Source organism: Nocardia sp. NPDC058705 (assembly GCF_042749305.1).
In the GTDB taxonomy this organism is placed as follows: domain Bacteria; phylum Actinomycetota; class Actinomycetes; order Mycobacteriales; family Mycobacteriaceae; genus Nocardia.
Genome location: NZ_JBHYRN010000006.1, coordinates 1 through 115343, shown reverse-complemented (window position 1 = coordinate 115343; position 115343 = coordinate 1). Strand labels below are relative to the sequence as shown.

Here is a 115343-nt window from a genome sequence, read left to right as displayed (position 1 = left end):
CAGCAGCAACTCGGTGCGGCCGCGTTCGACGGGCGCGGGCGGATCGACCCGGTCGCCGCGCTTGCCGAGGCCTTCCTCGATGCCGAGCTCAACGGCCGCCGCGCGTCCGAAGCGGCATCGGCCGTGCGCGACATGCTGGTGGCCGAGGCCGAGCGCGCGGCCGGGGAGGCGATGCGTGGTGCCGAGGCGGCGGCGGCCAGGTCGCAGCGGTTCGGTGAGCTGGCGCGCGCCGAGGACGCCGGTTACTTCGCGAGCGCGCAGACCCTGGCCGACGCGGTTGCCCGGCGCGACCGGGTCGGTGCCGCCGTGCATCGTCTGGTCGCCGAGTTGCACCAGTGGGTCGATCCGGGCGCGCTGTCGCCGGATCGGGTGCTCGACACCGTCGCCGATCTGGCCGCGGTGCTGCGCTCACCCGCCGACGCGCAACGGGTCCGCGAGCTCGAGGTGCTGGCTGACCACTATGTGCGGGCGGTCGCCGAGGTCGAAGCGCTGTCCGGGCCGACACCGAACCCGGCACCGCAGGCCCCACCGGACGGGGCCGCCCTGCGCCGGGCGGTCATCGACCGACTGGTGACGGAGTACTCCGCGGCGGTCGACGCCCGCGATACCGCGCTCGACGCCGGGGACGCGGTCGCCGCCGCCGACGCACAGCAGCGGGCCGACGAGCTGGCCCGAAACCTGTTGGAGCGCAGCGAGGAACACGCGCTGCTCTCGACGGGTGACACGATCCTGACCGACCGGATCGGTCTCGTCGACGGCGAACCGCCGATGATGCTGGTGATCGGCTGGTCCGACGGTCAAGCAGGCCAAGTCCTCGCCCGCGCCATCGCCGCCGATCTCCCCGAGGTGATGACCCACCTCCGCCGCCCCGGCGCCTTGGTCCGCGAACTGCGCATGACCATCGGCCCAGACGGCCACGCAACCTGGCAGATCATCGACCCCCCACCCCCCGGCGCCACCCCCGCGCCACCCCGAACCCCACCGGGCAGCGCCCCACCGGGCGAAACCGGTACGCCGCCTGCAACACCCGGAACCATCGATCCCCCCGAAACCGGCGGCGCCCCAGCCGAACCCACCGCCCCACCTGGTGCACCACCGTCGGGCGAACCCCGCACGCCACCCGGTACACCCGGGTCAGGTGCCGTTGATCCGCCCGAGTCCGGCGGCGCCCCAGCTGAACCCAGCGTGCCGCCTGGTGCCCCACCGTCGAGTGAAAGCCGCACGTCACCCGGGACGCCCGGACCCGGCACCATCGATCCGCCCGAGACCGGTAGCGGCCCAGCCGAACCCGCCTCTTCGCCTGGTGCCCCACCGTCAGGTGAAGGCCGCACGCCACCCGTTTCCTTGCCGTCCGGTGAAGGTCCGACGTCGCCGGTGGTGCCCAGCGCGGGCGCGGGTTCATCGAGCGGTGCGGGGTCGGGTGCGCTGCCTCGTCAGGGCTCGAACCTCGTGGGGCGGTCGGGTGCGATGGCGAGCGTTGGCACCCCGGTGAATGTCGGGGACGGGGCTTCCGAACCGGCTACGGAAAGTGTTGGGGGACACCGGCGTCCCACTGCGACAGCGGCGCTCGTTCCTCGGGCGGCTGTGGCGTGGACGCCGGTGGGGGCGCCGCGGATGCTGATGCCGTCTACGGCCGCGGTTGGGCAGCAGCTGGGCGAATTGCACGGGCAGTGGCAGCGGGCCGACGCCGAGTTCACCACTGTGCGCGATCGGATGATGCGGTCGGCGGTGGCGCTCGGGCTGCGTGGTGATGATCCCGACCAGGTACTCGCGGCGCTGCGGGCGCAGGTGGACGCGGCGAATGCTCGTGCGGCCGCACTGCCCACCGCGGACGTGGCGCAGCGTGCCGACAAAGCCGCGGCCGAGCGGACCGCGGCTGAACTGACGGCAGCGCTGCACCGGCTGACCGCCGACCATGCCGCGGTGGCGCGGGTAGCGGAGGCCGCCGCCACCGCCCGTGACCAGCTGATCGCCGCGGCCGCCGCCGATGCCTTCGCTGCCGCCGGTATGGACGCGCTCAGCCCGTGGCTCGGGATGGTGTCCGACGAGCACCGCGCGATCCTGCTGTCGCCGACCGCGTCCGTCGGCCGCATCGTCTCACCCGACGACCTCGCCGCCCTCCCCGACGGCACCACCGACCTCGACGTCTGGCGCGTGGACGTCATCCCGGACCCCACCGACCCCACCCAACTGGCAATCACCCTCACCGCCCTACGCCCCCCGGCCGTCCAGACTCCGGCCACACCGTCGGCCCCTACCCGACAATCGAACCCGGTCCAGCAGTCGAACGCGGCCCAGTACCAGGACCCGGCCGCGCAGCCTGACCCGGCCGCGCAGCCTGACCCGGCCGGGCAGCCCGACCCGGCCCAGCAGTCGGACCCGGCTCAGCGTTCGGACCCGGCCGGGCAGCCCGACCCGGCCCAGCAACCGGCCCCGGCTCAACAGCTCGACCCGGCTCAGCAGTCGGACCCGGTGCAGCAGCCGAACCCCGGTCAGCCGAATGCCCCGGATCGACAAGGGCGCAGTGACATCGGCACACAGCCGCCCCCTGCGGTGACCGAGCCGACATCGAGCACCCCGCCAACTCCGGGCTCCGGGCCTCACGTGATCACCGGAGTGGTCGTCCCACCCGGCACCTCCGTACCCGGCTCGCCGGGCGACAGCGTGTCCGCGACCAACGGCACCACGGCGACAGGCGAATCACCCACTGCCACAGGTGAATCACCGCGTCCGGGGCCGCTCCCGACCGCTGACCCGTGGCCGCAAGTCGGCACCACCCGGCACCACCCGAGCGCCGAGGGAAGGCAGGCGATAGCGGCCGAACTCGAGCAGGCGCGCGCGGCCCGCGCCGAACGTCAGAAGCTGGCCAAGGAGATCGCCGCCGCGGTGAAGCGGTTCTTCAAGACGGCGAAGCTTCCACGTCCGCGCGTCGACGATCCCGAGGCCATGGTCGCCGAGGTCCGCACCGTCGTCGAGGCCGAGCAGCGGCAGACGATGAACCCGCTCGGGCCCGAGGGCGAAACACGGTGGCGCGAGGCGCTGGGCCGGGCGGCGAACTGGACGGCCGCGTATCAGCAGCTGATCCAGATGCTCGGTGCGTACCGCTCGGCGGGTATGGCCGAGGTCCCGCACCTGCGGCGCGCGGCGAATCACGCGATCGACGACGTATTCACCAGCGCGGGTGCCAACCGCGACGGTCTCGGCCCGTATATCGGACTGATTCCCGGCGAAGGTCGCGCGCTCGTGCTCACTCCGTCGCCCGATGTCGACCGCTACGTTTCCCGCGCCACCTTGCGCCGCCTGGCCGAGAACGGCTACCGGATCGACGTCGCGATGGTGACGGTCGGACCGTCCGGGCGGGTCGACGTGGTGGGCTTGACGCCACCTTCCGCCGATGGCACCCGCACCGCCGACCGGTCCGACGGTGTCCCGCAACAGATTCCGCCGACCAGCCCGCCCCCGACCACCGCACAGTGGCCGCCGTCGACCCGGGATCTCGGCGAATGGTCGAACCTCGGCCCCGCCGAGATCACGCGCCTGCTCGCGCAGCGGTGGGGTATCGACACCAGCGATATCGACTTCACCGGCCTCGACCCGGATTACGTCCGCGACTCCGCCCGCGCGATCGACGACATGATGCGCGCCCATCCCTGGGCGAACCTCTTCGGTCTCGCTGTCGCCGACCTGCCCACCGGACTCAGCGGGCGGACGACGGGCACGGCGCCCACCGCCGCGCAGAGCGCCAGGATGGCGGCGGGTCTTGCCTGCCGGATCATGTTGTCGCAGTCGCACGTTCGTGCGGGGACGCAGTCGACCGACACGCCCACCGGCTACCTGGTCGAGTCGTCGGAGCACTCGTTCGCCTACACGACGGTGGTGCACGAGTTCGGGCACGTCCTGGATTTCACCGCGTCGACGGAAATCACCGAGGCCGACGCCTACAAGGCGCTGATCGCCGCGTTCGGTCGCGATGCGACGGTGCACGCCGAGGAGTTCGCCCAGTGGCTGAGCGCGCTGAGCGGGTACAGCTTCAGCGACGGCGTGCTCAATCTGCGCGAGGCATTGGCCGAAGCGTTCGCCGATGTCGTGCTGAATCGCGACAAGGCGTCGCAGCCGGCTGCCGCGCTGCACACGTTGTTGGTCGCGGCCAGCCGGACCCAACCTGCAGGCGAAGCCCAGGTCGCGGCCAGCCGGACCGAACCGGCGGGCGAGCCCCAGGCCGTGGTCCGCCAGACCGAACCGGCGGGTGAGTCCCAGGTCGCCGGGGAACCACCGATGCACGCCGACCGTGCGTTCTCACCCGACCCCGACGGGTCGACTGCCCGACAGCGCACGGCGCGGGCGCTGTCGGAGGTCTTCACCGCCGATATCGCCGAGCTCGCGGCCTCGCTCGGTGTCGACACCGACACGGTGCCGCCCGCCGACCTGCCGGACGTGCTGTCCGCACGGATCGACGCCATGCTGACCTCGATCACCGACCGGCTCGGCGAACGAGCGCAGACGCGCGGTCCGCGGGATCTGGCCGAGCTGGCGCTGTACCGGGCGCACGCCCAGCTCACCGCACGCGCGGCCGCGCTGGCCGATGCCATGGTGTTGGCCGATGCCGCCGACCGGGCGCTCACCCGCCGCCCCGGCATCGTCGGCGAGGCATCGCCCGACCCGCGCTGGATGCGCACCGACACCCAGCCACATCGGGGCACCACCGACGAAATACACCAGCAGCTACGACAACTCGGCCGCCAGGTCACCAGCTTCGACGAGTTGGTTTCCATCGCAAGGCAACTCGGCATCGATACCGATAGGCGCAGCGCCGGTCGTCTCGCCGCTGATGTCGCCGCCCAGCACGCGGCCGATCCGTCGCTGCGTGATCAGTTCACCCGCGTACTCAACGAATTCCGTTCGTTGGGAGGCGATCTCGAAGAGCTGTCGCCGCGTGTGCGGGCCGAGGCGGCCGCGGTGCGTGATGTCATCGCGGCGTTGGGTGCCACCCAGGTCGGCGACGGTCTCGGCTGGATCGCGCGCGACCCGGACGCTCCGGCGACCCGGCCCGCGCTGATCGGGCGGTCCGATCCGTCGCTGGTTCTCACGCCGGAACTGCACACCGCGCTCACCGACCGCGCGGAGATCCGGTACCTGGTGGTGTCGCTGGACAGCGACGGCGTGCGGGTCACCGAGCTGCGCAGTCCACGCGCGATGACCGCCGACGAGGCAGGAGTGCGGCTCGGCTCGAACGATCTCGCCCCACTGCGCCGCGGCCTCGGCCGACGCATCGCCGACCTCGCGCTGTCGTCGACCCGGCGCGTCCGGCCCAGCCAGCTCGACTGGCCGAGCGCCAGGCGCGATCTGGGCGAGTGGAGTCGACTGAACGGCAACGAGATTCGTGACCGACTGCGTTCGCTGCACAATGTGCGTGTCGCGCGGATCGCGGTGCGACCGGTCGACCCGGACGCGGTGCGCGAATTCGCGCGGACCATCGACAGCCTGCTGACCAGGCACCCGTCAGCGAATCTGCGGCGGATCAGAATCGCCGCGCTGCCGGGAGGTAGGCACGGTGCGACGCGACTGGGTCTACGCGGCGCGACGATCACCATGTCGGCGCGAACCACCGCCGATGGTCCGGGGGAGCGGTCGGCCGCCGTCGACACCGCGGTGCGCCAATTCGGGCACGTACTCGCCGGTGGTGCGCGCCACCTCACGGCCGACGGGGTGCTGTCGGCGCTGGTCACGGTGTACGGCCGGTTGCACGCGCCGGTGGTGGAAGCGGAGTTCCATGCGTGGCTCGCAGGGCTGGGCCCGAACAGCTTCCAGGCCGACGGATCGCTGAATCTGCGTCAGGCACTTGCCGATTCGTTCGCCGAGACCGAACTCAGGGGTGACAGCGCGCCGCAGCCGATGCGGGTGCTGCACGGGCTGCTCACCGCTGGCGCGCAGCCGGGTGGGCACCTGCCGATCGGAGCCATTCCGTACCCGAACACACCACGCGATCTCGCCGAAGCCGTCGCCCAGCGGGACGGCTACGCGGCCTTGGTCCACCGCAAGGCCGCCGAGTTGCGGGAGTGGATCGCCACCGCCGACCTCGCGCCGGGACGGATCGTCGACGCCGTCGAACGGCTCACCGGTCGGCTGCGGGATCCGGCGCAACGCCTGATTCTCGCCGAACTGCACGGCCTGGCCGAAAGATACGCGGCGGCAGAGGCATTGGTCGCGCGACTGGCCCAACCGTCGCCGCCGGTGCCCCCGCTGCCGCCCATCGCACCGCCACGCTACGACGACCCGGCGGTCCGACGTGCTGTCATCGACCGTCTCGTCGACGAGATCGCCGAAGCGCGTGTGGCACTCGATGATGCGCTCGCCGACGCGAATCCCGACGACCTCGCCGATCATCAGCGCCGGGTGAACGCGCTCACCCGCGACCTGGTTCGCGCGGCCGAAGACGATGCCCTGCGCAACCACGGCGCCGACCCGCTGACGGGCCGGATCGGCACCTCCGACACACCGCCGGGCCTGCTCGTCGTCAGCTGGTTCGCCGGTGACGCCAACCAGGTGATCACCGCCGCGGTTCGCGCTGCCGACGCCGATGTCATTGCAGCGCTAGATGATCCGTCGGCACGCGTCCGAGAGGTGCGGATGCGTTTCGGCGCCGACGGCAGACCCGAGGTGGTCGGTGTCTTCGACCTCCCCTCGGACGGCAGCCTGCTGTCCGCCGACCGCGTCGACGACGACGCACCCCGCCCCGAACCGCACCGGCCTCGACCCGCCGACCGCACGCCGACCCTCGGCCAGCGGATCACGGCGGCTGAGGCCCTGCAGGCCCACTTCCTCGATCTTGCCGTCCGTCTCGCCGCCGAAGCCGGGGTGGACGGCACCGGTCGCACGGCCACCGAACTGCGCTCACTGCTCGCCGATGTGATCGCCGACGAATCAGCCGACGCGGCACAGCAATTGGCGGCCCGCAAAGCCGTCGCGCAAATCCGCCGCGCCGTGCGGGCAGACCAGGCGGCGCAACGACTTTGGACCCGAGACCACAGCGATCCCGGCCCCGAGCCATACGGCAACCAGCGCTGGGTGCGCACCGACGGCTTCGCCCACCACCCGACCACTCCGGAGGCCGGGCGCGAGCTGGGAAAACTCGGCAGGCAGGCCTCGGCATTCGACCGGCTCGGCGCCCAGGCACGCCGACTCGGCATCGACCCAACCGGGCGCAGTGCCGACGAACTCGCCGAGCTGGTCCGCCGCCGCGGCACTGGTGAGTACGCCGAATTCGCGGCCTTCGACCGCGCGTATGCCGACCTGCTCGCCACCGGCGCCGACGCGGCCGACCCGCATGTGCGGTTGCGGGCAGAGGAAGCGGCGGTGCGCGAAGTGTGTGCCGCCTTCGACGGCGTGGCACTGATCGACGGCCTCGGCTGGGTCGACACCGGTCGGGGTGTGACGGCGATCGGCCGATTCAGCGACCCGAATCTCGCGGTGCCCGGCGAGGTCAGGACCGGGTTGAATCGGGTGGACCTGCGCTACTGGCAGGTGACGATCGACGAAAACGGGGTCGGGGTCGCCCCGCTGCAGACCGCGTCGGCCGCGATCGGTCGCGGTGGTATCCAGGCACCGCCCTCGGCGCAACGTTCGACCTGGCAGCGCATGGTCGACGCGCTCACCGGACGTGAGGTCGCCGAACCGAGCTGGCCGCCGTCGCGACGTGACCTCGGTGAATGGTCGAACCGTGGGCCTCGCCGGATCGCGCAGGTGCTGAGCGAGCGCCACGGGGTGACCGTCCACGGCTTCGACACCGAGGGCGTCGATATCGACGCGATGCGCGAATACGCCAGGGCGATCGACGATCTGATGACCAAGTACCCCATGGCGCGACTGCGGTCGATCGACCTCGACGCCGCTCTCCCCGAGGGCGTGCTCGGCCAGACCGTGTGGCGGCGCGGAGCACTCGGGCGCAGGCTGTTCGGACCGATCTCGACAATGGTGCTGAGCCCGAGCACGGTGAACTCGTTCAGGGAGAGCGGCGGGTCGACGAATCTTGTTTCGGCAAAGGGTCATTCGCTGGTCTATGCCGTAGTTGCGCACGAGTTCGGGCATGTGCTGGAGGACACTGCCGGGCGGCTGACCGAGGAGGTCCTGCTCGCCGAGCTGGTGCGCCATTACGGCGAGCGGTACGGAACCGTAGACGAGGAGGAGTTCTACGACTGGTTGCAGCAGCTCAGTGACTACAGCTTCGACCCGAGCAACCCGATCGTGCTCGATGTCGGCGAGGCGCTGGCCGAGGCCTTCACCGATGTCGAGCTCAACGGCGACGCGGCCACCGAACCCGCCAAGGTGCTGCACGCCCTGCTGGTCCGGCATGTCAACGAAGCCGCAGGCGCAGCTGAGGTCGGTGACGTCGCACCGCTGCCCCCTTCGGCGTCGTACGCCGACGCGGTGAGCAGGCGTGACCGGCTGGCCGAGGAGATTCTCGCGCTCACGAACACGCTGCGTACCTGGGTCGATCCGGCACGACTGAGCCCTGACCGGGTGCTCGCGACGGTCGCCGAGCTGCGGACCCTGCTCAGCTCGCCCGCAGACAGCCGGACGATCGCGGCACTGAGCGAATTCGCACAGCATCTGGTCCGTGCCGAGAAGGAGGTCGCCGACCTGGCGAGTTCCGTCGAGGCCACCGGCCGGTCGGCAGCGCTGTCGCCACCACCCACCGCCGCCGATCATTCGTCGGACCCCGCAGTGCGCGCGGCGGTGCGAGCCCGGCTCACCGCCGAACTCCTCGCGGCGATCGAAGCACGCGACGCCGCACTGCTCGCCGCCGCCGAGGAATTCGCGCAACCGGGCGAGTTCGTCGACGCCACCCGCGCGCAGCAGCGCATCGACGCGCTCGCCGACCGGCTGATCGCCGATGCGGAACAGGACGCGCTCACCGGTCCGGGGCGTACGCCCGTCACGCCGCACGTGACGGTCACCGACGACAGCCCGCCGATTCTGCTGGTGGCCACCAGAACCGCCGATGACGCGGACCGATTCCTCGCGGCGGCAGTGCGATCGGGGACGCCGGAGGTGCTCGACGCGCTCCGTGACCCGGGTACCCGGTTGCGCGAAGTGCGGTTCACCATCGACCCGGCCGGTCGCGTGCACTCCGAAACACGGGACCTGCCGCGCGATCTGACGCTGGGCAGTGCCGACCGCGCCGACGGCAGCGGTGACCCCACCGGCGCCGTCGATGGCGTCCGCGACGACCAGCGCGGTGAACGCGAGCAGCCCGACAGCGATCGGTCACCGCGCGAAACCACTGGCATCCGCGACGACCTGCCCGGTGAACGTCAGCGGCTCGACAGCGATCGGGCATCGAGCGAAACCCGCAGCAGTGGTGGGTATTCCGATTCGGCAGTCCAACGAGTCGCGGTCCTCGGTGGGCTTCGTGACTACTTCCTCGCCCGTGCTGTTCAGGCGGCCGCCGACGCGGGGATCGTCGAACCCTCCGGTGATTTCGCGACGCTGCGCCGCCAGCTGAACGACGCGTATCGCGCGCTCGATCGCGACGACGCACGTCGACAGGACTTGCTGACAGCGGCACGTCACCTGCAGCACGCCGAAGACCGGGCTACAGAGCAGACCCGGCGTCGCGAGGGTCAACCGGAGATGGAGCCGCAGCGGTGGGTGCGCTCCGATGTCACCGCGCATGCGCCGACTTCGCCGGAGGCCGCGGCATCCCTCGCCGAATCGTCGGCGCGGGCAGTCGTATTCGACGCGTTGGGTGCGCAGGCGCGGCGCATGGGCATCGACCCGGTCGCCCGCAGCGCCGACGAACTCGCGGCCGTGATCACCCGCGACGGCATCGGTGATCGCAGGGAGTTCGCGGCGTTCGACAGCGCGTACGCCCAGCTGGTGGCAACCGGGGCCGACCCCGCCGATCCGCACGTGCGGATCAGGGCCGAAGACGCCGCGGTACGCGATGTCGTGCGCGCGCTGGGCGGCGACCCGGTGCTGGACGGGTTCGGCGTCGTCCCGGCCGGTGCCGACGGCCTGACCGGGGTCGGCAGGTTCGCCGACCCCACGGTCGGTGAGGTCGACCCGGTGTCGGGCACGAGGCGCTACCTGCACGTGACCGTCGACGGTGACGGTGTGCGGGTGCGGGAGCTGCGCAGAGAACCGGAAGGGTACGGCCGTCCCGCCGATCTCACTGACAACCTGGTGCGGCGACCATGGCGGCAGCGGTTCATCGACGCGCTCACCGGCCGCACCCCGCTTCCTGGCGATGCTTCGTGGCCGCCGTCGCGGTACGACCTCGGTGAGTGGTCCCACCGTGGGCCGCGTGAGATCGTCGAGGTGCTCGCCGAACGCCACGGACTAGTCGTCAACGATTTCGATACTGTCGGTGTCGACGTACACGCGATGCGCGAATACGCCAGAACCATCGACGAATTGATGTCGAAGTACCCCGGCACCCTGTTGCGCTCCATCGGCTTGCTGTTGCTGCACAAGTCCGTCAACGGGGCGACCAGGATGACCCCGTGGTTCGGGTCCGGCCGACTCGCCTTCAGCTCCGACATACTTCTCAACCCCGCGCTGGTACGGGCACTCGTGCACAGTGACGGCAGCTGGGGCAACGCCTGGTCGCGCATGGCCAGTCAATTGCGCGTCACGCTGACCCACGAGTTCGGGCACGCGCTCGACCTCACCACCGGCCGCATCACCGAGAAACAAGCACTCGACGCACTGCTTCGCGCCTACAGCGAACACCATTCGCCCGTCGTGGAGTCGGAATTCCGGGCATGGCTGAATCAACTCACCAACTACAGTTTCGGGCGCACCCGCCGGGACGGGACGCGCAAGTTCCGCGTGCACGAGGCGATCGCCGACGCCTTCGCCGACGTGGAGCTCAACGGTGCGGCGGCGTCCGAGCCCGCGAAGGTCCTGCACGCGCTGCTGGTCGAGCGCGTCCGCGCGGCAGTGGGACTGGACGCGACCGGCACACCCGCGCCGCTGCCCCCGGCCGACTCCTACGCCGAGGCGGTGAGCAGGCGCGACGCGCTGGCCGAGGAGATGATCCGGCTCGCCGCCACCATGCGCCGCTGGATCGATCCCGCCCGGCTGACCCCTGACCAGGCTCTTGCCGCGGTGGCCGAGGTGGGGTTGCTGCTGAACACGCCCACCGACGGCCGGATCGTCCGCCGACTGGCCGCCCTGGCCAACCAATTGGTCGAGGCCGCTGCCGAGGTCACCGAGCTGGGACGTTCGGCCGCCCGGACCGTTGGGGCCGAGCCGCCGACCCTCGTGGCCGACACATCGTCCGATTCTGCTGTGCGTGAAGCGATTCGAGACCGGATCGCCGCTGAGCTGGTCGCTGCCCGTCGCACGCTGGTCGACGCGGCCGCCGCAGCGGACGACGAGGGATTCCAGCGAGCCGAGCAGCGGGTCGACACACTGACCGCTCGCCTGCTCGCCGACGCCGAATACGATGCGCTCAACGGTGCGGGGCGCCAGCTGGTGGCGCCGCGAGTGGCGGTTGTCGCGGATGCGCCACCGATCCTGTTGGTGGCGACCAGGACTGACACTGACGCGCCGGAATTACTAGCGGCAGCGGTGCGGTCGGGGACACCGGAGGTGGTGGCCGCCCTTCGCGATCCGAGCACCCAGCTGCGCGAAATACGCCACACCGTTGATGCCGATGGCCGCGTTCGGTCCGAAACACGGGAACTGTCAAGGGATCTCACCTTGCGCAGCGCCGACCGAGAGGAGGGGCCCGCCGCAGCGACCGGTGGTGGTGCGCAGCGTCCACCCGGTGACGGCCAACCTCCGGGACCGGCCGATCCGGGACCCGCACCCGACGAGGGCGACTCCGACTCCGGCCGTGATCGCAGCGACGACGAGACAGTGCGCCGCCATGCTGCTGCGCTGGCCCGCCGTGACGAATTATCCTCCCGGATCAGGGATCTCGGTGCCGAACTCGGTGTCACCGACCGCTCCTCGTTGCGTCCGGCGAATCTGGTCGAGACGATCAAGCGGCTCGTGGGTCGATCCGATCTCGATCAGGACGCGGTCAACCGGTTGCGCGTCATCGGCGCCGAATATCTGCTGGTCGAGGCGCAGGTCGGGGAGCTGGCCGCCGAACTCGGGCTGCCCGAGGCCTACGATCGGTTGCTGCGCGAAGAACAGGAGCTCCTGCGTGAGCGAGAGTTCGTGCGTGCCAAGGCCAATCGCCGTGCCGCCGATCTCGGCTTCGACCGTAGCATCGACTGGGCGGCGCTGGATCCGACGGCGCGCGAGGCCGCTGTTACGGCGATGATCGCCGCCGCCGATACCGAGCAGATGACCATCGCCGGTGGTATCGACCAAGCGCCACAACAGGTTCGGGTTCCTGTTTCCGAGTCCGAGCAGCGGCATCGGGCCGCCGTACTCACCAAACTGATCGAAGCTGGCAACCGGCTCGACCAGCTCGATGCCCGGCTGCTCGACGTGCACCGCGAGCTCACCGACCTCGAACGCCAGGGCGTGGTCTGGCACCGGCCACCCACCGATGGCCAGCGCACCGAAGAGCTTGCCCGCCTGGCGCAGCGGCGTGCGGACGAACTGCAGCGGATCAAGCCACGGCGGGCGATGCGCGACGATCTGGCGCACCGGCTCGGCATCCTCGACAGCACCGGTGCGCCCGACGAGACCGCACTCACCACCGACCTCGCCGACACCGTGGCGAAGCTGCGCCAGCAGCTGGTGGACGACTTGCGTTCGGGTGCGCTGCGCGTCGACGAGGTGCCTGCCCGACTGCACCAGATCGACGCACTCGCCGACGCGGCACGCGATGTCGCCGACGCGCATCGGCGCATCGGCCGCATGCAGGACGAGATGGCGCAACTGGCCGGCGTGCTGCGCGAGGTGATCGGGGCCGAAGGCGGCCGGATGGTGACGCCGTGGGTCGGTGTGGTGGAAGGGGATTCGCCGCGCATCCTCGTCTATGGCCCACGTCCGGCCGACCCGGACGCCCCGTTCGCCGACCACGAGGCGGCATGGCGGCAGGCGCTCAACGAATCAGCCGCTGTCGCACATCTTTTCGGTGTGCTCGATGTCGATCCCGAATTCGTGCAGGTGCTTGCCAACCGCGAAGGTGGTTGGCGCCTTGATGATTCGACCACGCCACATGTCCAGCGGCTGGCTACTCCGGGTTTCGGCACCCTGCGGTTGATCTCGTGGACCGACAGTGCCGGTGTATCGCATCCGGTCGACATCACCCGCGCCGAGTGGCGTGGTGAACACGACAACCAGCGCGTCCCGGACAAGTTCAAGCGCAAGACGTTCCCCGACGGTGTCAGTGGCTGGGCGATGGGCGACCTGTTCAACGACGCCGCCCTGCTGATCGAGGAGGTTCCGGCCGGGCAATACCCCGACAGTCTGCTGCCGCTGAACCCGCCGCAGGCGCCCTCGCCCTACGACATCTCCGAACGTCCGGACGGGACGACACCGTTCAGCCAGCACTGGGGCGACGACCTCTACAACATCACCCGCCTGATCCTGATGGCGGCCGAGGTGCCGAAGCATCCCCGGGTGCGTGCGTGGATTCAGCGTCATCCCGAGATCGGCAAGTGGGTCAAGGCGCGGCCGTGGCTGATGGACTACCCGCCCTTCGGCACCGTGTTCCGCAATTTCAAGTGGACGGCGCCACGTCCCGACGTGCAGCCGATGTTCCGCCGCTGGGACCTGCACGATCACCTGCCCACCACCAACGATGTGGTGCTGCCCGCGCCGTTGCGGGCCGCGCTCGACGCCGATATCGCCGCCTGGCAACGGGTCCAGGACTGGGCCGACGCGCAATACCTGAAATTCCTCGCCGACGACACCGATATCGCGTCGATCACCGCGAACGTCGCCACGGCGCGCGAGGCCGCCCTGCTGGCCGCGGCGCGCAAGGTGATCGACGAAGTGGACGAGCTGCTGGTGCTCGGGCACCACGGTATCGATCCGAACGGCGATGTCGACCGGCAGTTGCGCATCATCGACCGCGAAATCGATCTCGCCGCGAAGAAGCTGGCCGAGCATTTCGACTCCGATGACGCCGAGGCCATCCGCGACACCATCGTGGACCTGCGCGAATTTCTGCTCGAGCCAAGAACTCTCGACGGTGCGCTGCCGGGGGAGAGCATGCGTGACACGCTGGCCCGCCTGCTCGCCGAGCGGATGGCGGTCGATGTTCCGGTGCTGACCGCCGAGCAGGTGCTCGCGATCAAGAACCACCTCATGGTGACTCCGCACCTGGTGAGCGACTGGACCGACCCCTCGGGTAAACCGGTCTGGCGGCCGATGGACCGCCTCGCCGACGTCGCCGAGGCATGGAACCGGCTGATCGCGGGTAAACCGCTGCCCGCCGACTCGGTGCTGCTGCAAGACGCACTCGCCGAAGCCGAGTTCCTCGACGCCGGTCGTCGCGAGCTGGGCTGGAACGCCGCCAATGTCGCCGCGATCGGCCGCGGCTACAACTGGGACGCCGTCCGCCCGCCCCTCACCGAGTGGCGGGCCGGGGTCCGCTACGCGCCGTCGCCGCTGCCCCGCGTGCCGTTCCTGCCACCGCGCCCGGACCAGCCCGCCGCGTTGCCGCCGTCACCGGACACCGACGGCGATTCCGGGTCGGGTGCTGTTGCGCCTGATGGTGGCGATGCTTCTGGTCCGGACGCGGCCCCGGCGGGCGATGATTCGGGTTCGAATGTGCCGACGTCGGGCGATGATTCGGGTTCTGTCACTTCGCTTGCGGAAGATCGCGATTCGGATGCCGACGCAGCATCGCCGCTGGGGGATGGTGCTGCGGGTGCCGACACGGCATCACGGACGGGGGTCGGCGAGTCGGGTTCCGACGCCGCTTCGGCGGCGGAGGGCGGATCCGGATCGAACGGCGCGTCCGGTGAGCCGGGAACCTCCGGCCGGGCCGAGACGGGTGCGGCCACCAGCGCTGAGTCCGGTGCGGCGTGGACGACCGATGCGCGGGCGCAGCGGCTGTCCGAGGAGTGGGCCGAACAATTCATGGTGCGCGAGGACGCGCGCGATGCGAGGACTGCCGCGATGATCGGCCTCCCGGTCGACGAAGAAGCCCTCGGCGCCGACGCCGACGACCCGGAATCCGCCCGCCGCATCCTCGACGACACGATCGAGGCATTGCGCACCCGCACCATGCGCGTCGACGAACAACTCGAATGGCAGCGCAAGGTCACCGCCCTGTCCGAAGCCGCCACCCGCTACCTCACCGCCGACGCCGACCTCACCCACATCCACAACGAACTCCGCACCGCCCTACGCAATACGAATATCGGCGCGGTACAAGAGAACCCGTCGGTTGCGCCTTCCCCGGTCCGTGAGAGTGCCGATGCCGAAGGTGACGGTGCAACCGGTCGTCGAAACTCCGCTGACGACGGTTCCGATGCGGGTGATGCCGTCCGAAGTGCCGGGGACGATGGCGACGATAGCGCGGTCCAGAACCATTCGGACGGTGGCGATTCCGATGCGCGTGAAGGTAACGCGGGTCGTTCGGATGACGGTGACAGCGGTTCGGGTGCGGGTGGTGCTGTTCGAAGTGCCGGGGACGATGTCGACGGTAGCGAGGTGCAGAACCGTTCGGACGGTGGCGATTCCGGTGTGCGTGAAGGTAGTGCGGGTCGTTCGGATGACGGCGACGACGATTCCGGTGCGGGTGAAGGTAGCGCGGGTCGTTCGGGTGATGGCGACGACGATTCCGGTGCGGACGGCTCGGGTCGTCGTGGGGACGGGGACGACGAGGGTGACGGTGGGGCGAGTCGCTCTGACGATTCAGGGGACGGCGGTTCCGGCCGTCGGGGCGACGACGAGGGCGACTCCGAACCGTCGGCCGGGCCCGCGGCCGTGCGGGGTTCCAGTCTTCGGTCCAGAATTCCGCGCTACTACGCCAGGTACGACTTCGACATCCCCGACCCGATTCGCATCCGCGCGCACGAAGCACCCCCGTGGCCGCTCGGCGACGACGCATCCGACCCGCCCAGCGACCCCGAAAAGCCGACCACACCTGGCCAGCAGAGGCCCACCACACCCACACCCACTGTCCCCACACCATCACCGCCTTCACCGACACCGACACCGCCGCCTTCGCCGACACCGACGCCCACGCCGACGCCCACGCCGCCGCTGCCGCCTTCGCCGACACCCACACCGCCGCCTTTGCCGACGCCGACGGTGCCGCCTTTGCCGACGCCGCCGCTGCCGCCTTCGCCGACACCCACACCGCCGCCTTTGCCGATGCCGACGGTGCCGCCTTTGCCGACGCCGACGGTGCCGCCTTTGCCGACACCCACGCCGACGCCGACGCCGACGCCTTCACCGACGCTGCCGCCCCCGCCTTCGCTGCCGCCGACGCCGACCCCAGGTGGTCAGATTCCGGGAGTGCCCGGTCTGCCGGGTCTGGGTGAGGTTCCGGGACTACCAGGTTCACTCGGCCCCGGTGTGCCCGGTGTGCCGAGTCCGATGTCTGGTTGGCCCGGGATCCCTGACTCTGATCAGGTCCCGCAGCAGCCCGGTATGCCGGGGCAGTGGCAGGTTCCTCCGGTGGCTGATCCGAATCAGCCGGGCGGCGGTGAGCTTCCGCAGCTACCGCCGTGGTTGGCACGGCCGGAATGGAACGGCGCAAACCCCGTGCCGCTCGGTGGTGGGCAGTGGCAGGCCGCGCCGCAGGGGTACGGGCAGTGGCAGGGAGTTCCGGGGCAGCAGCCCGGCTTCCCGGATTCGTCGACTTGGCAGGGCGGTGGCCCGACCGGATCAGGGCACATTGCGCCGGGCTATCAAGGCGCCCCACCGTCGGCCCCACCAGGACCGGTCCCCGCCCCGGGATGGGCTGCCCCACAGTCATACCCACCCGAATGGCCGCATCCGGACGGCGCCGCGCAACACCCCGGAGGGACCGCGCACCCGAACGGTGGTCGGCCGGGCTACGACGCCGTCAGCCCGCAGGAGCCGTACGGCCATGTTCAACAGCAGCCCAACTGGCCGCATACGCAGGGTGGCGCTCCGCAGTCACCCGCGGGTTGGCACCAGCCGGACAACGTTGCGCCGCAACCTCCCACGCAGAGCGGCGGCGCTCGGCAATCCGGTCCGGACGCAACCAACATGCACCCGAGCTCGAATTGGGCACAGCCACAAGGCTCTTCGCAGCCCGGCGGCTATGCGCCATCGGGATGGGCTCAGCCGCAAGGATTTATGCCCGACACTGCATCGAATTGGCAGCACCCGCATCAGCCGCATCAGCCAGGACCGCCGCAGTCCGGATGGCCGCAGCCCGAGCCCGCGTCGCGGCCGAGTCAGCCGCAGCCGCAGCCGAATTCGCCGGTCCCGCAGTCCGGGTGGCCGCAGCACGCATCCGAGCCGCAGCCGCCGCAGTCGTGGCAGCCGCCGCAGTCGAGTGCGCCGGTCCCGCAGTCCGGTTGGCAGCCACAAGTACCCGATTCGCAGTCGTGGCAGCCACCGCAGTCGAGTGCGCCGGTCCCGCAGTCCGGGTGGCCGCAGCACGCATCCGAGCCGCAGCCGCCGCAGTCGTGGCAGCCGCCGCAGTCGAGTGAGCCGGTCCCGCAGTCCGGTTGGCAGCCACAGGCACCCGATCCGCAACCGCAACCGGGATGGCAGCAGCAGCCCCAGCAGGCGTGGCAACAGCAGCCCCAACAGGCGTGGCAACAGTCACCCGGGTGGCAGCAGTCGGTCGACGGTTCTCTGTCCGGTCCGGCGCAACCGCAGGGTGGGCCGGCGAACCCGCACTCGGGTTGGTCGGCGCCGGGTGGTCCGCCGCCCAACTGGCAGCCGCCCAATGGCTCGTCGCCCTCGGCGGGCTGGCAGTCACCACCCGGACCGATGAACCAGTCCGGTTGGCCCCAGCAAGGTTTCGTCGGGCAGCCCGATGCGCAACACGGTTGGTACCCGGGACCGGACAACGCCCAAGCCCCAACGCAACACGGCGGGCCACATACCGGGCCTTCGCATGGCAGCTGGACGTCACAGACGGCCGACGCAGCACCGCAGCCCGGTCACGACCGGGGGACCGGTGCGGCGAACCTGCCTGGCGGGGCAGATCGTGGTGTCGAGCATCGGCACGCGGGCACGGACTCGGGCGCCGGGATGAACGTTCGCCCCGCGAGCGCCGAACCCGGACTGCCCCGAACCGACGCCCCGGCAGCACCCTCGCCGATTCCGCAGCAGAACCAGCACTCGCAGGCCGATCCCGCACCGCCGATCGCGAGCGATCCCGGCCATGGGAAGGAGCCGACCCGTCGCCGCGACCTGATCGGCGGCGCGACCGAGAGCGCCGGCCCGGTCCAGGTGCGCGCGTACACGGGCTTCGGCCCGACGGCCGAATTCGATCCGGCAGCCGGATCGCTGCGGGCGGGCAGTGGTGCCGGTGCGGTGCCCGGCGGGGTCTACGCCCAGCTCGGCGACACCATGGTGGTGTTCTACCGCAGCGGTTCCCGGCTAGGCCTGCAGATCGGCGACGATCCGATCGACCTCGACGACCGGATCGAAATCACCTGGGGGACAGCAGGAGATCAGCACACCAGGTTCACCGTGCGGTCCGGCGCGGCGACGGTCTGCGTGGTCGAATACCGCACCGTCCCCGCCGACCTCGATCTCGGCAAACTGATCCACGAAGTCTGGGCCGACCCGGACCGTCGCGCCGGAATCTTCACCCGATGATCGCCGACCCGCACCGGTCACCGGCGTGTGCCACCATGGACGGCGGCCGTGTTCTATGTGTTGAGGGAGAGCTGTGACCACACCCGGTGACGAATCGGCGGACCCGGTCGCCCGCGCGGAGGAACTGATCAGGCTCGTCGCCATCGGCCTCGCGACGCTCGGTCCGGCAGGCTGGCAGCGCCTCGACGCCACCTTCGTGCTCGCGGCCCGCACCCAGCTCGACTTCGTCGTGTTCAGCGACGACTCCGGCCGCTCCCGCCAGATTCCGCCCACCGATGAGGTGCGCGAGCACGTGCGCGGGCTCCGCGAACTCTCGGCGCAGCTCAGTGACGGACCGTGGTGGCGAATGCTGTTGCGGCTCACCAGTCGTGGCGAAATGGAAGTCGACTACGACTACGGTGACGAACCCTTCCCGCCGGAGCACACCCTCGACGACGAGGTGTATCGCGCTGATCTCGAGCTCTTTCCGCGTTCGCAGGTCCCGATCTGGCTGGCGGCCCGGTTGCGCGGTGGCGACGGCCAGCGCCGCCCGGCTGATCTCGCCGCTCGTCAGGCCCGCGAGGACATCGCCGCCGGCGAACGAGGAACGCTGTCACGCAATGACTTTCCCGCGCTGCCTGCCCTGTGGGCACGCTGGGCGGTGATCGCTTCGGCCTTTGTCGCGGTCGGTTCGCCGTGGGGTCCGCGGGTGCTGCCTTCGCTCGGCTTCTTCGAAGGCAGCAGGCACAGCGGTTCGACGCTGTATCGACTCCCCGGTGGCCGGGCCGTGCTCTCGGGCGGCGTCTGGAACGCACCCGAGCTCGACGCGGTCTACAACGGTGACGCCCCGATGCCCGCCTACTACTCGGGTGCGCCCGCCTGGGTCGCCGATCAGGTGCTCAACCCGCGAGCGGGCACCGGCCTGCTCACCTTCTGCTACTGGTGGGAGGGCGGTAGCTGGTATCGCGGCGCCTCACCCAGTTCCGAGGCGCTGGCCGAGGCGGTGCCCGCGGTGTGGAACGGCGACACCGTTGTCGATGTGGTGGCCGGGCTACTCGGTCCCGACACCAGTGCCCGTGCGCGGGCCGGGATCGCGACGCTGGTCACGGCCGCCGAGATCGGCATCGTGACCAGGGATACCCTGCTCGACGTGTACGGCGACGCCGAATCGTTCGACATCGACGGTGCGTTCCTGCAGCTCACCATGGCTGGCGTCGCGCTCACCCTGCCCGACCCGCTGCCGCGCGAGGAGGCGATCGCGACCGTGCGCCGCCATATCGAGGCAGGCGGCGCCGACACCACCGGTTATCCCCTCGACGAACTGCGCGCCGATCGGATCGGGGTGGGCTGGATGGTGTTCGTACCGGTCGAGCCGGGGGAGATGGCGATCGGGCGCGCCATCTTCTATCTCGCCGATGACGGTGTGCTGGAGTCGTCGACCTCCTCGGTCGCCCCGTCGGTCTACATTCCGGAATTCGAACGGCGCTTCCAGCAGCGTCACGGTGCAGTGGACGCCTGAGAAGCAGCGGACGCCTGAGAAGCAGTGGAGGCTTGAGAACATGGCACGCGAGAATCGGCCGACCGAAGACGAACTGCGTGTGAACTTCGAGGTCGAATTGGCCTCGGCGGTGGCGGGTGGCGGGGTACGCACCGAAACCGGCCTCGACACCAGAACCGAAGACGCCCTGGTGAATATCGTGCACGCGTTCCCGGTCGTGTCCCAGCAGCTGATCGACGCGGCCCGCGCCGCGTTCGCCGGTCAGCTCGACGGTTCGAACGCCGAGCAGTCTCGGGCATTGCTCACCAGGCTGATCGAAGAACACAACCGCGCGGTGGCCGAAGGTTCCGGACATTCTGTGGCAGAAGATGATTCACGCTAACGTTATCTGCTGTTAAGCCTGCTCGTGGGAAGATCGACAGCAGGTTTGTGGTGATCGGGCAGGAGTTGACTGATGGCTGACGCGGACGCGCCGTTCCAGCAGATGCGCGGAATGGCTTCGGAGGGATCGACACTCCAGATCGACGATCGCGCGATGGCGAACACCCTCGCCGTGGCCGTCGCGAAGATGATCACCATGATCGAGATCGTCGAGAACAACGCCTATCAGGTCGACACCAGTGTCGAGGACGCCCAGATGTTCGGCGGACTGCTGTCGAGCCTGCAGATGCAGTCGAAGGTGCTTGGTACGGGCGTTGACCTGCGCAAGAAGCTGGCCGATCACAAGAAGATCCTCGATGCCATCGGCCAGACCTTCGTGACGGCGGGCAAGCTGTACGAGGACACCGACAATGAATCGGGAACCACTTTCACCGGGATCAGGGCAGCGATCGCGGAGAAGGGCGGCAAACCCCCCGAGGTTCCGAAGGTCACGCAGTTCACCAGGCATGTGGATTACCTGCTCTCGCCGAGCAATTCGTCGATGACGGGCGCGAACCCACTGCTGACGACCTACGAGGCGGGGAAGATGAACATCCCCGCGCCGATCGCGCCCGGCGACGGCGGCGACGCCATGCGGGTCGCGAAGGATGAGCGAAATCCCTCACCGGTCAACGTCGAAGCGGCCGCCAGCAAGGACTACGACGACTTCCACAATATGTACATCGCCATCGCCAACACCAAAACGAAGGTCGATCAGATCGCGAAGGCTTGGGGGTGGATGCACCAGCAGATGCGCGACAACGCCACCGGTTTGCGTGAGGCGGTCGACAGTGCGATCACGAAGGGCTTGTGGAGTACGCCCGCGGCGGCCAAGGCGCGCAACTCGATCAGCGGTTACACCGCCGATGTGGTCAACCTGTCCAACAAGATGAACACGCTGAGCACGACCATCGGTTACGCGTCGAACTGGCTGGGCCAGGTGCAGACCTACCTTCCCGCGAAGCCGAAGCCGAAGGCACCTGCTTCCGGGCATCCGGCGCAGGAACATCAGTACTACAAGGACATCGAGAAGGCGACCGGCCTCGCCCGAGAAGGGTTCAGTCGCCTGTACGCGCCCTCGATCACGACTGCCAGCAACTCGATTCCGCTGCTGCCGGACGCGTCGAGCCCGGTGACCGGCGGCCTGACCGGCGACTCGGGCACGGGCGGATCCGATTCCGGCGACAGTCGTTCCGGTAGCGGCAGCGGTTCAGGTTCGGGTGCCGGCGGTGGCGGGTACGGCGGCGGCTTCGGCGGTGGCTCGGGCGGTTCGGGTTCGGGTCACGCCTCGCGGCCGGTCGGAACCAGCTCGACCGACAAGCCCGGCGGCACCACCGGACCAGGGGGGATCACCGGGATCAATCGACCGGACGGCACGCAATCCGGCTCGGGACAGAACGGCTCCGGTGCCGGGTCGGGCGCAGGTTCCGGCGGTGGCTCCGGCACCTCGGCGCTGTCGGAAGCAGCCAAGCAGATGGGCCTGGCCAGTTCGCAGCCGACCGCGGCGACCACGGCCGCCGAGCAAGCGGCCGCGGCCAACAAGGCGGCGATCGACAAGGCCAAGGAAGACCTGGCCAAGAACACCAAGGCTGGTGGTGCAGGCGGCGGTGCGGGTGGCGGTGGCCTCGGTGGCGGTGGCCTCGGCGGTGCCGGTCTGCCGAAGGACGCGGCGACGGCCGCAGCGTCGAAGCTGTTTCCGCGCGCGTCCGCGGGTCTGCCGGGTGCCGCCGCGGGCCTCGGCCGGGCGGGCATGGGCGCGGGCATGGCAGGCATGCCGGGTGGCATGGGGCCTGCCGGTGCTGGTGCGGGCGGTCAGGGCGGTGGCAACAAGGAACACAAGCGCGCCGACTACCTCGACTCGGCCGAACACCTCGACGAGGCGATCGGCGGGGCGCCGGTGGTGGCCAAGCCGGTGATCGAAAGGTGAATCGCCGCTGGAAGTTCAGCGCGCTCGAATTCGCGGCGATGTGGGCGGAGACCGGCGAGGAGCATGTGCCCGCGCCGTTTCTGTTCACCACCGACATCGAGCTCCAGGCCGACTACGAACGGGCCTGTCGGCAGGCGGTGGAGCACGTGCGGATGAGTCACGGGTTCGATGTCGACACGGTCTTCGCGGCGATCAATGAACCCGATATCAGGATCGAGGTCCGCGGTTTCGACGAGCGCGACCGGTGGCGTGCGGACGGGTTGATCCGGATACTCGCCACCCGGCGCGGCGACACCGGCTACCTGGTGACGGCGCAGCCGGGGCACAAGTACTCCACCAGCTCGTCGTTCGAGGTCACCGAATGCGGTGCGCTCGATCTGGCCGGGATGGTCGCGCGGGCGCTGCCCGATGTTTCCCCCGGGCGTCGTCCCGATTTCGTCGTCGACACCGGTGCCGAAAAGACCGAGATCGACTACGAGTTCGGCAGGTCGTCAGTGCACGACACCTTCGAGGACTCTGTCACCGAGCGGGCCGCGGCCTTCTACGCCGCGCCGGGGTTGTGCGCGGGCACGATAGAGATCATCCAGGGCAGTTCGATTTTCGGCCCGCGCGGAATCAGCCGGTTCCTGCTGGGCTGGCGTGATCTCGAAGACGACGGCCGCTACGTGATCGACGATCGGCATCCGCCCACCGCCACCGCCGCGGATCGCAAACAGCTGACCCGGATGATCAACGCCAGGATCGCGGAAGTGGTGCGCGCGATCAAGGACGAACGTGTCTGAAAGGGCAACAATGGATTCCGACCCACCGGCCGAATGGACCGCGACCTCACGCGACGGCTCGATCGAGGTGCGTACCACCGAACAGGGTCTGCCGGTGGGCATTTCGATCGAAGCGGCCGAATTACGCCGTGACCCCACCGGACTCGCCGAGGAAGTTCTGCGGCTGTGTCGTACCGCGGCGAACCGGGCGGGCCTGGCTCGGCGCGAGCAGTTGGCGGCGGCCGGGCTGGCGCCGGAATGGCTGGCGATGACGGGACTGCCGAGTGCCGAAGAAGTTGCCGCGCAGGAGATCGCGCAAGAGCAGGACTACGAGACCGAGCAGGACAGCTGGCTGCGGCCGGTCTAGCGGAGGCGGATCACACTGTGTACGAGACGATGGACGAGCTCCAGGCGAGCGTGCAGCGCAGGCTCTACCGGCTGCGCGATCTGACCGATGGGCTGACCGGGTTGCGTGCCGAACACACCTCGCAGGACGGCGAGGTCACCGTCGTTGTCGACGGTAACGGCGGATTGCTGGATCTTCGCTTCACCGAGGACATTTCGCGAATGACACCCTCGGAGTTCGAGCAGACGCTGACCGGCACGGCGGCGGCCGCGGTGCGCGAGGTGTTCGCCCAGCGCGCCGAACTGGTGACCGCTTTCAATGCGGAAGTCGCCGGGTAGTCATCTGATGTTAACGATCACCGGGCACAGTTTCGTTAGTACGCCTACCGTTCGAACCGGGTCGATGGTAGGAACAAGGGACTTCTAATTCCATTGCAGGATCGGGGATTTCGATGAGCGATCTCGTAGCGACACCTGATGTGATCCGCGGCTACGGCGAGGCGGCCGCCGCCATGGCGACCGGCGTCGCCACCGCGGGTGGCTTCGATCAGACCGCCACCGTCGCAGCGGCAGTACCGGTGTTCGGCCTGATCGGACAGGAGTTCCTGGTGTCCTTCGCCGGGGCGCAGGCCAATCACGTGTCATCGGTGCTCGAGCTGGCCGGTGTGCACGCGGCGACCGCGGTGACCGCGCATCAGGCCGCCGCGGCTATGGAAGCGACCGAGGTGGCCTCCTCGACCGCAGTGGGATCCGTGGTGAGCGGGCTCCGGTGAACCCGCCGCTCGACCCGGCCATCTCGGAACTGCTGCGCGGCAGTGCGCTGGCGCCGATGATGGATCGGCCGGTCGAGTCGATCCTGGCCGACATGGGATTGCCGGGGCTGCCGCAACTTCCGGCGTTGCCGCCGCTGCCGGAGCTGCCTGCGATGCCGGTGCTCGATCTCACCGCGCTGACCAAACCGCTCACCGATCTGGCGAGCAGCTTCGGCACCGGCAATCTCGGTGTCGCGGCCAACGGGATCGACCCCACCGAGGTCCTCTCCGGCATTTCGACCGCGCTGGAGTCGGCGATGTCGTTGGGCAGCACTGTGTTACAGACGGCGATGTCGCTGTGGCAGGGGCAGGGCGCCACCGGTGCCGCGACCAAGGCGGGGCAGGCCTCGGTGAACGGCGCCGAGCTGGCCACCCAGAGCACGCAGGAGAAGGTCGCTCTCGGCCACGGCGCGACCACGGTCGGCATCGGCTCGCTGGAACTGAGCGGGGTCATCGCGCGGTATGTGGCGATGGTGACCGCGTCGGCGCCGTTCCTCGCCGTGCCGGGCGGGCAGGTGTTTTTGGCAAGTGCCACCGCCGAGTCGATCGCCGAGGCTTTGGCCGTGGTGGCCAAGACCAGGGCCGGTCTCGCGGTGAACTCGGCGGAGATGACCACGGCGGGACGCAAAGTCGAGGTCACCGACGCGCCGACCGGCGTGGACTCCATGCAGCAGGTCATGGCGCTACTGCAGCCGTTGATGAGCCTGGTGCAGACCGGTGCGCAGAGTGCGACCGATATCGCCGACAAGCTCGCCCCGACTACTGCGCTGACGGCAACGCCGGTGGTCGACGGTGACATCGAAGCCTCGGCGGGCGCGGGCGGTGGTGTCGGTGCGGGCGGTGGCGTCGGCGGTGTCGGTGCCATCGGCGGAGCAGTCGCGGCGTCGGCACCGTTGAGCCAGTGGACCGGAACCAGACCTGCCGGTGCTGGATCGACCTCGGGACTCGGAAACAGCTCCACCGCAACAGAATCCGACACGGTGATGCGTCCGGCCGCGACGTCGGGCGGGATGATGCCGATGGGTGCCGGTGCCGCGGGCATGGGCGCGCGCGGTGCCGCAGACGCGGGCGACCTGCCCACCTACCTGGTATCGGCCGAGCACGGCGACGAGGTGGTCGGCGATCTCGACGGCATCGCGATGCCGGTGGTCGGTGCGTCCGAACAGATTTCGCAGTCAGCAGATCCTTCCCCAGACAAGCAACTAACTCTGTAGGAGACAGCCATGACCCGCAGCGGTGTGGACTTCGAAGGTGTGCAGTTCGACGCGACAGCGGCCAAGGACGCGGCAGCGCGTCTGGACAGCCTGGCCGATCGGCTCGAGCAGGATCTCCTGGCCGGCGAGCAACCGCTGACGGTGGCGCCCGCCGGTGTCGACGAGGTCTCGTTGCGCTCCGCGCAGACGATGACGCAGGTCGGCGGCTCCTTCCTCGACGGCGGGCAGGCCGGGGTGTTCGAACTGCGCAAGCTGGCCGCGCTGGTACGCGGGCAGGTCAGCGGTTTCGACAAGTCCGAACAGCACAGCGCCACCGAGTTCGGCTCGCACGCCGTCGGCGCCTGAGCCGACTTTCGCACACGACAGGCAGAGTCGATGATCGAACCGCCGCGCCCCGGGTTCACCGAAGTGGTGTGGGAAGCGCGCCAGCCGGGACCGGGCGCCCGCGGACACAACACCCGTGCCCCGGGGCGCCCCCTTGGCGCGAAAGGGGGGGGGAGGGGGCGGCGGGGGACGCGCGCGCCCCGGCCGGGCCCGCCCGCGACCTCACCACCGGTCCCGGTGGGCTCCCGATGGCCGAGTCGGGCGTGGCCTGGGCTCGGCTGGCGGCGGGCTTCGCGGCGGCGGTGGTGGATTACGAGCAGATCCTGGGCACGCTGCGTGGTGCCTGGCAATCCACCAACAGTCGCGATGTCATCGACCGGATCACCGCCCTGCGCGACTGGCTGACCGAGGCCGCCGCCGAGGCAGCGGCGAATGCCGCACGGGCCGAAACCCAGGCTGCCGCTTTCGAAATCGCCCGTCTCGCTATGCCGAACGCGGCGGAAATCGCGGCGATCGCGCAGGTGCAGAAGATGCTGGCGCAGGTCGGCGGCGCGCTGGGTGCGCCGGTGGCCGCGATCGCCGCGCAGACCGAGGACGAAGCCGATGTGGCCAAGGCGACCGCATCGCGGGTGATGCGTGCCTACGAGGCGGCCACCGAACCCTTGGCGACGCCGTGGCAGCAGACCACGCCACCGGTGCTGGCCACCGACGCGGCGCTCGTCGCCGAGCGAAGCGGCAGTCAGCCGAGCAGTGCGGGTGCCACGCCTTCGATGCCGGTCATGGTCGGTGGATTGCCCGCCGGGCTGGCGGGTTTGTCCGTGGCCAGGGAGAAGACCGAGTACCGGACGCAGATCCTGATACCCACCGATGCCCCCGAGATCGTGGAAACCGTTGCACCACAACCGGTGCACACGGTGCCCGCCGGTGCGATGCCGATGATGCCCGGTGCGATGGGCGCTGGTGCGGCCACTGCCGAAGACGAGGAATACCAATCACGGGCGGGCGATGCGGGCACCGATGTGATCGGCGCTGATCTCGGAATCGTCTCCGCACCAGCTGTTCTCGGTGTGCCAGAGCGTATCGCGGGCACAGGGCAGAGCGCCGGGAGTTCCGCATGACTGTGCTGACCAACGACGGTGTGCTCGCGGTCGCCGAACGGCTCGGTGTGCAAACCCTGCCGCTGGTGCTCGCGGTGGCGCCCACCCAGGACTCGCACGCCGACTACGCCGCCGCCCAGCAGTCGGCCGTCGCCGACCTGACCGATGCGGGCGTGTTCGACACCTACGGTGATGTGACACCCGAGGTGTCCGACGCCATGTATGTGCTGTCCCAACCGGATCGCGAACTCGTCGCCAGGGTGTACACCGGCGGCGCGCTGCCGATACGAATCTGCTTGGCGCGACGGGATTCCCGGCATGCGCTCGCGGTGCGCTCCGATGACGAGCTCGACATCTCGACAGTCTGGGCCGACGATCCAGGCGCGGCACTGCGCCGCCCACTCGGCGCAGCGCTCGGCGCCTGCGCACCCGCCGAGGTGGCGAACTTCAGCGCACCGACCACCGACCTGGCCCGACGCCTCGATGCCGCGACGACCTCGGCCGAATACGCCGACGCCGTGTACGCGCTCGGTGTCACCGGCCGCGACGCCACCGAATACGCGATGGCGTTCGAGTCCTGCCATGCCTACGCCGAGATCGTGGCCTGTGCCCACATCGACGGCGTGACCACCCGGCCGCCCTGCGCGGTCGCGGTCTACGACACCGGACGTGGGCGGATCGTCGTCGCGCCCGGTATCGCCCCGGATCAGCAGGTCTGGTCCACCGTCACACCGGGCAGCGATCACCGTCTCGCGCAAGCGATCTCGGGCCTGATCGAACTGCTGCCGGGGGGAAGGTGGCTACCGCTATAGATCCTGCTCCGGCGGTGTACCCGTCGGACTCGGGCGGCGGCATACCAGGTGCCGTCCACGAACATCTCCCAACAGACGAGAAGGGCTTTCGAAGATGAGTGGAAGAGTTTTCAACGACGGCGCGGCGGCAAGCGCGGCGCAGGGCGACATGGCCAACGCGGTCGAGGGCATGCAGTTCACGCTGAAGGCCATCACCGACGAGGTCGTCGCGGCCAAGGGCTGGCAGGGTGCCGCGCGCGGCGCCTTCAACCAGGCAGCCGACGCGTGGAGTGTCGAGGCGGGCAAGCTCCAGACGCTGCTCGATCAGATCGCCAACCACGTGGGCGAGGGCACCAAGGAATACATCCGGCAGGACGGCGAGGGCGAAGACGCTTTCCGCTTCACCAGCCTCTGACCATCTGTTTCACCAGAAACAACCTTTCCGATCGGAGACATCATGTCTGACATCATCGAATACGACTCCGGCCAAATGGTCACCCTGTACAGCGACCTGGTGAACTTCCGCAAGGCGCTCACCGACTTCGCCGGGGACATGAAGGATGCCGGTGGCAAGCTGGCCGTGGCGTGGGAGGGCAACTCCGCCCACTCCGCCTTCGCGGACCTGCACACCAAGTGGGACGGCGAGTTCGAGGACACCCTGATCATCCTCGACAAGGTCGCCGCCGAAGTCGAGAACGCGCTGCACCGCGCGCTCGGCACCGACGGCAAGATCGGCGACGGTTTCGCCGACCTGGGCTGAAGCCGCCCACGCGTTAGGGTCGACGGGGACGACATCCCGTCGACCCTTTCGCGTATCAGCGTGCGGCACTCAGTGATTCGCCGATGTAGCGCATCTCGTCAGGGGTGGTCACCATGTTGACCGTTCGGGTTCCGTGGACGGTGCGCACTGTGATCAGCGTCGGCCGATCGGGGTCCTGGGTCAGCACCACGTCGGCGGCGATGTCACCGGCGGGTTCGTGCGGTGACCGCACGTGCACCACCGTCGCGCCACCCGTCAGCGCGGCGGGCGCGGGACCGTCGAACACGACGACGGTCGCGGGCGGAAACAGTCCGCCGCCCACCGGTGCGGCGGGCGGCAGCTGCTGGGCCGCCCCCGCTGATCGCGATGCGATCGAGAGTAAGTGCGGCGCGCCGACATTGGCGACCATGGTGTGCCACGCGTCCGGGCGGGAGGTGTGCACGATCGCCCGCGCACCCAGCGCCAGCGCCCGCAGGATCACCTGCTGAGCCAGATCGAGCCGACCGATCACCTCGAGATGCCGAGTGCCCTCGCCGATCAGCGGCACGGCCAGACCCTGCCCCTGGTCGTCGGCGCCGATCAACTGTCCGCATCCCGCCGTCGGCACCACGATGCCGTCGAGCGCGGCCAAGGCGCCGCGGTAGTCGCCCGCGGAGTCACGCACCGCCGACTGCACCGGCAGCGTATCGAGCAGCGCGCGGAACTGCCTGCCCGGCATGGCTCGCAGGCCCGCGACCGGCGGACTGTCCAACGGCGTCGCGGTGTCGAACCGGACCAGCGCGCCGACGGTGATCGACTCGGGATCACCCGCACGGTTCGCCGTGCGATGGGTGCCGGGGCGCAGCCGGACCGTCACCGTGGTGCTGACGCTGGGAGTGGCCCAGATGTCGGCGAACCCACGCGTGCCGACGAGTTCGGGACCGATCTCGTAGCTGGTGAGGTGGATGCCCTCGTGCACCAGCGCCGTCTGGGTCTCGGTGAACTCCGCGAGCGCGACATTGCGGGTGAGCAAACGCACGGCCGCGTTCATCTCCTGCGCGGTCAGCACCGACACCGAAATCTGCTGGGCGGCCAGTCGATTCGCGACTCGACGAGTGGCGATGATCGCGGTGCGCAGCGCGCCGGTGCTGCTGCCGCCGCGATTAGCCACGGCCTCGGCATTGGCCAGCGGGTCCAGCCGCAGCACCAGCCAGACGGTGCGATGCGCGATCGCGGGCAGCGGGCCGATGATCTGGTCGTAGAGCCGAGCCAGCGGGCCGGTGCCCGCGGTGCGCGCGCCGGTGCTGATGACGTCGACGGAGGCGAGGCCGATGTCGAATTGGTCGAGGCAGCGCGCGATTTCGGCCAGCGGAAGCAATTGGTCGGTGCTCAGCGCACCCCGGCGCAGCAGCGTGGCAGCGTCCGGGGGCGGGTCGATGCCCAACATCGTGATCAGCAGATCGCCGTCGGCTCGCACGCCGTAACTGCCACCTTCGGGCAGTGGAACGTCGAACGGTTCGGCACCACCCACCCCCGCGCTGGGTCGCACCCGCCGCCAGCGGTAGCTCAGCGCGCGCACGAGCATGCCGCCGACATTGCGCGGGTGTCTGCGGCGCACCGGTACCGCGCCGATCGTGAAAAGCGTCGCGCCGATCGCGGTGGCGGCCCACCACTGCAGGCCGCTCGCCACCGCCACCCACGCACCGAACGCGGCAAGTAGTCCGAGCGGAATCATCAAGTGCAGCGGGTAAGTACGAAACAGCCAGAATTCGGGATCACGCAAACTCGCGTTCACCGAATCTCCGCGGTCGGGCACAACGTCGCGTCGCGGGGTCACCATTTCCCGTTCGTTCACAGCCTGGTTCACGGCAATCAACTCTGAATTCGCTTCCGGCTCTTCACCGGTCGGACAAGGTTGGCGGTTCTCGCGCTCACCCTACCCGGCTGACCATGCGCTCACCCGGCGGCCGATTGACACCGAAGATTCTGTGCGTACGGTAATTTCGCGGCGGCCTTTCGCGCCGCGAACGACCCCCAACGCCGCAGTGGCGACGTTCGATGGAGATCAAGTGCCTGCACAGCTGACCACCCGCGCCCAGGTGAACGGGTACCGATTCCTGCTACGCAGGCTCGACCACGCACTGGTCCGCCGGGACGTGCGCATGCTGCACGACCCGATGCGCTCACAGGTCCGTTCGCTGATGGTCGGCGCGGTGCTCGGGCTGCTCGGGGTGGCCGGTGCGGCGATCCTCGGTTTCCTGCGCCCGCAGGGTGCCGTCGGTGACGCGCAGATCGTGATGGGCAAGGACAGCAGCGCCCTGTACGTGGTGGTGGGCGAGGAGGGCGGCGCGCAACGGTTGCACCCGGTACTCAACCTCGCCTCGGCCCGGCTGATCTCGGGCAGCAGCGAGACGCCCACTTCGGTGAAGGACGCCAAACTCGCGTCGATGCCGCGTGGTCCGCTGCTCGGTATCCCCGGTGCGCCCGCCGCGCTGCCGGGGTCGGCAGGTGGTGATCGCTCGGACTGGGCGGTGTGTGAGACGGTGCAGCTGTCGAGTTCGGGCAGTGCGGTGGCGGCCACCGGGGTGACCACCGCGGTGCTCGGCACCCGCCCCCACCTCGACGCGCGGATTCGTCCGGCCGCCGATGACGCCGCGATCCTGGCGCGTCGCGGTGACAAGACCTACCTGATCTACGACGGCAAACGCGCCGAGGTCGACACCACGAACGCGGCGCTGACGCGAGTGCTCGGTCTCGAGGGCAAGCGCCCGCGTCCCGCCGGTCCCGCGCTGCTCGACGCACCGTCCCCGGTGCCGCCGCTCGCGGTGCCCGCCGTCGCGCAGGCAGGCACTCCGGGGCCGGGCAAGCTGTCCGATGTGCCGGTCGGCGGCGTGATCTCGATCGCCTCGGACCGGCCGCAACTGTATGTGGTGCTCGCCGACGGCGTGCAAGCCATCAGCGATTTCACGGCTCAGGTGCTGCGCACCGCCGATTCGCACGGGATGAGCGAGATCAAGGTGGTGCCGCCGGACGCGCTGACGGGGCTGACGATGCTGCATCAGCTGCCCGTCGACCACTTCCCGGTGACGACGCCGACCCTGCTCGCCGCCGAGGACGCACCGGTGACCTGCCTGGCCTGGTCCAAGGCGTCCGCGAAGGCCACCGGCGGCGAGGTTGTCGACGGGCCCGCCGAGCGCGCGGACACGGTTCTGCTCAGCGGCACACGTCTGCCGTTGGCCGACAGCGCGGTGCCGGTGGCCTTGGCTACCGGCGACGGGACGGGTGATCGGGTCGACAGTGCCTACATCGCGCCGACCTCGGGTGAATTCGTGCAGGTGACCGGCATCGAACCGGGCAGTCCGCGGCGCGGCAGCCTGTTCTACGTGGCCGACATCGGCATTCGCTACGGCGTCCCGGACCTAGAGACCGCCGAGGTGCTCGGTCTGGGCAATCGACCCAAGCTGGCGCCGTGGTCGGTCGTCGGCCAACTGATCGCGGGCCCGACCCTGGCCAAACGTGACGCCCTGATGAGCCGAGACACCCTCGTCACCACCAACTGACGACTCAGGCCACGCCCAGGGTTGCCAAGACGGATTCCAGAGCTGACTGCATGTCAGCCGCCTCGATCCGCATCAGCACCGCTTCGTCCACCTCGGCCAGATCCAGCGAATCGTCATTGGCCAGCCGGAACTCGCGTTCTTCCTCCGCCGCCTCGATCAGATTGCGGATGAATCGACCGTTGCCCGCCAGATCGATCCCACGGCGCTGCTGCCCGCTCTGATCGACCGCCTCCGAGTTGTACAGCCCCTCACACGCGGTGACCAGCAACGCCAGCGCCTCGTCCGACAGCACCGAATCGCGCTTGGTCGCGATCACCTCGCCGATCCGGCCCAGCTCCTGCGGTGTGTAGGAAGGGAATTGGAGTCGCTTGGCGAACCGCGAGGCCAAGCCGTCGTTGGCGGCGAGCAGCCGATCGATCTCGCCGTCGTAGCCTGCGATGATCACCACCAGGCGGTCGCGGTCGTTCTCCATCCGAGCCAGCAGCGTGTCGACGGCTTCGCGACCGAACGCGTCACCACCGGACAGGCCGGTCTGGATGAGCGTGTAGGCCTCGTCGATGAACAGCACGCCGTCCATGGCGGTGTCGATCAGCTTGTCGGTCTTGATCGCGGTGCTGCCCAGGTGCTGGCCGACCATGTCCATGCGCTTGGCTTCGATCACCTTGTCGGTCTTGAGGACACCGACCCCGCAGTAGAACTTGGCGACCACCCTGGCGATGGTGGTCTTGCCGGTGCCGGGTGGCCCGGTGAAGGCGAGGTGATTGCCGCGCGGCACGCTGGCCATGCCCTTGCCCGCCCGGATCTTGGCCAGCTGCGCGGTGGCCGCCAGCTTCGCGACCTGTGTTTTCACCGAGGCGAGGCCGATCTGCCCGTCCAGCTCGGCGCGGGCCTCGGCGAGGATGTCCTTGGCGCGGTCCTCGTGTTCGGCCTCGCGCAGTTGGGCCATTGTCGGCGCCGACGCGGGATCCCAGCGGTCGGTGCGTGACTCGATGGACTCGCGTGAGGTGACGGTGATCCGGTAGGTCTTGTCGCGCATGGCCGCGGTGTTGGCGGCCAGGTCGGGCGACTGCGAATACACCTGCTCGAACAGCTGCTGGGCCTGCTCCTCGTGCCCGGTTTCGCGCAGGCACAGCCCGCGACAGAACATCGCGGCGGTGCGCGCGGCCGGAATCGGGCCCTGCTCAGCGGCTTCCATGCGCCGGATCGCCTCACCGAACAGTCCGAGCTGGGCACACGCCGAGCCGACCATCACGTGTGCGCCGGCGGCCAGGTAGGGATCGTCCCACTCGGCCGACCCGGCCAGCACGGTCATCACGTCGGGCCAGCGCTGGGTGTTGTAGTGCAGGACGCCGCGGATGTAGGCACTGATCCGCTGGTTCACCGCGTAGTCGGGTGCGTCGGGGGTGGTCGCGAGGTGGGCGGCGAGTTCGTCGAGAATCTGCTCGGCCCGGTCGTAGTCGCGATCGGCGATCAGCCGTGCCGCGTAGGCCAGACACACCTCGGTGTAGCCCGCCAGCGGGTAGTCGATGTAGAGACCGGAAAGGAACCGCCCGGCCATGGCCCGCGGCGCCAGCCCGAGCCTGCGCTGCTCGCGCAGCAGGGTGCTGCCCGCGGTGCGGTGCAGGTTGTGCAGCACCTCGGTGGTGACCTCGCCCGCCGCGGCCCGGCCCAGCCAGGCGTCGGCCATTTCCGGGTCCCATTCGGTGGCCCGGGTGAACGCCAGCTTGGCGTACTCGAGATCCTTCGCGGATTCCTGACCATCGATGGGCAAGCCAAGGGACAGAACCCCGGCATCGAAGGCGCGCTGTGCTTGGCGATTGGCGCTCATTGCTGGCGAAACCCCGGCTCTTCCTCGGAACGGATACTTTTGTTCATCTTGCGGACACGTGAAAGATATGTACTCCCAAGGATATTCGACCTCCGAGCCCATCGCGTGGTCTGCGCTTGTCCGTTAGATTATGTTTCGCTGCCGGTAGGTCGCAACGTCGGAAAGAAGTGGGGTTGTACCGCAATTGTCCGAGTCGTTGAGCAGCGCCGCGCGCACTGCCGAAGTCGATTTGTGCCGAGTGTCGGTGATCGGCGGGAACACCCAGCTGGATGTGGGTCTGCCCGCGAATGTGCCGATTGCCACGTTTATTTCGGAATTGGTGAGTTTGATCGAATCGCGCGATCCCGCGCAGGCCGAGGGCGAGGACGGTCCGGCGGTGCTCGACGCCCGCCACTGGACCCTGGCCCGGCTCGGCCGCGACGCCATCGCGCCCAGCCGCACCCTCACCGAAGCCGAGGTGTTCGACGGAGAGTTGCTCGTGCTGCGCTCCACCGGCGCCAAGGAGGCGCCCGCGCTGTTCGATGACGTGATCGATGCCGTGTCCCGGCTCACCGCCCAGGATTTCAGTGGCTGGTCGCCCACCACGGCCCGGCGCACCGGCCTGCTGGCCGCGCTGGCCGCGACCGTGCTCGCGCTGCTGCTGTTCGCCGCGGGCCGCGCCGACGGGTACAGCCTGGCCGCGCCGTTGCTCACCCTCGGCACCGCCCTCGGCGCCTCGGTGGCCGCCGCGATCGCCGCGCGCCGCTACGGCGACGAACTCACCGGAACCTGGTTGGTCGGCGCGGCGCTGGTGCTGTTCTTCGGTTCCGCGGTGCTGCTGGTACCCGGCGAGATCGGCAGTCCGCATCTGCTGCTCGGCTTTTCGGTGCTGCTGGTCGCGGCAGTGCTGTTGTCTCGCGCTACGACGGTCGCGGCGACGGTGTGCACGGCGGCGATCACGATCTCGATCTTCGGCGGGCTCGCGGCCGCGGTGCAGCTGATCTCCGAACCCGAGCTGGTGCAGACCGCGGCGGGGGTGTTGGTCGCGGGAATCTGCGGGCTCTCGGCGGCGCCGCGTCTTGCCGCGGTGGCCGGGCGGCTGCCGGTGCCGCCGGTCCCCACCGCGGGCGGGGCGATCGACCCCGCCGATCACGAACCGCGCCCGACCATCGAGGGCATCGGCGCGATCGGCGCGACGGCCCTGCCCTCGGCGGCCGGACTCGGTGTCCGGGCCAGGGCGGCCAACAGCTACCAGACCGGCATCCTGTTCGGCTGCACCGCCGCCACGGTGGTCGGTGCGCTCGGGACCGCGTCCTCGCTCAGCCGCCCCGGCATCGCGCTGGCGATCATCGCGGCCATCGTGCTCGCGCTGCGCGGACGGTCCTTCGCCGACCTCGCCCAGGCCGCCACGATGATCGGCGGCGGCATCGTGATCGTGCTCGGCCTGCTGACCGGTGGGGCGCTGCACAACGGTGACAACACCCTGGCCAGCGCGACCCTGCTGCTGGTCTTCGCCGCGGCCGCCATCGCGTTCGGTGTGATCGGCCCGCACATCGAGATCACTCCTGTCACACGACGATTCGGGGAGATCTTCGAGTACCTGCTGATCTGCTCGATCATTCCGCTGGTGCTGTGGGTGATGGACGTGTTCTCGATGGCCCGCAACCTATGATCCGGCGTTCGGCCCGCCGCACTGCCGGAATTCTCGGCAGCGCGGCGATTCTCGGCGCGGCCACCTTCGGCGCACCGGGACCGGCCGCGGCGCTGGCACCGCCCGTGATCGACATGGGGGCGCTGGGCGCGGCACAGGGGTTGAGCGGCCGGGCCGCTCCGCTCGAACCCACCGAGCAGCGGGTGCTGTGCTCGGAACCGCAGCTCAGCGGCCCGCAGTCCGAACCGCCGATCGCCCAGCGGGTGCTCGACCTGCCCTCGGCGTGGCAGTTCAGCCGGGGCGCTGGTCAGAAGGTCGCGGTGATCGACACCGGGGTGAACCACCATCCCCGGCTGCCCGCGCTGCAGCCCGGCGGCGACTACGTCTCCGACTCCGACGGCACCGTCGACTGTGATGGACACGGGACCTTCGTCGCGGGCATCATCGCCGCCAAGCCGAGTCCCGACGACGGATTCGCCGGTGTCGCACCGGAAGCCGAGATCCTCAGCATTCGCCAGCTCAGCCTCGCCTACGAGCCCAAGGATCGGCGCGCCGCACAAGGTGCCTCCGGGGAGATGGCCGAATCCGGTTACGGCAGCGTGCTCACCCTGGCCGCCGCGGTGGTTCGTGCCGTCGACCTCGGCGCGACGGTGATCAATGTTTCCGAAGTCGCGTGCAGCACAGCGGGTTCCGACTCCGCCGATGCCAGTCTCGGCGCCGCGGTGAAATACGCCTTCGAGCGCAATGTCGTCGTGGTCGCGGCCGCGGGAAACCTGTCCAGCCAGGGCGCCTGCCAGCAGCAGAACGAGCGCAGTGGCTGGAATGCGGTGAGTACGGTGGCGACGCCCGCCTGGTTCGCGCCCTACGTGCTGTCGGTGGCCTCGGTCGATCCCGACGGTGCGCCCTCGGCGTTGTCGTTGGCCGGACCGTGGGTCGGTGCCGCCGCCATCGGCCGCTCGATCGTCTCGCTCGACAGCAAGCCCGGCGGTACCGGGCTGGTCGACCGGGTGCAGACCTCGGACGGCCCGATGCCGATCGAGGGAACCAGTTTCGCGGCCCCGTATGTCGCCGGCTTGGCGGCACTGGTCCGCGCCCGCTTTCCCGAGCTGAGTGCCGCCCAGGTGATGGATCGGATCGTGCGCACCGCGCAGCGGCCCGGCACCGGACGCGATGACCGGATCGGCGCCGGCCTGATCAACCCGGTGGCCGCACTGACCGCCGAACTCGCCGCGGTCGGACCCGGCGGTGACGCCGTGGCCCGGCCGCTGCCCGCCTCGGTGCGCGCGCCGGGACCCGACCCGCTGCCGCGCCGGATCGCCGTGATCGGTTCGATCACCTGCCTTGCCCTGCTGGGAATCGGTGCCGCCATCGCGATTCCGTTCCGCCGCACCCGCAACGACGACCTACCCGATCTCGATTCGGACAACGAGCTGTAGAGGACACATGGTCACCGAAGGTTTTGTGCGTCGCCCCCGCATCGCCCCGCCGCGGGCGCCCGGTGGGGAGGTCGCGCTCAACCCGCCGCCGGAGATCCAGCGGCCACTGCCGGCCCCGCTGTTGATGAAGCTGATGCCGTTGGTGATGGTCGTCGCGGTGGTCGGCATGATCGCGATGATGGCGATGATGGGTCGCAGCATGCTGGCGAACCCGATGATGATGATGTTTCCGCTGATGATGCTGATGTCGATGGTCGGCATGATGGTCGGCATGCGCGGGCAGGGGCCCAAGAGCGCCGCGGAGATCAACGAGGAACGCAAGGACTACTTCCGCTACCTCGACCAGCTCCGTAAAGACGTGCGCCGCACCGGCACCAAACAACTGGAGAGCCTGGTCTGGAGCCACCCCGACCCGATCGACCTCAGTTCGATCGTGGGAACCCGGCGGATGTGGGAACGCCGCCCGGCCGACCCCGACTTCGGGCACGTGCGTGTGGGCATCGGCAGTCATCGCCTCGCCACCAAGCTCGCCAGGCCCGAAACCGGCCCGCTGGAGGACCTGGAACCCGTCTCGACGGTCGCGTTGCGCCGGTTCGTGCGCACCCACTCGGTCGTGCACCGACTGCCCACCGCGGTCTCGCTGCGGTCGTTCCCGGCGATCAACATCGGTGGCGAGGCCGACGAGGCGCGCATGCTGGTGCGCGCGATGCTGTTGGAGTTCACCACCTTCCACGGTCCCGATCACGTGGCCGTGGCGATCGTGTGCGCCGACCCCGACGGTCCGGCGTGGGCATGGGCGAAATGGCTTCCCCAACTGCAACATCCGGTCCAGCGTGACGGAATGGGCAGTGCGCGAATGATGTACGGCTCGCTGGGCGAGCTGGAGACCGCGCTGGCCGACGAGCTGCTCGAACGCGGCCGCTTCATGCGCAACCCACAACCGACTGCGGGCAGGTTGCACCTGGTGGTCGTGATCGACGACGGCTACGTGAACGGATCGGAGCGGCTGATCAGTGAATCCGGCCTCGACTCGGTCACCGTGCTCGACCTCACCGCCCCCGAAGGCGGGCTGGCCGCTCGGCGCGGTCTGCAACTGGTGGTGGCCGACGGCGAGGTGAGCGCACGCAGCGCCGCGGGCAACGAGAAGTTCGCCGCCGCTGATCAATTCAGCCTCGCCGAGTCCGAGGCGATCGCCCGCAAGATCGCCCGCTATCGCATCGCCACCGCCGCGCAGATCGTCAGCCTCGGCGACGAGACCAGGTCCGATCCGGGTCTGATGTCGCTGCTGCGCATCCCCGACGCGGCCCAGATCGAACCGTCGCGGGTCTGGCGTCCCCGCTCGGCCCGGGAACGGCTGCGGGTGCCGATCGGTGTCACACCCGACGGCACACCGGTGGAGATCGACATCAAGGAGTCCGCCGAGAACGGCATGGGCCCGCACGGTCTGTGCATCGGCGCCACCGGCTCCGGCAAGTCGGAATTCCTTCGCACATTGGTACTTTCGCTTGTCGTCACCCACTCGCCCGATGCGCTGAACCTGGTGCTGGTCGACTTCAAGGGCGGCGCGACCTTCCTCGGATTGGATACCCTGCCGCACGTCGCGGCGGTGATCACCAACCTCGAGGAAGAACTCTCGATGGTCGACCGCATGAAAGACGCCCTAGCGGGCGAGATGAACCGCCGCCAGGAACTTCTGCGCTCCGCGGGAAACTACGCCAATGTCACCGACTACGAGAAGGCAAGGGCGGCAGGCGTTCCCCTCGACCCGCTACCCGCACTGTTCGTGGTGGTCGACGAATTCTCCGAATTGCTCTCGCAGAAACCGGATTTCGCCGACCTGTTCGTGATGATCGGCAGGCTCGGCCGTTCGCTGCACGTGCACCTGCTGCTCGCCTCGCAGCGGCTCGAGGAGAACAAGTTGCGCGGCCTCGACTCGCACCTGTCCTACCGGATCGGTCTTCGCACCTTCTCCGCGAACGAGTCACGCGCGGTGCTCGGCATCACCGACGCCTACCACCTGCCCGGTGTTCCGGGCTCGGGTTACCTCAAAAGCGATGCCGACGATCCGTTGCGGTTCAACGCCTCCTACGTTTCCGGCGCCTACGTGGCCCCCGTCGGCAGCAGGCAGGTCAGTGAAGACGGTCTCGACGGCTCGACCCCGACGATCTTCACCGCCGCCCCCGTCGCATTGCCCGAACTGCCAGACCCGGTGCTCGCACCGGGACCAGGACTGCCGGACCTGCCGCCACCGCCGTCCGCGCAGGAGGAGGGCATCCCCGACACCCTGCTGGAAGTCGTCGTCAACCGGCTCACCGGGCACGGCAGGCCCGCCCACGAGGTGTGGTTGCCGCCGCTGGACGAGTCACCGACGGTCGACATGTTGCTGCCCGACCCCGACTGGCGCTCACCGATCAACCGGCACGGGCAGCTGTGGATGCCGATCGGCATCATCGACAAGCCCTACGAACAGCGTCGCGACGTGCTCACCGTGCACCTGGCGGGCGCGGCGGGCAATATCGCGGTGGTCGGCGGCCCGCAGTCGGGCAAGTCCACGACTCTGCGCACGATCGTGCTGGCCGCCGCCGCCACCCACACCCCCGAGCAAGTGCAGTTCTACTGCCTCGACTTCGGTGGCGGCAGCCTGTCGGGTCTGTCGGGTATTCCGCACGTCGGCTCGGTGGCGGGCAGGCTCGACAGCGACCGGGTGCGGCGCACCGTCGCGGAGCTGACCTCGCTGATGCGCCAGCGCGAGGAACGTTTCGCCGAACTCGGCATCGAGTCCATGGTCGAATTCCGCAGGCGCAAGTCGGCCCTGCTCGAGGCCAGTCTGATCAACGGCACGCCCGCCGACCCGAGCACCGATCCACTGGCCGCCGATCAGTTCGGTGACGTCTTCGTGGTGATCGACGGCTGGGCGGCGATGCGCGAGGAGTTCGACAACCTCGAGGGCGCGATCAATCAGATTGCCCAGCAAGGTCTTTCCTACGGCATCCACCTCATCATGGCTGCCTCGCGCTGGGCGGAGATCCGGCCGGTGATCAAGGACCAGATCGGCACCCGGCTCGAGTTGCGCCTCGGTGATCCGTCGGACTCCGAAATGGGCCGCAAGACCGCGGCGCTGGTGCCGATGGGCAGGCCAGGTCGTGGTCTCACCCCCGGGGAACTGCACATGCTCGTCGCGCTGCCCCGACTGGACTCGGTCTCGGCAGCGGCCACGATCGCCGACGGCGCGCTGGCCGCTCGCACCCAGCTCGAACAGCTGTGGGGTGAGCGCAAGGCGCCGACCGTGCGCATGCTGCCCGCCCGGATCAGCCGCGAGGACGTACTCGCCATCGCCGCCGAGCACGGCGTGCGACAGGGCCCGACCAAGGTCGTGGTCGGGCTGGCGGAGAACGAACTAGACCCGTGGGTGCTGGATTTCGGCGTGGAGCCGCACTTCATGGCGTTCGCCGATGTCGAGTCGGGCAAGACGACCCTGCTGCGCAATATCGTCATGGGTATCACCGAGAACTCCACCGCCGAGCAGGCCAAGGTCATCATGATCGACTACCGGCGCACGATGCTCGGGGTCATCGACGGTGCTCAGCTCGCGGGATACTCGACCTCGGCCCAGACCTGCGGTGGGATGCTCAAGGAGGTCGCGGGCTTCCTGGCCAAGCGCATCCCCGGCTCGGACATCACCCCGCAGCAGTTGCGCGAACGCAGCTGGTGGAGTGGCCCGGAGATCTACGTCGTGGTCGACGACTACGACATGGTCGCCTCGGCCAGCAATCCGCTGCTGCCGCTGGTCGAATTCCTGCCGCAGGCACGCGATATCGGCTTCCATCTCATCGTCACCCGACGGGTCGGCGGCGCCTCGCGCGCACTGTACGACCCGGTGGTGGGCGGCATGAAGAACATGTCGGTGGACGCGCTCATCATGAGCGGGCCCCGCGATGAGGGCAAGCTGATCGGTGACGTACGACCGTCGAAACTGCCGCCGGGTCGCGGCGTGCTGGTCTCGCGTGCGCGCGGCCAGGAGATGGTGCACATCGCCGAACTTCCGCCGCTGTAGTCGCGGAGTTCAGTCCCGGACCGATGCCGCGGAGAACCGGCGCGGCATCGGTCTCCAGGCTGCGGTCTGCCGTTCGAACAGCGCCTTCGACGGCCCCGACGCCACCGGGCCCGCGACCCGAGCCAGCGTGAATCCCGCACGCCGGTAATAGTTGTGGAGCCCGGCATTGGTCGTCCACGCGTCGAGGCGAACCCACGGCCGATGCTCGCGGTCGGCCAGTCGCGCCGCATGTGCTAGCAGGTGATCACCGACCTGCCTGCCCGCGAACCGCAGATCCACGATCATGAAATGGACGATCACCGACTCGGCCAGCTCCCACGCCGACCACAACCCCGGATCCGCGCGATGGTTGACCGTGATCGTCCCCGCGGACTCACCGTCCAACTCCGCGATCCACGTCTCACCGCGATCCAGCGCCCGCCCGACCGCGCCCGCGAAGATCTCGATCGGTCGTCCGCGTCCGGCCACCGTCCACTGGTCCGACCCACGGGCCGTCAGCCACGACGTGCGCTGCACGCGCAGGCGGCAGATCAGCGGCAGGTCGCCCAGGGCAGCCGGGCGCATGCGCACCGTCATGGCAGGGCGACGGCCGACCCGGGGGCGATGCCCAGTGTGCGGGCGATGACGTCGGTGCCGGTGGTGTCGCCGAGTTGGTAGGCCAGCTGGTTGCGGCCCGCCAGGGAGCGGTGGCGGGTGGCGCGGGTGACGCGTTCGTGGTTGGCGCCGATGCGCAGGTGGTCGAGCAGGACGGTGCCGGTGGCGACGCCGAGGACGGCGGCTTCCTCGGCGGTGGCGGCGCGGGCGAGCACGGTGTCGCGGTGGGCGGTTTCGCCGTAGCCGCGGTCGGCCAGGCGGCGGGTGGTGCCCTCGGGGATGTCGCGTGGTGAGTCGATGCCCGCGGCTTCGGCCAGGTCGCGGGGGTAGAAGCTCACCTCCCACGACCACGGTTCGTTGTCGAGGTACTGCACGACCGTGCGGGCAAGCACCCAGGAATCGGTGGCGACCCCGAGCCAGCGCGCGACTTCGGCGCTCGCGGGCTCCATCCTGGTGCTGAACTGCTTGGACGGTTCCCGGTTGGCCGAACGCGCGATCTCCTCGAAGATGTCGTGCGCCGACTTGGGCCGATCGCGCCGGATGTGGTCGGTGACCACCGACTCCAGCACTTCCTGGTTGCGCACGATGGTGCCGCGGGAAGTGGCTGTGTAGACAAGATTTTCGGCGACCAGCACCTGAATCGCGTTGCGCGAGGTGGTGATCGAGACCTGCATCTGATCGGCGAGCTCGGAGTGGCTGGGTAGCCGGTCGCCCGGTTTCCATGTGCCCGCGCGGATCTCCTCACGGAGAAGGTTCGCGATCCGGAGATAGGTCGGACCGTCCGCCATCTTGCTCCTCGGTAAGTCGTGCAGGTAACGAAGTGTACTCGTATCGGTTACCTACGGCCGAGTAATGCTTGACAGAGAGCTTGCGAGGTTTATTGTAATGAACGTCCTGATCCGGTGCTCTGCGGCGATGACGGCGAGGCAACGTGGCTGGTTCGGAGAGTTCAACAGTTGTAATGGCTTTCCCCGACACCATGCGGAGTGTCGATACCGCCGGGCCCCCGGCCGCTACCGGTCTGTTACCCCTCTCCGACATTCTCGTCCGGGCGTGTCGCGGGCATCGGGTGGTCGGTGGACCGCTGCTGTGGTTCGCGCGCGACCTGGCCGTGCTGCACGAGAAACGTGTCGTCGGGCGCGGGGGACGGGTCGATACCGACCCGGAGGCCCTGCGCGAAATCGACTGTCGCCGTAGCGAACTGGTGCTTGCGATCGACGACTGGGTGCTGCGCGGAATACCGCAGCACCGTCTCGGGTCGACCCTGCACACCGAGACCGTCGGCGCGGTCATCGACCGCATGGCGGAGGCCTCCGTGCGCGCGCACCACGCGCTGATGACGATGGCCGCCCACGACGAAATGCTGCACAGTGCCTGGCATCACCTGGCCGAACTGGCCGACGCCTACGACGATCTGGTGCGCGAGGTGCTGGCCGGACGTCGGCGATTGCCGGAGTGGTGACCTACTCTTCGACGTGGCGCGGGCGGCAGTGACCTGGTCCAGTTCGGAAACCGCGCCCGCGTTGTTCGCCGCGGGCGCGGTTTTCGTGTGTCAGCCGAGGCGGTGGTGCTGTACGCCGAACTCGTCGGCCACGGTAGCGGCCAGTTCGACGTAGGCGCGCTTGGTGCTCTTGTGCAGGCGGTGCAGGTCGATTTCGGCGCCCTCGGAGAGGTGTTCGTCGAAGGGGATGATGTGGACGGCGCGGCAGCGGGAGAGGAAGTACTCGCGTAGCTGCTGGATGCCGACGTTGGGGGAGCCCTCGCGGGGGAGGTTGATGACGACCACCGCGTTGCGGACCAGGTGGTCGTGGCCGTGCAGGGACAACCAGTCGAGGGTGGCGGCGGCGCTGCGGGCGCCGTCGATCGCGGCGGAGGAGATCAGGACAAGGGAGTGGGCGAGGTCGAGGACGCCGCTCATCGCCGAGTGCATCAGGCCGGTGCCGCAGTCGGTGAGGATGATGTTGTAGAACCGCTGCAGGATGCGGGCGACGGCGCGGTATTCCTCGTCGTTGAACGCCTCCGACGCGGCCGGATCACGTTCGCTGGCAAGGACTTCCAGGCGGCTCGAGCCCTGGGAGGTGTGCCTGCGGACATCGGAATAGCGCTGGATCGACGGGTCGAGGAGCAGGTCGCGCACGGTCGAGCGGGTCTGGATGGCGACGCGCTGCGACAGGGTGCCGAAGTCTGGGTTGGCATCGACGGCGATGACTCGGTCGCCGCGGATCGAGGCGAAGATCGAGCCGAGGCCGGTGGTGGTGGTCGTCTTGCCGACGCCGCCCTTCAGTGACAGCACCGCGATGCGGTAGTCGCCGCGCACGGGCTGACGGATACGGGCCACGAGTTCCTGCAGACGCAGCTCCTCGGCGGACATGCCGGGGTTGATCGCGCCACCGGACACGTGGTGCACGGCCTTGCGCCAACCGCTGCCCGGCGCCTTCTTGGCGCGCTTGACCGGCACATTGTCGAGCGAGGGCTGGTAGCCCTGTGGCTGTGCGCCCCAACCGGGTTGGCCGTGGGCCGGTTGGCCCTGGTTGCCCGGCTGCTGGTGCTGTGGGGCGGCGGTGGGCTGCTGGTACTGCTGCGCGAAGGTGCCGTTCGGCTGGTGCTGGGGCGCGGGGGTGCCGTCGGGCAGGTACTGCTGGCCGGGGCCGGTGGGCTGCAGGTGCTGAGGCGCGGACATGCCATCAGGCCGGTACTGAGGAGCAGGTGTGCCATCGGGCAGGAACTGTTGCGCGGGGGTGCCGTCGGGCAGGTACTGCTGGCCCGGTCCGTTGGGCTGTTGCTGCGCGGGAGCTCGGTCGGGCTGGTACGGCAGTGACGGGCCGTTCGGCAGGAATTGTTGCTGTGCACCCTGATTCGGCTGCGCGAACTGCGAAGCCTGGGTGCCGTCGGGCAGGTTCTGCTGTGCGGGTGGGCCGTCGGGCAGCTGGTGCTGCGTGGGTGCGGCATCGGGTCGACTCGGAGCGGCACCGTCGGGCCGTACGGCGACACCATCGGGCCCATAGGTCGGCAGGCCGTCGGGCTGCTGGTGCTGCGCCGGGGTGCCGTCGGGACGCGGATATGGCGAAACGGCGTCGGCCGCCTGCACGAATTCGCCTGAGCGATAACCGGTTTGGGCAGGGCGTGCCTGCTCCGGTGTGTTCGGGCCTGCCTGCTCCTCGCCCGGCGTGCTCGGCAGCCGCAGGTCGTCGGCCCGGAACACCTCGGTCCGCCCATCCGGCGCATACACCGGCGCGGGATCGCCCGGCACCGGGTTGTATTGCGTTGCGGGGTGATTCGACGCCTGCTGGCTCTCGCCCGACGCGTACGGCGATCGCTGCTCTGCGGCTTGCCGCGGAGCGACGGATTCGCCAGAGCTGTACGGCGATCCGTGCGGTGCCACGGATTCGCCTGTGGCGTGCGGGGATCGGTCGCCCGAATGCCCGATGCCGGAGAACGCTTCAGTAGCCGAGTGGTCCGTCGGCGACTGCGCTGTATGCAGTCGCTCGGGTTCACCGGTGGCAGGCCGCCGACCCGATTGCGCAGCGCGCGAGGGCACTTCGGGCGCCGCGTGATCCGAAGCGGCATCCCGCGGCAGGGATTCGTCTGCGGCGTGCGCGGCTCGACGACCTGTCCGAGCTGTATCAAGGGTCGCGGAGTCCACGGGCGCCGATTGCGGCTCGGGTGTGACAGCAGGGGGCCGGGACCGGACTGGCTGCGACTCGGGTGTGACAGCGGATGTCGGCGATGACGTCAATCGCGAATCGGGTGCGTCGGCAGTCGTCGGTGACGCCGCCGAGTGTGACTCGGGTGCGGCAGCCAACGTCGGTGACGGCACTGGTCGCGAATTGGGTGTGACAGCAGACGTCGGCAAGGGCGCCGCGTGCGGTTCGGATGTTTCCGCGGGTGTTGGTGAGGGCGCGCTGTCGGCGAACGGGTCCCAGGCGGCCTGCGGTTCGGCAGTGGGCGTTGGGTTTTCGGCGGTGGGCGCGTGGGCGCCCTGGCCCGGCGACGACTGCGATGCCGTGTCGGTGGGCTGCTCGACCTCGCGGGGAGGGACCGCCGACTGCGGTGGGACGGTCAGACGTGGTGGGGCCTGGGTCGGGCGGGCAGGCGGGTCCGGCAGGGGAGGAGGCGGGGGGAGGTCGGGACGTTCCTGGGTCGGGCCCAGCGGGGTGAAGCCGTTCGACGGGGGTGCCGGGGTGCGCGTCGGGAGCGAGCTCTCGGCGTGATTCGGCGACGCGACGGTCGGTGCGGGCCCCGCGTGGGCGGACGGCCCGGCCTGAGCGGGCGACGTGCCGGTCGGCGACGGTGCGGCCGATTCTGCACCGGTACGGCCGCTGGTAGCGAGCGGCCCATTCGCAGGAGGCGTTCCGGTCGCGGGAGTCGATCCCGTTGCAGGAGATGTTCCGGTCGCGGGAGTCGAGCCGGTCGCGGGAGCCGATCGGGTTGCAGGAGATGTTCCGGTTGCGGGAGTCGATCGGGTTGCAGGAGGCGTTTCGGTCGCGGGGGCCGAGCCGGTTGCACGAGGCGCCCCGGTTACGGGAGCAGGGCCGGTTGAGTGAGCCGGGCCGGTGGAGGTCGGTGCGGGATCGGCAGGCGGCTGACCGGTGGGCCGAGGCGCCGGGCTGGTCGGCGCCGGCTGGCCGGTGTTCCACGGTGTCGAGCCGGACGCGGCAGGACCTGTGGTCGCAGACGGTCCCTGGGCGTTCGACCACGGGGCCGAGTTGGCCGACGGCACACTCGGCGGCGGCGTGAGCGGGTTCGGAGTTGCTTGCCAACCGGCCCTCGACTGCTCGGGCACTCGCTGGTGCGGCGTCGCATCGCCGCCGGTTCGCTGATGCGGGGCCTGCCCGTGAGCCGGGGGCGACTGCTCGCGACCGGACTGCGGGTCGCGGGTCGGCTGATAAGCGCCCTGATCAGGCCCGGACTGCTGCTCGCGGGTCGGCGGCGTGAACGGCGGCTGCTCGCGGGTGGGCTGGTAGGCGCCCTGATTCGGACCGGCCTGCTGCTCGTAGGTGGGCTGCTGACGCGGCTGCTCTTCGCGACGGGGCTGCTGATGGGACGGCCCAGGGATCAGCGGGCTCGCGGGTGGCGGCGTCGACCAACCGGACTGGGGAGTCGACTCGGGCCCGGCCGGACGTGCGGGCTGCGCGGCGGCCTCTTCTTCGGCTTCGCGATCCTTGCGGCGGCGCCTGCCCTTTTCCTTACGGGGGGCATCGTCGCCGCGGCTCATGAAGCGGCGGCGTTTGGGTGCCTCGTCGATCTCGTCGTCCTGGGGCAGGTTCTCGACCGGAGCCTCGTAACCGACCTGCGTGACATCGCTCTCCGACAGCCACGGCGGCAGCATGGGGAGGCTGTCGTTGTTGCGGCTCACCGGCACGCCTCGCTCACCAGGGTCCCCCGATTCTGATCGACCCAACTATCCGACGCCGTGGAGTTTACGCGACAACCCAGTGGGGGTGGTGGGCGCCTCATATATAGGGCCGACGCTCTGATGGCCCACCGTCAACCCCCAGATCTCTGGGTAACGAGCCACTCGGATCGCACAGCGTAAGGGCCGTTCGGGGTGTACCGTGCGGGGCACTTTTGCCTCTGACCGCCCGGCCCGGTAAGCTTGAGCGGCGGTGCACCTATGCGCCGACTGTTCGCATGCATGTCGACTGATCGTCGGCCGTTGCGAGTGAGCAGCACGAACCAAAACTCAGGTTGAGCGTAACCGGGATCGCGGAGGATATGGCGAAGAAAGACGGGGCCATCGAGGTCGAGGGTCGAGTTGTCGAGCCGCTGCCCAATGCGATGTTCCGGATCGAGCTCGAGAACGGTCACAAGGTTCTCGCGCACATCAGCGGAAAGATGCGGCAGCACTACATTCGTATCCTTCCGGAAGACCGCGTTGTCGTCGAGCTGTCGCCGTACGACCTCTCACGCGGCCGGATTGTCTACCGCTACAAGTGATGCCTGACGGCGTCGCGAGCCCCACCGGCGCGCGGCGTCGCACAGTGTCCCGGCATCGGGACGCACCCCAGACTTCCCCAGTCCTCAGGCTGGGGAAAAACTGTGTTCACACACCTGTGTGGGCCAATACAAGATTGGACTGACGTGAAGGTTAATCCGAGCGTCAAGAAGATCTGCGAGAAGTGCAAGGTGATCCGCCGTCACGGGCGAGTCATGGTGATCTGCGACAACCTGCGCCACAAGCAGCGTCAGGGCTGAGTCTCCCCTCACCACCGGGCACCGATCGTCTGATCGGACTGACCGAAAGAAGAACTCCCAGATCCAGCGCGTACGCACGTGTGCGCGCCATCCACCGGCACGGAGGCCGGTGCCCCCATTCAGTACTCGGGGGGACGGACGGGGAGCAGACCTCCGCAACCATTAAGGAACCTGCCACATGGCACGTCTGATGGGCGTTGATCTCCCGCGCGAAAAGCGCATGGAGATCGCGCTGACCTACATCTTCGGAATCGGGCGCACCCGCGCCACCCAGATCCTGGCCGAGACGGGCGTCAGCCCCGACCTGCGCTCCAAGGATCTGACCGACGACGACCTCGCGAAGCTTCGTGAGTTCATCGAGGCCACGGACTACAAGGTCGAAGGTGACCTGCGCCGCGAGGTGCAGGCCGATATTCGTCGCAAGATCGAGATCGGCTGCTACCAGGGCATCCGCCACCGTCGTGGCCTGCCTGTGCGTGGTCAGCGCACCAAGACCAATGCGCGTACGCGCAAGGGTCCGAAGAAGACCGTCGCCGGCAAGAAGAAGTAGGGATAGCGTATGCCTCCGAAGAGCCGGGCCGCTGGCCCGAAGAAGACTCAGAAGTCGCGTCGCCGGGATAAGAAGAACATCCCGCACGGCCACGCGCACATCAAGAGCACGTTCAACAACACCATCGTCTCGATCACCGATCCCGAGGGCAATGTCATCTCGTGGGCGTCGTCGGGTCACGTCGGTTTCAAGGGTTCGCGTAAGAGCACCCCGTTCGCCGCGCAGCTCGCTGCCGAGAACGCTGCCCGCAAGGCGCAGGAGAACGGCGTCAAGAAGGTCGACGTGTTCGTGAAGGGCCCGGGTTCGGGCCGCGAGACCGCGATCCGTTCGCTGCAGGCCGCAGGCCTGGAGGTCGGCTCGATCTCCGATGTCACTCCTCAGCCGCACAATGGCTGCCGTCCGCCCAAGCGGCGTCGCGTCTAATAGCGGGAAAGGAAAAAGCTTAAAATGGCACGTTATACAGGCCCCATCACCCGCAAGTCGCGTCGTCTGCGCGTCGACCTCGTCGGAGGCGACCAGGCGTTCGAGCGTCGTCCTTACCCGCCCGGCCAGCACGGCCGCGCGCGGATCAAGGAATCCGAGTACCTCATGCAGCTGCAGGAGAAGCAGAAGGCTCGCTTCTCGTACGGCGTCATGGAGAAGCAGTTCCGTCGTTACTACGAAGAGGCCAACCGCCTCAAGGGTAAGACCGGCGACAACCTGCTCCGTCTGCTCGAGTCGCGTCTGGACAACGTCGTGTACCGCGCCGGTCTGGCCCGTACCCGTCGTCAGGCCCGTCAGCTGGTCAGCCACGGTCACTTCATCGTCAACGGTGTCAAGGTGGACGTCCCCAGCTACCAGGTCTCCCAGTACGACATCATCGATGTCAAGGAGAAGTCGCTCCCGACGCTGCCGTTCCAGGTAGCTCGCGAGACCGTCGGCGACCGCCCGGTTCCCGGTTGGCTGCAGGTCGTCCCCGGCCGCCTGCGCATCCTGGTGCACCAGCTGCCCGAGCGCGCGCAGATCGATGTGCCGCTGCAGGAACAGCTCATCGTCGAGTACTACTCGAAGTAAGCGCTTTTGGTGGGGGTCGCTACGCGGCGGCCCCCGCAATCACTGATCAGGCATCAAATAGTGGATGCCCAGACAGGAAGTAGATCCTCATGCTGATTTCCCAGCGTCCGACACTGACCGAAGAGGTTGTGGCGGAGAACCGCTCGAAGTTCACCATCGAACCCCTCGAGCCGGGCTTCGGTTACACCCTCGGCAACTCGCTGCGTCGTACCCTGCTGTCCTCCATCCCGGGGGCCGCGGTCACGAGCATCCGCATCGACGGCGTCCTGCACGAGTTCACCACCGTCCCCGGCGTGAAGGAAGATGTCACCGACATCATCCTGAACCTCAAGGGCCTGGTCGTGTCCTCCGAAGAGGACGAGCCGGTCACCATGTACGTGCGTAAGCAGGGCCCGGGCACCGTCACCGCTGGTGACATCGTCCCGCCCGCCGGCGTCATCGTGCACAACCCGGACATGCACATCGCCACCCTGAACGACAAGGGCAAGCTCGAGATCGAGCTCGTCGTCGAGCGGGGCCGCGGTTACGTGCCCGCCGTGCAGAACAAGGCGACCGGTGCGGAAATCGGCCGGATCCCCGTGGATTCGATCTACTCCCCGGTGCTCAAGGTGACCTACAAGGTCGAGGCCACCCGTGTCGAGCAGCGCACCGACTTCGACCGTCTCATCCTCGACGTGGAGACCAAGAACTCCATCACGGCCCGGGACGCGCTGGCTTCGGCCGGTAAGACCCTGGTCGAGCTCTTCGGCTTGGCCCGTGAGCTCAACGTCGAAGCCGAGGGCATCGAGATCGGCCCCAGCCCGGCCGAGGCAGATCACATCGCCTCGTTCGGTCTGCCGATCGAGGACCTGGACCTCACCGTCCGGTCCTACAACTGCCTCAAGCGCGAGGGTGTGCACACGGTGGGCGAGCTCGTTGGCCGCACCGAGTCGGATCTGCTCGATATTCGCAACTTCGGCCAGAAGTCCATCGACGAGGTGAAGGTCAAGCTGCACACGCTCGGCCTCTCGCTCAAGGACAGCCCGGCGTCGTTCGACCCGTCCTCCGTGGTGGGTTACGACGCGAGCACCGGAACGTGGAGCGACAGCGGCACGTTCAGTGATACCGACGGCGGCGAGCAGGACTACGCCGAAACCGAACAGCTTTAATACGCCCAGGAGAAACCCACAATGCCCAAGCCCAAGAAGGGTCGCCGGTTCGGCGGCTCGGCGTCGCACCAGAAGGCGATCTTCGCCAACCTGGCCACGGCGCTTTTCGAGCACGGTCGGATCACGACCACCGAGGCCAAGGCCAAGGCGGTGCGTCCCTACGCCGAGAAGATCATCACCAAGGCGAAGGCCGGCAGCCTTGCCGACCGTCGTGAGGTCATGAAGGACATCCGCAACAAGGACGTCGTCCACGTCCTGTTCGCCGACATCGGTCCCTCGTTCGAGGGTCGCGAGGGTGGCTACACGCGCATCACCAAGGCGCTGCCGCGCAAGGGTGACAACGCGCCGATGGCCATCATCGAGCTCGTCCGCGAGAAGACCGTGACCAACGAGGCCGATCGTGCCCGTCGTGTCGCCGCTTCGCAGAAGACCGAAGAGGCTCCGGCCGCTGAGGTCGTCGAGGAGACCGTGGCTGACGCCCCGGCCGCCGACGAGGCCACCGAGGACAAGAAGGACGCCTGATTCTCAGGCATCCTGCCGAGCCCGTCACCCTTCGTGGGTGGCGGGCTCGGTTCTTTTCCGTGTGCGAATTCAGGAGGATGGCATGACGCGGGTGCGGCTCGGGATCAGTTATGACGGAACCGATTTCATCGGCTGGGCACGTCAGCCGGGGTTGCGCACGGTGCAGGGTGTGCTGGAGGATTCGCTGTCGAAGGTGTTGCGTGAGCCCCTGCAATTGACGGTAGCCGGGCGCACCGATGCGGGTGTGCACGCTGAGGGCCAAGTCGCGCACTTCGATACCGAGGCCGAATTCGACGCCGACAAACTGATGTACCGGATGGCCAAGTTCCTGCCCAAGGATGTGCGAATCACCGAAATCCGCACCGCGCCACCAGAATTCGATGCCCGCTTCTCAGCGATGCGCCGCCACTACGCCTACCGCCTCACCACCGCCCCCTACGGTGCTCAGCCGTTGCAGGCGCGCGGGGTGGTGCCGTGCAAGCCCGGCGTCGACCTCGAGGCCATGCGTGCCGCCTCCCGAAACCTGTTGGGCCTGCACAACTTCGCCGCTTTCTGCCGCCGTCGCGAGGGGGCAACCACCATCCGCGAACTCCAGCGCTTCGACTGGGAACGCGACGGCGACTTCCTCACCGCCTACGTCAGCGCCGACGCCTTCTGCTGGTCGATGGTCCGCAGCCTCGTCGGCGCCGTCCTCGCCGTCGGCGAAGGCCGCCGCACCCCCGACTGGACCACCACTCTGCTCGCCGAAACCGAACGCTCCAGTTCGGTCACCGTCGCCCCCGCCCACGGCCTGAGCCTGATCGCCGTCGACTACCCCGCCGACACCCACCTCGCCGCCCGCAACATCCAAACCCGCGAAACCCGAACCGTCCCGGAGCCCGGCTGCTGCGGCGATTAGTCGTGCGGCGCGCGCGGTCATTGCTTCTGAGGGGGATAATGCCATTCAGAAGAAATGGTCGGCGGTAGTGGAGGAGCTGTGAGTTCGGTGGAGCGCGGTGAATCCTTTGCGGAGTGGGAGTCGTTTCTTTCCGAGAGTTACGTCCCGTTGGCTGTCGACCCGGATCGGGGCGCGGAGTTTCACGGTGCGATTCATCGCAGCAGGATGGCCGGATTCGACTTGTCGACGATCAGTTCGAGTGCGCAGCGGATTCGGCGGACCAAGCGAGGGATAGCGCGGACCGAAGGGGAGTTTCTGCTCGGGTCGATTGTCGTCGAGGGGATCGGGCGGCTGCATCAGGACGGTCGGGTCGCGGTGGTGCGGGCCGGAGACATGGTCTTCTATGACACGTCGCGGCCGTATCACTGGGAGATCGACGAGTCGTGGGCGCAGGTCGTCGTGCAGACCCCGCTCGAGTCGGTGCGCGCGGAAGCCGGGGCGGAACTGGGGAAAATGCCGACCGCGGTGGCGCTCGGATCCCACACCGCGGCGGGCGTGGTCGCGACGTTCTTCCGGGATCTGGCGCGAATCGAGCAGGCCGCGCCCGAGCACGCGAACGTACTGGCCGACAACGGGCTCACGCTGTTGGCTTCGGCGGTCCGGCTCGCGGCGGGGGAGTTGCCGACCGGGCCACCGGCGCAGGCGCTGGTTCGCGAACATGTGCTCGCGTATATGCGTCGGCGCTGCACCGATCCGCGGCTGAACGTCGACGAGATCGCGCAGGCCTGCCTGCTCTCGCGGCGCAGCCTCTATCGCGTTTTCGGTGACGAGGGAGTCGGTGCGGCGCTGCGGCGGATGCGAGTGGAGACCGCGCGCGCATTGCTTCTCGGTGATCGAGCTCGTTCGATGGCGTCGGTCGCGGCGTCGTCGGGATTTTCGTCCGAAAGACAGTTCTTCCGTGCTTTCCGGTGGGAAATGGGTATGACCCCTGGTGAGTTCCGCGAAGCGCACGGCACCTGAAGAAACCGACGGGTTGGCACGTCCTGTCAGTCGACTGGCACGAATTGACAGTTTGAGACGCGCAATTCTGCGAGAGAGTGAAAAGAGCACTTTTACTCCGATAGGCGACCAGGGGGCACGATGAGCCGGATACGTGTGGCGGCGGTGCAAGCCGAGCCGAAGTGGTTGAACCTGTCTGCGGGAGTCGAGCAGACCATCGGGTATATCGAACAGGCCGCCGACGGTGGTGCCGGACTGGTCGCGTTCCCCGAGACTTTCCTGCCGGGATTTCCCTGGTGGATGTGGCTGAACTCGGTCGACTGGGGCGGGGAATTCCTGGCCAGATATCGCGCGAACGCGCTCACCGCCGACGGACCCGAATTACGGGCGATCGCCTATGCCGCCCGCCGCAAGGGGATTCACGTGTCGGTCGGATTCGCGGAGCGGGCCGGGGACGAGATCTTCATGTCCCAGGCGCTGATCGACACGAACGGCACGATCACGGTGGTCCGCAAGGCCGAGCCGACCGGGCTCGAACGCACCGTGTTCAACACCTCCGACGGCGGCCTGCTGGTCCGCGACACCGAACTCGGACGGATCGGCGTTCTCGGCGGTACCGACCACCTGCGCGCCGACCTGCGCGCCCGCATGCACGAACAACGCGAACAGATCCACGTCGCAGCCTGGCCCGGCTTTACCGTCTACTACGGCGAGGACAAGGAGTGGGGCGGCGACCTCGACACCGCGGCCAGCGTTCGCTACGCGATGGACGGATCGACGCACGTCATCGCGCCGGTCGCCGTCGTTCCGGTGGCGGGCTGGGAGGTTGTCGACGCGCGGATGCCGGATCGGCGGCTGCTGCGTGGCGGTGGAGGGGTTTCGCGGGTCTTCGGGCCCGGCGGGTTGGAGCTGGCTGCGCCGTTGGCCGAGGGGCAGGAGGGGTTGTTGTTCGCCGATCTCGAGGTCGGCCGGGCGCTGCGGACGATCGGTGAGCGGGCGCCGAGGGTGACGAGTGGGCGGGTTGTTCGGCGCGAACCGGTGCGCGCGGGGGCCGTTGAATCGGCCTGATAGATGCGAATCGAAGACCTCCGAAAGTAGTTCGCACAGCGATGTTTTCGCTGATGGAGCGAACCTCGCTGCCCTTGAACGGGATATGGTGCCGGGGCTATTGTTGGCCGATGCCGTAGGGGCGACTACGCCTGGGTTCCGGAGGTCGGCTGCTGATGGCCATCGAGACGTACGAGTTCTCCTCGCCGACGCCGCGCAGTGCTGCGCGCGACGAATGGGAAGCACTGATGTCGCAGACCTACGTGCCGCTCGCGGTCGACACTCATCCCGAGGCGCCCTTCTACGGCCGGGTCACCACCGGCTCATTGACCGGTCCGGACGACTTCAGCCTGACAGCCCTCGCGGGCAGCAATCAGGCGTTCCGCCGCTCCAAAGGTCATGTCGCCCGTTCCAGTGACGGCTACCTCTTGGCGAGCATCCACACCAAGGGTGGGGCCTGCCTGCATCAGCACGGCCGGTCTGCCCCGGTCAGCGGGGGTGACATGGTCTTCTACGACACCACCGTGCCGTACCACTGGACCAACGGATCAGGTGATTGGAGCGACAGTCGAGACTTCGAGCAGGTCGTCGTGCAGGTGCCGATCAGCCTGCTCCGGGACCAACCCGGCCTGGAACAGCTGGAGTTGCCGACGGCGGTGACCGTGCCTGCCGACAGCGCGGCAGGCGTGGTCGCGGGCTTTTTCCGCAAGCTCGCGAGGTTTCAGCACGAGGCTCCGGCCGAAGCCGAAGTTCTGGCGGGCAGTGCGCTCGGACTGATCGGATCCGCGGTACTGCTGGCAGCGGGGGAACGGCCGACCGATTCGCCCGCCGAAGCGCTGAGCCGCGAACACGTCATGGTCTATCTGCGCAAACGCTTTATAGACCCGGAATTGTCCGTCGACGAGGTCGCGGCGGCCTGCCATATCTCGCGTCGCACCCTGTTCCGGATCTTCGACGGCGGCGAGAGTTTCAACGCCAGCTTGCGCAAGCTGCGGGTTCGGCACGCGCAGTCGCTGCTCATCAGCAGCAACTCGCATCCGTCAGGCGCGATAGCGTTCGGTTCGGGATTTGCTTCCGAACGGCATTTCTATCGCGCATTCCACCGCGAAACCGGGATGACGCCCGGCGAATATCGCCAGTCACGCCGGAGTGGAATCTGCTGAAAGAGGCTTGCGTAGCGGGGTTTTCGCTGGTCAGATGACCTGCAGGGGTATTGAGAGGGTATAGGTGCACGGCTATTCTTGTGCGATGCCGTAGTGACGGCCATGCCTGATTCCCGTTTTCCGGAGGACGCCGATGGCGAACGAACCGACGACGCTGGAGTTCTCGGCGCCATCGCCGCGCAGTGCCGAGTTCGAGCAGTGGGCAACGGTGACGGCACAGGCGTATTTTCCGCTCGCGCTCGAACCCGTCAGGGAAGCCCCAACTTTCGGTCGCCTGACAAGCGGGGTACTGCCCGGCGCACCCGACTTCTCTCTGGTTGTACACGCGGGTGGGAATCAGGAGTACCGGCGCGACAAAACCCATGTGGCTCGTGCTGTGGACGAGTACCTGCTGGCCAGCATTCAAGTCTCCGGTCGGGCGCGGCTGACCACAGGTGGGCGGTCGGTGATGCTCATGCCAGGGCAGATGACGTTTCTCGACTCCTCGCTGCCCTCGCTCTGGGACGGCAGTATGGCCTTCGAGCAGGTACTCGTACAGGTGCCGACCAGCATTCTCCGAATGCAGCCCGGACTCAGTGGCGTGCGGATTCCGACCGCGACGTTGGTCGCCCCGGAGAGCCCGGCGGGAGTGGTCGCCTCCTACTTCCGTGAACTTGCCCGGATTCGCGAGAAATCGCCCGCGCAGGCCGGCATCCTGGCCCGCAGCGCGATCGACCTACTGGGCTCGGCGGTGCTATTGGCCGCCGGTGTACGCCCGGTCGATACCCCCGCGGACTCGCTCAGCCGCGAACACGTGCTGGTCTACCTCCGAAGGCGTTGTACCGACCCGGAATTGACGGTCGACGAGGTCGCGGGAGCCTGCCACATCTCGCGTCGCACCCTGTTCCGGCTCTTCGACGGATCGGGCGACACCCTCAACACCACATTGCGCAGAATGCGAGTCCGACACGCGCAGAAAATGCTGGCCCACAACAGCACTCACGCTCTCGCGGCGGTGGCGTCCGCCTCCGGATTCGCCTCCGAGCGGCACTTCTACCGCGTCTTCCGCCAGGAAACCGGGATGACCCCGCGTGCGTACCGACAGGCGCAGCACTGACCGGTGATCAACATGGCACCGATTGTCAGAACCTTGGCGCGGTCGGACTGTAAGTACATATGCACGTGCATCACACTGGATTTCGTTGGACCAGTGGAGGAGCAGGCACCATGGCGATTCGGATCAGGGCGGCGGCGGTGCAGGCGGAGCCGGCGTGGCTGTATCTGCCCGCCGGGGTCGCGCAGACGATCGGGTTCATCGAGGACGCGGGCGCCGGTGGGGCGCAGCTCGTGGCCTTTCCCGAGGTGTTCCTGCCCGGGTATCCGTGGTGGTTGTGGCTGAACGCGGTCGACTGGGGGTCGGAGTTCCGGTCGCGCTATCTGGCCAATGCGATGACCAGAGACGGCGCCGAGATGACTGCGATCGCCGATGCCGCGCAGTGGGCCGGGGTATGGGTGGTGCTCGGGTTCGCCGAACGGGTCGGCGACGAGGTCTACATGGCGCAGGCGATCGTGAGTCCTGCCGGGCTGGTGCAGGTTTCGCGCAAACAGTGGCCGACGCAGCTCGAACGAGAAGTCTTCGCCGACGGAGTGGCGCCGTCGGTGGTCTACCACACCGAACTGGGCCGGATCGGCGTCTTGGGGGGAGCCGATCACCTGTGCCCGGACCGGCGCGTGGACCTGTGGCGGGAGCAGGTCCACGTTGCCGCGTTCTCCGGATTCACGGTGTATCACGAGGTCGGCGACGACATCGTGGTCGCGGTGAACAGTACGGTCGCCGAGCAGTACGCGCGGGACAGCGGAACAGTGGTGATCGCGCCAACAGCCTTGGTCCCGATGACGGGGTGGTCGGTGGTCGACGCGCGCTCACCGGAACATCTGCTGCTCAGCGGCGGGGGAGGCGTGGCCAGGATCCTCGGCCCGGACGGCCGCGACCTGGTCCGGCCGCTGCCGCCCGGCAAGCCGGGGTTGCTGTTCGCCGACGTGGTGCTCGACGAGACGAGCAACCCGTGGACCGACGGTCGATCGGACATGCGCGCGGCGGGGTAGGCGTAGGTCCGCCTTTTCGGGGCCCGAAGGGCCGCGACCGCGGCACCAGCCGCCAAAAACTCAGCTGCGAACGAGGCGTGCGATCGCGTCGGTCGCTTCCTTGATCTTCGCTTCGGCTTCGGGTCCGCCTGCCACCGCCGCGTCGACCACGCAGTGCGAGATGTGGTCCTCTAGCAGGCCCATCGCCACGGCCTGCAGCGCCTTGGTCATCGCCGAGACCTGGGTGAGGATGTCGATGCAGTATTTTTCCTCTTCGACCATTCGCTGCAGCCCGCGGGACTGGCCCTCGATGCGGCGCAGTCGCTTGAGGTAGTCGTCCTTGGCGGTGATGTAGCCGTGGCCCGCGTGCTCGTGGCCCGCGTGCTCGCCGTCGGTCGCGGTGTCGGGGGTGGGTGTGCTCACCGAAGGTCTCCTCGCCTGCCTGGTAGCTCGCCTGGCGAACTAATACCCCCCTAGGGTACAGTTTCGCGACGGAATTGTCAGATGCGCGGTCCCCGGTGGTGCGGGCAGGTGTGGCGGGCGGAAGAATCAGCGCCATGAGTTCGCTTCCCCGCCCCGCGCTCGCCGTCATCGGTGGCAGCGGTTTCTACGACTTCTTCGACAACGACGCGACGCATGTCGAGGTCGACACACCGTACGGCGCGCCGAGTGCGCCGGTCGCGATCGGGGAGGTCGAAGGCCGCGCCGTCGCCTTCCTGCCGCGTCACGGCAAACAGCACGAGTTCGCCCCGCACACCCTGCCCTACCAGGCCAACATGTGGGCGCTGCGCTCACTCGGAGTGCGTCGGGTGTTCGCGCCGTGCGCGGTCGGCAGCCTGCGCGCCGATTGGGGGCCGGGGACTGTGGCGGTCCCGGATCAGCTCGTCGACCGGACCTCGGGTCGTCCGCAGACCTACTTCGACGGCGGTGGCGTGCACGTCTCCTTCGCCGATCCCTATTGCGACGATCTGCGCGCCGCCGCGGTGCGAGCGGCGGGCCCGGAGGCGGTAGCGAAGCGTGACCACGCAGGGCCCTCGGGAGCACCGCCATCGGACACAGTGAAGTCCGCCGGTGACATGCGGGTCGAGGATTCCGGCACGATGGTCGTCGTGCAGGGCCCGCGCTTCTCCACCCGTGCCGAGAGCCGCTGGTTCGCCGGGCAGGGCTGGGACCTGGTCAACATGACCGGGCACCCCGAAGCCGTTCTCGCCCGTGAACTCGAAATGTGCTACGCCGCAGTCGCTCTCGTCACCGACCTGGATGCCGGGCTCGAAGAGGGCGACGGTGTGCACGCGGTCGACGTGTTCGCCGAGTTCAAGAAGAACCTCGGGCCGTTCAAGGAGCTCGTGCGTCGCGCGGTCACCGCGGTCGACGGCAGCGACACCTGCGAGCGCTGCCGCGTGCACACCGGGGTCTCGCTGCCCTTCGAACTGCCCTGACCACTACGGCGTCGAGGTGACCTGCACCTGAGCGAGCACGAACGTGGCCGCCGCGCCACCGCCGGGTAGCGGGGACACCTCGACGTCGACAGTGAGCCAGCCGCCGTCCTCGGCGGCCAGCCGCAACCCGGTCAGCCCGGCGCGGGTGGCACCGGCCAAGATCTCGGCGCGCAGCGCGGCGATCCTGGGCCGGTCGTCGGGGTGCGGGACGGTCCGCTCGTCGACCCCGCGCCAGGCCAGTCCCGGCACCGGCTCGCTGACCCAGCGCACCGTACGCACCTGCGCGGTGTCGAGGATGACCAGATACAGCCCGGCCTGGGTTTCCCGCAGCAGCTCGAGTGTCGCCGCCTCGAACGACTTGGGTTGCGGGGCAACGCTGTCGGTGACGTCGACGGTGACGCCACGCCAGCCGAACCGCTGCCCCTGCGCACCGTTTCGCGCGGCGATCAGAACCGAGCGCGGCCCGATCGCCGAATGCACGGTGGCGATACCCGACCACCGGCTACCGGGCTCTGAACGATTCAGCGCCCCGGCGAATTCCAGGCCGTGATCGAAACGCTCGACGAGCTGGAACGAATCGGCAGCGCTGTAATCGACTGGGTCATCGGCGAACTGGGGCCCGAGATCCGCGGGCCGGGTGCGCACGCGACGGTTGCGCGCATCGATCTGAAAGGGCGAGACATGAAGCGCGTCGGCGGGCGAGTCGGGTCCGACCCACACCTTCACCGCGTGCGTCGACGACCCCGGCCACACCACCGGTTCGGCCCGAAAACGCATAGCGGACCAGGGATTTCGCGACTTCGGCAGTAGCTGCTCGACCGGCTGGCCCGTATCGTGCGCGCCCGCGATCAACGGCTGCAGCCGGGCCGGGATAGCTCGGTGATACGACGCCCAGTCACGCGGCGTGGTACCCGCGGTCAGCATCGACCAGGTGTCCGGCTCGCCCAACGTCTCTACTAGTTGCCACCGTCCAATGAGCACGTGACCCCCTTCGCTCCCCACGAGTACTTCACGACTGCGCTCCATCGTGCCTGATCGGGTGAGCGGGCAGACCAGGGGGCGCGTGTCGATAGGCTGACGGCATGAACGCACCGTTGCGGCTGGAGATCATCGTCGCCAGCAACCGCCCCGACAGATTCGCGGATGTGCCCGCGGGTTGGCTGGTCACCGCGCTGCGCGAGCGGCCCGACTTCGAGGTGGGGGTGCTCGATCTGCGCGAGCTCGGCCTGCCCGCCGATCTCACGGAATCACCGGCGAGCGAAGACTTTCGGGCGAGGTTGGCCGCGGCCGACGCGTTCGTCGCCGTCACCTCCGAGTACAACCACGGCTACCCGGCCGCCCTGAAGACCGCGCTCGACAGTGCCAAGCACGAGTGGCGGGCCAAGCCGATCGGGTTCGTGTCCTACGGCGGGCTGTCGGGCGGATTGCGCGCGGTGGAGCAGTTGCGTCAGGTGGTCGCGGAACTGCACATGGTGTCGGTGCGCGAATCGGTGAGCTTCGCCCAGGCCAAACGCCGCTTCGACAAGACCGGCATGACCAACGACGACGCCGCGATCGACGCCTGCGACCGCATGTTGAACCAATTGGCCTGGTGGGGAACGACTCTGCGCGCCGCCCGCACCGTGGAGCCCTATCCGGGCTGAGTCACCGGGCAGGGAGCTGAGTCACCGGGCAGGGATCAGACGCCGGATGGTTCGGTCAGGCGGAAGCCATCGCTCGCTGCCCGCGCGGCTGACCGATGTAGGTCGACTCGCGAGGGATCGAGACCAGCGTGAGGTTCACCCTGGTCGTGCCCGTGCGCAGGACCACCCGGTTGCCGATCGCGCCCGGCTGGAAGATCTCCAGGTCGGGGCGTGAAGCAGGCCAGCCGTTCGGATCGCCGGTGAGATAGATCGTGGTGACACCGGCGTGCGGGGCGGGCGCGAGCACACCGTCGACGACCGTCGCGGTGAAACCCGCGTCGGACTGGTGTGTTTCGACCGCGATGGTCAGTCGCTCCGGATTTCCGACGGTGGTCACCAGCTGCTCCCAGGCCTGCGCCCGGTCGGTGCGCACCAGCACCCGCTCACCGACGGCCAGCGCACGGAACACCAACTGCTGGGCCAGATACAGCTCGCCTGCCACATACACCGTGGAGATACCGGTACCGACGATCCTGGTGGCGACGCCGTTGCCCTCGTCGTCGGAGCCGAGCAGCTGCCCGCAACCCGAGGACGGCAGGTGCAGCGCGCCGATCACGTCGATCGGGTACTCGATGGTCGGGATGGTGTCGTCGACGCCGGGCACCGCGATCGGCAGGTGCGCGAGCAGCGCGTCGCGATGACGGCCGCGCATCGACACCATGCCCTTGGACTTGGTCTTCTCCGGCAGCTCCCGCGCGGTCAAACGCCAAGCGGCACCGACACTCACGGATTCGGCATCGCTGCCGGGACGCAGCCGCACGGCCACCGTGGTGCCCCGCGACGGCGCGACCCATAGCTGCGCGAGCAGATCCGAACCCAGTTGCTTGGGATCGACTGCGGCGCCGATGTTCACGGCGTTGCCGATCTCGGCGTACTTCCAACGCTGAGTCAGCGTGCGTGGGTCGAGGCCCGCGGTGATCTGCTGCACGGCCTTGCGGATCTCGGGCGCGGTGAGGATGCGCGCGTTGCAGTCGGCGTCCTCGAGAGTGCGCATGATCCGCTGGGTGGCGATGGTGACCGAACGGGAAGCGCCGTCGGTGCCGCCACCGCGACGAGCCGTCGCGTTCGGGCAGGCCACGGCGTCGAAGCTGATCGCGAGCCACACCGTGCGGTGCGCGGTGGCGGGCAGCGGGCCGAGCAGCGATTCGTAGATCGCGCCTGCGGGCGTGCCGGACCGGCTGCGGTGGCCGTGGCTGATGATGTCGATCCCGCTGAGCAGGATGTCGTGCTGGTTGAGGCAGGCGGCCAGCTCGGGCAGCGGCAACAGGTGCGAGGCGTGCACGGCGGTGCGGGCGATGCGGGTGAGCCCACCACGCGGCGCCAGCACCTCGACGACGGTGACCACGCGACTGCCGTCCCAGTACAGGCCGAGCGAGCGGCCGTCGGTGTCACGGAAGTCGACGGTGTCGCCGAGGGTGTACTCGCGCTTGCCGGAATACCGGCGGATCGTGGAGATCCAGTCGAGGATCGTGCGCTTGCCGATCGGGATCAGCGGGATCACTGCCACCGCGATCCCGATGCCGAGCGACGGCAGCGGAGCGAGCCCGCAGATCATCGCCACGACCCCCGCGATCAGGCCGAGGACCTGCGCAGTGATGAGTTGCGACAACGTAATCCGACCGAACAGCGGGCGTGGTTCCGCGCCGGTGAACTCAGCCATTCGTTCCTCCCCCAGGTACCCGATTGTCGACCGACCGATGGCCGAATGCGAACAACTGCTGCCGGGAACTGTACTGTGTTGCCCGGACGAGAGCACTGTTCGGGGGAGGAACCATGCCTTCAAAACCCACAACGCGCTGGCAGGTCAGCGGATACCGCTTCCTGGTGCGGCGAATGGAGCACGCCCTGGTGCGCCGGGATGTGCGGATGTTGCACGACCCGATGCGCGCCCAGACGCGTGCCTACGTGGTCGGATTGGTGCTGGGCCTGGTGGTCCTCGCCGGTTGCGGCATCCTCGCGCTGTTGCGCCCACAGGACAAGATCGGCGACAGCAAGATCCTGATCGCCAAGGAATCCGGCGGCGTCTATGTGGTCGTCGAGAACGTCGTGCATCCCGCGCTGAACCTGGCCTCGGCCCGGTTGGCGGCCGGTGAGGCGTCGAAGGCGGCGATCGTCAAGGAGTCCGAGCTCGGGAAGAAGCCGCGCGGTCAGCTGATCGGCATCCCGGGCGCCCCGTCGTCGATCCTGTACGACAAGGGCGGCAAGGGGCGCACGTGGACGGTGTGCGATCAGCTCAAGTCCGACGGCAGCGCGGACCTGACCACGTCGGTGCTCGCGGGTGACCCGAGTCTTGGTACCAAGGCGTCGAAGGTCGAAGAAGGCAAGACCATGCTCGTCAAGGGCAAGGACGCGACCTACCTGGTCTACGACGGCAAGCGTGCCCGCGTGAAGATGGACGATCCGGCCGTCACCCACGCGCTCGGCATCACGAATTTGACCCCGCGTCCGATCAGTGAGGGCCTGCTCAACGCGATTCCCGAAGTACTGCCGATCATCACGCCGGTCATCGACAATCCCGGTGGCACACCGTCTTACAACGTGAGCGGCCACAAGATCGGTGACGTGGTCCAGGTCTTCAACGAGCCCAACCAGAACTACGTGGTGCTCCAGGACGGACTGCAGGAGATTTCGACGCTGACCGCCCAGATCATCCGCAACTTCTATCCGACGATGATGAACGGCACGACCATTCAGTCGACCGACCGCACCTACGCGACCATCGTGCAGACGTTGAAGGTGCAGGACTACCCGCGTGACCGGCCGACGCTGATCACCGCCAAGGACCAGCCGGTCAGCTGCATGTCGTGGAAGCCGATCGCGGGCGCCACCGACAACGCCGACGCCACCGCGCGCGCCGAACTCACCTTGCTCACCGGCATCGACCTGCCGATCCCGGACAAGGCGAAGATGGTCGCTCTCGCGCAGGCCGACGGTGCCGGCCCCAATGCGGACACGGTCTTCATCCCGCCCGCCTCGGGTGCCTACGTCCAGTCCACCGGTATCGAACCGAACAGCCGCCGCAAGGACAGCCTGTTCTACATCGCCGACACCGGCGTCCGCTTCGGCATCAAGAACACCGATGCGGTCAAGGCGCTCGGCCTCGAGCAAGTCACCGCCGAACCGGCGCCGTGGCCGATCATCGGGCTGCTCGCGGGCGGGCCGACGATGGGTAGGGAAGAGGCGATGGTCGCGCACGACGGTGTCGCACCGGACCCGTCACCGGCCAAAAAGCCTGTCGCCACAGTGAATTAGCCGGGCGGGGTCGTCGGCTTCGCGGAATCCGCGCGGAGCTCGGCGACCTCGGTCCGCAGGGCTTTGACCTCGTCGACCAGTTCGTGGAGCAGGATCTCGGCGCGGTCGGCGGCGTCGTCGACGGTTTTGAGTTGTTCGACGACCCAGCTGGTCATGGTGCCGATGGCGAACGAGATCAGGCCGATGCCCAAGGTCATCAGGATCAGTGAGACGAAGCGGCCCTCGGTGGTCACCGGGTAGACATCGCCGAACCCGACGGTGGTCACCGTGACCGCCGACCACCACAGCGCGTCGCCGAAGGATTCGATCTTGCTGTCGGGTGCGCCGTATTCGGCGTCGAAGAACGCCAGGCTCGTCAGCAGCAGGATCAGCACGGAACTGGTGGCCACGAAGGTCACCAGGCGGGTGCGTGGGTGCGTCGCCCGGTTGAGAGCATCGAGCAGCAGCAGGGAAGCCCGCAGCAGGCGCAGCGGGCGAAACGGCGGCACGAGGACGACCAGCAGGTCCAACGGGTGCTTGCGAATGAACCGCGGCCGGTCGCCCGACAACCACAACCTGACCGCGAAATCGACCGCGAAGACCGCCCAGATCGCGATATCCGCCCACAGCAGAGCCGCATCGAGCGTCGGTGACGCATCGGTGTCGAGCACTCGCCACGCGTACATGACGACGAACACCACCGCGAGCACGATCAACGGCAGATTGGTCGCGCGCTCCCACCGCTGACGGCGGGTGAGAGCACGTTCGGTTGTTTCCATGCGGCTACCTGGGTCGATGGGGCTTAGGCTCCAGGACCGTACCCTGCTCTGTGGTCGAGCAGGTCAGAGATCGTCGGCCGACATTCCGAACTTGCGGCGAATCGGGAACGACGCCAGCACACCGAGGACCAGGATCAGGCCGATCGCGCCGGAACCGATCAGTGCCACGTTGCGCGCGGTGTTGTCCGGTGGCGGCGGCGGTGCCGGTACGGCGAGTTGCTGACTGCGGGGCGGGCTGGACTGCTTGGGTGGAAGTTCTTTGGGCACTTCGTTTGTCAGTGCCGCGACGGGATCGACCGCGCCGTAACCGATGTAGGGGTTCCAGCCCTCGGCCGGTGCGTGGGCGGTGGCCTGCAGCCGTTCGATGACCTGCTTCGAAGTCAGATCGGGGAACCGGTCGCGTACCAGCGCGGCGACACCGGCGACATATGGCGAAGCGAAACTCGTTCCGCTGTAAGCCATGTACTTGCCCTGGTTGTCGTACTTGCCGTCGGAGATGCCGCCGGTCCTGGCATCCAGGGACGTAATCCCTTCTCCTGGTGCGGCAATGCCGACCCACGGGCCGGGCACGGTGAACGACGACGGGGCGCCGTTGGCGCCGATCGAACCGACCGACAGCACGTACTCGTCGTACCAGGCGGGGTTCACGTAGGTGCGGATCGTGCTCCACAGATCCTGCGCGGGCTTGAGCGGGTCGGGGCCGGGATTGCCTGACTCACAAGCACCGTCGGAGTTGCCGGCGGAGCTGATGATCACCGCGTCCTTCTCGACTGCCGCGTACTGCACCGCAGCACCGAGCGCACGGAATGCAGGCTCGTTCGCCGGCGAACTGGTCGGGCAGGAAACCAGTGAGATATTTATCACTCCGGCGCCGAAGTCGGCCGCTCGTCGAATTGCGCTGGCGAGCGAGGAGACCTTGCCGTAGCCGTCCGGGAAGTCATCGGGCGACTTGTCTCGACCAGCGCCTTCTGCTTGGTAGAGCTGGCTGTTCTGGCGAATGCTGAGAATTCGTGACTCGGGTGCGACACCGGAAAAGCCTTGGCCTTCAACCTTGGTCGCGCCGATGATCCCAGCCACGACCGTGCCGTGCACATCGCAGTCCTCGGTGCCGTCGCCGCCTGCGGCCACGTAATCGCCGCCCGCCCACAGGTCGGGCAGACGGGGATGCGGTTGCACTCCGGTATCGATCACCGCGACGAGTTGCCCTGCGCCACGCGAGAATTGCCACGCACGGTCCAGATCGAGCGATCGCTGGCTGGTCGGAATGACCGCGAGCGAATTGCTCGCCTGCGTGCGGAAACACAGGCCGTTGGCACCGCTGCCCTTTTCGGTCTTGTCCGGCGGCGCGGCCGGATCACCGGCGGGCAGCATCCCGGGATCGATGGCAGGCGGCCGATCGGCATGCGCCGTGCCGTGCACACCGAACCCGGCGTTCAGTCCGACGACAAGAGCAACGGCCGTCAGTCGAAAGCCGAGCCTCACAGCCCGCGAACCAGCGAGTAGAGATCGGCGACCCAGAACACCAGCGGCAGCACCGCGGCGACGAACGCGTATTCGAGCAGTTCGACGGCCCGGCGCATCGGCGGAGTCGCGGACTGGTTCGGCAGGATCAAACCCATCACCAGCGCCGAGATCAGGATCACCAATGCGGCACCGAAAACGACCAGGGGCTGGCGCATTTCGAGTGCGACGCCGATCAGCATGATCAGCACGATCGCCGACCCACCCGCGATCAACACGATGGCCTGTTCGGCGCCCGCGTAGGTGCGGCTGCGGAACATCAGCACCACCGCGCACACCAGTGCCAGCGAGATGCCGGGCCAGTAGGGATCTTCGGCGCCCGCGTTGGTCGCCAGCAGCGCGCCGGCGACGGTGACCAGCGTGGTCGCGCTGACCAGGCCGGCGAGATAGTTTCGGGCGCGCTCCGACCGTGCGCGCAGGGCGTCGAGGGTCGGCAGGGCGCGGTGGTCGTCCGGGTCGTCCTCGGTGGGATCGATCGGGGTGCCGGGGGAGGGGACCGGCGGCAACGGCAGTTTCGCCAGCAGCATCGAAATACGCGGCGAGAGTGACAGTCCGGCCAGACCGAGCGCCGCGACGACCGCGCCGATCGCCTTGACCGGCTGATCGGTGAGCAATCCCACCAGTGCGGCGGGCGCCCCGAATACCGAGACGGTCGCCGCGCCGATGAACAGTGCCAGCCCGATGCCGGTGACCCGCCACGCGAGCACCGCGATGGCGCCGAGCAGTGCGAAGCCGAGCAGCAGATGCGCCGCACCGTAATGGTCGGGGACCAGCAGCAGGCCCGCGGTGAACGCGGTCGGCAGCGCACAGCCGCCGAGCACCAGTGCGGCCGAGGTGTCGCGGTACATGCGGCTCAGCACCGTGCCCGCCACCACGCACAGGATCGAGACGAACAGCGCCAGCGACCCGGATACCCAGAACGGCAACGCATCCGGTGCGGCGAGCAGGCCGAAGCAGCCGACCAGCATGGTGAGCGCGGCGAGCACCGAACCGGTGATGCGGGCCGTCTTCGGCGTCCAGCTGCGGTAGTGCTCGGCGTCGGCGACCGCGACGTTGTACATGATGTCGTCGAACAGTGGCGTCGGCGCCGCGTGCGAGGCGCTCTCCAGCATCAGCAGTTCGCCGTCGCGCACGCCCTGTTCGCCCAGGCTCAGCGAGTTCGAGAACGGCGGGTGGCCGATGCGCGCGAGCACCCATTCGGCGGGCTCGTAGCGTTCGCCGTCGTTGTCGAAATCATTCGATCGACTGTGCTGCGCGACCATGTCGACCACGCTGGGAATGACCAGGGCAACCGGCACATCCACCGGGATCGCCATGTCGACCTGTGTGTGCTTGGCCAGGATGGTCACTCGGGCAAGGTCCGGCGCGCGAACGATGCCGCGTGCGGAGTCCTCTTCCACATGATGATCGAGTCGCGCGTGCGTCAAAACTCCCCCAGTTCCGTCTCTACCTCGTGTTTCCGCTCGACCGCTCTTAACGGTCGACAGTTTGCGGAACCCACCGTTCGGACAGCAGAATGCCTGACGAACCATACGACATGTCGGCCGCGACCTCTACACTGAGCCCGTCGCGACGACAGATGAGCGAGTAGTCAAGCAGGGGGAGTCTTCGACCATGAGCACCGTCAGGTTCCAGCGCCGTGCCCGGCGCGAGATGCCGCGTACACCGGGTGGCGAGGTCACCTTGCAGCCGCCGCCGGAGATCCCACGGATCACTCCGGGCAACCTGCTGCAGAAGCTGATGCCCGTGGTCATGGTGGTCGGCATGGTCGGCATGATGGCGCTGATGTTCACCCAGGGCAGCGGCATGCTGTCCAACCCGATGTCGATGATGTTCCCGATGATGATGATCATGTCGATGGTCACCATGTTCGGACAGGGTGGCGGCAAGGGCGCCAAGGCCGCGGAGGCCAACGAGGACCGCAAGGATTACCTGCGCTACCTCGATCAGGTCCGTAAAGATGTCGATGAGACCGCCACCCAGCAGCGCGCCGCTGTCGAGTGGAGCCACCCCGAGCCCGGCCTGATCTGGATGCTCGCCGGCACCAGCCGGATGTGGGAGCGCCGCTCCGGCGACAAGGACTTCTGCCACGCGCGCATCGGCCTCGGCGGCCAGCGACTGGCGACCCGGCTGGTGGCCCCCGAAACGGGCCCCGTCGAAGAACTCGAACCCATCGCCGCGGTCTCGCTGCGTCGTTTCGTGCGCGCGCATTCCACGGTCCCCGACCTGCCCACCGCCATCGCGGTGAAGGGCTTCGGCACCGTCGCCCTCGACGGCGACCGCGCCCAGGCGCGCGACATGACGCGCGCGATGTTGTTGCAGCTGTGCATGTTCCAGGCGCCCGACCAGGTGCTCGTCGCCGTGGTCTGTGGTCCCGACACCGCCCGCGAGTGGGAGTGGACCAAGTGGCTGCCGCACACCCAGCACCCCGAGGTGACCGACGGCATCGGCACCCAGCGCATGTTCTACGGCTCCATCCGCGAGGCGATGGCCGGGCTGCATCCGCTGCTCGGCAACCGGGTGCGTTACTCGCGTAACCAGCCGAACAACCCGAACATGGTGCACGTGGTGATCGTCGTCGACGGCGGTCTGCTCGAGGCCGAGGACGACCAGCTGCGCGAGTCCGGGTTCGAGGGTGTCACCATCATCGACCTGTGCAATTACGCACCGCGCCTTGCTGTTTCGCGCGGCATCAAGATGGTCGTCGAGGACGGCGAGTGCCTCGGCCGCGGCGCCACCGGCAACCAGGAACGCTTCGCCACCATCGACCGGGTCAGTGCCGAACAGGCCCAGCAACTAGCCCGTCGTCTAGCCCCCTACCGTGCCGCTACCCAGCGCAGCAGCGATGTGGAGACCGACGACTCCGAGGTGATCTCGACCTGGTCGCAGCTGATGAGCCTCGGCGACATCGGTAACTTCAACCCCGCCAGCGCCTGGCGCCCCCGCTACGGTCGTGAACGTCTGCGCGTGCCGTTCGGCATCGGCGCCGACGGCGCCCCGGTGGAACTCGACATCAAGGAAGCCGCCGAGAACGGCATGGGCCCGCACGGCCTGTGCATCGGCGCGACCGGTTCCGGTAAGTCGGAATTCCTGCGCACCCTGGTGCTCAGCCTGCTCGCCACCCACTCGCCCGACCAGCTCAACCTGGTCCTCGTCGACTTCAAGGGTGGCGCGACGTTCCTCGGCCTCGACGGCGTCCCGCACGTCGCCGCGGTCATCACCAACCTCGAGGACGAAGCCGACCTCGTCGACCGTATGAAAGACGCCCTCGCCGGCGAGATGAATCGTCGTCAAGAGGTCTTGCGTCAGGCGGGCAACTTCGCCAACGTCTCCGAATACGAGAAGGCCCGCGCGGCAGGCGCCGACCTGGACCCGCTGCCCGCGCTGTTCGTCGTGCTCGACGAGTTCTCCGAACTCCTCACCCAGCACCCCGACTTCGCCGAACTGTTCGTGATGATCGGCCGCCTCGGCCGCTCGCTGCAGGTCCACCTGCTGCTCGCCTCGCAGCGCCTCGAAGAAGGCAAGCTCAAGGGCCTGGAATCGCACCTGTCCTACCGCATCGGCCTGAAAACCTTCTCCGCCAACGAATCCCGCCAGGTCCTCGGCGTCCCCGACGCCTACAACCTGCCGAGCACCCCCGGTGGCGGCTACCTGAAGTCCGACTCCGGTGAGATCCAGCGCTTCCAGGCCTCCTACGTCTCGGGCCCCTACGTCGGTGGCGGCTCGGCCCGCGAGGTCACCAGCGCAGGCATCGTCGGCGGCGAAATCGACGTCAACGCACGGCCTTTCGCCGCCACCCACGTCGGCTTCCGCGCCGCCGACCGCGTCCCGATGCCGGTCGAGGCCGAGTTCGAGCCGGAGCCCGTCGGCGACGAGAACGAGCAGATGTCGAACCTGAACATGCTGGTCTCGCGCATCCAGGGCCACGGCCGCCCCGCCCACGAGATCTGGCTGCCGCCACTCGACGAAGCGCCGACCATGGATCAGCTCATCCCACGCTCGATCCTCACCGGCGAGTATGCCGCGATCGCCACCCTGCGCGCCCCGATGGGCATCGTCGACCGCCCCTACGACCAGCGCCGCGACCCGTTCGTCGTCGACCTGTCGGGTTCACGAGGCAACGTCGCGATCGTCGGTGGCCCGCAGTCGGGCAAGTCGACCGCCCTGCGCTCGATGATCATGGCGATGGCGCTGACCCACACCGCCGAGCAGGTGCAGTTCTACGGCCTCGACTTCGGTGGCGGCACGCTGACCAGCCTGCAGGGCCTGCCCCATGTCGGTTCGGTGGCAAGCCGCCTCGACGAAGACCAGGTCCGGCGCACGGTCGCGGAGATGACCACGATCGTCCGCAGCCGTGAGGCGAAGTTCCGCCAGCTCGGCATCGAGTCGATGGTCGAGTTCCGTCGACTGCGTTCGATGGACCCGGCATCGAGCCCGGCCGCCCAGGGCGCGCACGAGGATCCGTTCGGTGACGTGTTCCTGGTCATCGATGGTTACGGCTCGATCCGCCAGGACTTCGACGCGCTCGAGCAGGTCATCATGAACCTTGCGGTGCAGGGTCTTTCGTATGGTGTGCACGTGGTGATCGCGCTCGCCCGCTGGGCCGAAGCCCGCCCGGCGCTGAAGGACCAGATCGGCACTCGCATCGAACTGCGCCTCGGTGACCCGATGGATTCCGACCTCGGCCGCAAGTTCGCGTCGCTGGTTCCGCAGGGTCGCCCCGGTCGCGGTATGACCGCCGAGTGCCTGCACATGCTCACCGCGTTGCCGCGGATCGACGGCTCGTCCGATCCGTCCAATCTGGGTCAGGCGGTGTCGGCCGCGGTCGAGACGATCGCCCGGATGACCCCGGGTCGTCCGGCCCCGCAGGTCCGCATGCTGCCCGACCAGCTGCCCCGCGAACAGCTGCTGTACCTGGCAGGCAACTGGCCCTCGCGCGTCGACCCGTCGACCAAGTGCATGCGCATCCCGATCGGTATCAACGAGGCCGAGCTCGCCCCCGTCTACATCGATTTCGCGGAGAGCCCGCACTTCATCATCATCGGCGATTCCGAGTCCGGTAAGACCACGCTGCTGCGCTCGATCATCGAGGGCATCGCCGCGTCGAACACCCCGAACGAGGCGCGCTTCATCGTCGGCGACTACCGCCGCTCGATGCTGGGCATCATCCCCGAGGGTTACCAGGCCGGATACGGTTCCACCGCACCGCAATTCACCCAGAACATGGCCGATCTCGCGGCGTATGTCGCCAAGCGGACCCCCGGTCCCGAGGTGACGCCGCAGCAGCTGCGTGATCGTTCGTGGTGGACCGGTCCCGAGCTGTACGTGCTCGTCGACGACTACGACCTGGTCGCCACCTCGTCGGGCAACCCGGTCTCCGCGCTCGTCGAGCATCTGCCACATGCGCGCGACCTCGGCTTCCACCTGATCATCGCCCGCCGCTCCGGTGGCGCCAGCCGCGCCATGTACGAAGCGACGCTGGCACGGATGAAGGACCTCGGGTCGGCCGCACTGGTGATGAGCTGCAACAAGGACGAAGGCGTCATGGTCGGCACCACCCGCCCGGGTCCCAAGCCTGCCGGTCGTGGCACGTTCGTCACGCGTAATTCCGAGGGCCTGGTCCAGACCGCCTGGATGCCGCAAGCCGAATGACCGTCGTCGAGCTCGTTGTCAGCGAAGCCAAAGTGTGGGCGCGTGGCGCCACCACCCACTGGGACGTCGCGCCGTCGGTGGTGTTGGCCAGCAACGGTTCCGACCTCGTCGTCGGTGAGCCGCTGACCCCGCCCACCCAGGCGGTGTCGGCGGTGCAGTACCTAGCCGGCGGTGTGATCGCGTTGCCGCCTCGGATGCCGACGGTCGGCCAGGCACTGTCCGCGGTGCTCGGGGCGATCATGGATACCCTGCGTGTCACGCCGTTGTGCGAGCGGATCGTCGTCGTGCATCCCACCTCGTGGGGTCAGCCCGAACTCGACCTCTTCGGTACTGCCGCTGGGCAATTCACGCACGAGGTCGTATTCGAGACGTGTGCGCTGCGAGCCTCGGCGGTCGACGTCACGGCCAGCCGCAGCCGCCGCACGGCGATCATCGAGTTCGGCATGCTGTCGACCTCAGCGTCGTCGGTCGTCTACGACACCAACGGCAGCCATGTCGAGGCAGTCGAGGTGGAACCCGATCTCGCTGCCGCCGAACTTGCCGACGAGGACGGCTTCGGCCACCTCGCGGGGCTGCTCGGCCGCCTGCTGACCGATCGCCCCGCCGATGTGGTCCAGGTGTTCGGCACCACCGATCCCGCCGTGCTGGCCGCGGTCACCGCCGTCGTCGAAAGTGTTTGCGGCGCAGGCGTAGCCGTGAGTCCGCTGACGGGAACGGATCTGGCCCGCCCCGCCCAGAAGGCTCCGGCCTACACCCCGACCATCCCCCCGGCCGCCGAGTGGATGCAACCCCTGCGCGAACGCGCCGCGGCCACCAACCCGGTCGACCGCCGCCCCCTCTACCTCGGCGCCGCGGCGTTGGTCGCTGTCGTCGCCGCGGCGGCGATCGGCGGCTTCTTCCTGTTCGGCTCCAGCGACCAGGAGGCGACCGCGGCGGTCGCGACCACCACGGCCCCGCCGACTTCTGCGTCGGCATCCAAACCGCCGACGTCATCGAAGCCCAAACCCCCACCCGCTCCCCAGACCCTCGGCAAGGTCGTCGTCACCATCCCATCCGGCTGGCACAGCACCACCGCCACCGACGCCCGCATCGACCTTGCCCCCGACGATGCCGCCCGCCAACGCATCACCATCACCCAGAAACCGGTCTCCGCGGGCGCGGGCTACGACGAGGTCGCCGCCGCTCTCGCCGCCCAGATCGCCAAAAAACCCGCGGGAACAGTCACCCCCGTCCGCCAAGATGTAGTCTTCGCGGGCCGCCCCGGCCTCTCCTACGAAGAACACCCCGCCGACGGATCCACGGTCCGCTGGCAGGTGCTGGTCGAACGTGGCGTCCAGGTCAGCGTCGGCTGTCAGTACGCCGAAAACGGTTGGGACGGTGTCATGTCCGCCTGCGAGCAGGTCGTCGGAGCGGTTCGCGTAGGCCAGTGAAACGCACACTCCTCGCAGCACTACTGGCAACCAGCACCCTCGCCTGTAGTTCACCCGACCTGTCGACCTCGAACGCCCCGTCGTGCCCCACCGGCATCCCCTTCGCGACCTCCGCACACCCCGACGGCTTCACCATCCACGCCCCGCACCTCCCGGGCTGGAAAGTGCGGGAGGTCGAGGGCGGCGGCGGCTTCGTACTCCACCATTTCGAGACCACCGAGGGCGACACCCCGTCCTTCGCCATGGCCACCGTCACCGCCATCACCTTCGTCCCCGCGAAAACCGCCGACGACGCCTACAACACCCTGCGAAAGCTCGGCCCCCACGCCGCAGGCTGGCAGCAATCACGCTCCGACGACGTAGAAATCTGCGGCAAACCGGCCCGCCTGACCACCGGCGTCAGCGCCGATTTCCACACCGACTACCTGGACATCGCCCACCCGCTAGGCGACAAGTTCTACCCGATCCAGATCGCCACCCAGATTCCCGTCGCCAACGTCTCCCGCTACCAATCCGACCTGAACACCATCCTGAGCGGCATCCGGATCAGCCCGTAGGTGAAACGCTCAGTCCGGTAGAAGTCGTACCGGATGACGATGCCGAGTGCGTACGGCACGAAAATGTGCGCGTGGGATCTCAACCAACTCCTCGACGGCTCACGTTATCGGTGCGAGCTTGGGCAGCCAGCTCGTCAAACGTGCATCCGACGCGACGCAGAGCGTTCGCGATCGAATGCCGAATGTCCTCGGCACTCAGTTCGATCACTGAGCCCTGCGGCCCGATTAGTGCGGTCATCCTCGCCCCTTGTTTGCACCAGGCAACTCAGAAGGTCTGACAAGCGGCCAAATTTCTTGCAATGACATTCTCGAGCTCGCGGTGCCAGCAGGTGGCTGATCGCGCGGACCGGCGTCCGATAAGGGTCAGGAGAGAGTTTCCTCGAATGACGAGGCAGTGAGGATCTGATCGGCCCACCGATGCAGGTCGCTGGGATCGGCAGACCTGACGCGACGAATGATCGATTCGGGCACATCACCGAATTTTCTCCCGAGCAGCCGGATCAGCAAGTCGGCTTCTCCCTCGGCTCTACCCTTGGCCACACCTTCGGCGCGCAGCATTTCCCCGGTTGTCATGATGACCTCCTTCGCGTGCGGATCGAGTCGCCTGATCAGCGGATCGAAGTCCGCCGGTGCTGTTTCGCCGACAGTCATAATGTACGTGACAACGGCCTGCAGGTCACTGTCGCCGCCGGGGGCTTCGGCCATGGCGGACAGGTCGGCGACCAGCGGCATCATCGTGACTCCGAGGTCCTTGCGTCCCAGGGCGTGCTGTTGGACGAACAACATCACCCGGACGGCTGGGGTCAGCGGGCGTTTCTGGAGTTCGGCCAGGTCGGTGCGTGCGATGTCGTCGAGGATGAACCGCATGTGCGGGACGAGGTCGCCGAGTGATTCGCGCAGTGGTGCGGATAGAGCGAACAGTTGTGAGAGGTCCGTTGGCGCTGTCCACCGGTATCCGCGCGGGCTGGTGTGGAGTACGACCGGGATGACGATCGGCAGAGTCTTGGTGTTGGGGTGGGTGTCGACGTACTGGGTCCAGATGTTGACCATGTATTCGGTCAGGCGCAGGGCCATGGGGTGGTCGTTGCTGCTTTGGTGTTCGATGAGGAAGTAGATGATGGCTTGTTCGCCGTTGATTTCGGCTGAGAACGGTAGGTCGGTGTAGCGCGACCGGAGTTGGGGTGAGACGAAGCTGCCCGGCAGCAGGCGTAGGGTTTTCCAGTTCACCTGTTGGACAAGATGTTCGGGCAGAACCGAGCGTAGTTCCGAGGCGGCGTTGGCTGTTCGGCCGAGGATGTGGCGCGTGAAGGCGTCGTGGGGGTTCGATGGTTGCTCGACCATGTCTGCAGCCTACGCTGTGGCCGGTTTTTCCTGATCGTCGATGATATGGAACATGTTGCTGGACTTGAGAATAGATGTCTTGCACGCCGTGCGGACATGCCAGGTTTCTCGCAGCAGCTTTTCCTGGGTCGCAGTGGCCGCAGGTCTCTGATCGCAGGAACCGCCTCGATTCGGGTTCGGTGACTTGCGCAAGTACGCTCGCTGCGGGTCGCGTGTTCATCGGATGCGGACCGTGAATCAGGGAGGGGACCATGACTTATCCACCGCCGCAGCAGGGTCCAGGTTGGGTGCCGGGGCAAGGCGCGCCGCAGGGGTATGCCGGACAGCCGCCCTACCCGCCGACGCAGCCACAGCAGGGCATGCCGCCGCAGTATGGCGGTCAGCCCCACCCGCAGCAAGGATGGGGTCAGCCGCCGCAGCAGGGCTGGTCGCCCCAGCCGCCGCAGCAGAACCCATGGTGGAAATCGCCGCTCGTGTTGGTCGGCGGTGCTGTCGTGGTGATCGGTGCGCTGGTGGTCGGGGTTGTCGCGGTCTCCAGTGGCGGAGACGCCGAAGCCGGGACGGTCGCAGCGTCCTCGTCGGCGGTCCAGGAAGCGCCCTCGGCACCGACCTCCGCGAAGAGCACCTCCAAGACGGCTCCCACGTCGAGCAAGGCTGCCCCGCAACCTGTTTCGGCGGATGCCAAGGCCGTCCTCGATGCACTGCCCGCACCCCTGCGTGAAGTCGTCGCGGTCAACAACATCACCGAGAAGGCTCCGATCGGCAACGACCCGTACGCGGTACGAGTGGTGTTCACGGTGCCGGCCAAGAACAGCCTGACAGTCGGACTCCTGCGAACCGCCGTCGACATCGACCGCTACCCGATCGCCTGGATCGACACCAACCCGGACAAGCTGCTTCGTATGTGGAGCAGTCAGCACCCGGAGTGGTTGATCGACAAGGGCGAGAAGAAGTTCCGCATCGACGACACGATCCCCGGCGGTGGGGCCACGGTGGAGACCTTCAACACCACAACGAAGCTCTACACTTCGACGTCTGGGTTCAAGGACAAAGACTCCGCCTTGAAGTACCTCGAGCGCGCGGCGTTCTGACGGGGTCAGTTGGCTCACGACCAGGTGAGCAACTGCAAGACCTCGCGGCTGATGAACCCCCGGTCCCGGCCGACTCTCGTCCTCCAACGTCCCTGCCGCAGCCAGTCCCGCTGAGCCAACTCGTCGCGGTGGGCGAGACGTCTCAGCGGGCTTGTGTTGATCAAGCGTGTAGGTGTCGACGTAGCCATGGCTACCTGGCTCGAGAGACAAGGCGATATGTAAAGTTTCTGGCGATTTCTTTACACGTCACGCGGACATGCAAAGTTTCTTGCAACGACACCTGACGATGGCGAAGTGGTCGCCGTGATGGTCGGTAACGCACCTCTTGGTCGACGGCGCGCTATCAAGGGGGCCTGCTGAAATTGTTGCTGTAGAGGTCAATTCGGCGTGGCAGCTCAGAACCGCCCGGCGAGGGCGTGTTGTGCTCGCCAGCTTCGAGGTCGCACTGCAGGCCGCGATGCGATCCGGGCGCCGTACCCGTGCCGAGCCGGTGTTCGTGGCGACACACCCACCTCTCCATCACGTGGTGTCTTGGTGGTAGAGCCGTAGCGCCGAAAGCAGGGGTTCAGCTAAGGTGGCCTCGTTGGCTCGTGCACTACGGAGCCGGACACACGCCAGGGGAGTAGCGGGGGGAGATATGAACGACGTGCAGAACGTCAAGTCTGAGGCCGTGCCAGTCGGCCCCGTATACGCCTCTGACCAGGTTGTCCTGTCTTCGACGCGCACCTACTACATGCTGACAACGGGGGCTACCGTGACCGTGCGCCAAGGTTTTTTCGAATCGATGGAACCGATCGGGCACCGCGCGCGTCCAACTATATGAACGAGGCCAAACCGACCCGCGACGTTGGCCGTGACGAGGGAGCAGAGCAATGACCAATTTCAGTTCAGATATGGGCGGTCTCGATTCAGAGGTTGTCCGGTTTGTCGATCGCCACGGCCAGATCGCTGATGCGATCAAGGCGCTCAAGAGCCGCGAAGACATGATCACCGATGGATCGAACTGGAAGGGTGCGGCCCGTGACGCGTTCAACGCGTTCATGGAGCGGTACTACTTCCAGGCTGACAAGATGAACGATCAGCTCATGCAGACGTCGGAGAACCTGCGGAAGATGAGCGGCACTCTCACCGATCATGACTCGGAGTTCTCGTCGAAGGTCAATCAGCAGGTCTCGAGCCTCGACCTTCCTGCAGTCTAAAAGTCGCATCTCACGACCTTCGAAAGGAAAATTGCTATGACCATCATTTCCGCCAATTTTGACGGCGTCGCTGAGGGCGCCAGGCAGCTCGTTGCTGACGCCGAGCGTCTCGCCGCCGACCTCCAGGACTTCCACAAGCAGGTCGACGCCTTCTTCCAGGAGCAGGGCGGTCAGGCCAAGGAAGCCGTCATCGCGTACCAGGCCACGTGGAACCAGCACGTTCAGCAGTTGAACGAGACCCTCCAGGGCGCTGGTCGTCTCGTGGATACGGGCAACTCCGAACTCCAGGACAAGGACAAGGCCCTCGCCGGCCTGTTCTGATCTCCAAACGGTTCGAGCCCCTACACAGTGCGTGTAGGGGCTCGAACCTTTTGTGCCCGTAGCGCTTCTACTGACTATTAGCCAAGACCGCGTACTGGGCCGCGGCACGCTGATGTGCATCGGGAAGCTGTTGGCTCTGAACGTACGCGACGTAGCGGCGGTACTGGACCGCGCAGGAGAAGCGTTTGACCTCGTCCATAGGGTCCTTGTTCTCAGTGCATTTCACCGAGGTGAGCTTCTCCGGCGCCTCAGCGGGCTTGTATGCATCGCCTACGAACATCCCGTCGAGCAGAGTCTGAGCCGCGTCGGTGTCCCGGGTCCGGATAATATAGGAATCCCAGGACCGGCCGAACTGATCGGCTCCTACCTTCTTGTACAAACCCTGAATTTGGAGTAGGTCGCGGCGTGTCTGCAGAAATCCTTGCAATCCGTACGAGGCAAATAGTCTCGCATCAGGAGAGCTGAGTTTCTGGGGGTTGAGTGTGCGTTCCAGGATCCGTTCGGGATCGCTGGTCAATTTGACGACCTCCACGGGCGACAAGGGTTTCAACTTGTCAAGACGTGGCAGCTGCGCATCGAAGACCCTTTGAATCAAGTCCGTCAGCTTATCTGCCTCCGCCTCAGCTACGCCAGCCTGTACATTCACCACGTAGCTGCCGTGGGACAAGGTGGAAACCATACTCGCCACGCCTGGGCGCCAATGTGAATGGGCGCCGGGATACTTACCCAGTGGAACTCGAATGTTGAGATCGGCGGCCACATCGAAGTCCAACCGCTCGATCTCGGTTGCTGCGCGCTCGGCAGTTGTCGCATCAGGAAATTGCATGACGGAAAGGCCGAAATAGGTCGGCTTGCGATTCCGCAGGTAATCCGCCAAACTTTCGTCGCCAGGGGCTAGCGACATCACCGCAAATTCTTTTATGTCGGAGTTTCCGGTGGCGAACCCGTACAGCATGTTATTCGGCTCGAGCGCAGGGACTACTGCCTTGGACATGACTCCCGGAGTGCCCGAGTCGATGCTCTCGAATGAACCGAAGGTCAGCTTCGGATCGACCTCCTGTCCGAGAACCAGGCTATCGGCGAGCCGCATCGCAGCCAGCCTCCTCCCGAATGTGAACGAGGGATTGAACTCAGAATATTCGCTCAGCGGTCGCGTCGGGTATTTTCCGGTATCGAGTTGTCGGACATCGATCTCTGCGGGTGCGGCACTCCCGCCGACCTGGGAACTACACCCGGTCATGGCAATGACCGAGGTGACGACTGCGATGGTAGTTTTCAGCTTCCGCATGAGGTGGGGATCCTTACCGTTCATCGGCTACTTACCAGCCACCAGCATGAGGTACTGAGCGGATACCCGTTGATGCACATCGGCCAGCTGATTCGCTGAGATGGTAGCGGCGTACCGACCTGACGCGAGGGCGCACTCGAACCTGATGACGGATTTGGACGTTCCCTGATACTCATAGCATTTCGCGGTCGGAATTCCGGGGGGTGACGAGGTCAACGTGTACAGCTTGCCCCGGGCCGAGCGGTTCTTGACCAGTTCGATTGCGGAATCGCTGTCGCGCGTACGGAAGAGGAATCCGCCGTTGTAGCCGACAAGGTCTACACCCAACTCTTCGAACAGTTTCTTGTCTTCGCTGATTCGGTCGGATACATGCAAGAAACCCGGGATACGGTATACCGCAGGTTCAATCGGGTAGAGGGTCTCTTCGTTCGCCGCTGGAACGGTCATCCCGAGTATTCCGTCGATATCCTTTGGAAGGCTGTCCCACCTGTCCTGGGGCGTTGGCGCAAAATCACGCAACCGCGAGCCGATGACTTCGATGCTGCGCTCAGCCTTATGGGCCATCGATGGTAGATCCGCTGCGGAAACTTCATTCGCCAGGTGGTCTGAAATGTAGGAATAGATAACGAACCGGCCACTCGGGGCCGATGAATGCAAGCTGGCATACTCTGGGCTCCAGAATGCGCGAGCTTCCGGATACTTCGCGATCGTTGTATCAAGGTATTTGTCGGGATCACTTCCAGGTTTGTTCTTTCCCAACTCAGCCGCGGCGTTCTTCGCTGCCTGTTCGTCGCTGAACAACATGACGAGATTCTCCACCTCGTAGGAGATGCGCCGGTACTTGTCTGACCGCGCCGACGAGCGAAATCCGGTGATGAATCCGGGCGTGGCAGCTGTGAATTTGCTTGGCTCGAGGTTAAGCACCCGAGATATAGCGAATGAGTCGGGTTTTGTGAAAGGCCGAACCTTGTCGTAACTGTAGGTAAAGGTGAGCTCTGGAAAAATATCGGTCGGCAGCGGAATCTGATCTGCGAGTCGCTCGGCCTCGATAACCCGCGGGCCTCTTGCGTCACCGAGCGAGGCGGCGTCTATCGGTCCCGTCGGATAGTTACCTGCATCGATTTTATCCTGGTCCGTGGCGGGTATCGGATCATTCGTCGGCACCGGTGCACTGCCGCATGAAGCAAGGGCTGATATCGCAATCAGACAGGCGGCAATCGACATGATGGATCGGTATCTACTAGAACTTGCCCGAGATCGGTCATTCGATATCAACGGTCCCCCTGCGATGGTTCTGTAAAAATTGGAAAGATGTCGTCCTGTGAAACTGGATGACATGTTATTTACTTCGTCTGCGCAGTCACTGGATCTGACTGTTCGCCAAGAGGGCGTATTGTGCCGCCGCTCGCTGATGCGCGTCTTGGATTTGGTCGGCCTCGACAACTGCAACATAGCGTCGATACTGCACGGCGCACAGGAACCTTTTACGCTCTCCAGTGTCAACGAACTTGTCGTTCAGCCGGGGGTCAGTGTTCTTGGCGCACTTGGTGTCCGGCAGTTGGGGCGGTGAGTCTGCAACCTCGGAGGACGGGACGAAAACCGCGATGGCTTTGTCGCGAAAGGTCTCCGCTGCTACGTCGTCACGCGTTCGAACGAGTTCGGTTCCCCATGATCGCGTGAACCGGTCGGCGCCGGTCTCCGAGTACAGAGCTTCGTTCAGTTGCTGTTCGCGATTCAGCTGGTAGAAGCCGACTTTGTCCACGGTGAAATATTCATCCTCGATCTGCGCGAAGTTCGCCTTGGGATTCAGCGCTCTGCGAAGCATTCCGTCGGGATCCGGCGGAAGTCGGAGCATATCGGCCGGCGAAAGGGCAGGAAGCTTGTCCAGTAACGATATTTGGGTGCGATAAGTCTTTTCTGCGAGTGTGATCAATTGCGTCACGTCGTCGTCGCGAACACCAACATGGATATAGATAACGTAACGTCCGTGAGCCAGAGTTGATCCGAGTGTCGGAACCCCTGGGCGCCGGTGACTGGCGGCGGATGAGTAATTCGGCAGCGCGACAGCTTGATTCTGGTCTGCAGCTACTGCAAAGTCTGCGGCGGACATATCCTTCGCGACCCGTTGAGCAGTTTCTTCGTCTGCGAACTGCAGCACAGTGATGCCTGAGTATCTCGGCTTCAAGCGTTCGCGTTGGCTCTCGCCAATTGAGTGATCACCTGCACGATTAGAGGTGATGGCGTAGTCTGATTGATCGGTGCTTCCGCTGGCCCAACCGAACAGCATCTTATTGTCCTTGAGGACATCCCTCGTTGCCTTGCTGAGGTACAGAGTTGCGGTACTCGGTGACGTGAGGGGACTACCTGCACCATATTTGAAGTCGGTATCAATATCTGTACCGAGCGCCATGCTGCTCGCGAGTCGATTGGCCGCTAGTAGCTGCGCGGTCCGCATACTCGGGGTGAATTCGTAGATGGTATCTATCGGTTCGACCGGGTATTTTGCGACGTCGAGCGTTCGAACGTCGATCTCACCCGCGGTTTCAGTTCCGGAGACAGTTGACCCGCACCCGGTGGCTACGATCGCTATCGTAGCCATCACGCACGTCTGCGCTATTCTGGAAAGCATCGGGTTCCTTGGCTTTGGAGAGTTGGGCATTATTTACCATTCGCCAAAAGTGCGTACTGGGCAGAGATTCTTTGGTAGGCATCGGTCATCTGGTTGGCGGATATATCCGCCGCATACCGATCAAAATTGACACTGCAGTAGTAGCGCATCCTCGATTTTGCCGTTGGATTTTTCAGCTCGTAACACCGTGCGATAGGCAGCCCGGGTGGAGCGGAAATTTTTCGGTAGAATTTGGTGAATGTGGCGTGCTGGTTTGTGACGGCAGCGGCTGAAGCTGCATCCTTGGCTCGGTACAGATAGCCGCCGTTGAATGCGACGCGATCGACGCCAGCGGTTTCGAACAGGGTGCGATCGAGTTCGGGCTGCCGTGAGATCTGCAGGCCACCGTGCCGGTCGTATACGCCCGGAATTGTCAATCCCGGCACTTGATCGTTGATGGCGGGGACAGTGCGAGCAAGCATGCCATCCCAGTCGGGCGAAGTTGATTCTCGTTCTCGCGGCGCGGCTGGTTTGAACCCGGAAATCTTGCCGGGGATTGCAGTGAGACTCTTGGTGACAAGATCCATCATTCCAGGAAGGTCTGTTTGAGATAGCTCGCTGCCGAGGTGGTCCCAAACTGCTGTGAAGATGATGAACTGTCCCGCGACATACCACGACCACAATGTTGGGCGATCGCCTTTCCAGTAAGCGCGTGCAGTGGGGAACTGGGAAAGGGTTACACCTGTCTTTGTCGGATCGGCCGCCAGTTCTGAATCTACGATGGTGTTCATCGCGGTGGATGCCGATGCTTCATTGTCGAATATCAGGACCCGGTTCTCCAGTGTTGTCGACAACGAGTACTGCGCGTCGGAGTTGGCTGTGCTGGTGTATCCGGAAATGAACCCTGACAGGGCGTTTACATGTGGTGTCAGATCTGACCCTACCCATGAGCCCATGCTCTGGTGGTCGATCGTTGTGAACACCCTGGGTTGAATTGAACTGTAGTATTTCAAGCGGGGATCGATATCCATCGGCAATGGAATATGATTCGCAAGCCTTTGGGCTTGGACCGCACGTCCCTGGGCGTCGTCGATCGGTCTTTCGAGCACTTGTGGGACCGTGGCGTAATTTCCTACCTCCAGCTTCTGGAGGTCTATCTGAGGCTCAGATGCAGTTGGAGTCGTCGGCCCTTGTCCGCTGCTGCATGCTGTTGCGAGGAGCAGTCCGATAGCTGTAGCTGTGGCCGTGAAACCGCGTATAGAAGCGTGGGTCAGGCGCGGTCGCTGTTGGTGTAGTTTCAACACATCCCCCATTGTTTTGGAACCCAACGCTAGCGAATTTTCGATTTCAGGGTTGGTACCAGTTGGTCAATCAGAGTACGTTCGGAGTCCGTCGACCAATTTCGCATCGATGAGACCGTCGCAGGCACATCGATGGGAATCACAGTCGCTCGCGAGCTTGTGATTCCGTACGGGAGACCGAGAAGTCCACCGCCCCCGGCTTTTTCGTCGCTCCTCAGCACGATGACATAGCTGTCGTCCGGTGCTTCGAGCGAGCCCGAACTGTCGGTCACCTGCTTGGGTGAGGGTTCTCCCTCGGTATTCGTGTATTCGAAGTTGTAGACGAATCCCAGCTTCTCCAAGAACTGTGTCTGCGGGCTGCCGGACAAATACACGCCGTATTTTCCCGGCTGCTGCGTGACATCGAGGAGCGTCACAGTCTTTCCCTGGAACGCGGGATTGTCCTTGCGCGCCTGTTCGAGCGGCGACAGCGCGGCCGTTGATGCACTGGTGGTTGTGGGACCCTCGGTCGGGGTTCCGGATCCGCTGGTGGCCCAGATGCCCGCTCCTGCACCGATGCCGACGACGAGCACAACGGCTCCACCTATCGCTGCTAGGCGCTTGGTCTTGTTCGGTGGGGTGGGAGTCGAGGACGTGAGGCCGGGCAGCGATGTGTTTGCTCGCGGGTCGGTGTACTCGCGCGGCGGCATCACCTGGATCGGGTATGTCGGTGAGGTGTTGTGGCCGACCGGGTTGAAGCCGGGGACCAGTGCGTTCGCGGCGGCGTCGGTGAACTCTCGGCAGGTGGAGAACCGTTCGGCGGGGTTCTTGGCCATCGCTCGGGCGAACACGTGGTCGATGGCGTGGGGGAGGCCAGAGCGGACGGCGGTGGCCAGGGGCGGGGGCTGGTGGAGGTGGCCCATCATGACCATCGCGGGTTGGGCTGCGGGGTACGGGTTCTGTCCGGTGAGGAGTTTGTAGAAGGCGCAGGCGAGGCTGTAGATGTCGGCGCGGTGGTCGAGGGCGGCGCCGCTGAGTTGCTCCGGCGGGGCGTAGGCGATGGTAGCGAGGAAGCTGCCGGTCTGGGTGAGTTCGGTGGCGTCGTCGGTGGACTTCGCGACGCCGAAGTCGGTGAGCAGGACGCGTTCCTCGTCACCGTCGGTGCTCGACAGCAGGAAGTTGGCGGGCTTCACGTCGCGGTGCAGCATGCCTCGGCGGTGGGCGTGGTCGAGACCCTTGCCGACCTCGGTGGTGATGCGCAGCGCGCGCAGGGGGGTCATGGCGTGTGGGTCGCGGGCGAGCTCGGCGGCGGCATCGGTGCCGTCGACATACTGCATGGCGATCCACAGCTGGCCGTGTTCCTCACCGCGGTTGTACACCGAGACGACGTTGTTGTGGTCGAGGCCCGCGGCGAGGTTGGCCTCGCGTTGGAAACGGGCACGGAATTCGGGGTCGCGGCTGAGCTCGGCGCTGAGCACCTTCAGTGCGTCCATGCGCGGCAGGCTCGGGTGTTTGCCCAGGTAGACGGTTCCCATGCCGCCCGCGCCGAGAATCCGTTCGATGCGGTAACCACCTACGACGGTTCCGGGGTTCAACGCCATGATCCACTAACTCCTGATTTGCGGGCAACGGCCGCCTTGGGCAACGCCTGAGGATATCGTCAGAGTTGTCACGAGCCGACCTAGGTAACAGTCTTGGCGATGGTCGGTACGAGAGTGTCCACAAGTCGCTCCGGTGATTGTTCGGTCCACACCTGGAAGGCTTGCACAGTCCCGATGTCGTCGACGACGACGATCTTTGCCTTGGTGTACATCAATCCGGACGGTAGTCCGCGCAGTCCGCCGTTGCCCGCTTGATTGTCGGTTCGCAGCACGATGATCACGTCCGAGTCGAACTCCGACGACGACGCGCTGAGTGACAGCGAACGCGGAGCCGTTTCGGTCCCCGCGGCCTTGTACTTCGGGGTGTAGCGGAACCCGATGTCCTGCAAGAACTTTGCCTGCGTTCCGCCGTCCAGATAGACCGACAGCGCCGATCCGGTATAGCTCACCGCGGTAATCGTCTTGTTGTCGAATTGAGGGTACTTCTCCCGTACATCGGCGTACATGCCACGACTGCTCGCGGCCGCGTCATCGGACGGCCTGGTGAGCAAGTACGTCGCGGATCCGACTGCGAGTGCGAGAACGACGGCGAGGATCGCGGGTACGAGAAACCTTCGGCGACGACCGTTACGAGCGCTACCGCTGTTGTTATGCAGGGTGTCGACGAGGTTCTGGTCGGTAGGGGGCTGATTGCCCCAGGCGGCGACGGGGGCGGTCGCAGTCGGGTAGGAGCTACCTGTGTAGTAGCCCGATTGTGTCGGGTGATGCGGATCCGTCGATGGTGCCCGAGACGTTCCGAGGAGCGCAGTCTCGGCATCACGGGTGAACTCCCGGCAGGTGTTGTATCGATCGGCCGGATCCTTTGCCATCGCTCGGGCGATGACCCGATCGAGCGCGGGAGGTAGGTCCGGACGAACGGCTGTCACCCGGGGCGGTGGTTCGTGGAGGTGGCCCATCATGACCACGGCCGGAGTATTCGCGGGATACGGATTCTGCCCGGTCAGCAGCTTGTAGAGCGCGCAGCCGAGACTGTAGATGTCTGCCCGGTGGTCGAGTGGGCTCGCGACGAGCTGCTCTGGTGGGGCGTAGGCGACCGTGGACATGAAGGTTCCGGTCGCGGTGAGGTCCTGGTTGTCCTGCGCCGACTTGGCGACACCGAAGTCGGTCAGGAGCACCCGCTCCTCTTCGTCGGGGTCTTCGGGCTTGGAGAGCAGGAAATTGGCCGGCTTCACGTCGCGGTGCAACAGACCACGCCGGTGCGCGTAGTCGAGACCCTTGCCGACTTCGACCACGATCCGCAGTGCCCGCTGCGGAGTCATGATCGAGGGGCCCTTTTTCACTTCGTCACTCGCGTCGACGCCGTCGACGTACTGCATGGCGATCCAGAGCTGGCCGTCTTCCTCGCCGCGGTTGTACACCGCGACGATGTTCGGGTGGTCGAGACCGGCGGCGAGGTTGGCTTCCCGTTCGAACCTGGCGCGGAACTCCGCGTTGGTGGAGAGATCGGCGCTGAGCACCTTGAGCGCGTCACGTCTCGGCAGAATCGGGTTCTGGGCCAGGTAGACAGTGCCCATGCCACCACTGCCGAGCATGTTGAGTATTCGGTATCCACCGACAATCGCGCCGGGCCGCAACGCCATTCAGTCCTCCTCCACGGTCTCGAACGCCCGGACGACGAGCCTTCGAACGAAAATCTAGCAAGTGGGCGACAAGTCCTCGACTCGCTTCGGGTCGAGCCGACCCCGCGACCTACTTGCCGGTGAGCATCGCGTACTGGGCGTTCACTCGTTGATGAAGGTCCTGTAGCTGAAGCCCCTCGAGCTCGACCAGGTACCGGTCGGTGTGAAAAGAGCAGAAATTCGTTGTGGTGGTTTCGGTCTCGTTGACCTTCGTCGCGAAGGTATGACACGAAACGCGGTCACCGAGGCCGGTGGGAACATCGACCGGCTTGTACAGCATGTTCGCCAGCTCACTCTGTTTCGCCGAGGATTTTCGCTCTTCCCAGTGGCGTTCAGCGGCTTCGCGGGTGCGGCTTCGGAAGATCAGCGCCTCACCGAAGGAGATCAGATCGACCTCGAAGTCCTGCATTCGAGCCAGGGTGGCCGGCCCTGCCAGGGAAAGTAGTGAGAGGACTCCACGGCCGGTGAACACGCCGTCAGGTTGTGCTCGCACAGGTTTGTCAGGACTGGACGGGAGGGTACGACTGAGAATCCCGTCGACATCGAGCGCGATGGTGGACAACTCCGCTGCCGGAGTGGGAACGAACTTGTCCAGCAGCGGCAATTGGACATCGAGCATGCGCTCGACGTGGGAGGTCAGAGCCGGGAGATCGGCGGGCTGACTCTCGTCGTCCACCTTGATGAAGACCACATAGCGATCATGGACGGTCCAGGAACCGATCGATGACACTCCGGGCCGCCAATGTGCCGCTGTCGCTGGGTGTTTGGTGATCTGTACCGGCTGGTTATCGGCGTTGAAGGTGAAGTCGTCGTGCTCGAGCGTCGGTCCGACCTGGCGTGCTGTCGCGGCATCGGGGAACAACAGGACCGCGAGACTGATGGTCCGGTTCTTGCCTTCGGAGTTGGGCGCGGTCGACCAGGAGTGCACCCAGCCGGCGGTGAGGTCCTTGGCGACATCGTCGAAGGTGTCGTTGATGACCATGCGCCGCAACCCTTTACCGTTGAGCGCGATCGGGCTGGTGAAGAATCCTTCGTCTACCACGTAGGCCGGGTCCGCTTCGAAAGGAAGGGCGACGTAGTCGGCCAGTCGTTGCGCCTCGCGTGCGCGGGCTTGCATGTCGCTCTTGGCGTTGCCCACCGTGCGCGGTGCGAAGGGGTAGTTGCCGACGTCGAGCGTGCTCTTCGCCGGAATTGCCTGTTGTGCCTCGCCGGACACTGTCGTGCCGCACCCTGCGGTCAGCAGCAGACAAGTCGCCAGCAATGCCGTTGCGGTGCGGGCGGACCTACCGCTGATGCGACTCACCGCGGTCACCGGTCGACCGCGAGGAGCTTGTACTGGGCAGCGGTCCGATGGTGCAGGTCTTGGACACTCGAGGCGGTGACGCGCGCCAGAAAACGGTCGTAGACGACATAGCAGATCGGGGTGAGGCCCGAGCTGCTCGCTGAGGAGTCCTTCCGGTCGAAGCACTTGGCATCCGGTAGGTTTCGCGGGCTGTCGATCGGCTTCATGAACCGTGAGTACGGCTCGATCAGCGCTGCCATGAGGCGTTGCGCGGCCTTCGTGTTCTCGGCCCGGTACACCCGCGCGAGCGTGGACTCGCTGGAGATCAGATCAACCCCGGCATCCACCAGAGCGGGCTTGGTCGTTCCCGGGAACTCGTCTCGGGCCAGGGCGGCCTGTGTCGGTTCCACCGCTCCCTCGGGGACCAGGGGGTCGATCCGGTGGTCTTCTTCACCCGGCAGTGTTCGGCTCAGCATCCCATCGGTGTCGATGGGCAACGCGGCAATTTTGTCGACCGGGGTCGGGGAATAGCCTGCCTGCATCTCGATGATCTTCGCGTACGCCTTCTGTGTGAAGTCGATCGCCGCGGCGGGGTCGGGCGGTTCAGTCATCGGATCGTCGATGCGCACGCCGAAGACCATGGGCCCCTTCGCCATCCACGAGTCGAGGACGCTGCCGGCCCAATTGTTGCGGGCAGCGGGATAACCCGGGATCTCAACGCGCTGACCGGTGCCCAACTTCTGCTGCTTCGCTGGGATTCGCTCGGCTGCGATCGCAGCCTGGGCCTCGGTTTCGAATCGGTAGACATGGATCCATGCCTGGCGACCGAGGAAGGGTTGTTCGCGGCGTTCACCACTGGATTTCCACCCGGCGATCAGGCCATCGGTGACCTCATGGAATTCTGCGGGGTCGATCTTCGTCATCGATCCGGGGAGCTTCGAGGTCGATCGCAACCGCGGGGAGTTCAAGCGCTGGAATGCATAGCTGCGGTCGACGTCGTAGGGCAGCGGGACTGCCGCACCCAGTCGGACCGCTTCGATGGCTTGACCGGTCGCGTCGGCCTTCGACATGTTCGGGTCGCGCGGTGTCGACTGATAGCTTCCGGTCTCTAGCTGGCTCAGATCGACGGATGGCGTCGAAGATTCACTGTCGGCATCGCTACCACAGGCACTGGCGACGGTGACAACGGCGATCAGGGCGGCACAGAGTCGCAGGTTAGGGTGCATTGTTCGTCTCACTCACTCTTCGCCAAGACCGTGTACTGGGCCGCCGCGCGTTCGTGCAACCCGGGATTGACGGTGGCGCCCAGTTTGCTTTTCGCGACCACGACCCCGACGTAACGGCCGCGCACGACCGCGCACATGAGGTCGTATTTGCGCAGCGGGTCCGGTTCGTAGAGCCGCAAACAGCGTGCGTCTGGGAGCCCTGGCGGTGCTGCGACAACTTCGTCGTTCTTCGCGAGGGTCGTCAACGCGGTCTGCAGGCGAAAGGCTGATTCGAGATCTTTCGCGCGGTAGACGATTCCGGCACGCCTGCCGATCAGGTCGACGCCGGTGTCCGCGAACGCCTGCTTCATCAATGCCGAATTTCGTTCGTACTGCAACTGCCCTGAGGGCCCGTAGGCGTAGAAGTCGAGATCGTTTCCGAAGGGGTCGGTGTAGTCGGAGGCCGCGGGCAGCGCTCGCCGCATGATGCCGTCGGGATCGAACGGGACGTCGAGGACGTCTTCGAACGGTGTCGGCGACAGCTCGCTCATCTTGGCGAGTTGCAGGTCGAGGGCCTTCTTGACATGGGATTTCACCGTTGTTTCGTCGGGCTGGGGTAGCCCGTAATTCGCGACGACGAGGTAGGGACCCTTGGTCACGTAGGCGATGCCCGCCGACCAGTCCTTCGAGGAGGCCCGTGCGTTCGGGTGGCCGTCGACAGTGAAGGTGTGTGCCGCATCTCGACGGCTCACCTCGAACATCTGGTCGCCGCTTGCGCGCGCGGCCTGGTCGGTCGGGAACCGGAGCACCATCATCAGCAGTTTCTCGAGACGGCGGGGGCTGCCGTTGGTTCGTACGACGTAGGTTCCGGCGAGGAGCTTGTTGTCGGTCAACGCCGCCCGGTACTGCTCCGGCAGCGCTTCAGCGGTGAACGGGTCGCTCGGGCTGGTGAAGGTCTTGACGCCGGTGAGTTCGCCGATATCGGGGTCGACGTCGGTGGTGGGGATCATGTAGTTGAGCATTCGCTGCGCTTCGAGCCTGCGAACATCGCTGGCATCGGCGAAGTCCCGCAGCCCGAACGGGGTGGGCTCCGGTGAGTAGCTGCCCAGCTTCAGCTTCGCCAGATCGACCGGAAACATGCCGGGAAGGGCATGACCGGTGACGGTGGCCGCGCACCCGGCCGTCGCCAGTGCGCCGACCAAGGCCAGCATGAGCAGCCTCGTACGCAACTTCATCGGATCCCCCCGCGTATTTCTCCATACCCTCGCGGCATCGACTCGCGACGGTTGTCGGACGCTGCGAGAAGTCAGCCGCTTCGGGCTGTGTGTTCGGCGAGGATACTACTCGACCGTTGTGACGGCGCGCTGTGACGTGGGAGCGCGACCGCGTGGGCGGTCATCGGGTATTGGCAAACAATGCATATTGCGCGGCTGCACGTTGGTGGGCGTCCAGAAGTTGGTTGCTGCTTACTATTCCGACGTATTCGTTGTAGGCGAGGAGGCAGCTGAAGCGCTTCGAGGCGCCTGGGCGTTTGTTCTCCACGCAGGCGGAGTCGGGGAGGTTGGGGGCGTTGGCGGCGTCGGCTTCTACCTGCCAGGGGAACAATTTCTCGGCGACCGCGCGGCCTGCGGTGGATGAGTCGGGGGTGCGGACGGTGATCGAGCCCCAGGACAGGGCTACCTGTTGGGCGCTCATTTTGGTGAGTTGTTCGTCGACGTAGTGGCGGTCGGTGGGGAGTTGGTCGCCGGAGTAGTGCAGGATGCCGTGTTTGCCGGTGACCAGGTAGTAGCCCGCACCCTCGGGGTTGGCCAGTTGGTCGGGGTTGAGGGTGCGTATAAGCAGGTGGTCGGGGTCCCAGGGCAGGGTCATGACCTGTTCGTCGGTCAGGGGGGTGGTTTTGGCGAGTGCCTCGATCTGCTCGGTGTAGGCGTTCGAGGCGAGGGTGGTGAGGGCTTGCTGGTCGGGGGTGGGCACCGAGAGCAGGAAGGCGATCACGTAGGGGCCGTGGGGGAGGACGGTACGCAGGAAGGGGGAGTCAGGACGCCAATGTGACAGGGCTGCTGGGTGTTCGGGCAATGCGACCGGCTGGTTGCGGCCTTCCTGCATGCCGAAATCGGTGTCGTAGAACTCTTTTGCCGCGGCGGCCGCTCGGTCCGCGTCGGGGAACTGCAGGACCATGGTGGTGGCGGTGAGTCTGTTGTCGGCCTTCTTCGTCGGCCAGCCGCCATAGGTTTCGACGCGGGAATCCTTTGCGGCGCCGCTGGATTCGAAGCCGTACAGCATTTTGTGTTTCTTCGCGACGGCCGACATCGCTGGTTCGTCACCGAGTGCGGACGGCATCACACCGGCGGACACGGTGGTCGCGCGTTTGCCGTAGGTCATCTGAGCGTCGACGTCGCGGGAGTTGATCACGTAGTCGGCGATCCGCATCGCCGCTACCTCGTACATCTCGTAGAACGGCGGGACGGGGTCGTCGTCGTGCGCGTTGAGTGGCTCGGTGGGGTACGAGCCGACGTCGAGCGTTCGGACATCGATCTCGCCGGGCAGCGCCTGACCGGACAGCGTGGCGCCGCACGCGGACAGAACCATGGTCACAGCGGCGAGCAGGGCGTATCGGATTCTCATCGCGCGTTCACCAACAATGCGTACTGGGCGGAAATTCGCTGCTGGGCGTCGAGGAGCTGGTTCGACCAGACGTAGGCGGCGTAGCGGTCGTAGGACACCGCGCAATAGAAGCGGATCGCGATGCGCTGCTGCCTGCCGATGTATTCCTTGCACCGGGCGGTCGGCAGGTTCTTCGGCGGGGCGGCGGCGGTGAATTTGCGGGTGAGGCCACCGAGTTCGTCGCGCACGCCTTGGGCGGCGGCGATGTCGCGGGCCCGGTAGACCTCGGCGCCGTCGTTGGCGTAGAGGTCGATGCCGTAGTCGTCGATCATTTTCGTTGTGCCCACCGGATCGGAGACGAAATGGCGGGCGGTGCGGCCCGCGTAGACGCCGGGTGGGTTGATCCAGGAGTCCTCGCGGGGGCGGGGCGCGGTGCGGCCGAGCATGCCTTCGCGGTCGCGCTGCAGGGTCGTCAGCTCGGTGCTCGGGGTGGGGGTGAACTTCGCGACCGCGGGGACGATCGTGTCGAGACTCTTGCGGGTGAGGTCGAGCAGCGCCTGTTTGTCGACCTTCTCCAGCCAGATCTTCAAGTAGTCGTAGAACCAGGTGTAGATCACCAAATTGCCGGTGGCGAACCAGGATCCGATCGACTGCTGGTCGGGCTGCCAGTGCGCGGTCGCCGCGGGATAACCGGGGATCTCGATGCGCTGATTGTTCGGGGCGTAGCCGAAATCGAGTTTTTCCAGCTCGATGGCGGCGGTCGCGGCCCGCTGCGCGCTGGGGAAGATCATTACCGCGTTGACCATATCCAGGCCCATGTTCTTGGGCTCGGTCTCGGCCGAGCTCACGAACCCACCGATGAAATCAGGAGCGATCTCGGCGAAACGGTCGACGGCCATGATCTTGCCCAGCGAGGCCTCGGCGTCGAGGAAGACCGACGCGATCGTCGGATTCGTGTAGACGAACCGGGGATCGATGTCGGCGGGTATCGGCACGAAGTCGCCGAGGCGTTCGGCCTCGATGAATCGGCCCTGGTCCAGGTTGGCGACCGTGCCGACCTGGCGGGGCTGGGTCGGATAGTTGCCGACGTCGAGCGTGGCGAGGTCTACGGGGGTGTCGGTGGCGACGATCTCGTCGGGACCGCCGCAGGCGGCAACGGTGGTCAGCAGCGTGGTCGCCAGGACGCAGACGATTTTCGTGGCGCGCAACTCATTCCTCCCCGAACGATTGTCGGCATCCTACGACACCGCGATCGAGGAATGGGCAGCTACAAGCTGTTGGCCAGAAGGGCATACTGGGCGGTGATTTTCTGGCGGACTTCGGGTTCGCCGTCGGCGCTGACCATGGCCAGGTAGCGCTTGTAGGCGACGTAGCAGCGGTAGACGTAGTCGTCTTCTTTGTTGCCGTTGTCGTTGAGTTTCAGGCAGGTGGCGGTGGGGACGTCGGCGGGGGCGGTGATCGGGTCGTAGTGGCCTGCCGAGTCGATGAGGCCTTGCATGAGGGATCGGGCGGCGGGTTGGTCGCGGACGCGGGTGACGGCGCCGCCTTCGACTACCGCGTAAGCCTCGACTCCTGTTGTGGTGACGAGGTTTTGGCGGGTGGTGAGGTTGGCTGCCTTGTTGATGAGGTGTTCGGGGGCATAGGAGGCGAACGTGTACTCGCCGGGGCGCATGGTGGCGCGGTCTTCGACTATCGCGCGGGCGAGGAGGCCGGTGGGGTCGACGGGCAGGTCGGCGATCTTCTCGGCGGGGGTGGGTTCGAACTTCGAGAGCTGGGCGAGTTCGGCGGCGAGGTTCTTGTCGATCCAGGCGGTGAGGTCGGTCGCGTCGGCGCGCGGGCGCTGGATGAACAGCGAGATCACGAACTCTTTGTGGGCGAGGAAGGCGCCGATCGTGGGAACGCCCGGTCGCCAATGCAGGTAGGCCTCGGGGTATTTGGTGGAGGTGAGTTTGCGGTTCTCGGGGGAGACCGCCAGGTCGACGTCCTCGAGTTCGCGCGCGGCGAGGGTGGCGGCGGAGGCGGTGGGGAAGCGGAACAGTGCGGTGGTCAGGGCGGTCGCGTCGGGGCCGGGGCGGGTTTCGCCGGCGGGATCGGCCTTGTCCGCGCCGAGCGCGACGTAGCCGGTGATGAATTTTCGGTTCTCCAGAACAGGTTTGGAGACATTGGCGACGAAATCCAGCGCGCGTTCGATGTCGGGGACAACCACGCCGCCGCGGCCGTGCGACAGCGAAGGGTCGATCCGGACCGCGGGGACGACGGCCGCCGACATCCGCGCGCCCTCGACCAGCGCGCCCCTGTTGCCTGCGGTGTCGGTGTAGGTGTGCCGGTCGGTGGCGAAGGTTCCGGTCTCGAGACCGCGCACATCGGGTTCGCCCGCGACGGGCGTGCCGCTGACCGTGCAGCCGGTGAGGGCGATGAGGGCACCGCTCAGTGCGAGCGCGACGCGAATTCTGGTCGAATCGATCATCAGGTTCCCCTCGATGTTCCTCCCACAACACCTATGAAGTTACCGGACCGACCCCGCCCAGGGGGACCGATGCGCGGTGCTTGCCATACTCTGGATGCCATGGTCACCTCTGTGCTGCGAGGCCGATACCTGTGAGGGATCGGCAGGTCGAAGTGGTGCTCGGAAGTCACGCGGTGGCGCGGGTGGCGGGCGCGGTGATCGTGGTCGCGCATCGCGGGCAGGGCAAGCTCACGCCGGGCGATACCGCGGCGATCGCGCTGGAATCGCTGGCGGAGTTGGTGCGCGAGGCGCACGAGCAGGCGCCGTCGGGGCCCGGTTCAGTGGTGGCGCGGGAGGCGACCCGCTGGTTGATGAAGTACGCCGAGCAGATCTCGCCGGGCGTGCCGATCGATTTCGGGGTGCTCTCGGCCGCCGACAACGGTGGCGTGGCGATCTTCCTGCACGGTTCGGTGACGGCGGTGCTCGCCGACGAACGTGGGCCGGAGTACTACCGCGGCAGTGATGCGGCGTTCACCGTCGACCGGGTGGCGTCGGAGCCCGCGAAGGCGGTCGCGCTGTTCGTCGACGATGCCAAGGGGCGCATCCCGGACATGCCGACGGAACGCGGAATCGGTTGGCTGGTCGAGGGAATCGCGCAGGCGGGCGGGGCCGTGATGTGGTCCAACGATGTGCGCAGTCATGTGCGGACCGCGGAACCTGCAGGTCAAACCCGCAGGCCCCCACCACCTACCGCGCGCATCGACCGGGAACCACGTGAGCCGCAACAGGATTCACGCCCCAGCCAGCAGCCCGCGACGGGCATGCAACCGGCGACCTCGATGCTGGATGCCGTCACCGGTACTTCGCACGGCACCGTCGCCGACCCGCACAACGCCGAAACCCGGCTCTCCGGAACCAATCCCGCGCCCGAACCCGATCCCGACCTGCAGCGCAGGCTCGAGGCCACGGCGAAATCGACGGTGCTCGCGGTGAAGGTGATGGGATTCAAGTGCGCGCGTGCGCATCCCAGCGATCCCCGCTCGGCGTTCTGCACGGTGTGTGGCATGCCGGTCGACCAGACCCAGGCGCTCGCCGAAGTGGTCCGCCCGCCGCTGGGCATGCTCGTGCTCGACGACGGCATGACCTACCTGATGGCCGCCGACGCGGTGATCGGGCGCGACCCGGAGAACTCCGAAGCGGCCCTACGCGGCCTCATCCCGCTGCGCATCGACGACACCTCAGGTGGCATGTCACGCGCGCATGCCGAAGTGCACCTGGTGAATTGGGACGTCCAGCTCATCGATCGCGGTTCCACCAACGGCACCCGCAGCAGACACCCCGGCTACCGCGACTGGGTCCGCCTCACCCCGAACCAGCCGATGGTCCTCGTCCCCGGCACCGAGGTGATGATCGGCAACCGAGTACTGCGCTACGAACCGGCCGCGCCCCCGCCGTTCGGCTAGGAGTAGCGGGACAAGCAGGTGGTTTCGCCGTTGAGGACGCCTGCTCGGAAGGCGTCGACGCGGGAGAATCCGCTGGGCACCGTGTTGCCCTCGGTGTCGCTGGCGGCCAGTCCGTCGGTGAGCAGGCCCGAGACCGCTTCGTCGAGGTCGCCCGCCGACAGTTGGATGTCGCCCTGGCTCACGGGACGATCGGGTCGGGCGAGTGCGCCGGTGACCACACCGGACAGGCAGGCCGCGCGCAGACCGGTCTTCGCGCCGGTCAGCTCCTGGCCGTGGCTGCGCTGCACGGCCAGGGTGTAGCGGGAGATGAACACCACGTAGCCGTTGTAGTCGCCGCTCACCTTCACCGGCAGCGGGCCGTCGTCGTCGTTGTCGACGGCACCGCGTTCGGCCAGGCCGGGCACGTCGGTGGCGATGGTGTTCTTGGCGGGGCAGTAGGTGACCGGGTCGGTGTCCGTGCCGTCCTCGCAGTCGATGCGCGAGCCCGCGTAGGCGTAGGTCGGGGCGTCTTTCACCGGCAGGATCGCCTGCAGGGCCTTGCTCAGCTCGACGAGGTTTTCCTTGGAGACGGGGTATTCGCCGCGGCCGCTGTCGTCGGCGAAGCTCTGTGGGAGATTGCCGCGGCGCGAGTCGATCTCGTCCTCGTCGATGCCCTTGCAGCCGCGCGGGCCGTCGGTGAACCCGATCTGCACGGCGGTGACGCGTTCGAAGGCCGAACCGTGCACGCTCTCCGGATCGTCGGGATCGGAGTCGCGAATCGAAACAGTCGCGGCGAGAACGGAATTCAGGCCGTCGGAGGTGTTGATCGTGAAGTGCTCCGACTTGCCCTCGGCGACGTGGCGCATGAACGCGCCCGCGAAGCAGTCGGCCTGCTGTTCCTTCACCAGCACCGGCGTCTTCTTGGTGACCATCTTGGCCATGGTCTGGATGGCGTGGCCGTATTCGTGGGCGAGCACCATCACCACCGACATCGGGCCGAAGGTCTCGCTCATGGTCGGCAGTAGCATCTCGCGGTCCCAGCCGATGGAGTTGTCGCTGCGGCAGTAGGCGGCATTCACCAGGTGGTAGGTGGTTTCGGAGCAGAATTCGACCGACTCGCTGCGGGTGGCGCGCGCGTTCCAGGAGATCAGTTTCTCGACCGGGTCGAAGGTCTCGCCGGGGAATTCGGTGCCGAAGCCTGCCTGCCAGTAGGACTGGATGTCGTCGATCGCGTTGAGCGCCAGCTTGTCCACGTCGCCACCGTCGCCGTTGGTCGCGGTGAGCGGCGAATCGGGGACGCCGGGACGCGGTCCGTTCGGCCCGCCGGTGGTCGGCAATCCCGCCACCTGGAACGGATCGTCATAGATCGAGACGCCGTGCCCGTCGATCGCCTTCGTGCACCCGACGCCCATCAGCGCGCACAGTGCGATGGAAACGGCAATGAACACTTGACGTTTCGGCATTCGTCCCCCTGGTCGGCCGGTAACACGTGCAGGTCGATCGCCGGATCGGTATCGAAGCCGTCTCGGGGGCACCGCCGATGTCCGGGCGATGGCATAGTATCCGCTCCATGTCTTCACCGGGGGCGCAGACCATCACCGTGCGCCATGATGGAACCGAACGAGTCTTCGAAGCGAGCCAGCAGATCACCATGGGCCGCGCGCCCGAGGTCACCCTGTTCGTGGACAGCCCGCTGGTCTCGCGTGTGCACGCCACTCTGCGATTCAGCAACGGCGCCTGGGTACTCGCCGACAACGGGAGTACGAACGGGGTGTTCGTCGACGCGCGCAGGCTCAACCAGCCCGTGTCGATCGACCGGCCCACCCAGGTCCGCCTCGGTGACGCGATCACCGGGCCGCTGCTGCACCTGGTCCCCGCGGCGCCTGGGGCGCGCCACGCGGCGACCATGGTCGCGCCGCCCTCGCAACCGCAGTCGCACCAACCGCAGCCGCACCACCAGCAACCGCGTCCGCCGCAGCAGCAGCAGCATCCGGGCTTCCAGCCGCCCTCGCGCCCGCAACCGCAGCAACCGCAATTCGTGCCGACCTCGCAGCTGCCGGCGCAGCCGCAGGACAACATCAACATGACCCGCCGCGCCGACTCGTCGATGCTGCCGCCGGTCCGCAAGGCCGCCTCGACCGAACCGGTCGCGCGCGGTGACCGCATTCCGCCAGGCGGCCTGAGCATCGGCCGCACCTCCGACAACCAGATCGTAGTGAACGATCCCCTGGCCTCGCGGGCGCACGCGAAGCTGATGTCCTCGCCGGAGGGCTTGGTGATCGAGGATCTCGGGTCGGCCAACGGCACCTTCGTCAACGGTCACCGCCAGCAGCGCGTGGTCCTGCGCGAACGCGACATCGTCACCATCGGCAACATCGACTTCGTCGTCACCCAGGGTGCGCTGGCGCATCGGCAGAAGCCGGTCGCCGAGCAGGGCCTTTCGGTGCACGGGGTCGGGTTCACGGTCGAGAACAACAAGCAACTGCTCGTCGACGTGAACATGACGGCCGGGCGGGGGACGTTGACCGCGCTGATCGGGCCGTCTGGCGCGGGCAAGTCGACGCTGTCGAAGCTGATCGCGGGTAACACTCAGCCCTCGGGCGGTGTGGTGACCTTCGAGGGCCGCAACCTGCACGCCGAGTACGAGGCGCTGCGTTCGCGCATCGGCATGGTGCCCCAGGACGACGTGCTGCACCGTCAGCTCACCGTGCGCCAGGCCCTCGGCTTCGCGGCCGAGCTACGGCTGCCGCCGGATACCACCAAGGCCGACCGGCAGAAGGTGATCGACGGTGTGCTGCAAGAGCTTTCGCTCACCCAGCACGCCGATACCAGGGTGGACCGGCTCTCCGGTGGTCAGCGCAAGCGCGCGTCGGTGGCGATGGAACTGCTCACCGGTCCGTCGCTGCTGATCCTCGACGAGCCGACCTCGGGTCTGGATCCGGCGCTGGATCGGCAGGTCATGCAGATGCTGCGCGAGCTGGCCGACGCCGGTCGCGTGGTGATCGTGGTGACGCACTCGGTGGCCTGCCTCGACATGTGTGACCAGGTGGTGCTGCTGGCTCCCGGCGGGAAGACGGCGTTCGCCGGGCATCCCGGTGGGGTCGGTGCGGCGATGGGGACCAGCGACTGGGCGGAGATCTTCGCCGAGGTCGCGGCCAACCCTGATCAAGCCTTTGCGAAGTATCGGTCCAGGCAGGCCTATGTGCCGCCGCCGCCCCCGGTACAACCGAACCGCGGCAATGTGGGCGCGCCACCGCAGTCGAGTGCGATGCGGCAGTTCTCCACACTGGCTCGCAGGCAGTTGCGGTTGATCTTCTCCGACCGGGGATATCTGATCTTCCTGGTGGTGCTGCCATTCATCCTCGGTGCGTTGTCGCTGGTGGTACCCGGTAGTGACGGGTTCACCGAGGGCGCGTTGGTGCAGCTGCCAGACGGCTCCTTCGGGCGCGAAAGCGGCGGTGAGGCCCAGCAGTTGCTGGTGGTGCTCGTCCTCGGCGCGTGCTTCATGGGCGCCACGCTCAGCGTGCGTGACCTGGTGGGCGAACGGTCGATCTTCCTGCGTGAGCGCGCCGTCGGCCTGCTGCCGTCGGCATATCTGATGGCCAAGATCGTCGTGTTCAGCGTGACCGCGTTCCTGCAGTCGGCGGTGCTGATCGGCATCACGTTCCTCGGCAAGAAGGCGCCCGGCGAAGGTTCGCTGATCCCGAGCGGCAGCCTCGAGCTGTATTTCGATATCGCGATGACCGCGGTGTGCTGTGTGGTGTTCGGCCTGCTGATGTCGAGTCTGGCCAAGTCCAACGAGCAGGTCATGCCGATGCTCGTGTTGATGATCATGGTGCAGCTGGTGATGGCGGGCGGGCTGATTCCGGTGACCGACCGGGTCGGCCTCGAGCAGATCTCGTATCTGTTCCCCTCACGCTGGGGTTATGCGGCGGGTGCGTCGACGGTCGATCTGAAAAAGCTGGTCTTCGGCTCGCAGGAGGACGTGCTCTGGGACCACACCGCGTGGATCTGGCTGCTCGACATCGCGATGCTCATCGTGATCACGTCGATCCTCGCGCTGATCACCTGGAGCCGACTACGACTGAAGAAGTCCCACGCATGATCGGTCAGCGCCCGGAGGCGGCAGCTCGCATGATCGGCCAGGTCACAACCATTTCGGCGGGCATGCTGCGCGTGTCCGTCGCCGACCGGGCACACTTGAGCCTGTGACCGTTCGAGTTGGGGCCCTACATCTGGGGTGGGACGTGGTGTCCGTGGCCGCGGGTGGCGGCGCGACCCCGGTCCGCCCGGTACAGGTCGAGGGCACCTATACCCCGCCCGCCTACCTGCTCGCCGACGCCGCGGGCAGGTTGCACACCGCCGGTGTCGACCGGCAGCGACCGGATCTGGGGATGGCGATCGCCGACGTGCGCGACATCCTCGGCCACCCGCAGATCGTGATCGCCGGCGCCACCTGGCCTGCCGAGCTCGTCTTCCGGGCCCGGCTGTACAACCCCCTCGCGTCGATCGGTAAGTACCTGCAGGGCAAGCCGCAGGTGGTCGCGCTGCCGTACCCGGACAGCTGGCCCGAGGACAAGGTCGACGTCTACGCGGCGCTCGTCGAGCAGCTCGACGTGGTCGTGGAGCCGCTGCCGGAGAGCGTCGCGCTCTCGGGTTATGTCCGCGCGCTGGGCTTGGTTTCGCCGCCCAGCGAGCGGCATCGCACCGGCGTCGGCGCCACCGGGATCTACTCCGACGGGCGTTCGCTGCTGGTCGTCGCGGTGCACGGCGACGACGAGCAGCCCACCGAATCGACGGAGGTCGCGGTCGGCGCCGAGGCCCTGCGCGATGCCCGCACGGCCGACAACGTGGTGATCGAGGCGATGGCCGCGGCCCGCTCGATCGGCGCCGACACCTCGACGGTGCTGCTCGCGGGCAATGTCTGCTTCAACGACGCCCTGCGGTTCGCGTTCCAGAACCACCTCGGCCAGCGTCTGCACGTGGCCGACCATCCGATGCACGCGCTGGTCCTCGGCGCCGCGCATCTGCTGGTCACCGAGCCCGACCTCGACGACGAGGAGGACGACTATCCGGCCTCCGGACATCCTGGTCAGGCCGTCGCCGCGCAGGTCGGGTGGGGTGCGCAACCCACGGCACCGCCCGCGGCGCAACCGCCCGGACCCGCCGGCTTCGTCGCCGGGCCACCTGCCACCCAACCGCCGCAGCCGTCGGGCCCGCCCGCTCGCGCGCCGCGGCACGCGCTCGAGCACGAGGACGACGACCGCGCCGGCTTGCTCGGCAAGGTGAAGAAGGGCTTCTTCGGCGCACCGGCGGTGGTCGGCGCGCTGGCGTTGGTCGCCTTCCAGCCGAGTCCCGCCGTCGCCTCGGCCGCCGAACCGGTGAGCTGCGCGTTCACCCCGTACGCGAACACGGTTCCGCGCGAGGGTGTCGAGACCGCGCGGGGTCTGCTCGTCGACGATCGCGCCTGCGTCACCCCCGGTATCGACACCCTGCGCTACCTGCTTCCCGGTCCCGCGCGTGCGACGGATCCAGGTCCGCCGGTGGTGATCTAGCGCCACGTCGCTTCGTCGGTGCTCGTGCGCCGTCGAGGTCGGGTGCTGGTGTGCATCGCCCGATTGTGGGTCGGTGATGCGTGGCTGGTATCGTTGCCGGTTGGCGTGTGGAACGTCGAACCGTTCGCGGATCGGCGTCTCCTCGATGTCCTGGGTCTCCACCGGCCGCCAGGGCAATCCGATCCACACAACAGGGCCGGCAACACCGACGACAGACAGGGATCCACTGTGCCTACGTACAGCCCCAAGGCAGGTGACACCACTCGTCAGTGGTACGTCATCGACGCCACTGACGTAGTCCTCGGCCGTCTCGCCGTGCAGGCCGCTGGCCTGCTGCGCGGCAAGGGCAAGCCGACCTACGCTCCCCACGTCGATGGTGGCGATTTCGTCATCATCATCAACGCGGAGAAGGTTGCCATCTCCGGCAACAAGAAGAACGACAAGCTCATCCACCACCACAGCGGACACCCGGGCGGCCTCAAGTCGCGCACTGTCGGCGAGGTGTTGGCGACCCGTCCCGATCGTCTCGTGGAGAAGGCCGTCAAGGGCATGATCCCGAAGAACAAGCTGGGTAACGCGATCGCGGGCAAGCTGAAGGTCTACGCAGGCCCGAACCACCCCCACGCCGCGCAGCAGCCGGTTCCGTTCGAGATCAAGCAGGTGGCCCAGTGACCGCTCCTGAAGAGTTCGCAGCCGAAGAGTTCGACGTGGCCACCGATGAGGTCATCGTCGAGATCGTCGAAGACGGCGAAGGCTACGCCGAAGGCGAGTACGTCGAAGAAGAGCTGGCTTTCGAGCCGCTCGGCCTCGACCGCCCGGTGCAGACCGTCGGCCGCCGTAAGGAAGCCGTCGTCCGCGTTCGCATGGTGCCCGGCTCGGGCAACTTCGAGCTCAACGGCCGCACCATCGAGGATTACTTCCCGAACAAGGTGCACCAGCAGCTCGTGAAGTCCCCGCTGGTGCTGGTCGAGCGTGTCGAGAACTTCGACATCTTCGCCCGCCTGGTCGGTGGCGGCCCGTCGGGTCAGGCAGGCGCCCTGCGTCTGGCTATCGCCCGCGCGCTGATCGTGGTCACCCCGGACGACCGTCCCGCCCTCAAGCGTGCCGGCTTCCTGACGCGTGACCCGCGTGCCACCGAGCGCAAGAAGTACGGCCTGAAGAAGGCCCGTAAGGCGCCTCAGTACTCGAAGCGCTGATTTACGCACTGTCGACGGCCGTTTTCGCTTAGCTTTGGTGGAGACGGTACCGTCGGCGGAGCATGTGCGAGAGCAGGCTTCCAGCACGGCTGGTGGCCTGCTCTTGTGCTATCTGGACCTACAACGGTAGAGGGTTTATGGGACGGCTGTTCGGTACAGATGGTGTTCGAGGGCTCGCCAACGATTCGCTGAGTCCGGAGCTGGCGATGCGCGTGGCCGCCGCGGCGGCGCAGGTGCTCTCGCGTGGCAAGAAGCGCCCGGTCGCGGTGCTCGGTCGCGATCCGCGCGCCAGCGGCGAGATGCTCGAAGCCGCGGTGACCGCCGGTCTGACGTCGGTCGGCGTCGATGTTCTCTCGGTGGGCGTGCTGCCCACTCCGGCCGTGGCCTACCTGACCGGCCTGTACGACGCGTGCTTCGGCGTGATGATCTCCGCCTCGCACAACCCCATGCCCGACAACGGCATCAAGATCTTCGCGGCGGGCGGGCACAAGCTCGACGACGCCATCGAGGCCCGGATCGAAGCCCTGATCGACGAAGGCGTCACCGGACGCCCCACCGGCGCGGGCATCGGCCGGGTGCGTGGCGACTACACCGTCGAGGGCACCCACGAACGCTATGTCGAGCATCTGCTCGAATCCACCGGCCAGGATCTGTCCTCGCTGACCGTCGTCGTCGACTGCGCGCACGGTGCGGGCGCCGAGGTGGCGCCGCAGGTGTACCGGGAGGCAGGTGCGCGGGTGATCGCGATCAACGCCGAACCCAACGGGCTCAACATCAATGACGGTTGCGGTTCCACGCATCTGGACAACGTGCGGCGCGCGGTCCTCGAAAACGGCGCCGACCTGGGCATCGCCCTCGACGGTGACGCCGATCGGTGCCTCGCCGTTGACGCGTCGGGTGCTGTCGTAGACGGTGACGCGATCATGGCCGTGCTCGCGTTGGCGATGCGCGAGGCGGGCGAGTTGGTCGACAACACGCTCGTCGCGACGGTGATGAGCAACCTGGGCCTGCACATCGCGATGCGCGCCGCCGAGATCACCGTCATCACCGCGGCCGTCGGCGACCGGTACGTGCTCGAGGAACTGCGTCGCGGCGGATACAGCCTGGGTGGTGAACAGTCCGGGCACGTGGTGTTCCCGCGTTTCGGTACCACCGGCGACGGTGTGCTCACCGGGCTGCGGCTGATGGCGCGGATGGCGCAGACCCGGTCTTCGTTGGCCTCGCTGGCCTCGGTGATGACCACGGTGCCGCAGGTGCTGATCAATGTCGCGGTGTCGGACAAGAGCGCTGTCGCTGCCGCTCCCGAGGTGCTGGAGGCCGTTGCCGAGGCCGAGCGGATCCTGGGGGAGACCGGACGAGTTCTGTTGCGGCCCAGCGGAACCGAGCAGTTGGTGCGGGTGATGGTGGAGGCCACCGATCCGGCACAGGCGCGTCAGTTGGCCGATGATCTGGCCAAGCGGGTCGCTGCGGTCTAGTGCCAGGGGCGGCCCTGTGGCGTGTTCTGCTGGGCCGAACTAGTATTTGAGTACGCCGTAAGGACCTGTGTGCCCGTGGCGCGTGTGCTGCTCGGCGCAGGCGGATATTTTGGCGCGCAGCACTATTCGAAGGGGGCCGATCATGGTTCCGCCGCTGCCTGCCCGCAACTACTCCGATCAGTACCCGTACGAATACGGCGAGCCGCACCGCTGTGGTGGGGCGTGTGGACGACCGGGGTGTCGCGAAGTGCCGCAAGGGTATTCGCACACGGTGCCGATCCGTGACGAAGGCTACGGCCAGCCCGCCTACGAACCGGTCGCCGAGGCGCCACGCACCCGCGCGTTCGCGGCGCCACGCGTGCCACGGTCGCGTTCGTTCATCGCGGTCGTCGCCGTCCTCGGTGTCACTGTCGGTGCCGGGCTGATCGGGGCGAAGCTGGGTTCCGACATCGCACTGTTCGGTGCGGCCGAACCTGTTGTGGTGCAGTCGTTGTAGTGGTGCGGTCGTTCTAGAACTGACCGGCGACGAAACCGCTGAACAGCACGCCGAAGCCACCGATCTCGCCCGCGATCAGCCCGTACATCGACAGCCGTAGTTCGGCGGGGATCTGCCCGTCGAACTGGTTGGTGGTGTCGCGGCGCAACCCGTGCAGGGCATAACTGGCGATCGCGCCGACGAAGAACGCGAGAATCACCAGGTCGGCGGTCAGATTCACGATCGTCGGCCAGGCGCTGAGCTCGGTGAACACGGCCAGGAGGATCCCCGCGAAGGAATACATCAGGGCCGCGCGGTGGGCGATGTCGACATACACATGCGCGGCGCCGTCGACCCGGATGCCGTGGTACTTCCACACCCCGAGCAGCAGCGCGCTCAGGAAGATGAAACCTGTGATGAGCAGGGTGATTCGGGTGTCGATGCCTAAAGCCATGGTCATTCCTCGGTGAGTAGCCCACCGGACATGTGCCAACGACGGGTCGCACGAACAGAATCCAGCATCCGGCGATCGTGCGTGACCAGAATCAAAGTGCCGGTGAAGGATTCGACCGCCTGCTCGAGTTGTTCGATGGCGGCCAGGTCGAGGTGGTTGGTCGGTTCGTCGAGGACGAGCAGGTTCACCCCACGCGCCTGCAGTAGGGCCAGGGCGGCGCGGGTGCGTTCGCCGGGGGACAGGGTGTCGCAGGCGCGGGTCACATGCGCGCCGCGCAGGCCGAACTTGGCCAGCAGCGTGCGGACTTCGGCGTCGGGCCAGTCGGGCATCGCCGCTGCGAAGGTGTCGGCCAGCGCGTCGTCACCGCGGAACAGCCCGCGGGCCTGGTCGACCTCGCCGATCTCGACACCGGAACCCAGTGCCGCGGAACCGGAATCGGGTGCGATCTTGCCGAGCAGCAGTCCCAGCAGGGTCGACTTGCCCGAGCCGTTGGCGCCGGTGAGCACGATCCGGTCGGCCCAGTCGATCTGGGTGGTGATCGGGCCGAGGGTGAACTCGCCGCGTGCGACGGTGGCGTTGTTGGCCGTCGCGACCACCGCGCCGCTGCGGGGAGCGGACGCGATCTCCATCCGCAGTTCCCACTCCTTGCGCGGTTCGTCGACCACGTCGAGGCGTTCGATCCGGCGCTGGGTCTGGCGGGCCTTGGCGGCCTGCTTCTCGGTGGATTCCGCGCGGGTCTTACGGCCCATCTTGTCGGAGTCGTTCTTGCCCTTGCGGCGGGCATTGCGCACTCCGTGCTCGAGCCAGTTGCGTTGCATCTGCGCCCGCGACTCCAAACCCGCCTTGGTGTCGGCGAATTCGTCGTAGGCCTCGCGGGCGTGCCTGCGGGCGATCTCGCGTTCGGCGAGGTAGGCGTCGTAGCCACCGTCGTAGAAGCCGGTCTGCTGTTGCGCCAGATCGAGTTCGAGGACGCTGTTCACGGTGCGCGCCAGGAACTCTCGATCGTGGCTGATCACCATGAGCGGCACGCGCACGCCGGTGACGAACTTCTCCAGCCGGTCCAGACCGTCCATGTCGAGGTCGTTGGTCGGCTCGTCGAGCAACAGAATGTCGAAGCGCGACAACAACACCGACGCCAGCCCCGCCCGTGCGGCCTGACCGCCGGACAGGCCCGTCATCGGGGTGTCCAGACCGCTCGCCAAGCCCTCGGTGAGCCCCAGATCGGCGGCGACCTCTTCGGCGCGCTGATCGAGGTCCGCGCCACCCAACGCCAGCCAATGTTCCAGCGCGGGTGAGTAATCGTCGTCGCCACCGTCGCCGAGACGTTCGGCCGCGGCGTCCATCACCTGCTGAGCGTGCGCCACTCCGGTTCGGCGCGAAAGGAATTCGAGCACCGTCTCACCCTCGACACGCTCCGGTTCCTGGGTCAGATATCCGACCGTCGCATCCGGCGGGCTCAACGCGATGGTGCCCTCGCCAGGCTCCCGCTCGGCCAGCATCCGCAGCAGCGTCGACTTGCCCGCACCGTTCACCCCGACCAGCCCGATCACATCGCCGGGGGCGAGAGTGAAATCGAGGTCGGCGAACAGGGTCCGTTCGGCGTGCCCCGCGGACAGGCCGCTGGCGTGCAATGTCGTGCTCACCTCGACAATTGTGCCCGTCTCGGGGTTGAACCCTGAGGTCGGGGCCTCGCGAAATCAGGGTGCGGATAGGTCTGTGGACCGATGCGGGTGCGGGTCCTACCTCGGCAGTATGGAGACATCACCGCTCCACAGGAAGGCAACACCATGACCGCCCCCGCCCGCCGCCTCACCCGTTCCACCAGCAACTCCTGGATCGCAGGCGTCTGCGGTGGCCTCGCCGAACGCTACGGCTGGAACCCCAGCGTCGTCCGCCTGGTCTTCGTCGCCTCCTGCCTGCTCCCCGGCCCGCAGTTCCTGATCTACCTGGCGATGTGGATTCTCATCCCCAAGAATTAGCCCCGAACCCCGCGCCTCCCACTCGCGGATGACAAGATGGTGAGCAATCCCGCCACGTCGTCATCCGCGAGTTTTCACGTTGGAGGAGCAGTCATGGTCACCTCGGGCGAGTTCCCCGGCCTCGGCCTACCCGACATCGACGCCCACTCATCCCTGGGCGGCCTCGGCGCCGTAGAGCTGAACAACCCATCCCTGGACCTCGACAACGACGGCGTCGCCGACTCCCTCTCCACCGGCGACACCGACTCGACCAGCATCTGGTCCGACTACGACCACGACGGCCTGGCCGACCACGTCACCGTCGTCGAGGAAGACGGCGACTACGCCGCCTGGGAGTACCACCGCCATCCGGACGGGACATCGGAGTGGCGCAAGACGGACCAGGGAAACCTGGAGAAGTAGCGCACGAGGGTGCCGCTGTGGTCGAATCCGAGCACAGCGGCATTTGTCGTGTGATCGTGGAACCGATCCGGGTCTCGGCGCGTCTAAGAAGGCAGGAAGTCTTCTCCGACGGTGGGGGACGGCAACGGGATCCGGAACGGAGGGGACGTTATGGGGTACTCGAACACGCTGGGCGTGCAGACGGGTGAGCTCGGACAGTTGGGTAACGACTTGAAGATGTCGGGGGGTGCGGTCAAGGACACCGTGAAACGCATCTCCGACAACAAGTTCGGCTCAGCGGAGGCGGGGAGGAACTACGCCGCCGAGGGAAAGACCGTCACGGCCGGCATCGATGTGGCGATCGCGTGGCTGAACAACTGGAGCTCGGCCACCACGGCCATCGGCGACGGTATCGGCGCTTCGTCGATCGCCTACTCCAACACCGACGCCGAGAACGCCAAGCAGACCAACAAGGCAGGGCAGGCGCTGTAATGAGTGACGAAGGACAAGTGGGAGCCGACCGATGACTCTGTTGAGCAACCCTGCGGCGAGCATACGCGGGAAGAACGTCGATTCGCTCCTCGACGACGGTGCCACCGGACTGCAGTACTTCATCCAGCTGCTTCCCCTGTACAACAAGGCGTTCGGCAACTGCAGTCACACCGAAGCCAAGATCTGCGAATTGTATGACCAACAACGCGGTATGAATCTGGACAAGCTGGCAGACACCACCGAAGCCCTGTACAACGCCCTACAGGTCTCGGACACGCAATGGGGTGTGCAGCAAGGGCTTTCGCAGAAGATGTCGACGGTGTGGAGCAGCGGCGCTGCCGCGGAGGCCGCGTCGACGATGCTCGGCCAGCAGCTGACGCTGGCCACTGAGGATCGTACGAAGCTGAGCACGGCGGTGGAAGCGTTCGCCACCGCCACCGTCAAACTGCGCGCGCTCGTCACCCTCAAGAAGGACTGGGTCAAAGCGCTTGTCTCCGGTAACCAGGTGTTGGTCGGCGGAAAGACCGTCGCCGAAATCGACGAGATGATCGAGAAAACAGACGTTTTCGATATCGGGACGATCGGCACCGGTATCGCCGCGATGGCAGTGCCAGGCTTGGGTTTTCTCAATGCCGCGAAGACGGTATACGACAAGGAGCAATCCGAAGCGTGGTTGAAAAATGTCTTCAAACCGGACTTCGACGCCAAGCTGACGAGCTACACCACCCTGTGCTCGAGCACCGATGACGCCGTCAAACAGGCATACGGTGTACTGACAACGGCGACCAACGCGCTCGACAGCGGGGCGTACCCGCGACCGGCGGGCACCGTCACCGCTGACAACAAAGGCAACGGAACCACTCCCGGCGGCACCACGCCCGGCACGACAACACCGACGACGACTACCCCGACCACGACCACACCGACCACTACGACACCGACGACGACAACGCCGACCACGACCACACCGACCACGACTACCGACGACACGGTCAGCACGGTCGTCAGCGCGGTCACCGACGCCGCCAAGGATCTGCTGACAACGGCTGCCAGCACGCTCACCGAGAACATGGACACCATCACGTCCACGATCACCGACGGCATCGAGAACGCTGTCGGCCAGCTCGAATCGGTGGTCAAGGACACCGACGGCGACGGGGTGCCCGACATCATCGATGGCAAGTCGGCGGAATTCGACTTGGCAGGCAACAACGTCAAGGTCGAGATGGGCGAGGACGGCAATCTGAAGATGGTCGTCACCGGTGCCGACGGTCAGTCGACCGAGTACGGCATGACGATCGGCGCCGACGGTCAGCCGGTCATCACGACCGAGAGTGGGGAGCCCACCGACGACGGTGCGAGCACCGGCGACAACGAGGCGACCGAAGGCGTCCTCGGAGACGGCACGCCGAGTTCCGGCTCGGGCGCCGCCGAGGAGGAGACCGGCACGCCGAGCTCGGGCACGGGCACCGGCACGCCTGGCTCGAGCGCACCGAGCATGCCGGGTGCCACCAAGCGCGAAGACGACGGTGAGCACTACTCGCAACCGCTGCCCACCGGCGGTGACACCGAAGAAGAGCCGGTCGACACCGGTGCCGTTCTGGCCGAGGCGGGCCCGCTGTGATCGTCCGCTCATCCGTTGAGGAGCCCCGTTCATGAACTACGCACTCGAACTCGAACAGATCTTCGGCGAGCACGCGCGACGCACGGCGATCCTGCATCAGGAACTCGACGAGATCAATCGCGTGACCGCCGACCGAGACCGCGACCATGCCGAACAGCAGGCCGCCGGTCTGGAACGGGTGCTCGCGCAGGCCGAAGAGGACGAGAAGGCAAGGGTGGCAGCCGAACAGCGCCAGGCCGAACTGGACCGCCTCGAGGCCGAAGCGCAGGAGCAGCGCGATGCCATCGCGCGTGCGGCGGCGGCGCGCCGCGCGAACGACGTCGTCGCGCCATACGACGATGACGATCCCGAGGCCGAGTACTACCAGCGCAAGAGCTGGCTGGTCTGAACCGGGTTCGAGCCCGGCGTAATCGTCCAAAACGCGGCCGTTCAGTCAAAAAACTGATTCGGGAGAGGCGAATTGGGTGATTACGCCGGTCCCGTTCGTCCGCGAAAGTGGCCCGACAAGTCAAGGGGAATCGGCCCTGGATCGGGATGCAGTATGTGCAGGGGTCCGGCGCGGGCGCAGGGGGTGTTCGAGCCGTCGCCGACGGTGCGATCCGCCTCGAGGCCTGCCTCGAAAATCCGTACGGTTCTGTACGGTTTTAGTGTAGCCTCTTGCTATGACCACTATCAGGGCCGAAGAGACACGTCTTCCTCGCCGGGCAAAGGAAGCGGTGGACCGGCATGAGCGGGTCGTGGTCGTGAGTCATGACCGGCCCGCGTACGTGATCGTTCACCCGGATGAGTACCCGGAGACCGGTCGCAGACGTGGCCGTTCCATGAGTGAAGCGCTACGGCTGCTCACTTCGGCGGCGACACCGGACCCCGAATTCGGTGACGATCTTGAAGCAGTGCGTGAGTCAGTGGGGCAGATGCCGGAGGACCCGTGGGGACACTGATCGACACGACCGTGTTCATCGATCTCGAGCGTGCTCACACGCGAGGCGGTGCGTCTACCTTGGACAAGATCGCCCAGGAGCTCGGGACTCAGATCGGTTTCGATGAAGATGTGGCCATGTCTTCCATCACCGCGTCGGAACTTCTACACGGTGTCCATCGAGCCAAGCCCGAGTTCCGCTCCCGGCGTGAGGCATTTGTCGAGATGGCGATCGCCGCGTTTCCGCCGCAACCATTCGACCTGCTCGCTGCACGCATTCACGCGGGCGTATGGGCTGACCTGACCAATCGAGGTGAGGAGATCGGTGCCCACGATGTGCTCATCGCCTCGACCGCGATGAGCATCGGATGGCAGGTGGCCACCGCGAACGCACGCCACTTCAAGCGAATCCCGGGTCTAGCCGTGCTCGAAGTACGTTTCGGCTGATCTTTGCTCGTGCCGCCGACGCCTAGGAAGAGCCCGTGGTGTTCCCTGTGTTGGCTTTGAGCCATTCTGTGATTCGTCGCAGGCGTTGGGGGGCGACGATGCCGAGCACGAGCAGGGTGAACGGGAAGCCGAAGAGCACGGTGGGGATCAGATACAGCAGGTCCGCTGCGGCCGACAGGGGACTGTGGAAGGCGTAGGGGTTCTTGCCGATGGCGATCAATCGTGGTCGGGCCGTTACTGTTTCGCCGACCTGCACACCGTACAGGAGAACTTTGCTGTTGTCGGAGATTGCCCGGCCTTCGCCTGGATCGCTTCGGCCGGCGCTGAAACCCGAAGATCCCTTGGTGACGACAACTTGTTCGGGTGTTCCGTAGCCGAGCCAGTAGGCGGCGACGTTGATCGGTTGGCTGGCGAAGAACAGGGTCGCCGAACCGAGGCAGAGCCCGAAGACGGCGAACAGTAGATAGATCAGGAACACTGTTCGCTTCGGGGAATCCTGTTGCTGCACTGGATGACTCGTGAACTCAGCCGCGAATCAGTTTGGCGACTGTGCCGATGGACAGCTTGGGGGCTTCGACTTCGACCTCGGCGTGGGGGTCGACCACCTTGGTGTGCGGGATGTCGGCTTCCGGGTCGGCGAAGGCCGCGTACTTCTTGTCGGCGAGGACCGTCGCGAGGAGGTAGCCGGTGACCAGAGCTCGGGTGGTTTTGTCAGTTTTGTGGTTGTAGCGGCCCGCGCCGAGTGCGGCGAAGAGGCGGCGGCCTTCGACGATGTCGGTGGCGGAGGCGCCGTCGATGGTGCGCAGGACCGACGGGCCCGACCAGGCGGAGGCCAGGGGGCGGGCGTTGGAGCTGACCGAGTCGAGGTCGTCGCCGGTCAGGATGAGGCCGGGCGTGTCCAGTTCGGGGGCGATGTTCTCCGCGGCGGGGGAGGTGGAGGCCGGGAAGAGGGCGACGACGGCGGCTACGCGGCGTTGAGCTGCGGCGATCACGGCGGCACCGGCTCCCATGCCGTGGCCGGCTAGAGCGAGGCGGTCGGGGTGGACGCTGATGGTGCCGTCGCCGAGGCGGACTTTGCTGACGATGTCGAGCGTGGTGAGCAAGTCGGTGCCGAGGTCGAGGTGTGAGGGGATCGGGCCGCGTTCGGTATCGGGTGCGGCGACCACGAAACCCCACGACGCGATGTGCTCCAGGAGGCCTTTGTAGTTCTCGGCGCTGGTCAGCCAGCCGTGCGCGAACGCGACAGCGGGCAGGTTCAGGCCGGACTCGGGTGTGTACACCACACCCGGCTGTCCCGCGATCCCTAGATTCCCGCGCAACACCCGGTGGGGGCCGCGAACGGACAGGGCGCTCAGGAGCGATTTCACAGTGGCCGACACGGCCAGAACACTAGCGGATCAGTAGGGTGGTGGACCATGTGCGGAATCGTGGGGTACGTCGGATACCGGGATGCGCTCGGCGTTGTCGTCGATGCGCTGCGACGCATGGAGTATCGCGGATACGACTCGGCGGGGGTCGCGATCCTCGATGGAAACGGTGCTCTCGCGGTCGAGCGTAAGGCGGGGCGGCTGGCCAATTTGGAGGCCGAGCTCGACGAGGTGGGTACTGCGAAGTTCGCCGGGTCGACCGGGATGGGGCATACCCGCTGGGCCACGCACGGTGCGCCGACCGACCGCAATGCGCACCCGCATCGCGATATCTCCGGCAAGCTCGCCGTGGTCCACAACGGCATTCTCGAGAACTTCGCGCCGCTGCGCCGCGAGCTCGAGGACGCGGGCGTGGAACTGCTGAGCGACACCGATACCGAGGTCGCGGTGCATCTGGTGTCGCGCGCCTACGCCGCAGGGCCCACCGCGGGTGACTTCACGGCGAGCGCGCTGGCCGTGGTGCAGCGCCTGGAAGGTGCGTTCACGCTGGTGTTCACCCATGCCGATCATCCCGACACGATCGTGGCGGCTCGCCGGTCGACGCCGCTGGTCGTGGGGGTCGGCGAGGGGGAGATGTTCATCGCCTCCGATGTCACCGCGTTCATCGAGCACACCCGTGAGGCGGTCGAGCTCGGACAGGACCAGGCCGTGGTGATCACCAAGGACGGGTACACCGTCACCGACTTCGCGGGTAATACCGAGGGTGTGGTCAGCCGGCCGTTCACCATCGACTGGGACCTCGCCGCCGCCGAGAAGGGCGGCCACGACTACTTCATGCTCAAGGAGATCGAGGAGCAGCCCACCGCCGTCGCCGACACCCTGATGGGGCATTTCGTCGTCGACGAGAAGGGCGGCCGGATCGTCCTCGACGAACAGCGTCTCGCCGATCAGGAACTTCGCGAGTTCGACAAGGTGTTCGTTGTCGCGTGTGGCAGTTCGTATCACGCGGGGTTGCTCGCCAAGTACGCGATCGAGCACTGGACCCGGGTGCCCGTGGAGGTCGAGCTCGCCAGCGAATTCCGTTATCGCGACCCAGTTCTCGACCGGTCGACGCTGGTGGTGGCGATTTCGCAGTCCGGCGAGACCGCCGACACCCTCGAAGCAGTGCGTCACGCCAAGGAGCAGAAGGCGCGTGTGCTGGCCATCTGCAACACCAACGGAGCCCAGATTCCGCGCGAATCCGACGCGGTGATCTACACGCGGACCGGGCCCGAGATCGGCGTCGCGTCGACCAAGGCGTTCCTGGCGCAGGTGGCCGCCAACTACCTGGTCGGTCTGGCGCTGGCTCAGGCGCGCGGGACCAAGTACCCCGACGAGGTGGCTCGCGAGTTCGCCGAGCTCGAGTCGATGCCGAAGCTGATCTCCCGGGTCCTCGAGACCGCACCGCAGGTTCGCGCCATCGCGCGCGAACTGGCGCATGTGCCGACGGTGCTGTTCCTCGGTCGCCACGTGGGCTACCCGGTGGCCCTGGAAGGCGCGCTCAAGCTCAAGGAACTGGCCTACATGCACGCCGAGGGTTTCGCCGCGGGCGAGCTCAAGCACGGGCCGATCGCGCTGATCGAAGAAGGCCTGCCGGTGATCATCGTGATGCCGTCCCCGAAGGGGCGGGCGGTGCTGCATTCCAAGCTGCTCAGCAACATTCGCGAGATCCAGGCGCGTGGAGCCCGCACGATCGTGATCGCCGAAGAGGGCGACGACACGGTACGCCCGTTCGCCGACGACCTGATCGAAATCCCGGCCGCCCCGACCCTGTACCAGCCGTTGCTGTCCACAGTGCCGCTGCAGATCTTCGCCGCCGAGGTGGCGCAGACCCTGGGCTACGACGTGGACAAGCCCCGCAACCTGGCCAAGTCGGTCACGGTCGAATAGGGCTCGAAGTCGGCCTCGTCGGCACTGCTACTTGACTGTGATGGTGCCGCGCATGTCCGGGTGGATCGTGCACATGTAGCGGTAGGTGCCTGGTTGGGTGAAGGTGTGGGACCACTCGCCCTTGTCGATGATGGGGCTGTTGATGACCATCGCCTTGTCGCCGATGCCCTGCACGTTGTGCGGGGCCTTGTCGGAGAACTTCCAGGTGACCGTTTCGCCGACCTTGATGGTGGCGTCGGCGGGGGAGTACTTCATGTTGCCGACGTCGACCGTGAGGTTGGCCGGGGGATGCGGCTGGGCGGTGGTCGTGGTGGTGCCAGGGCGGGGTTTGAGGGTTGTGGTTTTGGCGGCGTTACCCGAGTCGCCGGAACAACCGGCTGCGAACAGGGCGGCGGCCACGACTGTTGCGGTGATGAACCGGGCGGATGCGGCGCGGTGACGAACCATCGACATGGGTGTGGAGCGTAGTCTGCGAGCGACCCTGGGCCGGTCGGCGGCCCGTTTTCGGTGGCTGGGAGGCGAGTATGTCGGATCGGCGTGGCTACTACACCGTCGACGAGGTTCGGGCTGCGGAAGCTGAGCTGTTCACGCGGGTGCCTGCGGGAATGCCGATGCGACGCGCTGCCTTCGGACTGGCCGGGGTGGTCGTCGACGAATTGCGTTCGCGGACTGGAGGAGTGGCCGGGCGAACGGTGGGTTTGCTTGTGGGGTCGGGGGATAACGGCGGGGACGCGTTGTGGGCTGGGGCCTTGTTGCGGCGGCGCGGGGTTCGGGTAATCGCCGTGTTGTTGAATCCTGAACGCGCGCATGGGGAGGGGCTCGCCGCGTTGCGGGCTGCTGGGGGACGGGTGGTCGATCGGCTCGATGCTGTTGACCTGGTGATCGACGGGATCGTGGGGATTTCCGGGCGTGGGCCGTTGCGGTCCGGTGCTGCGGAAGTTGTTGCGGCCGTGGCTGTTCCAATCGTATCCGCTGATCTTCCCAGTGGGGTCGATCCTGATACGGGGGCTGTGGACGGCCCGGCGGTGACGGCAGATGTGACGGTTGCGTTCGGTGCCTACAAGCCGGTGCACGCGTTGGCGGTGCCGTACTGTGGGCGAATTGTTTTGGTGCCGATCGGGTTACGGCTCGGTGCGGCGGGACTGGCGCAGCTCGAGCCTGCGGCGGTAGGGGTTGGATGGCCGGTGCCCGGGCCCGCTGATGACAAATACAGCCAGGGCGTGACCGGGGTTTGCGCTGGGAGCGCGAAGTATCCGGGGGCGGGGGTGTTGTGCACGGGCGGTGCGGTGGTGGCGACGTCGGGGATGGTTCGGTATGTGGGGTCCGATACCGAGGTGTTGGAGAAATTTCCCGAAGTTGTTGCCAGCTCGACGATTTCGGAGACCGGTCGGGTACAGGCATGGGTGTTCGGGCCGGGCGGCGGGACCGATTCGGCGGCTCGGGATCGGTTGGCCGAGGTGCTGGGGAGTGATCTGCCGGTGCTCGTCGATGCTGATGGGCTGACGATTCTTGCTGACGAACCAGGGTTGGGTCGGGGGCGTTCGGCCCCTACGGTGCTCACGCCGCATGCGGGGGAGTTCGCGAGGCTGACGGGGGCTGAGGTGGGGGACGATCGGGTGCGGGCGGTGCGAGGGCTGGCCGAGGAATGGGGGGTGACGGTGCTGCTCAAGGGGCGGGCGACGGTGATCGCTTCGCCGGGGGAGGTCACGCTGGTCAACGACGCCGGTGGGGATTGGGCTGCTACGCCGGGGTCGGGGGACGTGTTGTCCGGGATCATCGGGGCGCTGCTCGCTGCTGGGCGCGCTCCGGGGTTGGCTGCGGCTGCGGGGGCGCGGGTTCATGCTTTGGCGGCCAATTTGGCTGCGTACGGCGGGCAAGACGCGGGGGCGCCTATTTCAGCGACGCCTTTGCTCGGGCATGTTCGGGATGCGGTGCGGGTGTTGCGGGAGGCTGGGTCTCAGGGGTTCGCCGGTCCCCGGCAGGTTTGACGCTGTGTTTGTTGGAGCGCTGGCGCGCTCGAGTCGCGGCCCCAAGGGGCCGCCGGTTAGCCACCGGGGCTTGCTCCTTCGT

At 67.1% G+C, this 115343-nt stretch carries 88 protein-coding genes (1 of these 88 running past the window's edge); 58 read left to right on the top strand and 30 right to left on the bottom strand.

Annotated features, from left to right (window positions below; all coding sequences use genetic code 11):
- The 14 genes from ACFW6D_RS10935 to ACFW6D_RS10870 form a co-directional block, all read left to right on the top strand.
- On the top strand, positions 1-18675 hold the 3' portion of the coding sequence (locus ACFW6D_RS10935) for a hypothetical protein (protein ID WP_379327014.1). Its footprint begins 12189 nt before the window's first position; the window shows 18675 of its 30864 coding nt (coding positions 12190-30864); its start codon lies beyond the left edge, outside the window; its stop codon occupies positions 18673-18675.
- 73 nt (positions 18676-18748) lie between these two features.
- The gene (locus tag ACFW6D_RS10930; protein WP_379327012.1) at positions 18749-20173 is read left to right on the top strand and encodes a hypothetical protein; all 1425 of its coding nucleotides are present in this window, start codon (positions 18749-18751) and stop codon (positions 20171-20173) included.
- A 40-nt stretch (positions 20174-20213) separates the two neighbouring features.
- A complete protein-coding gene (locus ACFW6D_RS10925) occupies positions 20214-20534 on the top strand; it encodes a hypothetical protein (RefSeq protein WP_379327010.1) in 321 nt (106 codons plus the stop codon).
- A gap of 72 nt (positions 20535-20606) precedes the next feature.
- Positions 20607-22499 (top strand): hypothetical protein, encoded by a 1893-nt coding sequence (locus ACFW6D_RS10920; RefSeq protein WP_379327008.1) that lies wholly within the window; start codon positions 20607-20609, stop codon positions 22497-22499.
- Positions 22496-23281 (top strand): ESX secretion-associated protein EspG, encoded by a 786-nt coding sequence (locus tag ACFW6D_RS10915; protein WP_379327006.1) that lies wholly within the window; start codon positions 22496-22498, stop codon positions 23279-23281. Before ACFW6D_RS10920 ends, ACFW6D_RS10915 begins: the two co-directional genes overlap by 4 nt.
- 10 nt (positions 23282-23291) lie before the next feature.
- Positions 23292-23627, top strand: a complete 336-nt coding sequence (locus ACFW6D_RS10910; protein ID WP_379327004.1) for a hypothetical protein — start codon at positions 23292-23294, stop codon at positions 23625-23627.
- Positions 23628-23656: 29 nt separating this feature from the next.
- The gene (locus tag ACFW6D_RS10905; protein WP_379327002.1) at positions 23657-23944 is read left to right on the top strand and encodes a YbaB/EbfC family nucleoid-associated protein; all 288 of its coding nucleotides are present in this window, start codon (positions 23657-23659) and stop codon (positions 23942-23944) included.
- Between the two features lie 113 nt (positions 23945-24057).
- On the top strand, positions 24058-24378 hold the full coding sequence (locus ACFW6D_RS10900; protein WP_379327000.1) for a hypothetical protein: 321 nt from the start codon (positions 24058-24060) through the stop codon (positions 24376-24378).
- On the top strand, positions 24375-25631 hold the full coding sequence (locus tag ACFW6D_RS10895) for a hypothetical protein (protein ID WP_379326998.1): 1257 nt from the start codon (positions 24375-24377) through the stop codon (positions 25629-25631). The genes ACFW6D_RS10900 and ACFW6D_RS10895 overlap by 4 nt, the downstream gene beginning before the upstream one ends.
- A gap of 9 nt (positions 25632-25640) precedes the next feature.
- Positions 25641-25976 carry a PE family protein gene (locus ACFW6D_RS10890; RefSeq protein ID WP_379326996.1) on the top strand — a complete coding sequence of 112 codons (336 nt, stop codon included), beginning with the start codon at positions 25641-25643 and terminating at the stop codon, positions 25974-25976.
- Positions 25977-26203: 227 nt separating this feature from the next.
- Positions 26204-27073: a PPE domain-containing protein gene (locus ACFW6D_RS10885; protein WP_379326994.1), complete on the top strand. Its 870-nt coding sequence runs from the start codon at positions 26204-26206 to the stop codon at positions 27071-27073.
- Positions 27070-27864 carry an ESX secretion-associated protein EspG gene (locus tag ACFW6D_RS10880; RefSeq protein ID WP_379326992.1) on the top strand — a complete coding sequence of 265 codons (795 nt, stop codon included), beginning with the start codon at positions 27070-27072 and terminating at the stop codon, positions 27862-27864. The genes ACFW6D_RS10885 and ACFW6D_RS10880 overlap by 4 nt, the downstream gene beginning before the upstream one ends.
- 94 nt (positions 27865-27958) lie before the next feature.
- Positions 27959-28258 (top strand): WXG100 family type VII secretion target, encoded by a 300-nt coding sequence (locus ACFW6D_RS10875; protein ID WP_379326990.1) that lies wholly within the window; start codon positions 27959-27961, stop codon positions 28256-28258.
- A gap of 42 nt (positions 28259-28300) precedes the next feature.
- Complete coding sequence (locus ACFW6D_RS10870) at positions 28301-28603, top strand: WXG100 family type VII secretion target (protein WP_379326989.1); 303 nt, start codon at positions 28301-28303, stop codon at positions 28601-28603.
- A gap of 55 nt (positions 28604-28658) precedes the next feature.
- Here ACFW6D_RS10870 and eccE (ACFW6D_RS10865) read toward each other — a convergent pair whose 3' ends face one another.
- The gene (gene eccE, locus ACFW6D_RS10865; protein ID WP_379326987.1) at positions 28659-30377 is read right to left on the bottom strand and encodes a type VII secretion protein EccE; all 1719 of its coding nucleotides are present in this window, start codon (positions 30375-30377) and stop codon (positions 28659-28661) included.
- Positions 30378-30651: 274 nt separating this feature from the next.
- Between eccE (ACFW6D_RS10865) and eccB (ACFW6D_RS10860) the strand changes: the two genes are divergently transcribed.
- Positions 30652-32142, top strand: a complete 1491-nt coding sequence (gene eccB, locus ACFW6D_RS10860; protein WP_379326985.1) for a type VII secretion protein EccB — start codon at positions 30652-30654, stop codon at positions 32140-32142.
- A 4-nt stretch (positions 32143-32146) separates the two neighbouring features.
- Here eccB (ACFW6D_RS10860) and eccA read toward each other — a convergent pair whose 3' ends face one another.
- A complete protein-coding gene (gene eccA / locus ACFW6D_RS10855) occupies positions 32147-33970 on the bottom strand; it encodes a type VII secretion AAA-ATPase EccA (RefSeq protein WP_379326983.1) in 1824 nt (607 codons plus the stop codon).
- 196 nt (positions 33971-34166) lie between these two features.
- Here eccA and eccD (ACFW6D_RS10850) point away from each other — a divergent pair, with 196 nt between their 5' ends.
- Genes eccD (ACFW6D_RS10850) through eccCa (ACFW6D_RS10840) form a run of 3 tightly spaced genes read left to right on the top strand, consistent with a single transcriptional unit; the run spans position 34167 to position 41090 of the window.
- Positions 34167-35621: a type VII secretion integral membrane protein EccD gene (gene eccD / locus ACFW6D_RS10850; RefSeq protein WP_379326981.1), complete on the top strand. Its 1455-nt coding sequence runs from the start codon at positions 34167-34169 to the stop codon at positions 35619-35621.
- A complete protein-coding gene (gene mycP, locus ACFW6D_RS10845; protein WP_379326979.1) occupies positions 35618-37036 on the top strand; it encodes a type VII secretion-associated serine protease mycosin in 1419 nt (472 codons plus the stop codon). Before eccD (ACFW6D_RS10850) ends, mycP (ACFW6D_RS10845) begins: the two co-directional genes overlap by 4 nt.
- A 7-nt stretch (positions 37037-37043) precedes the next feature.
- Positions 37044-41090, top strand: a complete 4047-nt coding sequence (gene eccCa, locus ACFW6D_RS10840) for a type VII secretion protein EccCa (protein WP_379326977.1) — start codon at positions 37044-37046, stop codon at positions 41088-41090.
- A 9-nt stretch (positions 41091-41099) separates the two neighbouring features.
- Here eccCa (ACFW6D_RS10840) and ACFW6D_RS10835 read toward each other — a convergent pair whose 3' ends face one another.
- Both ACFW6D_RS10835 and ACFW6D_RS10830 read right to left on the bottom strand, forming a co-directional pair.
- A complete protein-coding gene (locus ACFW6D_RS10835) occupies positions 41100-41654 on the bottom strand; it encodes a GNAT family N-acetyltransferase (protein WP_379326975.1) in 555 nt (184 codons plus the stop codon).
- An 8-nt stretch (positions 41655-41662) separates the two neighbouring features.
- Positions 41663-42472: a GntR family transcriptional regulator gene (locus ACFW6D_RS10830; protein WP_379326973.1), complete on the bottom strand. Its 810-nt coding sequence runs from the start codon at positions 42470-42472 to the stop codon at positions 41663-41665.
- Between the two features lie 173 nt (positions 42473-42645).
- Between ACFW6D_RS10830 and ACFW6D_RS10825 the strand changes: the two genes are divergently transcribed.
- Positions 42646-43146 (top strand): DUF4254 domain-containing protein, encoded by a 501-nt coding sequence (locus ACFW6D_RS10825; RefSeq protein ID WP_379326971.1) that lies wholly within the window; start codon positions 42646-42648, stop codon positions 43144-43146.
- A gap of 90 nt (positions 43147-43236) precedes the next feature.
- On the opposite strand, the gene ACFW6D_RS10820 is transcribed toward ACFW6D_RS10825, so the two are convergent.
- Positions 43237-45066 (bottom strand): AAA family ATPase, encoded by a 1830-nt coding sequence (locus ACFW6D_RS10820; RefSeq protein WP_379326969.1) that lies wholly within the window; start codon positions 45064-45066, stop codon positions 43237-43239.
- A 1371-nt stretch (positions 45067-46437) separates the two neighbouring features.
- Here ACFW6D_RS10820 and ACFW6D_RS10815 point away from each other — a divergent pair.
- The 14 genes from ACFW6D_RS10815 to ACFW6D_RS10750 all read left to right on the top strand — a co-directional run bounded on the left by ACFW6D_RS10815 (position 46438) and on the right by ACFW6D_RS10750 (position 57323).
- A complete protein-coding gene (locus tag ACFW6D_RS10815; RefSeq protein WP_379326967.1) occupies positions 46438-47076 on the top strand; it encodes a hypothetical protein in 639 nt (212 codons plus the stop codon).
- A 323-nt stretch (positions 47077-47399) separates the two neighbouring features.
- A complete protein-coding gene (gene infA, locus ACFW6D_RS10810; protein WP_003418601.1) occupies positions 47400-47621 on the top strand; it encodes a translation initiation factor IF-1 in 222 nt (73 codons plus the stop codon).
- A gap of 144 nt (positions 47622-47765) precedes the next feature.
- Entirely contained in the window at positions 47766-47879 is a 114-nt protein-coding gene (gene rpmJ / locus ACFW6D_RS10805) for a 50S ribosomal protein L36 (RefSeq protein WP_056818299.1), read from the top strand.
- 178 nt (positions 47880-48057) lie between these two features.
- Entirely contained in the window at positions 48058-48429 is a 372-nt protein-coding gene (rpsM, locus tag ACFW6D_RS10800) for a 30S ribosomal protein S13 (RefSeq protein ID WP_266296680.1), read from the top strand.
- A 9-nt stretch (positions 48430-48438) separates the two neighbouring features.
- Complete coding sequence (gene rpsK / locus ACFW6D_RS10795) at positions 48439-48852, top strand: 30S ribosomal protein S11 (RefSeq protein WP_019045110.1); 414 nt, start codon at positions 48439-48441, stop codon at positions 48850-48852.
- 24 nt (positions 48853-48876) lie between these two features.
- The gene (rpsD, locus tag ACFW6D_RS10790) at positions 48877-49482 is read left to right on the top strand and encodes a 30S ribosomal protein S4 (RefSeq protein ID WP_379235605.1); all 606 of its coding nucleotides are present in this window, start codon (positions 48877-48879) and stop codon (positions 49480-49482) included.
- Positions 49483-49571: 89 nt separating this feature from the next.
- Positions 49572-50630 carry a DNA-directed RNA polymerase subunit alpha gene (locus tag ACFW6D_RS10785; protein ID WP_378598299.1) on the top strand — a complete coding sequence of 353 codons (1059 nt, stop codon included), beginning with the start codon at positions 49572-49574 and terminating at the stop codon, positions 50628-50630.
- A 21-nt stretch (positions 50631-50651) separates the two neighbouring features.
- Positions 50652-51152, top strand: a complete 501-nt coding sequence (gene rplQ, locus ACFW6D_RS10780) for a 50S ribosomal protein L17 (protein ID WP_379326965.1) — start codon at positions 50652-50654, stop codon at positions 51150-51152.
- 91 nt (positions 51153-51243) lie between these two features.
- Complete coding sequence (gene truA / locus ACFW6D_RS10775) at positions 51244-52050, top strand: tRNA pseudouridine(38-40) synthase TruA (protein ID WP_379327153.1); 807 nt, start codon at positions 51244-51246, stop codon at positions 52048-52050.
- Positions 52051-52128: 78 nt separating this feature from the next.
- A complete protein-coding gene (locus ACFW6D_RS10770; RefSeq protein WP_379326963.1) occupies positions 52129-53049 on the top strand; it encodes a helix-turn-helix domain-containing protein in 921 nt (306 codons plus the stop codon).
- Positions 53050-53169: 120 nt separating this feature from the next.
- Positions 53170-54096 (top strand): nitrilase-related carbon-nitrogen hydrolase, encoded by a 927-nt coding sequence (locus ACFW6D_RS10765; protein ID WP_379326961.1) that lies wholly within the window; start codon positions 53170-53172, stop codon positions 54094-54096.
- Positions 54097-54251: 155 nt separating this feature from the next.
- Entirely contained in the window at positions 54252-55238 is a 987-nt protein-coding gene (locus ACFW6D_RS10760; protein ID WP_379326959.1) for a helix-turn-helix domain-containing protein, read from the top strand.
- Positions 55239-55371: 133 nt separating this feature from the next.
- Positions 55372-56334 carry a helix-turn-helix domain-containing protein gene (locus ACFW6D_RS10755; protein WP_379326957.1) on the top strand — a complete coding sequence of 321 codons (963 nt, stop codon included), beginning with the start codon at positions 55372-55374 and terminating at the stop codon, positions 56332-56334.
- Between the two features lie 110 nt (positions 56335-56444).
- Positions 56445-57323 carry a nitrilase-related carbon-nitrogen hydrolase gene (locus ACFW6D_RS10750; protein ID WP_379326955.1) on the top strand — a complete coding sequence of 293 codons (879 nt, stop codon included), beginning with the start codon at positions 56445-56447 and terminating at the stop codon, positions 57321-57323.
- A 60-nt stretch (positions 57324-57383) separates the two neighbouring features.
- Here the strand turns inward: ACFW6D_RS10750 and ACFW6D_RS10745 are convergent, their stop codons facing one another.
- Positions 57384-57725: a metal-sensitive transcriptional regulator gene (locus ACFW6D_RS10745; RefSeq protein ID WP_379326953.1), complete on the bottom strand. Its 342-nt coding sequence runs from the start codon at positions 57723-57725 to the stop codon at positions 57384-57386.
- A gap of 134 nt (positions 57726-57859) precedes the next feature.
- Between ACFW6D_RS10745 and mtnP the strand changes: the two genes are divergently transcribed.
- On the top strand, positions 57860-58741 hold the full coding sequence (gene mtnP, locus ACFW6D_RS10740) for an S-methyl-5'-thioadenosine phosphorylase (protein ID WP_379326951.1): 882 nt from the start codon (positions 57860-57862) through the stop codon (positions 58739-58741).
- Positions 58742-58744: 3 nt separating this feature from the next.
- Here the strand turns inward: mtnP and ACFW6D_RS10735 are convergent, their stop codons facing one another.
- Positions 58745-59722, bottom strand: coding sequence for a GAF domain-containing protein (locus ACFW6D_RS10735; protein ID WP_379326949.1), 978 nt, complete (start codon positions 59720-59722; stop codon positions 58745-58747).
- Between the two features lie 101 nt (positions 59723-59823).
- Here ACFW6D_RS10735 and ACFW6D_RS10730 point away from each other — a divergent pair, with 101 nt between their 5' ends.
- A complete protein-coding gene (locus tag ACFW6D_RS10730) occupies positions 59824-60384 on the top strand; it encodes an NADPH-dependent FMN reductase (protein WP_379326947.1) in 561 nt (186 codons plus the stop codon).
- Between the two features lie 55 nt (positions 60385-60439).
- On the opposite strand, the gene eccE (ACFW6D_RS10725) is transcribed toward ACFW6D_RS10730, so the two are convergent.
- The gene (eccE, locus tag ACFW6D_RS10725; protein ID WP_379326945.1) at positions 60440-62083 is read right to left on the bottom strand and encodes a type VII secretion protein EccE; all 1644 of its coding nucleotides are present in this window, start codon (positions 62081-62083) and stop codon (positions 60440-60442) included.
- 113 nt (positions 62084-62196) lie between these two features.
- Here eccE (ACFW6D_RS10725) and eccB (ACFW6D_RS10720) point away from each other — a divergent pair, with 113 nt between their 5' ends.
- Positions 62197-63675, top strand: coding sequence for a type VII secretion protein EccB (gene eccB / locus ACFW6D_RS10720; protein WP_379326943.1), 1479 nt, complete (start codon positions 62197-62199; stop codon positions 63673-63675).
- Here eccB (ACFW6D_RS10720) and ACFW6D_RS10715 read toward each other — a convergent pair.
- The 3 genes from ACFW6D_RS10715 to eccD (ACFW6D_RS10705) all read right to left on the bottom strand — a co-directional run bounded on the left by ACFW6D_RS10715 (position 63672) and on the right by eccD (ACFW6D_RS10705) (position 67381).
- Entirely contained in the window at positions 63672-64433 is a 762-nt protein-coding gene (locus ACFW6D_RS10715; protein ID WP_379326941.1) for a potassium channel family protein, read from the bottom strand. The two genes, eccB (ACFW6D_RS10720) and ACFW6D_RS10715, sit on opposite strands and share 4 nt — an antisense overlap.
- A gap of 63 nt (positions 64434-64496) precedes the next feature.
- Complete coding sequence (gene mycP / locus ACFW6D_RS10710; RefSeq protein WP_379326939.1) at positions 64497-65915, bottom strand: type VII secretion-associated serine protease mycosin; 1419 nt, start codon at positions 65913-65915, stop codon at positions 64497-64499.
- Positions 65912-67381: a type VII secretion integral membrane protein EccD gene (eccD, locus tag ACFW6D_RS10705; RefSeq protein ID WP_379326937.1), complete on the bottom strand. Its 1470-nt coding sequence runs from the start codon at positions 67379-67381 to the stop codon at positions 65912-65914. Before eccD (ACFW6D_RS10705) ends, mycP (ACFW6D_RS10710) begins: the two co-directional genes overlap by 4 nt.
- Positions 67382-67568: 187 nt before the next feature.
- Between eccD (ACFW6D_RS10705) and eccCa (ACFW6D_RS10700) the strand changes: the two genes are divergently transcribed.
- From eccCa (ACFW6D_RS10700) to ACFW6D_RS10690, 3 genes are read left to right on the top strand one after another with little or no spacing between them, the layout of a single operon-like run.
- Complete coding sequence (eccCa, locus tag ACFW6D_RS10700; protein WP_379326935.1) at positions 67569-71606, top strand: type VII secretion protein EccCa; 4038 nt, start codon at positions 67569-67571, stop codon at positions 71604-71606.
- Positions 71603-73036 (top strand): type VII secretion-associated protein, encoded by a 1434-nt coding sequence (locus ACFW6D_RS10695; protein ID WP_379326933.1) that lies wholly within the window; start codon positions 71603-71605, stop codon positions 73034-73036. Before eccCa (ACFW6D_RS10700) ends, ACFW6D_RS10695 begins: the two co-directional genes overlap by 4 nt.
- The gene (locus tag ACFW6D_RS10690; protein WP_379326931.1) at positions 73033-73593 is read left to right on the top strand and encodes a hypothetical protein; all 561 of its coding nucleotides are present in this window, start codon (positions 73033-73035) and stop codon (positions 73591-73593) included. The genes ACFW6D_RS10695 and ACFW6D_RS10690 overlap by 4 nt, the downstream gene beginning before the upstream one ends.
- Before the next feature lie 363 nt (positions 73594-73956).
- Here the strand turns inward: ACFW6D_RS10690 and ACFW6D_RS10685 are convergent, their stop codons facing one another.
- On the bottom strand, positions 73957-74934 hold the full coding sequence (locus ACFW6D_RS10685; RefSeq protein ID WP_379326929.1) for an Rpn family recombination-promoting nuclease/putative transposase: 978 nt from the start codon (positions 74932-74934) through the stop codon (positions 73957-73959).
- 251 nt (positions 74935-75185) lie between these two features.
- Between ACFW6D_RS10685 and ACFW6D_RS10680 the strand changes: the two genes are divergently transcribed.
- From ACFW6D_RS10680 to ACFW6D_RS10670, 3 genes are all read left to right on the top strand, one after another.
- The gene (locus ACFW6D_RS10680) at positions 75186-76025 is read left to right on the top strand and encodes a hypothetical protein (protein WP_379326927.1); all 840 of its coding nucleotides are present in this window, start codon (positions 75186-75188) and stop codon (positions 76023-76025) included.
- Positions 76026-76897: 872 nt separating this feature from the next.
- The gene (locus ACFW6D_RS10675; RefSeq protein ID WP_379326925.1) at positions 76898-77224 is read left to right on the top strand and encodes a WXG100 family type VII secretion target; all 327 of its coding nucleotides are present in this window, start codon (positions 76898-76900) and stop codon (positions 77222-77224) included.
- A 36-nt stretch (positions 77225-77260) separates the two neighbouring features.
- The gene (locus ACFW6D_RS10670) at positions 77261-77545 is read left to right on the top strand and encodes a WXG100 family type VII secretion target (protein WP_063004978.1); all 285 of its coding nucleotides are present in this window, start codon (positions 77261-77263) and stop codon (positions 77543-77545) included.
- 67 nt (positions 77546-77612) lie between these two features.
- Here the strand turns inward: ACFW6D_RS10670 and ACFW6D_RS10665 are convergent, their stop codons facing one another.
- The 12 genes from ACFW6D_RS10665 to ACFW6D_RS10610 all read right to left on the bottom strand — a co-directional run bounded on the left by ACFW6D_RS10665 (position 77613) and on the right by ACFW6D_RS10610 (position 93559).
- Positions 77613-78833 (bottom strand): hypothetical protein, encoded by a 1221-nt coding sequence (locus ACFW6D_RS10665; protein WP_379326923.1) that lies wholly within the window; start codon positions 78831-78833, stop codon positions 77613-77615.
- Between the two features lie 27 nt (positions 78834-78860).
- A complete protein-coding gene (locus tag ACFW6D_RS10660) occupies positions 78861-80057 on the bottom strand; it encodes a hypothetical protein (protein WP_379326921.1) in 1197 nt (398 codons plus the stop codon).
- A gap of 136 nt (positions 80058-80193) precedes the next feature.
- Positions 80194-81462, bottom strand: a complete 1269-nt coding sequence (locus tag ACFW6D_RS10655; RefSeq protein ID WP_379326919.1) for a hypothetical protein — start codon at positions 81460-81462, stop codon at positions 80194-80196.
- A 29-nt stretch (positions 81463-81491) separates the two neighbouring features.
- Positions 81492-82472, bottom strand: coding sequence for a hypothetical protein (locus ACFW6D_RS10650; RefSeq protein ID WP_379326917.1), 981 nt, complete (start codon positions 82470-82472; stop codon positions 81492-81494).
- Positions 82473-82771: 299 nt separating this feature from the next.
- A complete protein-coding gene (locus ACFW6D_RS10645) occupies positions 82772-84322 on the bottom strand; it encodes a serine/threonine-protein kinase (RefSeq protein WP_379326915.1) in 1551 nt (516 codons plus the stop codon).
- Positions 84323-84402: 80 nt separating this feature from the next.
- Positions 84403-85962: a serine/threonine-protein kinase gene (locus ACFW6D_RS10640; RefSeq protein WP_379326913.1), complete on the bottom strand. Its 1560-nt coding sequence runs from the start codon at positions 85960-85962 to the stop codon at positions 84403-84405.
- Positions 85963-86071: 109 nt separating this feature from the next.
- On the bottom strand, positions 86072-87304 hold the full coding sequence (locus ACFW6D_RS10635; protein WP_379326911.1) for a hypothetical protein: 1233 nt from the start codon (positions 87302-87304) through the stop codon (positions 86072-86074).
- 5 nt (positions 87305-87309) lie between these two features.
- Entirely contained in the window at positions 87310-88509 is a 1200-nt protein-coding gene (locus ACFW6D_RS10630; protein WP_379326909.1) for a hypothetical protein, read from the bottom strand.
- An 8-nt stretch (positions 88510-88517) separates the two neighbouring features.
- Complete coding sequence (locus ACFW6D_RS10625; RefSeq protein ID WP_379326907.1) at positions 88518-89723, bottom strand: hypothetical protein; 1206 nt, start codon at positions 89721-89723, stop codon at positions 88518-88520.
- 160 nt (positions 89724-89883) lie between these two features.
- Complete coding sequence (locus tag ACFW6D_RS10620; protein ID WP_379326905.1) at positions 89884-91113, bottom strand: hypothetical protein; 1230 nt, start codon at positions 91111-91113, stop codon at positions 89884-89886.
- Positions 91110-92300 (bottom strand): hypothetical protein, encoded by a 1191-nt coding sequence (locus ACFW6D_RS10615; RefSeq protein ID WP_379326903.1) that lies wholly within the window; start codon positions 92298-92300, stop codon positions 91110-91112. The genes ACFW6D_RS10620 and ACFW6D_RS10615 overlap by 4 nt, the downstream gene beginning before the upstream one ends.
- Positions 92301-92359: 59 nt before the next feature.
- Positions 92360-93559, bottom strand: coding sequence for a hypothetical protein (locus ACFW6D_RS10610; RefSeq protein WP_379326901.1), 1200 nt, complete (start codon positions 93557-93559; stop codon positions 92360-92362).
- A 131-nt stretch (positions 93560-93690) separates the two neighbouring features.
- Between ACFW6D_RS10610 and ACFW6D_RS10605 the strand changes: the two genes are divergently transcribed.
- On the top strand, positions 93691-95001 hold the full coding sequence (locus ACFW6D_RS10605) for an FHA domain-containing protein (protein ID WP_379326899.1): 1311 nt from the start codon (positions 93691-93693) through the stop codon (positions 94999-95001).
- Here ACFW6D_RS10605 and ACFW6D_RS10600 read toward each other — a convergent pair.
- Positions 94998-96443 (bottom strand): metallopeptidase, encoded by a 1446-nt coding sequence (locus tag ACFW6D_RS10600; protein WP_379326897.1) that lies wholly within the window; start codon positions 96441-96443, stop codon positions 94998-95000. The two genes, ACFW6D_RS10605 and ACFW6D_RS10600, sit on opposite strands and share 4 nt — an antisense overlap.
- A gap of 107 nt (positions 96444-96550) precedes the next feature.
- Here ACFW6D_RS10600 and ACFW6D_RS10595 point away from each other — a divergent pair, with 107 nt between their 5' ends.
- The 6 genes from ACFW6D_RS10595 to ACFW6D_RS10570 all read left to right on the top strand — a co-directional run bounded on the left by ACFW6D_RS10595 (position 96551) and on the right by ACFW6D_RS10570 (position 103702).
- A complete protein-coding gene (locus tag ACFW6D_RS10595; RefSeq protein ID WP_379326895.1) occupies positions 96551-99085 on the top strand; it encodes an FHA domain-containing protein in 2535 nt (844 codons plus the stop codon).
- Between the two features lie 103 nt (positions 99086-99188).
- Positions 99189-100535 (top strand): hypothetical protein, encoded by a 1347-nt coding sequence (locus ACFW6D_RS10590; protein WP_379326893.1) that lies wholly within the window; start codon positions 99189-99191, stop codon positions 100533-100535.
- A gap of 228 nt (positions 100536-100763) precedes the next feature.
- Entirely contained in the window at positions 100764-101207 is a 444-nt protein-coding gene (gene rplM / locus ACFW6D_RS10585; protein WP_379235677.1) for a 50S ribosomal protein L13, read from the top strand.
- The gene (gene rpsI, locus ACFW6D_RS10580; protein ID WP_379235679.1) at positions 101204-101731 is read left to right on the top strand and encodes a 30S ribosomal protein S9; all 528 of its coding nucleotides are present in this window, start codon (positions 101204-101206) and stop codon (positions 101729-101731) included. Before rplM ends, rpsI begins: the two co-directional genes overlap by 4 nt.
- A gap of 137 nt (positions 101732-101868) precedes the next feature.
- On the top strand, positions 101869-103206 hold the full coding sequence (glmM, locus tag ACFW6D_RS10575; RefSeq protein WP_379326891.1) for a phosphoglucosamine mutase: 1338 nt from the start codon (positions 101869-101871) through the stop codon (positions 103204-103206).
- 142 nt (positions 103207-103348) lie between these two features.
- Positions 103349-103702, top strand: coding sequence for a hypothetical protein (locus ACFW6D_RS10570; protein WP_379326889.1), 354 nt, complete (start codon positions 103349-103351; stop codon positions 103700-103702).
- Positions 103703-103715: 13 nt separating this feature from the next.
- Here ACFW6D_RS10570 and ACFW6D_RS10565 read toward each other — a convergent pair whose 3' ends face one another.
- Together ACFW6D_RS10565 and ACFW6D_RS10560 are read right to left on the bottom strand one after the other, a co-directional pair.
- Positions 103716-104141: a hypothetical protein gene (locus tag ACFW6D_RS10565; RefSeq protein ID WP_379326887.1), complete on the bottom strand. Its 426-nt coding sequence runs from the start codon at positions 104139-104141 to the stop codon at positions 103716-103718.
- The gene (locus ACFW6D_RS10560) at positions 104138-105778 is read right to left on the bottom strand and encodes an ABC-F family ATP-binding cassette domain-containing protein (RefSeq protein ID WP_379326885.1); all 1641 of its coding nucleotides are present in this window, start codon (positions 105776-105778) and stop codon (positions 104138-104140) included. Before ACFW6D_RS10560 ends, ACFW6D_RS10565 begins: the two co-directional genes overlap by 4 nt.
- Before the next feature lie 144 nt (positions 105779-105922).
- Here ACFW6D_RS10560 and ACFW6D_RS10555 point away from each other — a divergent pair, with 144 nt between their 5' ends.
- The 7 genes from ACFW6D_RS10555 (at position 105923) to ACFW6D_RS10525 (ending at position 109977) form a co-directional block, all read left to right on the top strand.
- Complete coding sequence (locus ACFW6D_RS10555) at positions 105923-106114, top strand: PspC domain-containing protein (RefSeq protein ID WP_379326883.1); 192 nt, start codon at positions 105923-105925, stop codon at positions 106112-106114.
- A gap of 93 nt (positions 106115-106207) precedes the next feature.
- Positions 106208-106516, top strand: a complete 309-nt coding sequence (locus tag ACFW6D_RS10550; protein ID WP_379326881.1) for a DUF6802 family protein — start codon at positions 106208-106210, stop codon at positions 106514-106516.
- A 150-nt stretch (positions 106517-106666) separates the two neighbouring features.
- Positions 106667-106987, top strand: a complete 321-nt coding sequence (locus ACFW6D_RS10545) for a hypothetical protein (protein WP_379326879.1) — start codon at positions 106667-106669, stop codon at positions 106985-106987.
- Between the two features lie 31 nt (positions 106988-107018).
- Positions 107019-108611 (top strand): hypothetical protein, encoded by a 1593-nt coding sequence (locus ACFW6D_RS10540; protein WP_379326877.1) that lies wholly within the window; start codon positions 107019-107021, stop codon positions 108609-108611.
- A gap of 31 nt (positions 108612-108642) precedes the next feature.
- On the top strand, positions 108643-108999 hold the full coding sequence (locus ACFW6D_RS10535) for a hypothetical protein (protein ID WP_379326875.1): 357 nt from the start codon (positions 108643-108645) through the stop codon (positions 108997-108999).
- Positions 109000-109273: 274 nt separating this feature from the next.
- Complete coding sequence (locus tag ACFW6D_RS10530; RefSeq protein WP_379326873.1) at positions 109274-109552, top strand: hypothetical protein; 279 nt, start codon at positions 109274-109276, stop codon at positions 109550-109552.
- Positions 109540-109977 carry a type II toxin-antitoxin system VapC family toxin gene (locus tag ACFW6D_RS10525; protein WP_379326871.1) on the top strand — a complete coding sequence of 146 codons (438 nt, stop codon included), beginning with the start codon at positions 109540-109542 and terminating at the stop codon, positions 109975-109977. The genes ACFW6D_RS10530 and ACFW6D_RS10525 overlap by 13 nt, the downstream gene beginning before the upstream one ends.
- Before the next feature lie 22 nt (positions 109978-109999).
- Here the strand turns inward: ACFW6D_RS10525 and ACFW6D_RS10520 are convergent, their stop codons facing one another.
- Entirely contained in the window at positions 110000-110485 is a 486-nt protein-coding gene (locus tag ACFW6D_RS10520; RefSeq protein WP_379326869.1) for a hypothetical protein, read from the bottom strand.
- A gap of 16 nt (positions 110486-110501) precedes the next feature.
- Positions 110502-111356 (bottom strand): dienelactone hydrolase family protein, encoded by an 855-nt coding sequence (locus tag ACFW6D_RS10515; RefSeq protein WP_379326867.1) that lies wholly within the window; start codon positions 111354-111356, stop codon positions 110502-110504.
- Positions 111357-111392: 36 nt separating this feature from the next.
- On the opposite strand from ACFW6D_RS10515, the gene glmS reads away from it, so the two are divergent.
- Positions 111393-113273, top strand: coding sequence for a glutamine--fructose-6-phosphate transaminase (isomerizing) (gene glmS, locus ACFW6D_RS10510; protein WP_379326865.1), 1881 nt, complete (start codon positions 111393-111395; stop codon positions 113271-113273).
- A gap of 27 nt (positions 113274-113300) precedes the next feature.
- Here the strand turns inward: glmS and ACFW6D_RS10505 are convergent, their stop codons facing one another.
- A complete protein-coding gene (locus ACFW6D_RS10505) occupies positions 113301-113726 on the bottom strand; it encodes a plastocyanin/azurin family copper-binding protein (protein WP_379326863.1) in 426 nt (141 codons plus the stop codon).
- A gap of 71 nt (positions 113727-113797) precedes the next feature.
- Here ACFW6D_RS10505 and ACFW6D_RS10500 point away from each other — a divergent pair, with 71 nt between their 5' ends.
- A complete protein-coding gene (locus tag ACFW6D_RS10500; protein WP_379326861.1) occupies positions 113798-115261 on the top strand; it encodes a bifunctional ADP-dependent NAD(P)H-hydrate dehydratase/NAD(P)H-hydrate epimerase in 1464 nt (487 codons plus the stop codon).
- Positions 115262-115343 lie beyond the last annotated feature (82 nt).

Coding starts and splice junctions, on each gene's coding strand:
- ACFW6D_RS10925 (WP_379327010.1), top strand. CDS start 20,214: ATGGCACGCGAGAATCGGCCGACCGAAGACGAACTGCGTGTGAACTTC.
- ACFW6D_RS10920 (WP_379327008.1), top strand. CDS start 20,607: ATGGCTGACGCGGACGCGCCGTTCCAGCAGATGCGCGGAATGGCTTCG.
- ACFW6D_RS10910 (WP_379327004.1), top strand. CDS start 23,292: ATGGATTCCGACCCACCGGCCGAATGGACCGCGACCTCACGCGACGGC.
- ACFW6D_RS10905 (WP_379327002.1), top strand. CDS start 23,657: ATGGACGAGCTCCAGGCGAGCGTGCAGCGCAGGCTCTACCGGCTGCGC.
- ACFW6D_RS10900 (WP_379327000.1), top strand. CDS start 24,058: ATGAGCGATCTCGTAGCGACACCTGATGTGATCCGCGGCTACGGCGAG.
- ACFW6D_RS10890 (WP_379326996.1), top strand. CDS start 25,641: ATGACCCGCAGCGGTGTGGACTTCGAAGGTGTGCAGTTCGACGCGACA.
- ACFW6D_RS10885 (WP_379326994.1), top strand. CDS start 26,204: ATGGCCGAGTCGGGCGTGGCCTGGGCTCGGCTGGCGGCGGGCTTCGCG.
- ACFW6D_RS10880 (WP_379326992.1), top strand. CDS start 27,070: ATGACTGTGCTGACCAACGACGGTGTGCTCGCGGTCGCCGAACGGCTC.
- ACFW6D_RS10875 (WP_379326990.1), top strand. CDS start 27,959: ATGAGTGGAAGAGTTTTCAACGACGGCGCGGCGGCAAGCGCGGCGCAG.
- ACFW6D_RS10870 (WP_379326989.1), top strand. CDS start 28,301: ATGTCTGACATCATCGAATACGACTCCGGCCAAATGGTCACCCTGTAC.
- eccA (WP_379326983.1), bottom strand. CDS start 33,970: ATGAGCGCCAATCGCCAAGCACAGCGCGCCTTCGATGCCGGGGTTCTG.
- mycP (WP_379326979.1), top strand. CDS start 35,618: ATGATCCGGCGTTCGGCCCGCCGCACTGCCGGAATTCTCGGCAGCGCG.
- eccCa (WP_379326977.1), top strand. CDS start 37,044: ATGGTCACCGAAGGTTTTGTGCGTCGCCCCCGCATCGCCCCGCCGCGG.
- ACFW6D_RS10835 (WP_379326975.1), bottom strand. CDS start 41,654: ATGCGCCCGGCTGCCCTGGGCGACCTGCCGCTGATCTGCCGCCTGCGC.
- ACFW6D_RS10830 (WP_379326973.1), bottom strand. CDS start 42,472: ATGGCGGACGGTCCGACCTATCTCCGGATCGCGAACCTTCTCCGTGAG.
- ACFW6D_RS10825 (WP_379326971.1), top strand. CDS start 42,646: ATGGCTTTCCCCGACACCATGCGGAGTGTCGATACCGCCGGGCCCCCG.
- infA (WP_003418601.1), top strand. CDS start 47,400: ATGGCGAAGAAAGACGGGGCCATCGAGGTCGAGGGTCGAGTTGTCGAG.
- rpsM (WP_266296680.1), top strand. CDS start 48,058: ATGGCACGTCTGATGGGCGTTGATCTCCCGCGCGAAAAGCGCATGGAG.
- rpsK (WP_019045110.1), top strand. CDS start 48,439: ATGCCTCCGAAGAGCCGGGCCGCTGGCCCGAAGAAGACTCAGAAGTCG.
- rpsD (WP_379235605.1), top strand. CDS start 48,877: ATGGCACGTTATACAGGCCCCATCACCCGCAAGTCGCGTCGTCTGCGC.
- ACFW6D_RS10785 (WP_378598299.1), top strand. CDS start 49,572: ATGCTGATTTCCCAGCGTCCGACACTGACCGAAGAGGTTGTGGCGGAG.
- rplQ (WP_379326965.1), top strand. CDS start 50,652: ATGCCCAAGCCCAAGAAGGGTCGCCGGTTCGGCGGCTCGGCGTCGCAC.
- ACFW6D_RS10765 (WP_379326961.1), top strand. CDS start 53,170: ATGAGCCGGATACGTGTGGCGGCGGTGCAAGCCGAGCCGAAGTGGTTG.
- ACFW6D_RS10760 (WP_379326959.1), top strand. CDS start 54,252: ATGGCCATCGAGACGTACGAGTTCTCCTCGCCGACGCCGCGCAGTGCT.
- ACFW6D_RS10755 (WP_379326957.1), top strand. CDS start 55,372: ATGGCGAACGAACCGACGACGCTGGAGTTCTCGGCGCCATCGCCGCGC.
- ACFW6D_RS10750 (WP_379326955.1), top strand. CDS start 56,445: ATGGCGATTCGGATCAGGGCGGCGGCGGTGCAGGCGGAGCCGGCGTGG.
- mtnP (WP_379326951.1), top strand. CDS start 57,860: ATGAGTTCGCTTCCCCGCCCCGCGCTCGCCGTCATCGGTGGCAGCGGT.
- ACFW6D_RS10730 (WP_379326947.1), top strand. CDS start 59,824: ATGAACGCACCGTTGCGGCTGGAGATCATCGTCGCCAGCAACCGCCCC.
- eccE (WP_379326945.1), bottom strand. CDS start 62,083: ATGGCTGAGTTCACCGGCGCGGAACCACGCCCGCTGTTCGGTCGGATT.
- eccB (WP_379326943.1), top strand. CDS start 62,197: ATGCCTTCAAAACCCACAACGCGCTGGCAGGTCAGCGGATACCGCTTC.
- ACFW6D_RS10715 (WP_379326941.1), bottom strand. CDS start 64,433: ATGGAAACAACCGAACGTGCTCTCACCCGCCGTCAGCGGTGGGAGCGC.
- eccCa (WP_379326935.1), top strand. CDS start 67,569: ATGAGCACCGTCAGGTTCCAGCGCCGTGCCCGGCGCGAGATGCCGCGT.
- ACFW6D_RS10695 (WP_379326933.1), top strand. CDS start 71,603: ATGACCGTCGTCGAGCTCGTTGTCAGCGAAGCCAAAGTGTGGGCGCGT.
- ACFW6D_RS10685 (WP_379326929.1), bottom strand. CDS start 74,934: ATGGTCGAGCAACCATCGAACCCCCACGACGCCTTCACGCGCCACATC.
- ACFW6D_RS10680 (WP_379326927.1), top strand. CDS start 75,186: ATGACTTATCCACCGCCGCAGCAGGGTCCAGGTTGGGTGCCGGGGCAA.
- ACFW6D_RS10675 (WP_379326925.1), top strand. CDS start 76,898: ATGACCAATTTCAGTTCAGATATGGGCGGTCTCGATTCAGAGGTTGTC.
- ACFW6D_RS10670 (WP_063004978.1), top strand. CDS start 77,261: ATGACCATCATTTCCGCCAATTTTGACGGCGTCGCTGAGGGCGCCAGG.
- ACFW6D_RS10665 (WP_379326923.1), bottom strand. CDS start 78,833: ATGCGGAAGCTGAAAACTACCATCGCAGTCGTCACCTCGGTCATTGCC.
- ACFW6D_RS10660 (WP_379326921.1), bottom strand. CDS start 80,057: ATGTCGATTGCCGCCTGTCTGATTGCGATATCAGCCCTTGCTTCATGC.
- ACFW6D_RS10655 (WP_379326919.1), bottom strand. CDS start 81,462: ATGCTTTCCAGAATAGCGCAGACGTGCGTGATGGCTACGATAGCGATC.
- ACFW6D_RS10650 (WP_379326917.1), bottom strand. CDS start 82,472: ATGGATATCGATCCCCGCTTGAAATACTACAGTTCAATTCAACCCAGG.
- ACFW6D_RS10645 (WP_379326915.1), bottom strand. CDS start 84,322: ATGGCGTTGAACCCCGGAACCGTCGTAGGTGGTTACCGCATCGAACGG.
- ACFW6D_RS10640 (WP_379326913.1), bottom strand. CDS start 85,962: ATGGCGTTGCGGCCCGGCGCGATTGTCGGTGGATACCGAATACTCAAC.
- ACFW6D_RS10630 (WP_379326909.1), bottom strand. CDS start 88,509: ATGCACCCTAACCTGCGACTCTGTGCCGCCCTGATCGCCGTTGTCACC.
- ACFW6D_RS10625 (WP_379326907.1), bottom strand. CDS start 89,723: ATGAAGTTGCGTACGAGGCTGCTCATGCTGGCCTTGGTCGGCGCACTG.
- ACFW6D_RS10620 (WP_379326905.1), bottom strand. CDS start 91,113: ATGAGAATCCGATACGCCCTGCTCGCCGCTGTGACCATGGTTCTGTCC.
- ACFW6D_RS10610 (WP_379326901.1), bottom strand. CDS start 93,559: ATGATCGATTCGACCAGAATTCGCGTCGCGCTCGCACTGAGCGGTGCC.
- ACFW6D_RS10600 (WP_379326897.1), bottom strand. CDS start 96,443: ATGCCGAAACGTCAAGTGTTCATTGCCGTTTCCATCGCACTGTGCGCG.
- ACFW6D_RS10595 (WP_379326895.1), top strand. CDS start 96,551: ATGTCTTCACCGGGGGCGCAGACCATCACCGTGCGCCATGATGGAACC.
- glmM (WP_379326891.1), top strand. CDS start 101,869: ATGGGACGGCTGTTCGGTACAGATGGTGTTCGAGGGCTCGCCAACGAT.
- ACFW6D_RS10570 (WP_379326889.1), top strand. CDS start 103,349: ATGGTTCCGCCGCTGCCTGCCCGCAACTACTCCGATCAGTACCCGTAC.
- ACFW6D_RS10565 (WP_379326887.1), bottom strand. CDS start 104,141: ATGACCATGGCTTTAGGCATCGACACCCGAATCACCCTGCTCATCACA.
- ACFW6D_RS10555 (WP_379326883.1), top strand. CDS start 105,923: ATGACCGCCCCCGCCCGCCGCCTCACCCGTTCCACCAGCAACTCCTGG.
- ACFW6D_RS10550 (WP_379326881.1), top strand. CDS start 106,208: ATGGTCACCTCGGGCGAGTTCCCCGGCCTCGGCCTACCCGACATCGAC.
- ACFW6D_RS10545 (WP_379326879.1), top strand. CDS start 106,667: ATGGGGTACTCGAACACGCTGGGCGTGCAGACGGGTGAGCTCGGACAG.
- ACFW6D_RS10540 (WP_379326877.1), top strand. CDS start 107,019: ATGACTCTGTTGAGCAACCCTGCGGCGAGCATACGCGGGAAGAACGTC.
- ACFW6D_RS10535 (WP_379326875.1), top strand. CDS start 108,643: ATGAACTACGCACTCGAACTCGAACAGATCTTCGGCGAGCACGCGCGA.
- ACFW6D_RS10530 (WP_379326873.1), top strand. CDS start 109,274: ATGACCACTATCAGGGCCGAAGAGACACGTCTTCCTCGCCGGGCAAAG.
- glmS (WP_379326865.1), top strand. CDS start 111,393: ATGTGCGGAATCGTGGGGTACGTCGGATACCGGGATGCGCTCGGCGTT.
- ACFW6D_RS10505 (WP_379326863.1), bottom strand. CDS start 113,726: ATGTCGATGGTTCGTCACCGCGCCGCATCCGCCCGGTTCATCACCGCA.
- ACFW6D_RS10500 (WP_379326861.1), top strand. CDS start 113,798: ATGTCGGATCGGCGTGGCTACTACACCGTCGACGAGGTTCGGGCTGCG.